This window comes from Alteromonas sp. RKMC-009, from assembly GCF_003584565.2.
GTDB lineage: Bacteria > Pseudomonadota > Gammaproteobacteria > Enterobacterales > Alteromonadaceae > Alteromonas.
The window spans coordinates 3,343,806-3,459,148 of sequence record NZ_CP031010.1; the positions used below are offsets into that span (position 1 = coordinate 3,343,806).

97 protein-coding genes and 1 other RNA gene (2 of these 98 cut by a window edge) are annotated in these 115,343 nt (G+C 48.4%); 51 read left to right on the top strand and 47 right to left on the bottom strand.

Annotated elements, in window-relative coordinates; translation table 11 throughout:
• Positions 1 to 1,424, top strand: partial view of a serine hydrolase gene (locus tag DS731_RS14890; protein WP_119502076.1) — the 3' portion only. Its footprint begins 154 nt before the window's first position; the window shows 1,424 of its 1,578 coding nt (coding positions 155–1,578); its start codon lies off the left edge, out of view; its stop codon occupies positions 1,422 to 1,424.
• Positions 1,425 to 1,535: 111 nt separating this feature from the next.
• Positions 1,536 to 1,673, top strand: a complete 138-nt coding sequence (locus DS731_RS21970; protein WP_161599163.1) for a hypothetical protein — start codon at positions 1,536 to 1,538, stop codon at positions 1,671 to 1,673.
• Positions 1,674 to 1,781: 108 nt separating this feature from the next.
• Here DS731_RS21970 and DS731_RS14895 read toward each other — a convergent pair whose 3' ends face one another.
• The 3 genes from DS731_RS14895 to glyA all read right to left on the bottom strand — a co-directional run bounded on the left by DS731_RS14895 (position 1,782) and on the right by glyA (position 7,212).
• On the bottom strand, positions 1,782 to 4,286 hold the full coding sequence (locus tag DS731_RS14895; protein WP_119502077.1) for a TonB-dependent receptor domain-containing protein: 2,505 nt from the start codon (positions 4,284 to 4,286) through the stop codon (positions 1,782 to 1,784).
• A gap of 474 nt (positions 4,287 to 4,760) precedes the next feature.
• A complete protein-coding gene (locus DS731_RS14900; protein WP_119503440.1) occupies positions 4,761 to 5,789 on the bottom strand; it encodes a LacI family DNA-binding transcriptional regulator in 1,029 nt (342 codons plus the stop codon).
• A 169-nt stretch (positions 5,790 to 5,958) separates the two neighbouring features.
• Positions 5,959 to 7,212 (bottom strand): serine hydroxymethyltransferase, encoded by a 1,254-nt coding sequence (gene glyA / locus DS731_RS14905; RefSeq protein ID WP_119502078.1) that lies wholly within the window; start codon positions 7,210 to 7,212, stop codon positions 5,959 to 5,961.
• A gap of 130 nt (positions 7,213 to 7,342) precedes the next feature.
• Here glyA and DS731_RS14910 point away from each other — a divergent pair, with 130 nt between their 5' ends.
• Positions 7,343 to 8,200 carry a LysR family transcriptional regulator gene (locus tag DS731_RS14910; RefSeq protein WP_119502079.1) on the top strand — a complete coding sequence of 286 codons (858 nt, stop codon included), beginning with the start codon at positions 7,343 to 7,345 and terminating at the stop codon, positions 8,198 to 8,200.
• A 6-nt stretch (positions 8,201 to 8,206) separates the two neighbouring features.
• Here the strand turns inward: DS731_RS14910 and DS731_RS14915 are convergent, their stop codons facing one another.
• On the bottom strand, positions 8,207 to 9,304 hold the full coding sequence (locus DS731_RS14915) for an RNA polymerase sigma factor (protein ID WP_119502080.1): 1,098 nt from the start codon (positions 9,302 to 9,304) through the stop codon (positions 8,207 to 8,209).
• Between the two features lie 239 nt (positions 9,305 to 9,543).
• Between DS731_RS14915 and DS731_RS14920 the strand changes: the two genes are divergently transcribed.
• Positions 9,544 to 9,738: a hypothetical protein gene (locus DS731_RS14920; protein WP_119502081.1), complete on the top strand. Its 195-nt coding sequence runs from the start codon at positions 9,544 to 9,546 to the stop codon at positions 9,736 to 9,738.
• A 48-nt stretch (positions 9,739 to 9,786) separates the two neighbouring features.
• Here the strand turns inward: DS731_RS14920 and DS731_RS14925 are convergent, their stop codons facing one another.
• From DS731_RS14925 to DS731_RS14945, 5 genes are all read right to left on the bottom strand, one after another.
• Entirely contained in the window at positions 9,787 to 11,385 is a 1,599-nt protein-coding gene (locus DS731_RS14925; protein ID WP_119502082.1) for a peptidase dimerization domain-containing protein, read from the bottom strand.
• 56 nt (positions 11,386 to 11,441) lie between these two features.
• Positions 11,442 to 13,040 carry a M20/M25/M40 family metallo-hydrolase gene (locus DS731_RS14930; protein ID WP_119502083.1) on the bottom strand — a complete coding sequence of 533 codons (1,599 nt, stop codon included), beginning with the start codon at positions 13,038 to 13,040 and terminating at the stop codon, positions 11,442 to 11,444.
• A 30-nt stretch (positions 13,041 to 13,070) separates the two neighbouring features.
• Positions 13,071 to 15,890: a TonB-dependent receptor plug domain-containing protein gene (locus tag DS731_RS14935; protein ID WP_119502084.1), complete on the bottom strand. Its 2,820-nt coding sequence runs from the start codon at positions 15,888 to 15,890 to the stop codon at positions 13,071 to 13,073.
• A 737-nt stretch (positions 15,891 to 16,627) separates the two neighbouring features.
• On the bottom strand, positions 16,628 to 17,257 hold the full coding sequence (gene upp, locus DS731_RS14940; protein ID WP_119502085.1) for a uracil phosphoribosyltransferase: 630 nt from the start codon (positions 17,255 to 17,257) through the stop codon (positions 16,628 to 16,630).
• Between the two features lie 87 nt (positions 17,258 to 17,344).
• Positions 17,345 to 18,073 carry a class I SAM-dependent methyltransferase gene (locus DS731_RS14945; RefSeq protein ID WP_119502086.1) on the bottom strand — a complete coding sequence of 243 codons (729 nt, stop codon included), beginning with the start codon at positions 18,071 to 18,073 and terminating at the stop codon, positions 17,345 to 17,347.
• 289 nt (positions 18,074 to 18,362) lie between these two features.
• Between DS731_RS14945 and DS731_RS14950 the strand changes: the two genes are divergently transcribed.
• The 4 genes from DS731_RS14950 to DS731_RS14965 all read left to right on the top strand — a co-directional run bounded on the left by DS731_RS14950 (position 18,363) and on the right by DS731_RS14965 (position 23,040).
• Positions 18,363 to 19,316: a nucleoside hydrolase gene (locus DS731_RS14950; RefSeq protein ID WP_119503441.1), complete on the top strand. Its 954-nt coding sequence runs from the start codon at positions 18,363 to 18,365 to the stop codon at positions 19,314 to 19,316.
• A 141-nt stretch (positions 19,317 to 19,457) separates the two neighbouring features.
• Positions 19,458 to 20,762: a M20/M25/M40 family metallo-hydrolase gene (locus tag DS731_RS14955; RefSeq protein WP_119502087.1), complete on the top strand. Its 1,305-nt coding sequence runs from the start codon at positions 19,458 to 19,460 to the stop codon at positions 20,760 to 20,762.
• Positions 20,763 to 20,835: 73 nt separating this feature from the next.
• Positions 20,836 to 22,383, top strand: a complete 1,548-nt coding sequence (locus tag DS731_RS14960; RefSeq protein WP_119502088.1) for a S10 family peptidase — start codon at positions 20,836 to 20,838, stop codon at positions 22,381 to 22,383.
• 54 nt (positions 22,384 to 22,437) lie between these two features.
• On the top strand, positions 22,438 to 23,040 hold the full coding sequence (locus DS731_RS14965; RefSeq protein ID WP_119502089.1) for an acyl carrier protein phosphodiesterase: 603 nt from the start codon (positions 22,438 to 22,440) through the stop codon (positions 23,038 to 23,040).
• Positions 23,041 to 23,043: 3 nt separating this feature from the next.
• On the opposite strand, the gene minE is transcribed toward DS731_RS14965, so the two are convergent.
• The 6 genes from minE to DS731_RS14995 all read right to left on the bottom strand — a co-directional run bounded on the left by minE (position 23,044) and on the right by DS731_RS14995 (position 29,253).
• A complete protein-coding gene (minE, locus tag DS731_RS14970; RefSeq protein WP_119502090.1) occupies positions 23,044 to 23,298 on the bottom strand; it encodes a cell division topological specificity factor MinE in 255 nt (84 codons plus the stop codon).
• Entirely contained in the window at positions 23,298 to 24,107 is an 810-nt protein-coding gene (minD, locus tag DS731_RS14975; protein WP_119502091.1) for a septum site-determining protein MinD, read from the bottom strand. Before minD ends, minE begins: the two co-directional genes overlap by 1 nt.
• Positions 24,108 to 24,137: 30 nt before the next feature.
• Positions 24,138 to 24,878 carry a septum site-determining protein MinC gene (gene minC / locus DS731_RS14980; protein WP_119502092.1) on the bottom strand — a complete coding sequence of 247 codons (741 nt, stop codon included), beginning with the start codon at positions 24,876 to 24,878 and terminating at the stop codon, positions 24,138 to 24,140.
• Between the two features lie 197 nt (positions 24,879 to 25,075).
• Positions 25,076 to 26,482 (bottom strand): zincin-like metallopeptidase domain-containing protein, encoded by a 1,407-nt coding sequence (locus DS731_RS14985; RefSeq protein ID WP_119502093.1) that lies wholly within the window; start codon positions 26,480 to 26,482, stop codon positions 25,076 to 25,078.
• A gap of 266 nt (positions 26,483 to 26,748) precedes the next feature.
• A complete protein-coding gene (locus tag DS731_RS14990) occupies positions 26,749 to 28,623 on the bottom strand; it encodes a DUF885 domain-containing protein (RefSeq protein ID WP_119502094.1) in 1,875 nt (624 codons plus the stop codon).
• 411 nt (positions 28,624 to 29,034) lie between these two features.
• Positions 29,035 to 29,253 (bottom strand): hypothetical protein, encoded by a 219-nt coding sequence (locus DS731_RS14995; RefSeq protein ID WP_119502095.1) that lies wholly within the window; start codon positions 29,251 to 29,253, stop codon positions 29,035 to 29,037.
• A 579-nt stretch (positions 29,254 to 29,832) separates the two neighbouring features.
• Here DS731_RS14995 and pqqA point away from each other — a divergent pair.
• The 6 genes from pqqA to DS731_RS15025 all read left to right on the top strand — a co-directional run bounded on the left by pqqA (position 29,833) and on the right by DS731_RS15025 (position 34,374).
• Positions 29,833 to 29,904: a pyrroloquinoline quinone precursor peptide PqqA gene (pqqA, locus tag DS731_RS15000; protein ID WP_083273040.1), complete on the top strand. Its 72-nt coding sequence runs from the start codon at positions 29,833 to 29,835 to the stop codon at positions 29,902 to 29,904.
• 153 nt (positions 29,905 to 30,057) lie between these two features.
• Positions 30,058 to 30,981 (top strand): pyrroloquinoline quinone biosynthesis protein PqqB, encoded by a 924-nt coding sequence (gene pqqB / locus DS731_RS15005; RefSeq protein ID WP_119502096.1) that lies wholly within the window; start codon positions 30,058 to 30,060, stop codon positions 30,979 to 30,981.
• A 15-nt stretch (positions 30,982 to 30,996) separates the two neighbouring features.
• Positions 30,997 to 31,752, top strand: a complete 756-nt coding sequence (gene pqqC / locus DS731_RS15010; protein WP_119502097.1) for a pyrroloquinoline-quinone synthase PqqC — start codon at positions 30,997 to 30,999, stop codon at positions 31,750 to 31,752.
• The gene (gene pqqD / locus DS731_RS15015; protein ID WP_119502098.1) at positions 31,749 to 32,015 is read left to right on the top strand and encodes a pyrroloquinoline quinone biosynthesis peptide chaperone PqqD; all 267 of its coding nucleotides are present in this window, start codon (positions 31,749 to 31,751) and stop codon (positions 32,013 to 32,015) included. Before pqqC ends, pqqD begins: the two co-directional genes overlap by 4 nt.
• Entirely contained in the window at positions 32,008 to 33,135 is a 1,128-nt protein-coding gene (gene pqqE / locus DS731_RS15020) for a pyrroloquinoline quinone biosynthesis protein PqqE (RefSeq protein ID WP_119502099.1), read from the top strand. The genes pqqD and pqqE overlap by 8 nt, the downstream gene beginning before the upstream one ends.
• A 12-nt stretch (positions 33,136 to 33,147) precedes the next feature.
• Positions 33,148 to 34,374, top strand: coding sequence for an insulinase family protein (locus DS731_RS15025; protein WP_119502100.1), 1,227 nt, complete (start codon positions 33,148 to 33,150; stop codon positions 34,372 to 34,374).
• Between the two features lie 104 nt (positions 34,375 to 34,478).
• Here the strand turns inward: DS731_RS15025 and DS731_RS15030 are convergent, their stop codons facing one another.
• Positions 34,479 to 35,750 carry a sugar MFS transporter gene (locus DS731_RS15030; RefSeq protein ID WP_119502101.1) on the bottom strand — a complete coding sequence of 424 codons (1,272 nt, stop codon included), beginning with the start codon at positions 35,748 to 35,750 and terminating at the stop codon, positions 34,479 to 34,481.
• 445 nt (positions 35,751 to 36,195) lie between these two features.
• On the opposite strand from DS731_RS15030, the gene DS731_RS15035 reads away from it, so the two are divergent.
• The 6 genes from DS731_RS15035 to DS731_RS15060 all read left to right on the top strand — a co-directional run bounded on the left by DS731_RS15035 (position 36,196) and on the right by DS731_RS15060 (position 44,920).
• On the top strand, positions 36,196 to 38,097 hold the full coding sequence (locus DS731_RS15035; protein ID WP_119503442.1) for a monovalent cation:proton antiporter-2 (CPA2) family protein: 1,902 nt from the start codon (positions 36,196 to 36,198) through the stop codon (positions 38,095 to 38,097).
• Between the two features lie 96 nt (positions 38,098 to 38,193).
• Positions 38,194 to 40,221 carry a TonB-dependent receptor gene (locus DS731_RS15040; RefSeq protein ID WP_119502102.1) on the top strand — a complete coding sequence of 676 codons (2,028 nt, stop codon included), beginning with the start codon at positions 38,194 to 38,196 and terminating at the stop codon, positions 40,219 to 40,221.
• Positions 40,222 to 40,331: 110 nt separating this feature from the next.
• Positions 40,332 to 42,446, top strand: a complete 2,115-nt coding sequence (locus DS731_RS15045) for a TonB-dependent siderophore receptor (protein ID WP_119502103.1) — start codon at positions 40,332 to 40,334, stop codon at positions 42,444 to 42,446.
• 104 nt (positions 42,447 to 42,550) lie between these two features.
• Positions 42,551 to 43,132 carry a manganese efflux pump MntP gene (locus DS731_RS15050; protein WP_119502104.1) on the top strand — a complete coding sequence of 194 codons (582 nt, stop codon included), beginning with the start codon at positions 42,551 to 42,553 and terminating at the stop codon, positions 43,130 to 43,132.
• A 14-nt stretch (positions 43,133 to 43,146) separates the two neighbouring features.
• Positions 43,147 to 43,602, top strand: a complete 456-nt coding sequence (locus DS731_RS15055) for a GNAT family N-acetyltransferase (protein ID WP_119502105.1) — start codon at positions 43,147 to 43,149, stop codon at positions 43,600 to 43,602.
• A 127-nt stretch (positions 43,603 to 43,729) separates the two neighbouring features.
• Positions 43,730 to 44,920, top strand: a complete 1,191-nt coding sequence (locus tag DS731_RS15060) for a cytochrome b/b6 domain-containing protein (protein WP_119502106.1) — start codon at positions 43,730 to 43,732, stop codon at positions 44,918 to 44,920.
• A gap of 67 nt (positions 44,921 to 44,987) precedes the next feature.
• On the opposite strand, the gene DS731_RS15065 is transcribed toward DS731_RS15060, so the two are convergent.
• The 4 genes from DS731_RS15065 to DS731_RS15075 all read right to left on the bottom strand — a co-directional run bounded on the left by DS731_RS15065 (position 44,988) and on the right by DS731_RS15075 (position 49,630).
• On the bottom strand, positions 44,988 to 46,004 hold the full coding sequence (locus DS731_RS15065) for a M48 family metallopeptidase (RefSeq protein ID WP_119502107.1): 1,017 nt from the start codon (positions 46,002 to 46,004) through the stop codon (positions 44,988 to 44,990).
• A gap of 3 nt (positions 46,005 to 46,007) precedes the next feature.
• Positions 46,008 to 47,255 (bottom strand): YjgN family protein, encoded by a 1,248-nt coding sequence (locus DS731_RS15070; protein ID WP_119502108.1) that lies wholly within the window; start codon positions 47,253 to 47,255, stop codon positions 46,008 to 46,010.
• Positions 47,256 to 47,350: 95 nt separating this feature from the next.
• The gene (locus DS731_RS21975) at positions 47,351 to 47,524 is read right to left on the bottom strand and encodes a hypothetical protein (RefSeq protein ID WP_161599164.1); all 174 of its coding nucleotides are present in this window, start codon (positions 47,522 to 47,524) and stop codon (positions 47,351 to 47,353) included.
• Positions 47,525 to 47,713: 189 nt separating this feature from the next.
• Positions 47,714 to 49,630, bottom strand: coding sequence for a CHRD domain-containing protein (locus DS731_RS15075; protein ID WP_119502109.1), 1,917 nt, complete (start codon positions 49,628 to 49,630; stop codon positions 47,714 to 47,716).
• A 314-nt stretch (positions 49,631 to 49,944) separates the two neighbouring features.
• On the opposite strand from DS731_RS15075, the gene DS731_RS15080 reads away from it, so the two are divergent.
• From DS731_RS15080 to DS731_RS15090, 3 genes are all read left to right on the top strand, one after another.
• Positions 49,945 to 50,424 carry a DUF411 domain-containing protein gene (locus tag DS731_RS15080; RefSeq protein ID WP_119502110.1) on the top strand — a complete coding sequence of 160 codons (480 nt, stop codon included), beginning with the start codon at positions 49,945 to 49,947 and terminating at the stop codon, positions 50,422 to 50,424.
• Between the two features lie 118 nt (positions 50,425 to 50,542).
• A complete protein-coding gene (locus DS731_RS15085) occupies positions 50,543 to 52,813 on the top strand; it encodes a DUF1566 domain-containing protein (protein WP_119502111.1) in 2,271 nt (756 codons plus the stop codon).
• 152 nt (positions 52,814 to 52,965) lie between these two features.
• Complete coding sequence (locus DS731_RS15090) at positions 52,966 to 53,871, top strand: alpha/beta fold hydrolase (RefSeq protein WP_119502112.1); 906 nt, start codon at positions 52,966 to 52,968, stop codon at positions 53,869 to 53,871.
• A gap of 70 nt (positions 53,872 to 53,941) precedes the next feature.
• Here the strand turns inward: DS731_RS15090 and acuI are convergent, their stop codons facing one another.
• Together acuI and acuR are read right to left on the bottom strand one after the other, a co-directional pair.
• Positions 53,942 to 54,922, bottom strand: a complete 981-nt coding sequence (gene acuI / locus DS731_RS15095) for an acrylyl-CoA reductase (NADPH) (protein WP_119502113.1) — start codon at positions 54,920 to 54,922, stop codon at positions 53,942 to 53,944.
• A gap of 63 nt (positions 54,923 to 54,985) precedes the next feature.
• Positions 54,986 to 55,615, bottom strand: a complete 630-nt coding sequence (acuR, locus tag DS731_RS15100; protein ID WP_119503443.1) for an acrylate utilization transcriptional regulator AcuR — start codon at positions 55,613 to 55,615, stop codon at positions 54,986 to 54,988.
• 111 nt (positions 55,616 to 55,726) lie between these two features.
• Here acuR and DS731_RS15105 point away from each other — a divergent pair, with 111 nt between their 5' ends.
• On the top strand, positions 55,727 to 56,623 hold the full coding sequence (locus DS731_RS15105) for a DMT family transporter (RefSeq protein WP_119502114.1): 897 nt from the start codon (positions 55,727 to 55,729) through the stop codon (positions 56,621 to 56,623).
• Between the two features lies 1 nt (position 56,624).
• Entirely contained in the window at positions 56,625 to 56,978 is a 354-nt protein-coding gene (locus DS731_RS15110; protein ID WP_119502115.1) for a Fis family transcriptional regulator, read from the top strand.
• Positions 56,979 to 57,003: 25 nt separating this feature from the next.
• On the opposite strand, the gene DS731_RS15115 is transcribed toward DS731_RS15110, so the two are convergent.
• The 4 genes from DS731_RS15115 to DS731_RS15130 all read right to left on the bottom strand — a co-directional run bounded on the left by DS731_RS15115 (position 57,004) and on the right by DS731_RS15130 (position 61,075).
• Positions 57,004 to 57,171, bottom strand: coding sequence for an entericidin A/B family lipoprotein (locus DS731_RS15115; RefSeq protein WP_119502116.1), 168 nt, complete (start codon positions 57,169 to 57,171; stop codon positions 57,004 to 57,006).
• 13 nt (positions 57,172 to 57,184) lie between these two features.
• Entirely contained in the window at positions 57,185 to 58,177 is a 993-nt protein-coding gene (locus DS731_RS15120) for a mechanosensitive ion channel family protein (protein ID WP_119502117.1), read from the bottom strand.
• Positions 58,178 to 58,540: 363 nt separating this feature from the next.
• Positions 58,541 to 59,356, bottom strand: coding sequence for a mechanosensitive ion channel family protein (locus DS731_RS15125; protein ID WP_119502118.1), 816 nt, complete (start codon positions 59,354 to 59,356; stop codon positions 58,541 to 58,543).
• Between the two features lie 96 nt (positions 59,357 to 59,452).
• Positions 59,453 to 61,075: a PAS domain-containing sensor histidine kinase gene (locus DS731_RS15130; protein ID WP_232373566.1), complete on the bottom strand. Its 1,623-nt coding sequence runs from the start codon at positions 61,073 to 61,075 to the stop codon at positions 59,453 to 59,455.
• Positions 61,076 to 61,342: 267 nt separating this feature from the next.
• On the opposite strand from DS731_RS15130, the gene DS731_RS15135 reads away from it, so the two are divergent.
• Entirely contained in the window at positions 61,343 to 62,491 is a 1,149-nt protein-coding gene (locus DS731_RS15135) for an AI-2E family transporter (protein WP_119502120.1), read from the top strand.
• Positions 62,492 to 62,500: 9 nt separating this feature from the next.
• Here the strand turns inward: DS731_RS15135 and DS731_RS15140 are convergent, their stop codons facing one another.
• The 3 genes from DS731_RS15140 to DS731_RS15150 form a co-directional block, all read right to left on the bottom strand.
• Positions 62,501 to 63,754 carry a DEAD/DEAH box helicase gene (locus DS731_RS15140; RefSeq protein ID WP_119502121.1) on the bottom strand — a complete coding sequence of 418 codons (1,254 nt, stop codon included), beginning with the start codon at positions 63,752 to 63,754 and terminating at the stop codon, positions 62,501 to 62,503.
• A 121-nt stretch (positions 63,755 to 63,875) separates the two neighbouring features.
• The gene (locus DS731_RS15145; protein ID WP_119502122.1) at positions 63,876 to 64,493 is read right to left on the bottom strand and encodes a PEP-CTERM sorting domain-containing protein; all 618 of its coding nucleotides are present in this window, start codon (positions 64,491 to 64,493) and stop codon (positions 63,876 to 63,878) included.
• Between the two features lie 141 nt (positions 64,494 to 64,634).
• Entirely contained in the window at positions 64,635 to 66,737 is a 2,103-nt protein-coding gene (locus tag DS731_RS15150) for a UvrD-helicase domain-containing protein (protein WP_119502123.1), read from the bottom strand.
• 119 nt (positions 66,738 to 66,856) lie between these two features.
• Between DS731_RS15150 and DS731_RS15155 the strand changes: the two genes are divergently transcribed.
• The 9 genes from DS731_RS15155 to DS731_RS15195 all read left to right on the top strand — a co-directional run bounded on the left by DS731_RS15155 (position 66,857) and on the right by DS731_RS15195 (position 77,828).
• Positions 66,857 to 67,501 (top strand): MBL fold metallo-hydrolase, encoded by a 645-nt coding sequence (locus tag DS731_RS15155; protein WP_119502124.1) that lies wholly within the window; start codon positions 66,857 to 66,859, stop codon positions 67,499 to 67,501.
• 80 nt (positions 67,502 to 67,581) lie between these two features.
• On the top strand, positions 67,582 to 68,160 hold the full coding sequence (locus DS731_RS15160; RefSeq protein WP_119502125.1) for a DUF1439 domain-containing protein: 579 nt from the start codon (positions 67,582 to 67,584) through the stop codon (positions 68,158 to 68,160).
• Between the two features lie 5 nt (positions 68,161 to 68,165).
• Entirely contained in the window at positions 68,166 to 69,032 is an 867-nt protein-coding gene (locus tag DS731_RS15165; RefSeq protein WP_119502126.1) for a CPBP family intramembrane glutamic endopeptidase, read from the top strand.
• A gap of 295 nt (positions 69,033 to 69,327) precedes the next feature.
• On the top strand, positions 69,328 to 69,540 hold the full coding sequence (locus tag DS731_RS15170; RefSeq protein ID WP_119502127.1) for a hypothetical protein: 213 nt from the start codon (positions 69,328 to 69,330) through the stop codon (positions 69,538 to 69,540).
• Positions 69,528 to 69,815, top strand: a complete 288-nt coding sequence (locus tag DS731_RS15175) for a hypothetical protein (RefSeq protein ID WP_119502128.1) — start codon at positions 69,528 to 69,530, stop codon at positions 69,813 to 69,815. The genes DS731_RS15170 and DS731_RS15175 overlap by 13 nt, the downstream gene beginning before the upstream one ends.
• A 9-nt stretch (positions 69,816 to 69,824) precedes the next feature.
• A complete protein-coding gene (locus DS731_RS15180) occupies positions 69,825 to 74,876 on the top strand; it encodes a hypothetical protein (RefSeq protein ID WP_181013632.1) in 5,052 nt (1,683 codons plus the stop codon).
• A 66-nt stretch (positions 74,877 to 74,942) separates the two neighbouring features.
• Positions 74,943 to 75,893, top strand: a complete 951-nt coding sequence (locus DS731_RS15185) for an IS30 family transposase (RefSeq protein WP_119501804.1) — start codon at positions 74,943 to 74,945, stop codon at positions 75,891 to 75,893.
• A gap of 8 nt (positions 75,894 to 75,901) precedes the next feature.
• Positions 75,902 to 77,203, top strand: coding sequence for a hypothetical protein (locus DS731_RS15190; RefSeq protein WP_119502129.1), 1,302 nt, complete (start codon positions 75,902 to 75,904; stop codon positions 77,201 to 77,203).
• Between the two features lie 22 nt (positions 77,204 to 77,225).
• Positions 77,226 to 77,828, top strand: a complete 603-nt coding sequence (locus DS731_RS15195; RefSeq protein ID WP_232373381.1) for a hypothetical protein — start codon at positions 77,226 to 77,228, stop codon at positions 77,826 to 77,828.
• A 114-nt stretch (positions 77,829 to 77,942) separates the two neighbouring features.
• On the opposite strand, the gene gcvP is transcribed toward DS731_RS15195, so the two are convergent.
• From gcvP to gcvT, 3 genes are all read right to left on the bottom strand, one after another.
• The gene (gcvP, locus tag DS731_RS15200; protein ID WP_119503444.1) at positions 77,943 to 80,840 is read right to left on the bottom strand and encodes an aminomethyl-transferring glycine dehydrogenase; all 2,898 of its coding nucleotides are present in this window, start codon (positions 80,838 to 80,840) and stop codon (positions 77,943 to 77,945) included.
• Between the two features lie 89 nt (positions 80,841 to 80,929).
• Positions 80,930 to 81,319, bottom strand: a complete 390-nt coding sequence (gene gcvH, locus DS731_RS15205; RefSeq protein WP_119502131.1) for a glycine cleavage system protein GcvH — start codon at positions 81,317 to 81,319, stop codon at positions 80,930 to 80,932.
• 32 nt (positions 81,320 to 81,351) lie between these two features.
• Complete coding sequence (gcvT, locus tag DS731_RS15210; RefSeq protein WP_119502132.1) at positions 81,352 to 82,431, bottom strand: glycine cleavage system aminomethyltransferase GcvT; 1,080 nt, start codon at positions 82,429 to 82,431, stop codon at positions 81,352 to 81,354.
• A 139-nt stretch (positions 82,432 to 82,570) separates the two neighbouring features.
• On the opposite strand from gcvT, the gene DS731_RS15215 reads away from it, so the two are divergent.
• From DS731_RS15215 to DS731_RS15225, 4 genes are all read left to right on the top strand, one after another.
• Positions 82,571 to 83,419: a LysR family transcriptional regulator gene (locus tag DS731_RS15215; protein ID WP_119502133.1), complete on the top strand. Its 849-nt coding sequence runs from the start codon at positions 82,571 to 82,573 to the stop codon at positions 83,417 to 83,419.
• Between the two features lie 108 nt (positions 83,420 to 83,527).
• Positions 83,528 to 83,656: a hypothetical protein gene (locus DS731_RS22375; RefSeq protein WP_269748645.1), complete on the top strand. Its 129-nt coding sequence runs from the start codon at positions 83,528 to 83,530 to the stop codon at positions 83,654 to 83,656.
• An 86-nt stretch (positions 83,657 to 83,742) separates the two neighbouring features.
• A complete protein-coding gene (locus DS731_RS15220) occupies positions 83,743 to 84,936 on the top strand; it encodes a porin (protein ID WP_232373382.1) in 1,194 nt (397 codons plus the stop codon).
• 207 nt (positions 84,937 to 85,143) lie between these two features.
• Positions 85,144 to 85,440: a hypothetical protein gene (locus DS731_RS15225; protein ID WP_119502134.1), complete on the top strand. Its 297-nt coding sequence runs from the start codon at positions 85,144 to 85,146 to the stop codon at positions 85,438 to 85,440.
• On the opposite strand, the gene DS731_RS15230 is transcribed toward DS731_RS15225, so the two are convergent.
• Genes DS731_RS15230 through DS731_RS15245 form a run of 4 tightly spaced genes read right to left on the bottom strand, consistent with a single transcriptional unit; the run spans position 85,403 to position 89,669 of the window.
• Positions 85,403 to 86,575 carry an FAD-dependent monooxygenase gene (locus tag DS731_RS15230; protein WP_119502135.1) on the bottom strand — a complete coding sequence of 391 codons (1,173 nt, stop codon included), beginning with the start codon at positions 86,573 to 86,575 and terminating at the stop codon, positions 85,403 to 85,405. The two genes, DS731_RS15225 and DS731_RS15230, sit on opposite strands and share 38 nt — an antisense overlap.
• Before the next feature lie 17 nt (positions 86,576 to 86,592).
• Positions 86,593 to 87,789, bottom strand: coding sequence for a 2-octaprenyl-6-methoxyphenyl hydroxylase (gene ubiH, locus DS731_RS15235; RefSeq protein ID WP_119502136.1), 1,197 nt, complete (start codon positions 87,787 to 87,789; stop codon positions 86,593 to 86,595).
• A 3-nt stretch (positions 87,790 to 87,792) separates the two neighbouring features.
• Positions 87,793 to 89,100 (bottom strand): Xaa-Pro aminopeptidase, encoded by a 1,308-nt coding sequence (gene pepP, locus DS731_RS15240; RefSeq protein WP_119502137.1) that lies wholly within the window; start codon positions 89,098 to 89,100, stop codon positions 87,793 to 87,795.
• 2 nt (positions 89,101 to 89,102) lie between these two features.
• Complete coding sequence (locus tag DS731_RS15245) at positions 89,103 to 89,669, bottom strand: UPF0149 family protein (RefSeq protein WP_119502138.1); 567 nt, start codon at positions 89,667 to 89,669, stop codon at positions 89,103 to 89,105.
• A gap of 329 nt (positions 89,670 to 89,998) precedes the next feature.
• Here DS731_RS15245 and ssrS point away from each other — a divergent pair.
• The 11 genes from ssrS (at position 89,999) to DS731_RS15300 (ending at position 98,606) form a co-directional block, all read left to right on the top strand.
• A non-coding RNA gene (gene ssrS / locus DS731_RS15250) (6S RNA) lies at positions 89,999 to 90,181 on the top strand.
• 22 nt (positions 90,182 to 90,203) lie between these two features.
• Entirely contained in the window at positions 90,204 to 91,100 is an 897-nt protein-coding gene (locus DS731_RS15255) for a ribokinase (protein ID WP_119502139.1), read from the top strand.
• A gap of 18 nt (positions 91,101 to 91,118) precedes the next feature.
• The gene (locus DS731_RS15260) at positions 91,119 to 92,060 is read left to right on the top strand and encodes a nucleoside hydrolase (RefSeq protein WP_119502140.1); all 942 of its coding nucleotides are present in this window, start codon (positions 91,119 to 91,121) and stop codon (positions 92,058 to 92,060) included.
• Between the two features lie 76 nt (positions 92,061 to 92,136).
• Positions 92,137 to 92,352: a hypothetical protein gene (locus DS731_RS15265; RefSeq protein WP_119502141.1), complete on the top strand. Its 216-nt coding sequence runs from the start codon at positions 92,137 to 92,139 to the stop codon at positions 92,350 to 92,352.
• The gene (locus tag DS731_RS15270) at positions 92,336 to 92,956 is read left to right on the top strand and encodes a 5-formyltetrahydrofolate cyclo-ligase (RefSeq protein WP_119502142.1); all 621 of its coding nucleotides are present in this window, start codon (positions 92,336 to 92,338) and stop codon (positions 92,954 to 92,956) included. The genes DS731_RS15265 and DS731_RS15270 overlap by 17 nt, the downstream gene beginning before the upstream one ends.
• 59 nt (positions 92,957 to 93,015) lie before the next feature.
• Positions 93,016 to 93,675, top strand: coding sequence for a ribose-5-phosphate isomerase RpiA (rpiA, locus tag DS731_RS15275; RefSeq protein ID WP_119502143.1), 660 nt, complete (start codon positions 93,016 to 93,018; stop codon positions 93,673 to 93,675).
• A 138-nt stretch (positions 93,676 to 93,813) separates the two neighbouring features.
• Positions 93,814 to 95,043, top strand: coding sequence for a phosphoglycerate dehydrogenase (gene serA / locus DS731_RS15280; protein WP_119502144.1), 1,230 nt, complete (start codon positions 93,814 to 93,816; stop codon positions 95,041 to 95,043).
• 209 nt (positions 95,044 to 95,252) lie between these two features.
• Positions 95,253 to 96,368: a hypothetical protein gene (locus DS731_RS15285; RefSeq protein WP_119502145.1), complete on the top strand. Its 1,116-nt coding sequence runs from the start codon at positions 95,253 to 95,255 to the stop codon at positions 96,366 to 96,368.
• Between the two features lies 1 nt (position 96,369).
• On the top strand, positions 96,370 to 97,173 hold the full coding sequence (locus DS731_RS15290) for a substrate-binding periplasmic protein (protein ID WP_119502146.1): 804 nt from the start codon (positions 96,370 to 96,372) through the stop codon (positions 97,171 to 97,173).
• Between the two features lie 90 nt (positions 97,174 to 97,263).
• Positions 97,264 to 97,764, top strand: a complete 501-nt coding sequence (locus DS731_RS15295; RefSeq protein WP_119500931.1) for a helix-turn-helix domain-containing protein — start codon at positions 97,264 to 97,266, stop codon at positions 97,762 to 97,764.
• On the top strand, positions 97,761 to 98,606 hold the full coding sequence (locus tag DS731_RS15300) for an IS3 family transposase (RefSeq protein ID WP_232373549.1): 846 nt from the start codon (positions 97,761 to 97,763) through the stop codon (positions 98,604 to 98,606). Before DS731_RS15295 ends, DS731_RS15300 begins: the two co-directional genes overlap by 4 nt.
• 69 nt (positions 98,607 to 98,675) lie before the next feature.
• On the opposite strand, the gene DS731_RS15305 is transcribed toward DS731_RS15300, so the two are convergent.
• The 7 genes from DS731_RS15305 to DS731_RS15335 all read right to left on the bottom strand — a co-directional run bounded on the left by DS731_RS15305 (position 98,676) and on the right by DS731_RS15335 (position 107,071).
• Complete coding sequence (locus DS731_RS15305; RefSeq protein WP_119503446.1) at positions 98,676 to 99,425, bottom strand: DUF481 domain-containing protein; 750 nt, start codon at positions 99,423 to 99,425, stop codon at positions 98,676 to 98,678.
• 172 nt (positions 99,426 to 99,597) lie between these two features.
• Complete coding sequence (locus DS731_RS15310; RefSeq protein ID WP_119502147.1) at positions 99,598 to 100,419, bottom strand: DUF481 domain-containing protein; 822 nt, start codon at positions 100,417 to 100,419, stop codon at positions 99,598 to 99,600.
• Positions 100,420 to 100,478: 59 nt separating this feature from the next.
• Positions 100,479 to 101,303, bottom strand: a complete 825-nt coding sequence (locus DS731_RS15315; RefSeq protein WP_119502148.1) for an HDOD domain-containing protein — start codon at positions 101,301 to 101,303, stop codon at positions 100,479 to 100,481.
• 98 nt (positions 101,304 to 101,401) lie between these two features.
• The gene (locus DS731_RS15320; protein WP_119503447.1) at positions 101,402 to 101,692 is read right to left on the bottom strand and encodes a DUF1289 domain-containing protein; all 291 of its coding nucleotides are present in this window, start codon (positions 101,690 to 101,692) and stop codon (positions 101,402 to 101,404) included.
• Positions 101,693 to 101,798: 106 nt separating this feature from the next.
• Positions 101,799 to 102,509, bottom strand: a complete 711-nt coding sequence (locus DS731_RS15325) for an SIMPL domain-containing protein (RefSeq protein WP_119502149.1) — start codon at positions 102,507 to 102,509, stop codon at positions 101,799 to 101,801.
• Between the two features lie 150 nt (positions 102,510 to 102,659).
• Positions 102,660 to 105,827, bottom strand: coding sequence for an efflux RND transporter permease subunit (locus DS731_RS15330; RefSeq protein WP_119502150.1), 3,168 nt, complete (start codon positions 105,825 to 105,827; stop codon positions 102,660 to 102,662).
• Entirely contained in the window at positions 105,827 to 107,071 is a 1,245-nt protein-coding gene (locus DS731_RS15335) for an efflux RND transporter periplasmic adaptor subunit (RefSeq protein WP_119502151.1), read from the bottom strand. The genes DS731_RS15330 and DS731_RS15335 overlap by 1 nt, the downstream gene beginning before the upstream one ends.
• A gap of 130 nt (positions 107,072 to 107,201) precedes the next feature.
• On the opposite strand from DS731_RS15335, the gene DS731_RS15340 reads away from it, so the two are divergent.
• A complete protein-coding gene (locus DS731_RS15340; protein ID WP_119502152.1) occupies positions 107,202 to 108,269 on the top strand; it encodes a LysR family transcriptional regulator in 1,068 nt (355 codons plus the stop codon).
• 76 nt (positions 108,270 to 108,345) lie between these two features.
• On the opposite strand, the gene lpdA is transcribed toward DS731_RS15340, so the two are convergent.
• The 4 genes from lpdA to DS731_RS15360 form a co-directional block, all read right to left on the bottom strand.
• A complete protein-coding gene (gene lpdA, locus DS731_RS15345) occupies positions 108,346 to 109,764 on the bottom strand; it encodes a dihydrolipoyl dehydrogenase (protein WP_119502153.1) in 1,419 nt (472 codons plus the stop codon).
• A 143-nt stretch (positions 109,765 to 109,907) separates the two neighbouring features.
• Complete coding sequence (gene aceF / locus DS731_RS15350; RefSeq protein WP_119502154.1) at positions 109,908 to 111,896, bottom strand: pyruvate dehydrogenase complex dihydrolipoyllysine-residue acetyltransferase; 1,989 nt, start codon at positions 111,894 to 111,896, stop codon at positions 109,908 to 109,910.
• 20 nt (positions 111,897 to 111,916) lie between these two features.
• The gene (gene aceE, locus DS731_RS15355; RefSeq protein ID WP_119502155.1) at positions 111,917 to 114,583 is read right to left on the bottom strand and encodes a pyruvate dehydrogenase (acetyl-transferring), homodimeric type; all 2,667 of its coding nucleotides are present in this window, start codon (positions 114,581 to 114,583) and stop codon (positions 111,917 to 111,919) included.
• Between the two features lie 160 nt (positions 114,584 to 114,743).
• Positions 114,744 to 115,343: the 3' portion of a GntR family transcriptional regulator gene (locus tag DS731_RS15360; RefSeq protein WP_119502156.1), read on the bottom strand. It continues 159 nt past the right edge of the window; the window shows 600 of its 759 coding nt (coding positions 160–759); its start codon lies beyond the right edge, outside the window — the gene reads right to left on this strand; the stop codon is at positions 114,744 to 114,746.

Consider the following 115,343-nt stretch of genomic DNA (forward strand, 5'->3'; position numbering starts at 1 on the left):
GCGTGGGCATTGTGAAAAATGGCAAGATTGTGTACCTCGCCGGACATGGTCTCAGAGATAAAGAGCAAGGGCTGCCAGTGACACCGGACACCTGGTTCAGACTGGCTTCTGTCAGCAAAGCATTTACAGCCACCACCGTGGCACAACTGGTAGACGAAGAAAAACTGAACTGGCACACAAAGGTAGAAGACGTGCTGCCCGGTTTCAGGATGGCCGACCCGTTTGCCAGCCGCGAAATGGATATCACCGATCTGTTAACCCACCGCAGCGGTTTGGGTTCAGGTGCCGGAGACAGTATGTTGTGGCCTGAGCCATCCGGCTTCAGCCGTCAGGATATCGTGCATAACCTGCGCTTTCTGACGCCTCAGTACAGTTTTCGCAGTGAATACGCCTATTCCAATGTAATGTATATCACAGCCGGGGAAATAGTGGCGCACCTGACGGAAGACAGCTGGGAATCCCGGCTACAAAACCGTGTATTTGCTCCCCTTGGTATGGACTGCTTTGGTGGGGATGTGCCGGGCTATGTGCTCGAAAACCACGCCATCAGTTACGGCCACAACGATGAGAGAGGCATTTATCCCATTCCACGTAACCAGCTGGCAGAAAAAGGCATTGTCTCTGCTGCAGCCGGCGGCGTCAGCTGTAATGCGACGGGTATGCTGAAGTGGGTTCAGATGTGGCTGGATGAAGGTAAAAGTGCCGGCGGTGAAACCATTCTCTCAGAAGATGCATACAACACCATGCTGACACCGCAAACCCTGTTGTCTGTTGATGACACTGACGAAGAATGGGACCATATGCATTTTAAGGCGTATGGCCTCGGCTGGCGGCTTATGGATATTTTCGGCCATAAGGTAATCTCTCATACCGGCACCTTATCCGGTTATCAGACGTATGTGGCTTTCGTACCGGATCAACAACTGGGTGTGGTGGTACTGAATAACGGCTCCAACTACGGTGCCCGCGGCGCTGTCATGCAAACCATCCTCAAAGCTTACCTGCCTGAAAGTGATAAAAGAAACTGGATAGATGAATACCGGGCTTATCAGGATAAGCAGGAAGAGAAATATCTGGCCAGACACACGACTCCCTCTGGCAGTGGTGAAGTGCTGTTACCGCAAAACACCTATGCCGGACGATTCAGCGACGAATGGTTTGGCCTGATGACCGTTTACCCTGAAGGCGACACCCTGCGGATAAAATCTGACAAAATGCCCACACTCACCGGCAGACTGGAGCCCTTTGACGATCATACATTTGTGATCCGCTGGGACAACCAGAACGCAGCCAGTGACGCCTTTATCCGTTATCAGGTAAATGTAAAGCGGGAAGTCACCGGCTTCACCCTCTACCCGTTTACAGAACGTGAAATAACCAACCATGAATGGCGGGATATGGTTTTTACTGTTGATAAGGAATAGCCCGGCCGGCATGCAGAATCATCAGGAAAGCGATTAGAGCGATTAGTATTTAAGATTTTAATCGCTTTATAAAATCACATAATCTGTACCCAATTTAACAAGGAGCAGATTATGGCTAAAATGATTCAAAAACTGGTAAGCAAAAACAAAACACAGTCCACCCCGGCAATGACCTGTAATTATCAGAATAATTACTATGGCGACCAGATATGTGTGGCTTGCACACCGGTCAAAGGTAAACAGGCGTAAAGGTAACTTTCAGGTCACTCCCCTGTCCGCAGATACCGGCAATACCGGAAATAAAAAAGCCCGCACCGGAAACCGGTGCGGGCAATGCTATTTCACAGGGAGAGTGAATCAGTCGAACAGGTACTTCAGAGATACCACAGTAGTGCGGCCGTTCAGCGGGCGGGCGCGGATGTAGCTGCCTACTGCTGCGGAGCCTTCTTCAGATTCTGTGATAACAAACTCATCAGTAGCGTTGTTTACATTCAGAGAAACTGAGAACTGGTCATTAACCCAGTAAGTGGCGAACACATTCACCAGGTTATAAGCATCCTGTTTCAGGTCATTGTTGTCCTGAACATAGTACTCGGTAGAGCCTTGCAGAGATGCACCCACTGACCAGAAATCAGTGACGTATTCCGGTGTAATTGTCCAGATCCAGTCAGCCTGGCGACGTGGTGTGTTACCCACCAGCGCTGCATCATTGGCGTCCTTGCTGATTTCAGCATCTGTCCATGTGAGGTTACCGGACAGCACGAAGTTATCAGTTGCATTCCAGCGTCCTTCAAATTCCAGACCTGTTGCTTCATATTCGCGCATGAACGTCAGACCGCTGGTCACTTCAGCCTGAGTATCTTCCGTCACGGTGTCGAACAGCGTGGCGTTCAGCATCAGATCACGGGTGCCGTACTTATAACCAATTTCAAGTTGCTTGGTTGTATCGAAGCCGGAGGTTGTGTTGGTCAGACTGCCATCAGTATTCAGTGTGCCGCCAATTTGCAGCAGACGGTCTGCCAGCGCACGGCCACCTTTCGAGTAGCGGGCGAACAGGGTTTGCGTTTCGCTCAGTAAATAAGAACCACCCAGTGAATAGGAAGTGTTATTGGCACTGTAGTCAACAATTTGCGATGACGCACCGGCGCGGTTCAGGTTAATCACACCGCCGCTGATGAAGCCGCTGTTCTGCGCAGACGCATCTTCAATCTGTTCAATAACACCGTTTCCGTTAATGTCGTAATCGGCATTGCCGCCACAGCATGAGCTGATCAGTTCACCCGATGCATCAACACTGTCGTAACGCACTGAAGCATCAATAAGAATGTTGTCTGACAGTTCAAAACCTACGTTCATGTAGGGTGCAGTTGTCACATAGTTCAGATCCCACTCATACGACAGGAAGCTGGCTGACAACAGGCCGTTGGATACCAGTTCAGTACCATCAGCATCTGTAATATTCAGCAACTGCGAGTTGTCACCGTCCAGCGTCTGGATAAAGGTTTGCCAGCTTGCCCAGCTCGTCGCAATATCCTGATTTGAATAGTAATAACCTACTGTCAGTGATACGCCGTTATCAAACTCTTTACGCAGGCTCAGATCGTTAATCATGTTACCCAGGTCATTGAGACGGGCATCAAACTGTAAGTTAGTAAATGCTTCGCCGGTATACACTTCACCTGCACCCGGACCATTCGCCAGAGTAACCGTGGTGCTGTCGCAGTTCAGCGCATTACCTTCGCCATCAAGCGCGCCGGAACAAAGCGCAGCAGCGAAATTTGATACATCGCCCGGGCCGGCAGGGAAACCGTCAGTGAAAGGTGCAATGAATCCGCCGGAAACATCCGAAATACGGAATTTGTTTAACAGGAACAGATTGTCCGCAACTTCCAGGTCTACTTCCACGCCGAATGAATTAACTTCTGATGAAATGCCGTCGCGTACGTCACGGTTTTCCGGATTGCCGTAGCTGTCAAAAGTAGAAATATTCGTGTTATACACTGAGTTCAGGGCCTGTGAACTGGCATCAAAACCGGGAACAGGACCGTACTCACCGTCACCTTTAACCAGTACCGGAGATGGCAGATAAGTGGAAACTTTGTCATCCAGGTTTTTGTAGAAGAAACGGATATGACCGTTATCCAGCAGCTTGGTGATATTAAACTTCACCTGGCCGCCTTTATCACCGTGATAACCGGTGTCACGGGTACCTTCACCACCGCGGGCAAAGCCGGCAATGTGATAATACAGGTCGTCGCTGATTTCACCGCCGTAACGGAAATCCAGGCGCATTTCATCGTAATCCACACCAAAAGATGTACCGATAGCACCACCGCCGATTTCACCGGTGTTGCTGATCATATTGATAACCCCACCCGGCGAGTTACTGGCGAAAGTCGACGCAGAGCCACCGCGAACCGCTTCTACATTAGCCACTGACCAGTCATAACGGATGAAGTTATCAGCATTACCAAAGTTGATATCACCGTATTCCAGTACCGGTAAGCCATCTTCATGAATTTGCAGAAATTTGGAACCGCCCGTAGCCAAAGGGATACCACGGATAGTGATGTTCGCATTACCGCCACCACCTGAAGACTCAGCACGGATCCCCGGAATAGCACGGAACACTTCAGCAGTAGAGCGTGGCGCAAGTTTTACGATATCGTCTTCGTTAAAGGAACTGACCGACACGCTGGCTTCCTGCATGGTGGCACCACCAGGGGTTGCAGTCACAACGATTTGTTCGTATTTGGCTTTATCCTGGGTTTCAGCGTCAGTATTGTCCTGAGCAAAAACGGGACTGGCTATGACTGCGCTGACAGCCAACGCTAATCTACTGAATGCATAACGCTTGTTCATGTTTTCTCCGGGAGAGTGTTTGAGTGTTTACAGGCTAACAATCCGGTCACTTTTCTAACGGGCAGCTTATTCCCACCTTCTTTACAACCGAACTTAATCGTTTAAGAATTTAATCTAAAAACTTTCCAGTGTAAATACAATGTGAAGAATTTATATAACAAAGATAATAAAAAATACGATATAACCAATATAAATCAGATATTTATTATTGATAAAATTTTATTAACGTGTTTTGAAATATACCCAAAGGAATAACAATTTAATCTTATTTGATTAAGATAAGTACAGAGAGACAGGCAATTCTGAAGGCAGGTACCGCTTTAATTGTCCGGCCAGACTGACGCCGGCCGGTGCAGCGGATGAAAAGGTGCAACAACAAAAGCAGTTTTAAAAAAAGAAAGAGACGGCAGTCTGAAGCGATGCCGGAAGCGGTACTAAGACACAGAAAGCGATACTAAGATGCCGCGAGCGATATTAAATAGTACCGCCGTTAAGAAGTTCGAAATCGAGTATTACAGAGTCAGCCTGCTCACCTTCCAGTAGCAGCTTTGCGGCAGTTTCCCCCTTTTCGATGCTCGACTGGCAAACCGTGGTGAGAACAGGACGGGTACGGCGGGCTTCGTCAATACCGTCAAAGCCGGTAATTTTCAGTTCCTGCGGCACTTTAATGCCCTTGCTGAGCGCACATTGCAACAACTCCAGTGCAATCATGTCACTCATGCACAGTACGGTTTGCGGGCGGGGCGAAATACTCAGCACTTCATTGGCGGCCTGACGGGCAAAATTTCCCCCGCTCTCCGGAATATGCCAAATCCATTCATTATTAATGTCGCAATTTTTACGTTTCATCGCCCTGAAATAACCATCAAGCCGGCGATGAGAAATTGCACTGTCTGAGTCCAGCAGCGGACTGTCGTACACCCTGCAGGTCACGGGTGAGTCGATAAGTTTCAGTCCCAGAATAGCGGCTCGCCCACCTTCTTCCAATGCTTCCATCGCAATCTGATAAGCGGCATTCTCGTTATCGATGTTCACTGAGGGGCAGCCTTCAAGGTTGAAGTCTACCGTGACCACCGGCTTACTTAATTGCCGTAGTTCTTCTCCTAATTTCGGGTTTTGGGGCGCACCATAGCAGATAAAGCCGTCAACGAAATCGGCCACATCGGTAATAGTTTGTGCATTACCGGCATACAAGAGTAAATGCTTTTGAGCGTCCTGCAGCACAGAGGAAACGCCACGGATGAAGGTAGATGCAACAGGGTCACTGACCATGTATTCAATGTTATCGGCAAGTACCAGCGCCACAATATTAGACTGACCTTTACGGAGGATCTGCGCTGCTTTATTCGGCCCGCTGTAACCTATTTCTTTACAGGCAGCCAGAATGGCATCACGCCTGGCAGCAGAAAGCTGATCCGGGCGGTTGAAGGCATTAGAGATGGTTGCGGTAGAAACGCCCAGCTTTTCAGCCACATCTTTTAAAGTCAGTTTTACTTTCTTCATTGTTACGGCAAAGGTCACTGTACTGAATGCCGGCAGGCATTATTAAACGGGTGCAATCTTAATCGATTAACATTTTTTTAAAATTTTAGCACAGTGACGGTAACCGGTACGACTTTATTTTCAATTTTTACAGCCGTCGTACCGGTGAAGTAGTAATTTAACAGGAAAACTAGCTGTAAACGGGCCTTGCTGCGGTAAGTTCAGCCACTTTCTGTTTAATGCCTGCAGCCGTGTCTGCGCAGTCAGGCGCACCAAGCAAATCACACATCCATCCGGCCAGTTGCTGACAATCTGCTTTAGTGAATCCCCGAGAAGTGACTGCCGGAGTGCCGATGCGAATACCACTGGTGACAAATGGAGACTGGGGATCATCAGGCACCGTGTTCTTATTAACGGTTATATTCACACTGTTCAGCAACGCATCGGCTGCTTTACCGGTCATGCCCTTGCTGATCAGGCTCAACAGAAACATGTGGTTATCTGTGCCGCCGGATACCACATCAAAGCCACGCTCAATGAAGACTTCTGCCATCGCTCTGGCGTTGTCTACCACCTGTTGCTGATACACCTTATAGTCGTCAGACATGGCTTCTTTCAACGCCACCGCTTTGGCTGCAATAACATGCATAAGCGGACCGCCCTGAATGCCCGGAAAAATCAATGAATTGAATTTCTTTTCCAGTTCAGGGGCAGACTGACAGAGGATTAACCCTCCCCGCGGCCCCCGCAATGTTTTGTGGGTAGTGGTGGTAACCACATGTGCCGCTTTCACAGGGTTGGGGTACACACCGGCGGCCACCAGGCCGGCAACATGAGCCATATCCACCATTAACCACGCACCTACACTGTCGGCGATATCTCTGAAACGCTGCCAGTCAACGATGCGGGAATACGCCGAGAAGCCGGCAACAATCATTTTTGGTTTATGGGTTTTTGCCAGCTCTGCAACCTGTTCATAGTCAATTTCACCGGATTCCGGGTTAATACCGTATTGCACAGCGTTGTACAATTTACCGGAGAAATTCGGCTTTGCACCGTGTGTCAGGTGACCACCGTGATCGAGGCTGAGACCTAAAATGGTATCGCCCGGAGAGAGCAACGCCATGTAAACCGCCGCATTTGCCTGCGAGCCTGAGTGCGGCTGAACATTGGCGTAATCTGCACCGAATAAGGCTTTAGCGCGGTCGATAGCAAGTTGTTCGGCAACATCCACTTCTTCACAGCCGCCATAATAACGTTTCGCCGGATACCCCTCAGCGTACTTGTTGGTTAACTGACTTCCCTGTGCCGCCATTACCGCCCGGCTGGTGTAATTTTCAGATGCGATCAGTTCGATATGATCTTCCTGACGCCGGGTCTCTTTTGCGATTACCGCAGCGATTTCAGGATCCACATTATTCAGCGATTCATTCAGCAGCTTCATGATAACTCCATTGTGTTTTGATTTTCTTTATGCTAATTCTGGTATCGCAATAAATAAAATTAATAAAAACAATAGAGTCATAAGTTTCCAAAATAGGGTTGCCTGCCTATTTTTATTTTGGAGTGTAGCCATGAAAAATTTGTCCGTGGACTTCTTACGTTCATTTGTGACGATTGCGCAGACGGGTAGCTACACTTTATGTGCGGAACGTTTAAAACGCACACAACCAGCTATCAGCCTGCAAATCAAAAAACTTGAAGAAATGGTGGGAGAAAAACTCTTTTCCCGCGAAGGCAACCGTCTTACCCTGACGCTGGCAGGCAGCAAGCTGCTGGAATTTGGTATGAAAATACTCATGCTGAATGACCAGGCGATGGCTGAATTTGGTCGTCCTCAGGTCAGCGGGAACATCAAACTGGGGATCCCCAGTGAATTTTCCACGACCCTGATGCCTAAGATCATTCGCCGCTTTACCCAGTCTTATCCGGAAGTCTCTCTGGAAGTGCACTGTGCGCTGAGTAAAGATTTGCTGTGTGAGCCACTGAAAAACCAGTTTGATTTAATCCTGTCGCTGCAGGAGATCCCCGACCCCGACCAGGATGGTTACATTGTGACAGACCAGCTGGTGTGGGTTGGCAGTCAGCGCTTTGTTAACAGCATTCCTGAAAAGCTGCCCATTATCGCCGCCCCGGCGCCCTGTATTTACCGTAAACGTGCAACCAACCTGTTAGGAAAGCACCGTAAGCAGTGGCAAATTGTGTACACCATCGGCGATCTCAACGGTATTCAGACCGCCATCAATGAAGGACTGGGCATTACTGTACTGGCGAGAAGTACTGTACCAAACGGCTTGCATATTTTGTCCCCTTCTCCGGCGCTGCCGGAGCTGGGTCATATTGGTGTGTGTCTGGTGAATCCGCAGAAAGTGCGCTCTGAAGCCATCGAACTGCTGGCCAAAACCATGGTGACAGAACTGTCTGCCTGCTGAGGAGACTCAAAAGAGTCTCCCGCTCTGATATAGCCCGTAGAACATAGCAGCATTGCCCATCAGTAATCCTGCATAGAGTCCGAACCGTCCGCAGAATAACCCGACGGATCTATGCCTTGTCTGCCCGGCGGATTGTTGATCGGCCAGAATCATATTTTGCATCTTGATGGTTTGTACAATGATGATGCCCATCATCACCTGGTACATCAGAACCGGCCCCGCCCAACCCGTTGTAAACTCATAGGCAGCGGTCCACAGCGCACCGGCAATCAGCGTCGCCACAACGGTTCTGTTCCGCTCTTTTTTCAGTGCGGCTTTGCGCTCTTCATGCTGCATATAACGCAGGGGAATACTGGCGCTCATGTATACGGTTAGTGCGCCGGCGGCCGCGGCCATCATGGCACCACTGAACAGCCATTTCACAGCCCCCCAGAACCCGCCTTTAGCGACAGAACCGGTTGCTGCATGAGCCGGTGTGCTGAACCCGGCACCAAATAAAACAGCACTGCTGATTGTCAGAGCCGGCGCAGTTGAAAGGATCAGCGATCCGTACTTTTCCATCAGCTTTTCACGCAGAGATAAACGGGCACGGTGAAGCTGCTGCCGTACGGCATCATCAGAAATATTCAGCAAGCGGGCTACCTGAGCACCGGATTGCTCTTCCCGGTAATACAACAAAACTACCTCCCGGGCCTCTTCAGGCAACTCATCTACCACTTTGCTTAATACCAAAGCCTGTTGATCACGGCTAAACGCCTGAACCGGTTCATCGCTGTCGTTACAGAACTGTTCAAAAAGCTTGTCGGCTTCCTCGCTGTCAGCACGTGAGGATACCTTGTTATCCCGCAAATAGTTGAAAGCGGTATAGCGGGTAACCTGACGCACCCAGGGCAGAAAACTGGCAGGATTTTTTAATGTGCCCAATTTTTGCCAGCATTGAATATACACCTGCTGGGTGACTTCTTCACTGGCGTCAAGATCTTTCACCACTGCCAGTGCAATACTGCTGATGGTATTTCGCGTCGCCTCAATTAAACGGGTAAATGCGGATGTATCACCAGTCATAGCTAAACGGACATCCTTCTCAATAATCTGTGCACTCATAATGATCCCTCCGCAACGCGTGAAACGAAACTGATTAACCTTACCGGCTTGCGGGGCGTCGTGAAAGTGTCTGCAGCCATTTTATCATCTTGCATAATTGTTCCCTGTTAACTGTCATGGTCAGGTCATATCTGACATGTTCAGTACAAAGAAACCGCCGGCGGGCATTTTGTGACAAAAAAAGTAAAAAAAAAGGGCAACCAGATGGTTGCCCGAAACGCTCAACAGAGCACGTACACATGAAATGCCCCCGCTGCGGGGGCCGTCTTACCGCTTTAACTAAAGTGGTGGACCCGGTTATCTTTCCGCTGCATCGTTTTGTTTATCCTGCCAAAATTGCCGGCGGCAGCGGAAAAGTTAAAAAAATCATCAGCAGGATCAATCCGACAAGAAACCTGACTACCCTTGCCTCTTTTTCAAGGGCAAAGCAATGAGGGCATCCGGTCCGGTTCTTGTCAGACATCACTGCATTTCCTTCTTATTTACTCGTCCCGCACCATGGGATACGACACGCCCAGCTGTTCCAGATAGGTGTCGTACTTTTCAGGATCGTAGTAGAACTTACGCATTTCATCGCGATACTGCTTCATGATGTTTTCGTTGAGATTAATTTGCGGCTCATCGCCGTCACGGAGTAAAGACTGATACTTCACGTCTTTGGTCTGCACGTTATCGAAATAGTCCTGCATCTGCGGCAACAGTGCCGGATCAGTGAATAAATCGACCATCGTCATAGCATGTGCTTTCGCGCCGGCAATAATACCTTTATGGGCAATAGGCGTTGCCATCGATACCGCGTTGGCCCAGTTGTGACCCGGCAGATTAGGAATGTTCGACGGATACAACATAAAGATTGTCGGCACAGTCCAGGCGATATCGCCCACATCATCAGAACCACCGCCAGTGAGTTTTTCCAGCGGAGGCGGCTCAAAAATAGGCATCACTTTATCCGGCAGGCCGGTAACTTCTGAGCCAATTTCTTTTTGCAGCGCTTTCGCTAACGTCTGATCATCTTCCGACCATTCAGGCATGCCTATTTTCTTGATATTCTCATAGGCAGCCAGCGCCAGCGGCTTGTTGAAATGGCCCGGCCATGCGGTGCCCATTACCACAGAGTCCCAACTGGTGTTGGTCATCAGTGCCGCACCTTCCGCCATTTTATCGCCGACTTCCCACAGCGCTTTAATATGGGGGTAGTCCATTTCACGGAAGTAATACCAGGCAGTTGCTTTGGGTGGTACAACATTCGGCTGGTCGCCACCATCCACAATGACCGAGTGCGTACGCTGGGCAATCCGCAAGTGCTCGCGGCGGTAGTTCATGCCAACGCTCATCAGCTCAACCGCATCCAGCGCACTGCGTCCGCGCCAGGGAGAGCCCGCACTGTGAGCAGATTCACCGTAAAAATTATATTTAACTGACACCAGGCCGGAAAAAAACGGATTACCGTAGAAAGTACCGAAGCCGCTGCCCACATGGGAATACAACACAGCATCCACATCATCAAAATAGCCATCGCGGACATAGTACGCTTTGGTAGCCAGTTGCTCTTCAGCAACGCCCGGCCAGAGTACGATGGTGCCTTCAATGTTGTTTTTGATCATGTAATCTTTCATCGCCAGCGCAGCGATAATATTCACAACCTGACCGGAGTTATGACCTTCACCGTGACCGGGCGCACCTTCTACAATGGGATCGTGATAAGCCACACCGGGCTTCTGTGAAGCTTTGGGTATACCGTCAAGATCGGTGCCCAGCGCTATCACCGGTTTACCTGAACCCCATTTGGCATACCAGGCAGTAGGAATACCGGAAATGCCCTGCTCTACGTCAAAACCCTGCTCTGTCAGGAATTTAGTCAGATACGCCGAAGTTTCCGTTTCCTGAAAACCCAGCTCGCCAAAGCTGAAAATCATATCGTTCATGACCTGCGCCAGCTTGGCCTGTTTATCAACAGCACTCACCAGTTCTGTTTTCGCAGCATCCCGCTGCGCTTCTGTCAGCGTGGTGGCAGAGGCGGTCATCATCATGCCTGCAGATAATAGTGCCGCTGTCAGTGCATTACGGTAAAAACGTTTCATAATTACTCCTGAAAAAATCTGGCAGGCGGCAATACCGCCTGCATTCGTTATGACAGTTACTCGCGCACAGTGGGATAAGAAATACCCAGCTGTTCAAGGTACGTGTCGTACTTTTCAGGGTCGTAATAAAACTCAGACATATCGCCTTTAAACTCCGCCATAATGCCTTTATTCAGGTGCACTGCCGGTTGATCCTGTTCGCGCAACAACGGCGTGTAAGAAGCATCTTTGGTCTGCACGTTTTCGTAGTAATCACGGGCAGCATCCATCAGCGATTCATCGGTAAGCAGGTCAAATAAGGTCAGTGCCTGAGCTTTCGCACCTGCAACTACCCCTTTATGAGCAATTGGCGTTGCCATCGCTACAGCGTTAGACCAGTTGTGACCGGGCAAGTTAGGAATGTTTGCCGGGTAGCGCAGTGTAATGGTGGGCACCTGCCAGGAGATATCACCGATATCATCTGAGCCGCCTCCCATGTTTTTCTTGGGATCAGGTGGATCAGTGAGCTCATTAATTTCGGTATTCAGTCCTTCCGGCTCCACACCAATCTCTTTTTGCAACGCTTTGGCCAGCGCAATATCATCAGCCGACCACTCTGGCATACCTACCAGTTTGATATTCTCATAAGCGTCTTCAGCAATGGCTTTATTCATGTGCTGCGGCCAGGCAGAACCCAGAACAACAGAGTCCCAGGTAGTGTTTGACATCAATGACGCCCCTTCTGCCATTTTGTCACCGATTTCCCACAGGGATTTAATATGCGGATAGTCGGTTTCACGGAAGAAATACCAGCGACTCGCTTTTGGTGGTACAACGTTTGGCTGGTCGCCGCCGTCAACCACGATAGAGTGCGTACGCTGTGACAGACGTAAGTGCTCACGGCGATAGCTCATACCCACTTCCATTAACTCCACAGCATCCAGCGCACTGCGGCCACGCCAGGGTGAACCGGCACTGTGAGCGGATTCACCGTAGAAGTTGTACTGAACAGAAATCAGGCCATTACCACGGCCGCCGCCCCAGCTTGTGCCAAAACCGTTAGATACATGTGAGAACAACACGGCGTCGACATCTTTAAAGTAGCCGTCACGAACATAATAGGCTTTAGTACCCAACTGCTCTTCCGCTACGCCCGGCCATACTTTAATGGTGCCTTTCAGGCCATGTTCTTCCATGAACTCTTTCACAGCCAGAATGGCAATGATATTTACCACCTGACCTGAGTTATGCCCTTCACCGTGGCCAGGTGCACCTTCGATAATGGGATCATGGTAAGCCACACCGGGTTTTTGCGACGCTTTAGGAATACCGTCAATGTCAGATCCCAATGCAATGACCGGTTCACCTTCACCCCAGGTTGCCATCCATGCGGTTGGGATGCCGGAAATCCCCTGCTCGACAGTAAACCCATTTTCCTTCAGCAGGTCGGTTAAATACTTCGACGTCTGGAATTCCTGAAAGCCAAGCTCACCAAAGCTGAAAATCATATCGTTCATGATTTGCGCCTGTTTAGCTTTACCGTCAATGGCTTTAATTAACGCTTTTTTCGCATCCATGCGCTCATTCTGCGACATGCCGGTGGCAGCATCTGCTGCCAGCGACAATCCCGCCAGAGAAAGTCCGATTAGCGCACTTGTCATGCTTCTTTTAAACATTCTGTTTTCCTTTTTCATTGCGGGCATTGATTACATGTTCACACGGAAGCCAATTTTGAATTCGCGGCCAAGTACATCATATAAAGAACGGTTTGTTGCCAGATAGCCCGGACGGTTCTCAGACCCCTGATAAGCCGGATAAGTAACAACCGCAGGATCGGTATTGAACAGATTCTTAATTTGCAGATACAGCTCAAAGTCACCGGTGTTGTCAAAGCTGAAAGTTTTTGATGCATAGGCATCGAAGAACACTTTGCTGGCTACAGTATTGTCATTAATGGTGTAGTAAGGCGCGCTGCTTACCGGACAATCTGTCGAACACTCGATGTATGCATTGCTCAACGTGCCTTCACTGATGCCACGGGCAGTTAAATCAAAACGCATGTCGTCCAGGTCGTAAGTGACAGAAGCACGGAACTTCCAGTCCGGCGTTGAGCCTGCGTTTGAGCCGGCTTCATCAATGGCGGTAGTACCGTCATCGGTGATGGCTTCAAGGTAATTGGTGGCCAGGAAGCGCAGTTTTACGTCCCCTGGAATACCACTGTACAGATCGCCCATAGCGAAGCGGTAAGTCACATCGTAGTCCACACCTTTCGCGGACATGGAGTTCAGGTTGTCGTACAGCAGGTTAATGGTTTGCAGCGTACCGGACTCGTTGTAAATCATGTTGTCGCAGTACTTCTGAACGCCATACTCAACACAGTATTCAGCGGTAGTATCTGCTGTGACATAGCCGATAACGCCGTCAACTTCCACTTCGTAGTAATCGATGGTTGCTGAGAATCCTTCCAGGAAACTGGGGCGTAACACCACACCTAAACCAAAGGAATCCGCCTCTTCCGGAGATACATTAGGGTTCCCCTGAAGGTTCTGCACCATAGGCACAGAAGCGCCGTTGATGGTGACCGAGTTAGAGCGTGCCGTACCTGCTGCATAAAGCTCAGACAAGTTTGGTGCACGAATATCTTTAGACTTGGTGATACGGAAAGTCGCATCGTCAATTGGCGACCAGGTGAAGCCGGTTTTCCAGGTGGTCACACCGCCGGAGGTACTGTAATCGGTATAACGTACAGCGCCGTTGAAATCTAAATCTTCAATCACCGGCACCAGGGCTTCCAGGTAAGCTTCTTTTACATTGTAAGAACCTTCGGTCACTTTATAGTTACCGTACTTCCAGCCTGATGAATATTCCTCATCGACCGAGCCATCCATTTCTTCTTTACGGTACTCAGCACCGAAAGCCAGAGAAATGGGGCCCGCCCAACCGTCGATATCGGATGTACTGAAGTTAATTGCCGCAACGTCCTGGATAAACTCCTGTTTACGACGCGGCTGGCCCAGTACATAAGCCAGTGCTTCTTCGCTTGCAACGCCAACACCCATCCGGTTCAGCGGTACACAGCCATTTGTAGGATCAGTCAGCGTAGAACGACACACAATATTACCGGTATCCGGGTCAACCACAGCATCTGTTGCCAGAGATAAACGGGAGGTGTTGTAGGTCGGTGTCATGTGTTCGTCGGTATTGGTTTTACCGTGCTGGTAATACACATCCCACAGGAAGTACTTGTCAGACAGTGCAAATTCACCTTTTGCCCCGCCAACAATACGGGTGGTATCACGTTTGTTATTCGAACCTGATGCCGGCATATCCACGTTACTGGTATTCAAAGAGAAACTGTCCAGTCCCAGGGTTGCCATTTGAGTAGCCACAGACTCAGGCAGATACGCATTGTCCGCGTAAATGGTCACACCTTTCGTGGTCGGATTAATGTAGTAACTTAAGCCTTCATACTCGGCGTAAGAACCTTGCAGGAACACCTCGGTTTCACCGAACATCCAGCTTAACCGTCCAAACAGGTTTTTACGGTCTAGATCTGCTGCCAGAGAGTTTGTGCCGAGCATGCCCGACGTGGTGTATTCCCAGTCCCCGCCCTGCATCCATTGTCCGGACGTTGCGCCCGTTGCCAGTTGACCTGTCGCACCGTCAACACCGAAGTATGTGCCGGCCAGCGGGCCTGACGCAATTAAACCGCCCGGGGTGTAGTTAGAAATACCGATACCGCTGCCGGTGTAGAAATACGGCGCGCCTTCAGACGTGTCCGGATTGATCATCGCTACGTTGCCCTGCTCGGCATAGTCGCGGGTGGTATAGTGAATGCCGTTAGCACGGAAAACCTCACCACTGAGTAGCAGGTGGCCATCGCCGTTGCCCAGTTCCGAACCGTAAGTCAGTACAATTTTGCTGTTTTCACGGTCGCCGTAAGTCGTTTCGCCGTATTCCACCTGCGATTTAAAACCAGTGTACTCTTTATCAAGAATGAAGTTCACCACCCCGGAGATGGCATCAGAACCGTAAACAGAAGAGGCACCGCCGGTAACGATTTCAACGCGCTTGATCAGCGATTGAGGGAATGTGTTTGTGTCGACCTGACCGGTCGACGCTGATACCACAGAACGCTGGCCATCAAATAATACCAGTGTACGGCCGGTTCCCAGTGCCCGCAGGTTTAATGCAGCAATACCGGAAGCACCGTTACTCAGTGAACCTGAACTGGTTGAGGCTGTGGAACTGCCTGATACCGACGGCATGGTGTTGACGAAGTCAGCCACACTGTTTGGTGCGAAGGTATTAATATCTTCTTCAGACATTGACGCAACCGGTGTAGGCGTATCGTAACCGTCACGGGAAACCCGTGAACCGGTCACCTGAATGGACTCAACTTTTTGTTCTTCTGCTGCCGGTGCAGACGTTTCGCTTTCCTGTGCGAAGGCCTGGGATGACAAACTGCTCGCAATCGCTACCGCCAGATAGAGTTTTCGGGTGGGGAATGGGGTGTTCACCTTCATATGTGTATCTCCTGTTTAAGCTGTGCTTGCTTTCAACTGCTGATTATTTGAGGTGCGTCCGACTACAGAACTGGCGCGGTTTATTTTTCAGCTTTACTCAGTAAATGTGCTTGTTGCAGGAGAGGTATTGCACATGCCGTACCTAAAACATTGATTTAAGTAATTTTTATCAGAGAATAATTATTCGCATGGAATTTTTAACAAGGGAATAAAGATTTATATTCGTAAATTCAGCGCGTTACGAACATAAGAAAGACTTATTTACAAACGATCAACATATAAGTTTTATAAATATTGTCACTTATGCAGAAATTAAAAATGTTTATGCACATAAAAATGCATAAAAAATTCTTATGTGCAAATTAGCTTACTTTATACTAAAGAATAATTCGCACTGATTTGATGCACCGGCGATGAAATTGCGCAGGAGGCAAGGATGTACTGGTACAGTGTAACACCAGGCTAATTTTAGGATGCACATCTCTATAAACACCAAATATAGGGATGAAATTAACAACCCCGGCGTTAATGCTGCGTTGAAATACAGAATTAAAAGGAGGAAATACTGACACCTTTGATCGTATAACCCGTCAAATTGTGTCAGTAACGTGGTACTGGAAGGTAAATAAAGCATCCGCACTGTGCATAGTTATTCAAATTAATGATTCTTTTGCACCATTTTGGGATTCGTAGATAAGAGGGAAATCAGCTCAGGTAAGTCCTTTTAAGCTATTCGGTTACCGCGTGCCGAAAATTTTATCGCCGGCATCCCCCAGTCCGGGCAGGATGTAACCCTTCTCGTTCAGCCGCTCATCTATGGATGCCGTATAAATATCAACATCCGGGTGCACTTTCTGAACAGCTTCAATCCCTTCGGGAGCAGCAACCAGAAATAACCCCATGATGTGCTCACACCCTTTCTGTTTCAGCAAATCGATAGTCGCGATGAGCGTGCCCCCGGTGGCCAGCATGGGGTCGACAATCAACGCGGTCCGGGCATCAATATCTTTTACGACTTTGTCGAAATAAGGTACCGGCTCAAGGGTTTCCTCGTCCCGGTATAACCCCACCACGCTGATACGGGCATTCGGGATTAACTGTAATACCCCGTCCAGCATACCCAGACCAGCGCGCAGAATAGGGACGATAGTGATTTTCTTTCCTTTGATCTGTTCAACATTGAGTTTCTCACCGGTCCACCCTTCGATTTGTGCTGTTTCTGTGGGCAAGTCACGTGTGGCCTCGTAAGTCAGCAGATTGCCTACTTCACTGGCTAATTCACGAAAATCTTTACTCGGGACAGACGCTTCTCTCATCAGACCGATTTTATGCTGAATTAACGGGTGCTTGATTTCATGAACAGCCATGACGTGCTCCTGAGTAAGATTATGATGGATAAAAGGCATCATGCGTGTCCCTTGAGAACACGCATAACAGTTAGCCGGATAATGGCACTAACTGGCTGGTTTTTGAATGATAAAAATAATGTCGTTGTAATGCCAGGCCAGTTTATTGCCTGACAGTTTACTGATCATTTGTGCCACTACACGAACAATCTTATCTTTTTTGGCCCGCTTTCGCAGGTAATTATTCTTCCCCATTTCTTTGCATAGCATGAGCTGGTGCTTTGCGCAGAAAGCCTTGATACCGGAGCGGGACAACTGAGGGTCGTAAACAATAGGATAAGGGATGTGACCGGGCTTACCGGCATGCTTTTTACCTTTTATATATCTGTAATAGGCAACATGGAGCCAGTGCGGAGTATGGCGGGCAAGAAAACCGTACACCGTGTCACGGTCCGGCACCTTAATCACGACAACGCCTCCCGGTTTCAGCCACAAGGCGAAGTTCTCCAGTACTTTATCGATATTCTCGATATGTTCGAGCACGTAAGAAGTATAAATAACGTCGAAATGTGCCGCCGGTAAAGATAGGGCGCGCAAATCGCCGGTGATGATATTCTGCAAATCGCCGTGAATTTGCTGCCTCAGAGCCAGTGCAGCCTCATCAATGTCAACGCCGGTGATATGACGGGGGATCCCTTCCAACTTAAGAGGCCATTTTTGCCCGCAGCCGGCTTCCAGTATTTTAAGTTCACCGGTATTGCCTGCGACTTCACGAATATGCGCCTCAATAACAGCGGTTTCTTCCCTGGTGTTTTTAACGAGCTTAATGCTATCCATTGCGATCCTGAGGGGGTAGATGATTTCATCCAAAACTGAGTGAACCGGGCCGGGTAAACGGTCACCTGAATGTTTACCTGTTTACACTGCTACGGAGTTCCAGATTACACAGTTCAATAAAAATTTAAATACGCGCTACCCTGCTATCTGCGACTTTCAGCGAAATATCACCAAAAACGCAAATATAGCGACAGCCTATACCTTGTCAAAAAATACCAATTTTACTTTGGCCTGTCTTCCGCCTCAAAATCGCAACAACCTGTTAACAACGAATTCTGCTCAATTGCCTATGTCTGCTTATATTTTGCCACTATGCTTTCTTATCCTCTCACTGCCTGCCGTGGCGGCACAAAAACTTATACCGCAAAACCCGGCTTACCGTGTGATCGTCGATAATGACTTTGCCGGCGATCCGGATGGTCTGGCAGCCCTCGCCCATCAACTACTGGCGCCGAAAACAACCGTACCACTGATCACCGTAACCGGCACGGATCCAAACCTGGCCCGCCTGACACACGGTAACAAGGATACTGCTGTCATTGGCAAAAGCCGTGCAGAACATTTACTCACGCTACTGAAAACAGAAGGCCCTGCCGTGGCAGCCGGCCACGATTATATTCAGCGGGAGAAACACAACAAACCGTCTGATGCAGCCAAAGCCATCGTGGCTGAGGCCATGAAAGATAGTCCCCTGCCTTTGCTGTTTACCTGTGGAGGACCGCTGACAAATCTGGCTGAAGCACTGAAACTGGCGCCGGCAATTGCAGAGAAGATGACGGTTATCTGGATAGGCGGCGCTGACTACCCTTCCGGTGGTCCCGAATATAACCTGAGTACAGATCTGGCAGCAGCAAAATATGTACTGGAGCAGTCCGGCGTACCGGTATGGCAGATACCGGTTTCAACGTACCGTCAGATGCAATACTCCGTAGCAGAAATGCAGGCAGATTTTCTGCCCGTCTCACCGGTCAGCAGATGGCTATACAGTTTGTACACAGACTTGCCGGCGTTCGTACAGTTAGGAGGCACACTGACCATGGGCGATCATCCACTTGTGCTACTCTCGGCACTGAGCACAGAAAGCAGCCACTTTGAAACGCTTCCGGCCAGAACCATTTCTGCAGACGGTCATTACGGCGATGAGATTGCAGGAAGACAAATCCGGGTATTCAGCGGGGTCGACGCCAGACTCACGTTCGCCGATTTTATTGCCAGGTTAAAGATAGCAGCAACGGACAATTAGCTTCACCGGAGACTTTCGCAAGTTAGTCGTTAAAGCTTTGCATTCCTGTTCCTCTGTTGGGTAGCTTAGGCAGATTACGCTGTGGCGCACAACCACGTCGCCACAGCGCATCTGCACACACAACAAGAAAAGAAGGGAACTATGAAAAAGGGCTTTAAGAAACACGCTATTTTGCTCGGTCTGTCTTTATTTGCGACCCAGTCCATGGCAGCACTTTCAGATAAAGAGCAGCAACTCGCTGACTACATCGATAAAACTAATCCCGCAGCCCTCAAGTTGCTTGAAGATATCGTCAATATTAACAGCGGCACGATGAATTTTGCCGGTGTGAAAAAAGTAGCCGATGTTCTTATTCCTGAATTCAAAGCACTGGGTTTTGACGCGCGGTTTGAAGACGGTTCGGCATTTGGCCGGGCGGGACATCTGGTCGCAGAACTGAATGGCGGGACGGGCCCAAAAATGCTGCTTATCGGACATCTGGATACGGTGTTCGAGCCGGACAGCCCGTTTCAGACTTTCGAAAAAATCAGCGACACACAGGCACGGGGCCCCGGCATTGCTGATATGAAAGGCGGTGATGTGGTTATTTTGCAAGCCTTGCGGGCCTTACATGATGCCGGTGAGCTGAAAAACATGAATATTCTGGTGGTCATGACCGGTGATGAAGAACTGAGTGGCCGCCCGCTGGAATTGTCGAAAAAGGCCCTGACCGACGGTGCAAAATGGGCTGATATTGCAATCGGGTTTGAAAATGGTGACGGTAACCCCGCCACAGCAAACATTTCACGCCGTGGCTCTATCGACTGGACACTCACTGTTACCGGCGTTCCCTCTCATTCCTCTCAAATCTTTAAAGATAACGTGGGTGCCGGTTCTATTTATGAAGCTTCGCGTATTTTGAACACCTTCTATACGGATCTGCGCAGCGAAGAACTGCTGACGTATAATCCCGGCCGTATCATGGGCGGAACAGCCGTCACCCACGACCGCAAAGCAAACAGCGGCACCACCTTTGGCAAGAACAACGTAGTGGCTGAAACCACCATTGTCACCGGGGATATCCGCGCTATTTCGGAAGACCAGGTTAACCGCGTGAAAGATAAAATGCGGGAAATTGTCGCGGCATCCCTGCCAAAAACCCAAAGTACCATTGAATTCGGTGAGGGATATCCCGCTCTGGCACCAACAGACGGTAACAAAGCCCTGCTGGAAATTTACAGCAATGTCAGTGAAGATTTAGGTCAGGGAAAAGTGGCACCGGTCAACCCGCTGAATGCAGGCGCTGCCGATGTATCTTTCACCTCAGCATACGTTGAAATGGCCATTGACGGACTGGGCATGAGTGGTTCTGCGGGTCATACTGTGAATGAAACCGGCAACCTTGAAGCACTGCCTTCTCAGTCCAAGCGGGCAGCCATTTTACTGTACCGCCTTAAACAGCAATAAAAACAGAAGTCACAATAATACAAAGGGCGCGGTTACAGCGCCCGTTTAACAACAAAAAGACAGAGGAAATACTATGAAACTTCGTCGTTCCGTCTCCGCACTGGCACTGGTGCTCGGCGTATCTGCAACACTGGCCATTCCCCCTGCGCTGGCCGCAGAACAAGTAGTTGAAACCAAACGCAGTATTCCGGTTGAATCCGCCACCGTAACCAAACATAAAACCACCATCCGCGGCAAGAAAGTCAGCTATACGGCCACTGCCGGTATGCAACCGGTGTGGGATGAAGAGGGAAACCCCACCGCCACTTTGCAATATACTTATTATCAAAGGGATGACGTAAAAGATACAGCCACACGCCCGCTGGTGATCAGTTTTAACGGTGGTCCGGGTTCCGCTTCCGTGTGGATGCACATCGCCTATACCGGCCCGAAAGTGCTGAATATCGACGAAGAGGGCTATCCCTTACAACCTTACGGTGTGAAAACCAATCCCTACTCCATTCTGGATGTGGCGGACATCGTTTATGTAAATCCGGTGAATACGGGATACAGCCGCGTATTGCCAGATGCTGAGGGCAAAATGCCTTCAAAAGAACAGCAGAAATCTCAGTTCTTTGGCGTCAATGCCGATGTGAAATATCTGGCAGAGTGGATCAACACATTTGTTTCCCGTCAGAGCCGCTGGCGCTCACCAAAATACCTGATTGGCGAAAGCTATGGCACAACCCGGGTGTCCGGACTGGCGCTGGCGCTGCAGGAACAGCAGTGGATGTACCTGAACGGCGTGATTCTTGTCTCTCCTACAGAATTAGGCATTAACCGCGACGGACCGGTAGAAGCCGCTAACCGCCTGCCCTATTTTGCTGCCGCAGCGTGGTTTCACAAAAAACTGGCGGCTGAATACCAGAACAAAGATCTTGAAGCGTTTCTTCCGGAAGTCGAAACCTGGACGCTGAATACCCTTTTACCGGCACTGGCAAAAGGCGCATGGATCGACGAATCCGAAAAGCAGCAGGTTATTAAGCAATTTGCCGCGTATTCCGGTTTAAGCGCACAGGAAGTTGCACAAAGTAATCTGGACGTCAGCACATGGTATTTCTGGAAAGCACTGCTCCGTGATGAAGGTAAAACCATTGGCCGGCTGGACAGCCGTTACCTGGGTATTGATGAAAAAGAGCTGGGTGACGGGCCGGACTACAATGCTGAACTGACATCCTGGCTGCATTCTTTCACACCGGCGATTAACGACTATCTGCGCAACGATCTGAAGTTTGTGACTGACACCAAATACAATATGTTTGGTCCTGTGCATCCCTGGGATCGTGAGAACAATCACACCGGTAAAGATTTACGTCAGGCCATGGCAACAAATCCGTACCTGAACGTGATGATTCAGTCGGGTTATTACGACGGCGCCACCAATTACTTTGATGCCAAATACACTATGACCCAGTTAGACCCGAGTGGCAAAATGAAAGACCGTCTGCGCTTTAAAGGTTATCGCAGTGGCCATATGATGTATTTACGTTATGAAGATTTGAAAACCGCTAACGATGACATCCGGACATTTATCAGCGACAGCCTGCCGGCTAAAGACCAGGCAGCAAAATACGACCGCTGAGACAACTGTGCAGCCATTCCTTAACAGGAATGGCTATCATTCACTACGCTTCAAATGAACTATCTCGCTCACCTTTTTCTTGCCCGTCCCACACCCGACTCCTGTTTTGGCAACCTGCTGGGAGATTTTCAGAAGGGACTGGATACCACCTCACTGCCAGTTCCGGTTTATATTGCCCTGCGAAATCACATGGCCGTAGATAAATTTACTGACAGTCACCCCTGGGTACGGGACATTAAGAAAACATTCAGCCCTGAAAGGCGGCGGTTTGCCGGTATAACCCTGGACGTGTTATTCGATCACTTTCTGATTTGCCACTGGAAGCAATTTTCACGGCAGCCGTTTGACGACTTCTGCGCTGACAGATACCGCCTGCTGGGTCAGCGGAACGGACAAATGCCACCACGCATGCAGCAGGTTACGGGCAGTATGATTAACAATCGCTGGCTGGATGTGTATGCCTCACTGGACGGAGTGAGCATGGCACTGAACCGCACTGCATCCCGCATACGGTTTAAACACCGGTTTGAAAACAGTCTTGAGGAAATATTGCCGGTTTACGACACATTGCTTGCAGATTTTCCGGCATTTTTTGAAGCACTCAGAAAACACATAAAAGAAAAGGGCCCGGAGGCCCTTCACTTCGATAACGTCTGAGGTTTAATTCTCAGGCAGAGTGATATTCAGTTCCAGTACACTGCAGTCGTCACTGTTTTCCAGTTGCACCGATACATCATCATCAGCAATTTGCACATATTTGCGGATAACTTGCAGAATTTCCTGCTGCATCATTGGCAGGTAATCCGGTTGAGAACGTTTACGGCGCTCATGGGCGACGATGATCTGCAAGCGTTCCTTGGCTACTGCGGCAGTGTTAGGCTTACCTTTTTTCAGCAGATAATCGAAAATACCCATTATTTACCTCCCAGCAGTCGCTTAAAGAAACCTTTCTTTTGAACGTCCAGGAAGCGGTGTTCTACCGTTTCGCCCAGCAGTCTGCGAACCGCGTCGGAGTAAGCTTGACCGGCATTCGATTCATCATCAAGGATAACCGGTGTACCCTGGTTAGACGCTTTCAGAACCGCCTCAGACTCCGGAATAACACCGAGCAGCGGAACGGCCAGAATTTCTTCCACGTCAGCAACACTCAGCATTTCTGCGGTGGCAACACGTTGCGGATTATAACGGGTCAGCAACAAGTGCTCTTTCACTGATTTACCCTGTTCTGCACGCATAGATTTGCTCTGCAAAATACCCAGGATACGGTCAGAATCCCGCACTGAAGAGACTTCCGGGTTGGTAACCACGATAGCTTCATCAGCAAAGTAAAGTGCCATTTGCGCGCCCTGCTCAATACCTGCCGGCGAATCACAAATGATAAAGTCATAATCTTCGGATAAATCGTTAAGTACCTTCTGGACACCTTCCATTGTCAGTGCATCTTTGTCTCTGGTCTGAGATGCAGGCAGGATGTACAGGTTGTCGGTACGTTTGTCTTTAATCAGTGCCTGATTCAGCGTGGCTTCTTTATTAATGACATTAACAAAGTCATACACCACACGTCGCTCGCAGCCCATGATCAGATCAAGATTCCGTAAACCCACATCGAAATCTATCACCACGGTTTTATGTCCGGCGAGTGCCAGACCTGTAGCAATGGCGGCGCTGGACGTTGTTTTGCCAACCCCACCCTTTCCTGAAGTTACTACAATAATTTTAGCCATTTACTATTCCCCAATAGCGTCTGCACTGCGTTAGGTTAATGCTTCTATAAGAAGTGCATCTGCATCTAAATATGCCTGCGCTGGTTGCTTCCAGCACTTATTTTGTATGTTTTCCTGCATCACGAATCTGCCGGCGATAGATACCAGCTCAGCTTCCATGTTCTGGCAAAAAATTCGTGCTTCAGTATTACCTTTTACACCCGCCAGCGCGCGACCTCGCAGGGTACCGTAGACGTGAATATTTCCGTCCGCCAGGATTTCAGCCCCTTCACTTACGGCGCCCAGAATCACCAGATCACTGCCATCCGCGTACACCTGCTGCCCGGAGCGTACAGGGCGGGCAACAATTTTTGCCGGCTTAAGTACTTCTGTGGTTTTGGTGATTGTTACGGTTTCAGTGACCGGCTCAGGCGTCTGCTCCGGTTCCGGTTCGGCGGGTTTTGCTTCTGTCAGTGAACGCTCACTTAACTTACTCTGACTGATATCAGCCAGACCAAGATCGTTTATCGTCGCTTTTAACCCGTCGGTTTCCCCCTTTATCGCCATCGGCTGTAGCTGATGACGGCGGCATAAAGCAACCAGCAACTCGAACTCTGTTGCCGACATTGTAGCGTTGAGATGGAGAATAAGCGAAGAACGGGTGAAAAAATGTGGCGCACTGGCAATTTTCGCCGCCAGTTGCGTGTCAAATTCATCCGGTTCGAAATGAAGGACTTCCAGTACAATACTGGTAAGCGTGGTGCCTTTCATACGAAAGCACTGTTGTGACATGAAGCGCATCCTGAATTATCGTTATTATCCCGCTGCAAGCCAGAAATGACAAGGCGGTGACAGATTGCACAACTCTATCAAATTCCCGTTCTACGGCAATACAAACACCGGGAAAAATACGATAAACGGACAAAAAAACGCCAAAAATAGCAAATAAGTCCGTGCAACCACCATGAAGAGTGGCTGCACAGGCTATTTTAGTCTTCCTGACGGTTGTCCGGGAAGAGATAGTGACAAAGCCGGTTTGCACACTCAGATGCACTGGCTACAACTGCAAAACGCTCTTTGGAAGGCAATTCGTCCAGCCAGTTACCAATTCGCTGAACGCTGGTCTGGCAAGGCTTTCTGTCGAGACCAAAGCGTGCTGACAAATTCGACGTGGCGACTTCTGTTACCAGTGTGGAATAGGCGTCGTACTGCACCGGGTTCAGCAGATGTCGTCCCACATCCAGCCGTTTCTGATGACCGGCCCAGCGGATCAGTAACGGTAAGATGGCCTGATACCAGGCTTCGGTGACATGCTTGGCATACAGACCGGTTTCAGGCGGCATTTCGATATAATCTTCCTGCGGGTGGAAACGGGGCTCATCACCTTCCCTGACATCCACATTCAATCTGTCTATCCGGTTCTTCAATGTGGATAAGGGTTCAACGAATCCTTCTTCGTAGGGCATGCCTTTGTAATCCACCAGCTCACTGGCATTGTATACCAGTGAAATACGGCGACCTTTCTGCGCAGCCCCTTCATCGCCCTCTCCCCACGACAATTCTGCCGACGGCATGGAATAGTAATGAAATACCGGTGACGGCCTCGCATCTTTGCGTAATTTAAAGCCCTGTTTTTTCCACTGAATTTTAGTGCCCCACAAATTACTGGTATAGCCGTAGGTCCGTGACGTCAGCGACAACATGACCCAGGTCAGCATGGAGTTATAAGGCACTTTTGAGCGGATATTAAAATGAGCTACCGGTTCAGGTTGTTCTATCCAGCGCAAAATACAGTCGTCATCTCTGGCGATTAAATCAGCCAGAATATCCTGATAGCGGGTTTCATCCAGATCCCAGCTGTCATTGTTTAACAGCACAACATCAGCCAGTGTCTGACAACTTCCTACCGGATGGCGCCGCAAGAAGTAATGTAAGCTCTTTGCGGAACTCACGTCTTTACGGACAATGTCCAGATCGTTGATATACACCACCCAGAAATGCAGCTCTTTCAGTAGTGTCTGCATTTCACTGCGGGTTACGCCTTCCCACTTTCCCGGTGCCTGTAAATCAAAAATTTTACTCACCGGTGTATCACTGTATGCACCCGAAATCTTTTTCAGAATGTCCTGATAAGATAAACCCAGCCATTCTTCAATGTCTGCTATCTGCTTACTTATCTCACTTAAGTTCGCCACGCTGGCGTCCAGGCTCCGGTCATTGCCTAAAAAATGGATTGGCCGGTTACTGGTCGCCGTTTGTTCGACGAAGCGTCTGAAAGGATCACGGCCATTGTATTTCGCAGACAGCCGCAATAATGTTTTCGGACTGCTTCCCGTTGCAAGGGAACATTCCAGTTGCAACGGGTAACTGTTTCGAAACTGCGATAATGTCAACATGGGCTACATCCTTCTTTATCTTCTCTTCAGGCATTGATGCACGATGTTCCACCGGGAACGGTCGTTTTCCTGATATGGCCGGAGTGTAGCCAGACCCTTATGGGTGTTCGATATACAAAATGATAATCAGATGTAGATACTAATAAGTACGCATACCCGTTTTTTTGCGGGGAAACCGGTGGTTTCCGGTGGCTTTCTGAAGCGCAGAAATGAGAAAGGCCGGAACAAGTCCGGCCTCAATTAAATGCAAAGCAATGTTTTAATTGCTATTTTTTCGATTCCACCCACTTTTCAACATCGCTTTTCACCATTGCCATGGGTCGCGCACCGGGCAGTAGCACAACATCATGAAACTCTCTAATGTCATATTTGTCACCCAATGCATTCCTTGCTTCTTTTTCCAGTTTGACAAAGGTGAGCATGCCCAACTTATACCCAAGTGCCTGACCCGGCCACGCCATGTAACGCTCGATTTCAGGCACAACATCAGATAAAGATGTACCGGTAGTTTTATGGAAATAATCAATCGCCTGCTCTCTGGTCCAGTGCTTGTGATGCAGGCCGGTATCAACTACAAGGCGCACCGCACGGTACAATTCAGCCTGCAGACGTCCTAAATCCCCCAGAGGATCATCCTCATACATGCCCATATACTCTGCAGCAACGTATTCAGAGTAGAGTGCCCACCCTTCAACATACGCATTGTAAGGCGCATTCTGACGCATCAGACCTATGTCTTCCTGCGCCATGTTCAGCGCGATCTGGAAATGGTGCCCCGGCACGGCTTCATGATAAGTCAGCGTCTTCAGACCGAATTTCGGCACCGCTGCCATATCACGTAAGTTTATCCAGTAGATCCCGGGGCGTGCGCCATCCAGGGAAGGCGGCGAGTAAAAACCGCCCGCTTCACCCGCTTCTGAAACCGGTGGAATGCGGCGTACTTCGACAGCCTGCTCCGGAATAGTGCCGTAGAATGAAGGCGCTTTTGCCATCACTGCATCAATTTCATCATTCAGATAATCCAGCAGCGCACCACGCCCTTCATCAGTGGCATCAAATACCTGACCTGGCAAGCCGGCAAGGGCAATCATCCGCTCACCTACCGTTCCTTCACTGTAGCCATTTTCTTTCAGAATGGTGTCCATCTGCGCTGAAATCCGGTCAACTTCATCAAGACCGGTCTGATGAATTTCATCTGCCGTCCACACAGAATCGCCAAGGAAGCGGATTTCATGAGCATAAAACTCATCGCCCCCCGGTTGCGCCCAGATACCGTCACTTTTACTTGCATGTTCTTCGCTCTCAAGCACCGCATCGCGGGCCCGGTTCCACGCCGGATAAACAACCGTTGTCACCAGTTCAGTTGCCTTTGCCACCAGCGCTTCACGTTGCTTATCATCAATGCCTTCTGCTTGTGTGAGCTTTTCTGCGAAGGTTTTCACCAGTTCATGATCTGCAGGTTCACTGGCGAGAAAATTATTAAAAAAGGCGATGGTCTTCGGATGCAGCTTTTTAGGTAAAACAATGCCCTTCGCTTCGTCGGCTTTAAACTTAGCCACAACGCCGTCAGCGAATTCACCCATTTTTTCCAGGCGGCTGATGTAAGCGACTGCTTCCTGCTCATTGCTTACAGATTGCTGTACCTGCATAAGCTTTGGCATATCGATTAACGGGCCGGAAATCTGGTTGATGATATAAGGCAGATGACCGCCCCAGGTATCAATGTAGCCGGCAGGGAAACGGGTATCGCCGGTGTAGTAGTCAAAGATATTAATTAGAATATTGCGGTGTGTCTGCGCCTCTGGCGTCAGTCCTGCCGGATCAATGTCTTTAAGGGCCGCTGAGCCTTCTGCCATGCTTTTTTGCAGCGCTGCCATCCCTTTTGCTGTGTAGTCAGGAAACTTATCGTTGTACGGACCACCAGCCTGCTCCGGCGTCAATGCCAGCATCGTTGACAACGCCGGTTGTTGCGTCAGAAACGCAGTCGTGTAAGTGTTCGCCGTTTCAGTCAGTGCCATTTCTGCCGCTTGTTTTTGAGCAGCGGTGACGCCGGTAGTTCCGGTTGCCGGAGTCTGAGATTCATTGCAACCGGCAAGCAGGCCCGCTGCCAGTAATGCTGTGTACACAGGTGTGAGTTTCATGGTTTCTCCCGTTTATAGTTATTCTGTCTATTGTGACTGATCATCCTGCCACTTACCGTGCAGTTGATCTCAAAGGATTATTAAGTCAGCGTAATCACGCCTTATTGCGTTTCAGGTCAGATAAAGAGACTGAGCCTCCGGACAAAACCGGTAAATAAAGCAGAAATTGAAACTCGCCCTGTAAACTTTCAAAATATTTCCAAGGTAATTTCAGAAATAATAAACAGTAATGAAGGCATTAGTCCGGATGAAATCCGCGCGTGCTTTTCAGGTAGCATGTATTACAGAAGACTGGCAGAGGGAATTATTTTGGCTACACCATTGGACAATGAGGTACGGTATACAGAATGTTTACCACTACAACAACCTCAAAGTCAGGCCGGTCAGAATAACCGGTTGGAGGATAGAAAATCAGGCGATACGTAAAGCTGCCTTACTTTTTACAGGTTGAGGAAAGGGATGGCTTGAATCAAGGATCAAACGGCTGCCATCATTAAAATCATAGGCGGTAAGCGTATCAGACAGAGATTCACACCTGGCACATGTGCGGAAACAATGTAGCCAGATGTGTGATTGTTCAACACGTAACGCCTGATCGGCAAGGGTCGGACGGATAACAGGAATACTCATTTTTACTCTCCGGGTAGAATCCTATTCTTTCGTCTCACTGCCTGCGAAAGATCACATCATAGAAAAGATTTATTTACCTAATTTATTGCCACTGGACAATCCCTGTTCCGGAACTTGGGCTCCTTATAAATTAACAAAAACCGACAGGTCAATTTTTGATCTATCTCAAGAAAGATTTCAAGAGTAATGATAGTTTTTTTCAGTGATAGTTCGAGATTAAATTCTTCCCTGGATCTAACCGGAAGTTATATTAAATGCAGGATTTCACAAAATGCCGTAGAGCCGGTGCGGGCTGGTACTGGAAACGAAAAAAATATCTTTCTCTGAAGACTGATGTGGAAAGCCGGTTCCGTGCTGCTATATTTGATACATATAGTCAGATTGCCCCGTGAAAAGGACTGCTTAGCCATTACAGACAACGGCATGGTTAAAGCTTGAGAGCAAGGTGTCAACGCCTTCCTCCCAAAGTAGCAGTCAGCATCAGGGAACTAGTGCCAAAGTAGGATTTTTTTCCCAAAAGTCGTTTTCTATAATGATTGCGAATGTTAAATCATCGTTAATAAAAACAGGAGCCGCCCCATGTGGACTAAGCCTCAATATACTGAAATGCGTTTAGGTTTTGAAGTTACTCTGTACATCAAAAACCGTTAACAGCCCTGCAAAGGCTGGCTGTTGATATCAGTAGCAGGTCTTTGGTGTGGTGCCGGTGACATTCAGCGTTGCTGACTGACGCCCTGATGAAAGGTTGCCACTGGCAGCCTTTTTTATTCCTCTTATATAACGCTAAGACGGTAAAGGTGAAGTATGCAAATTCTCGTTTTAGGTTCCGGTGCAGGTGGTGGGTTTCCCCAGTGGAATTGTCACTGCAAAAACTGCAAAGGGTTACGGCAGAATTCAATTAATGCATCTGCCCGCACGCAGTCAAGCATAGCAATTTCTTCCAACGGCACAGACTGGGTGCTGATCAACGCGTCTCCCGACCTGCGCCAGCAAATCAATCAAACACCTCAACTGTGGCCGGCGGACCCTGAGCAGCAGCGCGGCACATCTATCCGTTCCATTGTGCTTACCGACAGTCAGATTGATCACACAACAGGATTACTGACGCTACGGGAAGGTTTGCCGCTTCCGGTATATTGTACTGACGTGGTCTATGAAGATTTAACCGGTGCATTTCCGCTGTTCACTATGCTTAAACACTGGCATGGCGGGCTTCAGCGCCACGGAATTGATACAGAGTACGACAGTGCTTTTACACCTGAGGGTGCTGATGGTCTTCGTTTTCATCCTGTCGTGCTGGCTTCAAATGCGCCGCCGTATTCCTCATACCGGGATAACATTGTGCCCGGCAACAATATAGGTCTGCATATAGAAGATACCCGTTCCGGCAAATCGGTTTTCTATGCTCCCGGCTGTGTTCAGGCAAATCCGCTGGTAGAGAGTATGCTGGATAAAGCGGATTGTGTGTTGTTTGACGGCACCTTATGGCTTGACGATGAAATGATTCAAAACGGATTCAGTAACCGTCTGGGAACGCAGATGGGCCATATGCCGGTAAATGGTGAAGACGGTGCAGTTGCCCTGCTGAACCGGTTCAACATAGAGCGCAAAGTACTTATCCATATAAATAATACAAATCCGGTGCTGGATGAAGACTCATCTGCTCACCAATACCTCGAAGACAATCATATTGAGCTTGCTTACGATGGCATGCACATTACGCTTTAACGCTGAGGACTGACAATGACAGCACAGCCGTGGTCAAAACAAGAATTCGAACAAAAACTTCGCGCTAAAGGCGAGTACTATCATATTTATCACCCCTTCCACATTGCTATGAATAAGGGGGAATGTACCAAAGAGCAGATTCAGGGCTGGGTAGCGAACCGTTTTTATTATCAGGTGTGCATTCCGGTTAAAGATGCAGCCATTCTGGCTAATTGTCCGGACATGGCCACACGCAGAAAGTGGATCCAGCGTATTCTTGACCACGACGGTGAAGACGGTGACCCGCGCTTAGGTGGCATCGAAGCCTGGCTGAGGCTGGGTGAAGCTGTGGGCCTGGACCGTGACGATATGTTGTCTGAAAAACACCTGTTGCCAGGGGTTAAATTTGCCGTGGGTGCTTACGTGAATTTTGCCCGCCGTGCGACCTGGGAAGAAGCAGCCTGCTCGTCGCTCACTGAGATGTTCGCTCCGGAAATACACCAGAGTCGTCTGGACAGCTGGCCGGGTCACTATCCTTGGATTGATAAGGAAGGCTTTACCTATTTTCAGATGAGGTTAAGTCAGGCCAGACGTGACGTCGAACACGGCTTACAAATCACGCTGGACCATTTTGTCACCCGCGAACAACAGGAAAAAGCACTGAATATCCTGCAGTTCAAACTGGACGTTCTGTGGTCGATGGCAGATGCTATCAGCCTGGCTTACGAGTACGGCCGTAAACCCTACACAGGAATCGGCGACCAGTCACTTTGTCACAAGGGGTTACTATGACACGCATCCCGAAGCGCAACCGGTTGTATAAACTGCAATTTGAAAAAGCGCAGAATTGCTACGTCCTGCTGTTCCCTGAAGGCATGGTGAAACTGAACCCCAGTGCTTCAGAGATCCTGTTGCAGGTTGACGGTGAACAGTCTGTTGACGATATCATCACTGCCTTAAAAGCAAAGTTTCCGGAAGCCCCGGAAGATATCGGTGACGATATCACCGCGTTTTTAAGCGATGCCGAAAGCAAAGACTGGATCCATTATGTCTGATGAAACGAATACGCCGGCCGCCGGTCCGCCGCTGTGGTTACTGGCAGAGATCACCTATGCCTGTCCCCTGCACTGTGCTTACTGTTCAAACCCCTTAAACCTGACAGCAAAAGAAGAGGAAATTGATCTTTCCCACTGGCTGCGGGTGCTGACAGAAGCCCGTGAAATGGGGGCCGTGCAACTGGGTTTTTCAGGCGGTGAACCGTTACTACGTAAAGATTTGGAGCAAATGGTCAGCCATGCGTCTGAACTGGGTTTTTATACAAATTTAATTACCTCCGGTATCGGCATGACAGAAAAGCGTATTGCCGCTTTAAAAGAGGCCGGACTCGATCATATTCAACTGAGTTTTCAGGCTGCAAATGCAGAAGATAATGACCTTATCGGTAACCGCAGGCATTCGTTTGCGCAGAAACTGGAAGTAGCCAGGCTCATCAAGCAATACGACTATCCTATGGTCCTCAATTTCTGTTTGACGGCGCAGAATATCCATCAGATTGATGACGTGCTGACCCTGGCCTGTGAGCTGAATGCGGATTTTGTTGAGCTGGCAACCGTACAGTATTACGGCTGGGCTTACGTAAACCGCGATCAGTTATTGCCTTCAAAAGCGACGCTGGAAGAAGCGGAAGCAAAGGTTAACGCTTTCCGTGAAAAGCAGAACGGTAAAGGGCCAAAGTTTATTTTTGTGTCACCGGACTATTACGAGGACCGCCCGAAAGCCTGCATGAACGGCTGGGGTTCAACCTTCCTCACAGTCACCCCGGATGGCTCAGCACTGCCCTGTCACAGCGCGAAAATTCTGCCAATGACGTTCCCGAATGTGAAGGAGAAATCCCTCAGCGAAATCTGGTATTCGGACTTTTCCTTCAACAAGTTCCGCGGCACAGACTGGCTGCCCTCCCCTTGCCGCGACTGTGATGAGAAAGAGAAGGATTTCGGAGGCTGTCGCTGTCAGGCTTACATGCTCACCGGCGATATGCATCAGGCCGACCCGGTCTGCAGTAAGTCGCCCCATCATCACACCATCGAAGCCGCGATTGAGAAAGCGGCACGTAACGAAGACAAAGCGGTGATTTTACGGGATCCGAAAACCAAAATTGATATTGTGACTGTATGAGCAGGTGACAGTATGTCTCCCTCACCTGCCACCGTCATCCGAAAATGTTCCGGCCCCGCGGCCCCGTTTACCGGCGTATTTGCACTGCCAACGCCGGTGAATGATGCTTCCGGCGTGGCTCACGTGTGTGAGCATCTGGTTTTCAGGCGCTCTCTGCACTTCCCCGAAGCCCATAACTTATTCGCCGCGCTGGCGTTACTCCCCCTTCGTATCAATGCCTCTACGCAGGAAGAAATGACATTTTACTTTGTCGAAACGGACCATGAGGCATTGTTTTATCACGCCCTGTCGTTTCTGTACTCAGGCTTACTCAACCAGCAATATTCAGATGACGATATACGGCGGGAAAAAAACGGCGTTATCTTTCAGGAGCTGGATTTCTACGAGCAAAAAGCTCCCTACCGGCAACATGTGGCATCGCTGCTGGAGGAAGGGAAATACGGTGAGGCTTTTACCGGCGGCTTCACCGGCACAGTGCCGAAGTTAATGACTGAGGTTATCAGGCAGTTCAAAAGCAGGTATTACCGGCCGGACAATATCGCACTGCTTATCAATAATGGCGACACCGGCAAAGTCGCTGACAAACTTAACGCTGTGGCTGAGGATTATGGCTACGGCATCCCTTGTCAGATCAAGCCGGAATCTTCAGGGGTACCGTCAGAATTTTCGCCTGATAACAGTGATTCAGACAAGCACTCAGAAGAAGTTAAACGGCTTACGGGCTATTACAAAGCCACGCTGAAGGCGCAAAATAATGTCTCTGATAATCCTGCAAAGTCATCAGCCATAACGTTCACTGACCTGATAAAAAAACCAGATTTGGAGACACTGTTCCGTGGCGGAAAGCCCGCCCTTTTACCACCGCTGATTTCAGATGAGACAGCTTCCCTGGTCACCACAGCAACATCATTTCATCAGGCATTTCTTCAGAGCACGGCGAACGACTACCCGCCCCTGCCTCGTTACGTGCTGGCGCAGTGGCCATCGTTAGTGAGTTTTGAGCAAATAAAAGCAGCGAACAATGACTGGTACATCGCTTTTACGTTCAGCGACAGCCGTAAAGCAGCACTGGATAAACTTTTGATGCAGTCACGGTTCTGGTCTCCCAGGATAAGCGGGCATTGCTACGCCATGGGAACCGGCCGGGCCGGAGACATGCTGGTTTGCTATTTTATCAACGACAGACTGGCAGATAGCAGAATGGAATATTGCCACTGGCTGATTACAGCCCTGAAGTAAACAGGGCCGGAAGCTTTTTCTGACAACGGGCAGAGACAAAAAAGGCAGGAAATTAACCTGCCTTATTTCGTTATGTGCCCATGCGCTGTTATGCGTCAATGCGCTCAGGAAGCAGCAAGCTCTGCGTCCGGTGCATGCTTTTGTTGTTTCGAGCCAACCGACGCGAACCAGGCAATATACAGGTAACAGAACACAGGTACGATGAACGCCAGTTGCACACCCATACCATCTGCCATCACTCCCTGTAAAAGGGGAACCAGTGCGCCGCCTACAATAGCCAGACACAGCAGGCCGGATGCCTGAGAGGTATGTTGTCCCATGCCTTTCAGTGACAAACTGAAAATAGTCGGGAACATGATAGAGTTAAACAGGCCCACCAGCAGAATTGCCCATACCGCAACCTGACCGGATGTCATCATCGCCGTAATGATAAGTACCATTGCGATAACCGCATTACCCGTCAGTACTTTGTGTGCACTGACCCGCAGCATTACATAACTGCCGACAAACCGGCCAACCATGGCACCGCCCCAGTAATAAGCGACATACGCAGAGGCAGTTTCTTCGCTCATGCCACCAATATGGCTCTCACCGAGGAAATTCACCAGGAAGCTGCCGATTGCCACTTCACCGCCGACATACAGGAAAATACCCAGTACACCGAACAGTAAGTGAGGATATTGTTTCAGTTGCGCAAAAGAGAGCGGCTTCACCGGCTTTTCCTGTGATGCAATCACCGGCAACGAGGTTTTCGACACGATCACCGCCAGCAAAATCAGAAATGCCGCAATGCCGATATAAGGAATTTGTACCGCTTCAGCGTGGGCTTCTGCAGTAGCGTTCGCTGCCAGACCGAAAATAAGCAAGCCGCCAAACAAAGGTGCCACTGTGGTGCCCAGAGAATTAAATGCCTGTGTCAGGTTTAACCGGGTTTCAGCTGTCGACGACGGACCCAGCGCCACCACATAAGGGTTTGCTGCAACCTGCAACAATGTGATGCCGGAAGCCAGCACAAACAGTGCCGCGAGGAAGAAGACGTACTGGGCAGTGGCTGCAGCAGGATAGAAAAGACCAGCGCCGACAGCGGTGATCAACAAGCCGGTTACCATGCCCTTCTTGTAGCCAATGCGTCCCACAATGCGTCCCGCCGGAATTGAGCAAATAAAATAAGCGCCGAAAAAGCAAAACTGAATCAACATGGCCTGGGTGTAGCTCAGATCGAACTGCATCCGCAAATGCGGGATCAGTATGTCATTCAGACACGTAATGAATCCCCAGATAAAGAAGATGCTTGTCATTACTGATAAAGCAAACTTCGGTGTTGATGTGCTATTCGACTGAACGTTGTCTGATTGAGGTAAAGGCGAACCAGCCATAATGTACTCTCTTTTTGATATTGTTCGTTGTTATTGCGTGAAGCGATAAGCGGTCAGCGCACGGCACTGCACGTTATCAGTCAGGTACTTTTCCCTGCCCGAACAATATGCGTCTGCCTGGTTGAGCAAATCTTTTGTAGGGTGTTGTTCTGGTTCATAGCGGGGCGCAAAGTGCCTAAATACTCAGTGAAATGACATCGAATGTCAAACAATGAATTCACAATTTGTTAACTGCCCTAACAAAAAACATAATTGCATATCACTGAATATCAGATATAGCCAAAATTTATAGGATTTCCTCTGCCGGTACATTGCCCGCTGTGCCCGATAGCGACATAATCAGCCTGTGGTTGCTCCCTGCCGTTTTCATCAGATTGCCGGCACAGCCAGCCGGTCTCAGCACGCTATTTTCCCCCACTTTCTGTTTAAGGACGACACTTACGCCATGACAGGGTATTTTCTGCAAGCTTTCATCTATCTCGTTGCTGCGGTCATCGCAGTGCCGCTTGCCAAACGTTCAGGGCTGGGTTCTGTGCTCGGGTATCTGGTGGCCGGGGTTGCCATCGGGCCGGTGCTCGGACTGGTAGGAGATGAAACCACAACGATTCAGCATTTTGCCGAGTTCGGCGTGGTCATGATGCTGTTTCTTGTGGGGCTGGAACTGGAACCCAAATCATTATGGGCAATGAAAACCCGTTTGATTGGACTGGGCGGGTTACAACTGCTGCTCACAACTGTTCTCATCACACTGCTGGCGCAGGCTCTGGGACAAACCCTGTCGGTGTCGCTCACCATCGGCCTGATATTTTCACTGTCTTCCACTGCCATTGTGCTGCAAACCTTTCAGGAAAAAGGATTACAACAAACTGAAGGCGGAAAAAGTGCTTTTTCGGTTTTGCTGTTTCAGGATATCGCTGTTATTCCTATGCTGGCGCTGATACCGCTCCTCGCGCTCCCCGAATTAGCTTCTCAGCATACTGACAGTGGCAGCCACGGGAATAATTTCAGTCTGGTGGAGGGCTTACCGGCCTGGCTGTACGCCATTGTAATTATTGCATCGGTGGCTGTTGTAACCGTTGGTGGTCACTATCTCAGCAGGCCATTATTCAAATTCGTGGCCTCGTCAGGCTTACGGGAAATCTTCACCGCAACCGCACTCATGCTGATGGTAGGTATTGCTGCGCTGATGAGCCTGGTGGGATTATCTCCTGCATTAGGCGCCTTCCTTGCCGGTGTTGTACTGGCCAACAGTGAGTTCCGCCATGAGCTGGAAGCGAATGTAGAACCCTTTAAAGGGCTGCTGCTCGGGTTATTTTTTATCACTGTCGGCGCCGGTATCAACGTAGACATTCTCACTGAAAATGCACTGATCATACTAGGCCTTACCCTCACCGTCATGCTGGTGAAATCGCTGGTACTGTTTGTCGTTACCCTGTTTTTTAAACTTAAAGCTGCGAATCGCTGGTTGTTTGCTCTCAGTCTCGCTCAGGCCGGTGAATTTGGCTTTGTGCTGCTGAGCTTCTCTGGTCAGAACGCTGTATTACCGGCGGGACTGATTGAAATATTGTCACTGGTCGTTGCTTTCTCCATGTTCCTGACCCCGGGGCTGTTCATTCTTTTCGATAAAGTCATTATGCCTCTGTACACCAGGCGCAGTAACCGCAGAAAACCAGACGAGATAAAAGAAAAAGGCACGGTGATCATTGCCGGGATCGGTCGTTTCGGACAAATCGTTAACCGCCTGTTGTTAGCCAATAACATTAAAACCGTCGTACTGGATATCCGCTCTGAACAGATTGATAACATGCGCCGTATCGGCACTCAGGCCTATTTCGGAGACGCATCCAAACCCGATATGCTGCACACAGCGGGTATCGAACACGCTTCTATGCTGGTTATTGCCATCAATGATAAAGAAAGCAGCATCGACATGGTGAAATACATCAAGCATGCCTATCCCCGCGTTAAAGTATTATCCCGCGCCTTTGACCGCGGACACGGCTACAGACTCCGGCAGGCAGGTGTCGATTTTGTGGTCTCAGAAACCTACCATTCAGCGCTTGAAATGGGTGCTGAAGCGCTCCGGTCATTAGGCATTCACCCCATTCAGGCAAAGAAACAGGTTGCGGCTTACAAGGCTATTGAAGCGAAGCAAAGTGATACGCTCTATGCGGCCTGGTTAGACGATGCCAGTGGCGAGCGTATCGACAACAATTTTATTAAGCTGTTTATCCAGCTCGAAACGTTAATTCAGGAAGCCCTGAAAGAAGCAGAAAAAGAGGCCACACCTCACATTCATCATCAGGAAACGGTGGTAAACAGTGACGATGAATCTGTGAAGAAATAGAGAATCATCAATTCTAAATGGTAATCAATCTCATCAACGTGGGATTTTCTGATTTTCCTGATATGATGTCGCGCTTTTCAATCCGGAACGAATGTCATGCGCTATACCGCCCTTCCTTTTCCCCTGTTGCTGCTGAGTCAGGCAGTGAATTCTCATGGTCTGAGTATCGAACATATTGAGGTAAATGGCAGGGAAACCCGTCTCATAGGGGAAGCAATTTCAGCTTCAAATGGTATAGCAGGTCAGGATGAAATCAGTACCCGCCCTATGCTCCGCACCGGTGAAGTACTGGAACTCGTCCCCGGCATGGTTGTCACCCAGCACAGTGGTTCCGGTAAGGCTAACCAGTATTTTTTGCGTGGTTTCAACCTCGACCACGGTACAGATTTCAGCACTACTGTTAACGGCATGCCGGTGAATATGCGAAGTCACGGCCACGGGCAGGGCTATACCGATCTGAACTTCATTACACCGGAATTTGTTCATTACATCGAATACAACAAAGGCGCATACAACGCATTACAAGGTGACTTTTCAACTGCCGGATCTGCCAATTTCTACCTGACACCGGGCCTGCAACAAGACATAGTGAGTGTGGAAGCCGGAGAGAACAATTATCTGCGCACCGTAGCAGGATCAACCCTTTCTTTCGATGACGCCTCCCTGTTTCTTGGCGGCGAATTTAACCGCTACGATGGTCCCTGGCAGGATATCAGTGAAGATATCAACAAAGTAAACGGTCTGGTAAATTACAGTCAGAATACAGGCAACGGCTCTGTGGCTGTTACTTTCATGGCCTATGATAATAGCTGGAACTCAGCCGATCAGATCCCTGCCCGCGCTGTCGCATCAGGGTTGATTTCCCCGCTGGACTCGCTGGACACCACAGGAGGCGGGGAGTCCAGCCGCTACAGCTTGTCGGTTAATGTCACTGAAGGTGATTTTTATGCCAGTGCCTATCTCATCAACAGCGATTTAGATCTGTTCTCAAACTTTACTTATTTTCTGGATAACCCGCTTCAGGGTGATCAATTTGAACAGGTAGACAGGCGGCAAATTACCGGAGGCGAAGCCGGTTATCACTTTTCTGCCAGCCCGGGCAAAATGGACTGGATGCATCAGATTGGCATACAGGTGAGACGGGATGACATCGATGAAGTCGGACTGTTCAATACACAAGCCCGTCAACGGACTGGCACAGTACGTAGCGACAATGTGGACGAACTGTCTGTATCAGTCTTTTATCAGGGCGATTACCTGTTGAATGGCAAAACAACGGCCCGCCTTGGCGCCCGCTATGATTACCTGACCGCAGATGTAAACAGTGATTTAGCTGCCAATTCGGGCAGTGCTGATGACGGTTTGCTCAGCCTGTCTGCCGGCCTGAGTTACATTTTCACTCCCCATCTGGAAGGCTATGTAAATGCCGGACAATCATTTCATTCAAATGATGCACGTGGCGCTACCTTATCTGTGGATCCCCAAAGCGGCGATATTGCTGACCCGGTAGATTTGCTGGTACGGGGCAATACGGCAGAAACGGGGATCCGCTATTTCGACAGTGAAGTACTGAATCTGTCGGCTTCATTATGGTGGCTGGAACTTGATTCCGAACTGCTGTTTGTCGGTGATGCAGGCAACAGCGAGGCCAGCCGCGCGTCTGAGCGCTTCGGGGCCGAAATCGCAGCCTACTACTGGTTCACAGAACAATTGTCTGTTGATGTAGAAGTTGCCCTCACCCACTCCCGCTTTAAAGGCAGTGAGGAAGGTGAAGGAAACCGGATTGATGGTGCATTAGGTGAAGTAGTCAGTGCGGGCTTACGCTGGCAATTCGCTGAAGGCTGGGACAGCACATTACGTCTGAGGCACTTTGGCCCGCGAACTTTAGACAGCTACGGCGATGTTGAGTCCTCTGCCCTGACAGTGGTTAACGCTCAGCTCTCCAAACGCTTGCAGAACTGGACGTTCACCTTGCAGGCACTTAATTTACTGGACAGTGACGATCACGATATTGATTACCTGTACGAATCACAACTTCAGGACGAGACGGCGGCGGTAGAAGATATCCACTTTCACCCTATTGAACCCCGTACTATGCGCATTAAAGCGGCATACCGGTTTTAATATTGTGAAGTGCCGTTAAATCAACTTTTCAGAGAAAAGCTTGCAATTAGATTGAGAATGAGAATAATTATCAGTTCTTAACTTATCTTAACTTTCAGGCTTTTCTTTTCATGCAATATCAACCCCTCTCCCTGGCTGTCGCAGCTGCGCTGACGACAATGTCTGTCTGTGCTCAGGACCAGCAAGATGTAGAACAAATCGAAGTAAAAGGTCGTGCTCAGCAATTCTATCTGGACAGCCATACCCGCCTTGGAACAAAGACCGACGCAGATATTATGGAAATCCCGTTGTCGGTACAGGTGTTAACCCGCCAGCTCATTCAGGATCAGGCCGCACGCGACATCACGGATATGTACCGCTCTATTGCCGGTGTCAGTGAATTCAGTTACTCCGGCGTGACATTCCGTGGCTTCAGGGACGACGGTAATGTGTTTTATGATGGCGTCCGCGGCGATCCTTTCTCCGGCTTCAGTGTGCCTCAGCTTTTCAACGTTGAACGTGTGGAAGTGCTGAAAGGGCCGGCGGCTTCCCTGTATGGCGGCGGCGAGCCGGGCGGTATGATTAACTACGTCAGCCGGAAACCGTCTTTTGAAGAAAAGAAAAATATCACCCTGACAGGCGGTAATTTCTCACTGGCAGGTGCATCAGCTGACTTTACCGGTGCGGTTTCTGACACCGCGGCATACCGTTTAGGCGGATTCTATGAAAGCCAGGACAGCTTCAGAAATAACGCTGATTCAGAAAATATTGAGCTGGCCGGCGGCATGACTTTCCTGTCAGGACAGGATACAACCCTGACCACAACCTTCGATTACATCGTGCAGAACCTGGGTGGTAACCGCCTTCGTGGTGTACCCGTGGATGACGACGGGAATTTCATTGTAGATCGCAGCTACAACGCAAACGAGAAAGGCGATTATCAGGATCTCGAAGCGCTGGTTTTACAGGCAAACCTGACCCACAACTTCACAGACAACCTGTCGTTTAACGGTACACTGCGTTATCTGGATAACGAGCGTGAGCAGGCCTATCATGAATCCAGAAGCTGGGTGGATGCCAACGGCGACGGTGAAGCCAATATTGATGATCAAATTATCCGCCGCGAATACCGCAAACAGTACAGAGCAAATGATGAAATCAGTCTGACACTGGACTTCGTGTATGATTTCGACACCGGTGAAACTGCACACCAGTTCTTATTTGGTGGTGACTTCCACAATATGGAAACGGAATACGACTACTTCCGTGCCCGCTATGAAGCGGACGGCGTAGCCAACCTGAATATCTTTACCCTGAATTACGGCATTACCGACCCTTCAACATATGATCTCACAGACATGAACCGTGACGGCAATAAGCGTCAGCGAATGAGTGCCTACATTCAGGACAAGATCCAGTTCTCGCCTTCATTGGCCCTGCTCGTAGGTGCCAGACTTGATCACTTCGATGAAGAAAATAAAGAAACGCTGGCGGAATATTCTGACAGTGATATATCGCCCCGCGCCGGCCTTATCTACACGCCTTCTGACAACACTACCGTTTACCTGAACTACTCGCAGAGTTTCAATCCTGTGGATCCCAACGACTTCGCGGAAGCCGGCCCTGTTCAACTTTCTCCGGAAACCGGCGAACAAGTAGAACTGGGCCTCAAGCAAAGCTGGCTGGATAACCGCATTATGACAACCGTTGCTGTTTATCAAATCGACAAAGAAAACCTTGTGATTGCCAATCCGGACTACATCGAAGGTGAAAATGATGCCACAGAGCCGGCGCTGATTAATTTCGGACTGGTGGAAAGCGAAGGCGCAGAGTTCACTCTGGTGGGTGATCTTACTAATGCCATCAGCGTGACTGCCAACTATGCCTACAACGATACGCGGATTGCATCGGGCGAAACAGCCAACACTTATGACGGCACCCGCCTGGCCAATACACCCCGCCATCAGGCAGGACTCTGGACACGCTATGCTATCGACAGTATTGATTCTTCCGTGGCATTCGGGGTTGATTACGTCAGTGAACAACGAAGCCTGGACGGTCAAAAAGTGAAACCCTACACCGTGTTTGATGCCAGCTGGACGACGTCGTGGGATGACCTGCTGCTAAGCATAAACGTACGGAACCTGTTTGATAAAGTCTACGCAGTCAGCGGATTCAGCGAACGTAATGGCCACTTCCCCGGCGAGCCAAGGGAGATAGTTGTACAGCTCAGCTACGACTTCTGATGACAAACTAATCCTGTAAAGCCTGTTGCCGGTCGCTTTACAGGATTATTTCACCGCTCCCGTACGATAATATGCCCGCCAATTCAAACCACCGCAGTTAAACCGTGCCGTTTTTTAATCTTTTACTCATCGCTTTTGCAATGTCTACCGATGCTTTTGCTGCCTCTCTCAGTAAAGGCAGTCAGTTGCAATCACCGCGCTTCATCAATGCGTTAAAGCTGGGCCTGCTTTTTGGCGTTATCGAAGGGATCACACCTGTCATCGGCTGGTTAATTGGTTCCGCCGGCGCAGAATACATTGAGCAGTACGATCACTGGATAGCATTCGGCTTACTGGTGCTGTTAGGCGCACACATGATTTACGCGTCGTTTAATGGTGATGAAGAAGAAGATAGTCCCGGCGAAGCAGTACCGGCTCAGAAGCAATCCTTTATGGCTTTTACGCTTACCGCATTCGGCACCAGTATCGATGCCATGACTGTCGGTGTAAGTTTCGCCTTTCTGGATGTCAATATTGCACTCGCTGCGTTGATGATAGGCCTGGCCACCTGCCTGATGGTAACCATCGGGGCACTGCTGGGACATAAACTGAGCCATATCGTGGGCGAAAAAGCTGAAGCCGTGGGCGGGATTGTGCTGATTGGCATCGGCAGCTGGATTTTGTATTCTCATTTATCTGTAATGTAAAAACGGACATCAGCATGCACATTCAGTACGACGATCTGCAAGGAACCGACATTATTGCACTGCTGGAAGAGCACCTGGCAGATATGTTCGCAACATCACCGGCAGAAAGCGTGCATGCTCTGGATTTGAACGCTCTGAAAGCACCGGATATCCATTTTTTCTCTGCCAGAAAAGACGGCAAATTGCTGGGCTGTGTGGCAGTAAAGCAGCACAGCGATGCTGTAGCAGAACTCAAATCCATGCGCACTACCAGAGCGGCACGGAGAACCGGCGCCGGATATGCCTTGCTCCTTCACGCCATCTCCTTTTGTCGCGAAAAGGGATTTACCACCCTCAGCCTGGAAACGGGCACCCAGCCTTTCTTCGATCCCGCAAGAAAACTCTACTATCGTAATGGTTTTAAAGACTGCGGACCTTTTGCATCTTATCAGCCCGATCCGAACAGTCATTTTATGACGCTGAGGCTTTAGAACTGCGAAGCTACCACTGAATTCGATAAATCAGGTTAAATTGTTCTCAAAATAGAGATGCCCTGCAGTCGCAGGTTTGCCGGAACGTCTGTAATCTAATTGCGATTTCAAACCGGATTTATCAACCATGAATACCATTTCAAAACCTTATAATCTGGTTGCCCGCATGCTGCACTGGGCAATTGCAATATTAATATTCTGGGCAATCGCTCTTGGCCTGGTTGCTGAGGGAATGCCAAACTCTCCGGATAAAATTGAACTGTTTGTGCTGCATAAGTCCGCAGGTTTTACAGTACTTGTACTGGCAGTTGTGCGCTTGTTCTGGCGCTTGGCGCATCCTCCCGCCCCTATCGGGCTTCCTCCCCTGAAGGAAAAGCTGGCGTCAGCCGGTCACTGGGGGTTGTACCTGCTCATGCTGGCGGTTCCGTTAAGTGGCTGGCTGTTAAATTCCACTGCGGGCTATCCGTTTGCCTGGTTTAATTTAATTTCCGTTCCTCATATTCCGGGACTGGATAACGGAAGCCGTGACTTCTTTTCATCTCTGCATGAGTACTTGTTTTACATTATCGCACTGATGGTAGCAGGTCATATTGCCATGCTGGTTCTTCATAAGTTCATGGATGGCATCAGCCTGTTACCGCGAATGTTGCCAGGTAAGTCGCTTGTCAGTGCAAGTGCGCTGTCTTTCGTACTTGTTTTATTAATAAGCTTTACCTTCTATAAGGCGGAAGAAATATCCCCGGACTCATCAGATATACCGGTCACAACGCAGCTTCCAACAGCCGCTGCAGCACAACAGGAAGTAAATCAGACTGACAGCCCGCGATGGGAAATGGTCGCAACGCCTGATAATTTTAAATTTACCAACAGCTACGCAGGCCAACCTTTTACTGGCGCAATCCGTCAGTTTACGCCGGCAATCTATTTCGACCCTACAGATCCTGAAAGCGGGATCATTGATGTCACAATCAATACCCAAAGCATTACGACTAACAACAAAGACTGGGATGGCACCATTAAAGGAAGTCAATGGTTCGCAACTGAAGCCCACCCTGAGGCGCACTATCTGAGTCGCGATATCAGAAAAGAAAATGGTAAATTTATTGCTGACGGCGAACTCACATTAAAGGGAATGACAAAACCAATTTCTGTGACGTTCAGCTGGCAGGAAAGCAACGGTGAGGCCAGGTTCATAGGCTCTGCGACCATCGACAGACGGGATTTTGAAATCGGCAGCGGCAGTTGGGCTACAAATGCCAGCGTTGCTTATGAGGTTGAGCTGGCCATCGATTTGAAATTGATGAAACAGACGAACTGAGACACTTCAAATAGCGGAGGTCAGAATGAGTACTCTCTCATTCTGCTCCGGCTAAAAGTCTGCGCGGTTATTGATTAAACGCCCTCGCCTTTTCAATCCGCTCCTGCATAACCGGATGTGTAGACAACCAGTTCTCTACGGTTTCACTGGCCTCAGGCAATGATTCACTCAGTTTTTCCATCGCTCTGGCGAAATCTTCCGGATTGCGGCCGGTGACGGAAAGCTGATGTAACGCAAAATCATCGGCTGCACGTTCGTGAGCCTGCGAGAACTTATTATGCAACACAGTGGAACCGACACCGAAGAAAGCTTCAATGGCACCGGTGAGATCACCGAAAAAGTAAGATACCGCCAATGTAGTAAATAAAGATTCGGCAATCATCTGCATTGAGTGATTCTGCTCAACGTGACCCACCTCGTGGAGCAAAATGGCATCGAGTATTGCTAAATCCTCCCCGGCAAGGGTAATCATGTCATCAGTATAAACAATGGTGCCATCGGGTAAGGCAAATGCGTTTGGCCCGGTAAAAGAGGATTTACGGAACTGAATATCAAAGTAGTCATGATTAACACGGATATCGTTGATCACTTTATGAAAATGAGCCTGCAACGATGATTGTTGCGTAACCGGCAAGCCGCTTGGCTCCAGGATGGTGGCATCCATGGCACTCAAGGTGTGTTGCGAGGCAACAAACTTTGCTTCCTGCGGGATCACATCAGCAAATCGCACCGCTATCCAGGGCATGATGAAAGCAAAGACCAGATACAATAAAACCGGTACCATCACGACACTGGCAATTACCCAGTGTCGTTTTGATTCCAGTTTATTGATGGCATCTCCGCCCTTTCCATCCAGCCAGGCATCCAGAGACTCTGAACTGTCGCACACCAGTAATACGTTACCGGGCAAGGTGATTTCACGGGGAAGGCGACCCAATTTAGGTTTGCAGGTCACCTCACTACGCAGATACGTTTGCTCACTATTGCCTTCAAAGCTGCCGATAATCAGTGCTTCACTGTTCACATCACAGTCAACCTGGTATGCCGCAGCGCCGGCACGGGGATACAACTGTCCTTTTGCCACAACTTACCCCAGAGCAATATCCACATCGAATAATCCGGCAGCTTCTTCACCTGCCGCACCAACATCACTGGTGTAGCCTTCCATGACCTTATCGACGTCAGACAGTATCGCTACCTGCGTACGCTCTGCATAGAAATTAGCGGTGCGGACTTTGGTCCACGGGAAGGCAAAGCCCAGTGTGAAAATGATGGCCAGAATGTTCGTGCCGCGCAGGCTGATAAGCTCACCCACCCCCACGTCAGATGAGAATCTCGCAATGCCGTCCAGCTCTGTAACCGCAAAAAGGTGATTCCGGATACGTGCGGAATAAAAGCCTGACGCAATCACATAGGCCAGAAAATACATTGCAAATGTGCCGAAAGTGAATACCAGAGAACCCGATGAAGAAAACTCATCACCTGATGAAGAGGAGAATATTCCCACTGCCATAAAGATCCCGCCAATAAAGAAAATACCAAAAGCGATGGCGCCGGCGGCGATCCCTGTACCGAAATATTCGCCGGTATTTAAACGGGTTTTAAATGACTTATCGCCGTAACCGGATGATTCCAGCAAGAACTGATCTATCTTTTTCAGAGCCAGTGGCAATATGAGATAAAGGGTAAATAAACTGGCTACCGGCCAAAGTACAAACACGACAAACGCCCGGCCGAAACGACCTTTAAAGTTAAAGCGGACATTGCGGTAAGACGTCATACGCATTTTGAAACGGTAACTGAGAATCACCAGTACAGGTGTAAGCAAGCCCAGACAAATGGCCACGATGACGCCGGCAAGCGGGTTGAAGTAACTGGCAAGGAAATAGCCGCCAAAAAGTACCACGGCGATGGCGCGTCCCTTGAGGATTTGCAGGGGTTCAGCCAGGTAAGCAAAACGGTGACCGTCTATGTCGGTATTGCCGTAAAAATAACGGTTAGTTCTTACCTTTGCCCAGGCAGAATAAATACCCAGTGTTGCGATGGTAAGGGCCAGATTTACGATCCAGATTGAGAAAAACTCGCCTGTTGTACCATGAAATTTTACAGGCACAGTGCGTAGCGGTTGAACAGCCTGCCCGGCATCATCCTGAGCCCCCCCTGGCTGTTGTGCACCGGCAGCCGGCTCCGGAGAAGACATGCTGGCAGATTCTTTGGCAGCAATCAGTTTATCGAGCATCCGGGCTCTGTCAGGCCAGGCTTGCTCATCAACGGTTGAACGTGCTTCTTTAAGCTCAAACAAGGTATAGCCTGAGTAATCGATTTCATTTTCCATATGCACTCATTTTTATATTTTTTGTCCATTCTGTGACGACATATCACGTGTAAGAACATACTGAAAACACAGTCATTCAGCAAGTATGAAACCTCTTACTTTGCCTTTGCGATGAGCTTGCTGAGACTCGCCAGAATCAAAAATAGCAACCCCGTCTGAAAATGTTCTATAAACAAGTCGCGACTGTCATAAACAAACCTTTCCCAAACCGCCTGAGCGAAGAAAAGGCCTGCGCCGGTGTAGTACGTCACATCTAAAAGTCTGTTCATTGCTGAAATTCCGGAAAAAGAAAGGCTACCGGAGTAGCCTTCAAATGGAGTCATTACAATAGATACAACAGGGATCCTGGCAAATTTCAGTCAGTGCAGAAACTGTACTTAGTACCTGAAGTTTCCCATAAAAAAAGAAAGGCCAGCTTTAAAGGCTGGCCTGTTTTAACGTTTTATATTCCGGAACGGTTATTCAATTTGTCCGCGTAATTCACCGTCGGGGTTGGCCGGTGTGTGGATATTTACGTAATGACCGCCTGAAATCAGGACATCATAGATATCCATATCAATCATCGTATCTGCAGGGGTCATCCACATGCCCATGTCATCCGCAGACTGCTCCAGACCTACCAGAACATCACCGTTTTCACCGGCTGCGCCTGTATGAATATGTGCTGCGGTGGCGTCATCAACACCTTCCGTGTTAACGACTACCTCCAGTGCATAAGTCATTGAATTTACCAGCGCATAACCACTACCCGTTGCCGTTGTGGTAACAGCGGGCACCTGCTGATCGCCGCTCAGAGGGAAGGTAACCACCATGTAATCAGACGTTATGATCTGACCACGGATTTCACCGCCCATGTTTGCAGGCGTATGCACATTGACGTAGTGACCACCCGAGACCAGTACTTCAAGGATGTCAGCATCGATCATGGTATTTTCCGGTGTCATCCACATACCCATATCGTCAGCCGATTGCTCAAGGGCCACCAGTACATCTCCGTTCATGCCGATTCGGCCGGTATGAATATGAGCACCTGTCGCATCATCAACCCCTTCAGTGTCGATAACCAGCTCAAGAGCATAAGTAGACGTGTTTACCAGCGCATAACCGTGACCCATTGCCATGGTATCAACAGCAGGCACCTCCTGCTCACCGTCCAGCATAAAGGTCGCAATCGCATACTCGTTTGTGAGGATCTGACCACGCAGTTCACCTCCGCCGTTAGCAGGTGTATGCACATTTACATAGTGACCACCCGATGCCAGTACGCCAAAGATATCAGCATCAATCATCGTCCCTTCCGGCGCCATCCAGGTTCCTGCGTCATCGGCTGATTGCTCAAGTGCAACAAGCACGTCGCCATTCATGCCGACTCTTCCGGTGTGGATATGTGCCATGGTTGCGTCATCAACGCCTTCTGTGACTACCGTCAGTTCCAGTGCATAGTCATCAGTGTTCACCAGCGCATAGCCACTACCATAAGCTTCGGTAGTTACCGCTGGTACTTCCTGTGCGCCGGAGAGCATAAATGTAGCGAGGGCGAAATTATCTGTCAGGATTTGTCCGCGAATTTCACCGCCGGGAAAATCCGGAGAATGAACATTGACATAGTGGCCGCCGGAGACAAGCACCGCCAGGGTGTCTTCGTCAATCATTGTACCGTCGGGCGTCATCCACATCGTCATGTCGTCCATGGACTGTTCCAGTGCAACCAGAACATCACCATTCATGCCTGCACGGCCTGTATGAATATGTGCAGCACTGGCATTGTCCAAATCTTCTGTGTAAATCACTAAATCAAGGTCGTAGGTCGCTGTCGATACCAGCGCGTAGCCGTAACCGTCAGCCATGGTCGATACCGCAGGCACCTCCTGAGTACCGTCCAGCATAAACGTCACGATAGCCATGTCATCGGAAATAATCTGACCGCGAACCTCGCCATCCCCGAAACTTTCAGTGTGCACATTGATGTACCAGTCACCGTCTTCCAAATCAGCAATCAAGTCACTTGTGATACTGGTTTCGGCCAGCGTGTATGTACCGTCTGATGTCATCTCCAGCCCGAATGCCACATCACCGTTACGACCTATATCGCCGTCATGAATGTGAACAGCTGACACACCTTCAACACCGCTTACGTCCACCGTCGCCCGCAGAAGCATAAGCTCTTCATCAACTTCGACGGTGGCCATCGCCATTTGCGTCGACATATTCATAGGGACTTGCTGCATACCATTGAGTTCAACATCGTAGGTGGCAGATGCTGAGAAGGTGGGCTCTTCCGGTTCGACAACAATAACCTCATCATCATCGTCATCACTGGAGCATGCACTTAATGCAACTGCCGCTCCGATTACTGCTAACTTATAAAATTTCATGTTTCTCTCCGCCGGTGAAAAAATAATTAACACTGTTTTAACGGAGTGTGCACAACTTGGTTCATTTATGCTGCTAAATAAAGTCAATTATCGGATTAATATTTATTAATAGTTTCATAACTCACTGAAATTGCTCCGGTAGTCAGCCGCGGGGCAAATTATTCGTGAAATCCGGGGGGGATCACCTCATAGCAAAACTCGATATTTAAGCTATGGGAAAAGCTTGCGTGTGATCAGTTGAACCCTGCGTGTGTATTGACGTACAGGGAATAAATAGGTTTAGATAGCCAAAACTGAACAACCGGAAGCCTCCTATGAACATAAAAATAGCACTCGCAGCACTCTTGCTGATTTTGCCGGCAACTTTACCCGCGACGGCAGAAACTGTTGATCCGGAAGCGGCAAAAATGGATGTGTATAAAAGCCCGACTTGCGGCTGTTGTAAAAAGTGGATTTCTCACATAGAAAAAGCGGGTTTTGCTGTCAATCCTGTGGACCATTCAGATTTATATACACTGAAAATGAATGCAGGCATCCAGCCTGAATACCAGTCGTGTCACACCGGCATTATTGACGGATACGTGTTTGAAGGTCATGTACCTGCCAAATTTATCGAACAGTTTCTGGAACAGCCGGTAGAGAATGCCATCGGGCTCTCGGTTCCTGCCATGCCCGTTGGTACGCCGGGTATGGAAATGGGCGACCGCTTTATGCCTTACGATGTTTTAGTGTTGATGAAAGACGGCTCAGACCGGGTGTATGCCAGCATCAAAGGTTACAACGAACAGTTCTGATCAAAATCTAAAATTTTGTCGTCTGGATTAAAAAATATGTTGTAACTGTGTCTGAACTTAAAAAACGTCGCCGGCGTAATCACATCAACCAAACCGGCCCGTTTTTTAAGGATGATGCATGACAAGGTCACTCTCTTTAGTTGCGTTAAGTTTATCTCTGGCTGCCTGTGGCGGCGGAGGCTCAGACAGTTCAGATAATCCCCCTTCCACACCCGCTCCCGCTTCTTATACTGTTGAGGTTACAACCTCTGCAGGTGGCAGTGCGTCGGTAACCAGCCGCGCGGTGACTGAAGGAAATACTCTGGCGATTACATTCACAGCTGACAGTGGTTACACGTTAACCGGCGTTGAAGGTTGCGATGGAACACTGGAAGGTAATACATATACGACAGGCGCGATTACTGCCGGCTGCACCGTAAATGGTGAGTTTGCCGCTGTTGATACCACCGTCAGTATTACCAGTGCAACCATGACCGGCGGCATGATATATCCTGCCAGCTTAACTGCAGAGCAAGGCGATACAGTACAATTTACACTCGTTCCGGATGTCACCAATATGGTTGAAACGGTGTCAGGGTGTGACGGTGAACTGAAAGGTAATATTTACGCTTTCACCGCCTCAGAAAGTTGTGAGATTTCAGCCAGTTTTACTGCGCAGTCAGATACGACGACCCGCAATAACACCGGCGCTCAGAAAACACTGGTACTGCCGGTAGCCTTTGCCGGCAGAGATGCGATAGATAATCTCTCTGTTGACGACCTGACCACGATGTTTATAAGTAGTGATGCTTCCGTAAACCAGTATGTGGTGGACGCTTCTGAAGGTAGTACCTGGCTTGAGCCTCATATCCTGCCCTACTACACATTAACCAGTACCAACACGGCATCAAACGGCAGTACCTCGGGCTTCACTTACACAGACGCTGAGGTATTAATTGGTGACGCACAACGTCAGGAGATTTACAGTTACATTGCTGCCAATGTGGAAGACTACACCAGCTATGACCGTCTTATCACAGTTATCAATGACAATCCGAACCAGCCTTACGTATGCTATGCGTCTTTAAATCACAGTGCAGAAATTGAAAGCTGGGATCACTATGTGGCTCACACGGCCAGTGCATGTGCTTCAAAGGCAACCTTTGTTCATCAACTCGGTCACACCTTCGGCATGCGCCATACAACAGCCAGCCAGTGCGAAAATCTGCCGGTTGAGACTTTTGCTTACCGCAGTACTGAAGATTGTGAAACTGACGGCGAAGCCAGTCCCTTCCCAATGGGAGAATTGTCTGATCATGATGCAACATATACTGCGACCATGCGTAACCTGGCAGGATGGATTGATGACAGCCGTCAGGCTATTGTCACAACGCCGGCCAATGTGACATTGTCTCAGTCATCTTCCCCTGATGGTGGTGTTCAGTTAGTCCGCATCCCCTATGCACTTGATGCCAATGGTGATGCGGTGTACGTGAATTTCGAGCTGAAAACTAACACCGGACTGGATGCCAGCCTTTTCACTGCTAAAGGTGTTGAAGATAACTGGCAATTATTAGTATCTATCCCGCAAACCCGCACAACCTCCGCGGTGAGTAGTCCGTTAGATGCCTTATATTTGATGCCTGACGATGACGATGAAATTGGTATCAACGGGGATTATTTAGATACATTCCGTGGCATGTCTGTGCGCATAGCCGGAACACAGGGCAGTGGTAAAACGTTAACTGTCGATCTGGACATTACCCCCCCAGTGATGTTGCCCCGGCCGGCACTGTCTGTCCTTGCAGGCGATAGCACAGCAGAAACAACCACAGTGACGCTTACAAATACTTCGGCATCTGCAATTTCCGGCATTACTGAAAGTCTGGCAGGGTTAAACCCGTCTCACTTTACGGTGCAGTCTTCTACCTGCGCAGGCTCATCACTGGCTACGAATGCAAGCTGTCAGGTAGTCGTGGCGCGCACGTCTACCAACCCTGCATTTGCCACGTTGAGGTTTGCCGGTAACGCTGATCAGGTACAGCAAGCTGAAATTGAAGCCATTGCCATTAATGAGCCTTATGACAGCGCCGCAGCACTTGAGTGGATGACACTGAGCGACTATCCCCGTATGTCATTATTTGAAGCGGTGGCATTTTGCGAAGCACGTGAAGACAACGGCAACACCGACTGGCGCGTACCTTCCGCGGAAGAGTTGAATGCAGCCTTCACCGGTTCTGCAACACCGCCACTTGATTTGACTTCTGCAACTTACGATCGTTATTTCTGGTCAAAATCAGTAGAAGCCGACTTATCTATGTCGACGCTGGCGGTCATCAACGACAGTTACAGTATGGCGAATTCTCCCCGCAGCGCCGTCAGACACGTGGTGTGCACCCGCACACAGTAATGCAACTTTCATCTTTTGCTGAGGCCGGCGAATATGCCGGCCTTTTTTGTGCTCTCAAAGATTGAAAGATGACAGCCTCAACTGGTTTGTCCAGTTGACCTTGTCCAAAAGTAGTGGCATGCTTCAGTAACAAATCATTAACGTTACGAGCTATGACAGCAAGCCAACCCCCTCTTTCTCAGGCATCCCTTTTTATTCCCGACGGTCATCATCAATTGCATCTGCGTCACATCCATGCCACGCAGGACGGCGAGCCGGTACTGATGATCCACGGAGCCATTGAAAATGGGAAAATCTTCTATACCGAATCGGGAAAAGGACTGGGTTGTTTTCTGGCTGAACAGGGGTTTGATGTGTACGTTGCTGACATGCGTGGCCGCGGCAAAAGTACGCCTCCCATTGCTGAAGATCCAAACCATGATCAAAACGACCTGATAACCCGCGACATCCCTATGATGATTAACTTCATCGCACAACGTACCGGTAAAAAAGTACATGTGATTTGTCATTCCTGGGGCGGTGTGCTTACTGCATCTGTTCTGGCCCGCTATCCTGAAATTACAGAAAAGGTACGCAGCCAGGTGTGCTTTGGCACAAAGCGTACAGTGAGCGCTAAGAACTTTGAGCGGTTGTTTAAGGTTGAGCTGGTATGGAAGCGGTTTTCTCCCTTTATCGCAAAGCGCAAAGGCTATTTGCCCGGCAGGCAGTATAAAATAGGCTCGGATGACGAAACTTTCGGCTCATTGACGCAAAGCGTTCACTGGGTAAAACACACGCCCTGGACTGACTTAAAAGACGGTTTTGATTACGCGGCTGCCGCCACAAAAACGAACTGGCCTCCTACCTGGCACATTGCTGCCATCAATGATTATGCACTCGGCCATCCGGTTGATATTCAGCGTTTCATTGCCGAAACCGGTGACACCAATGTGCTCTTCACCGTTCTGGCGAAACAAAACGGTAACGCCATGGATTACGACCATATCAACATGCTGACCCATCCCGCTGCCAGAGAAGATCATTTTCCTGATGTGGTGGCGTGGCTGAAAAATCACTGAGCCGGTGCAGGCATTTCATAGAGGCGGGCATGCTACCCGCCAGTCTTAGCAATATAAATCCGATGGCAAGTTAGCGGTTTACATCCACAACGACTCTGCCCCGCACGTTGCCTTTCAATAATTCTCCGGCAGTGCTGACCACGTCAGAAAGTCCAATTTCTACTGAAATTTCTGACAGCATATCATGGTTGATTAAAGCAGCCAGCCGGTCCCAGGCTTCAATCCTGTCTTCAAGGGGACGCATCACACTGTCGATGCCGGCAAGGGTAACACCACGCAGAATGAATGGTGCAACTGTCGCGGGAAAATCCATGCCCTGAGCCAGACCACAGGCTGCTGCCACACCGCCATACTTTATTCCCGCACACACATTGGCAAGTGTATGGCTGCCCACTGAATCAACCGCTCCGGCCCAGCGCTCTTTTCCTAACGGTTTGCCAGGTTCAGACAACGACTGACGGTCGATAATGTCATTGGCACCGAGTTTTTTAAGATAATCAGCCTCATTGACGCGGCCCGTAGAAGCCACAACGGTGTAGCCCAGCTTTGCCAGTAATGCGATGGCAAAACTGCCTACTCCGCCATTGGCGCCGGTCACCAGTATTTCTCCTTTATCCGGTGTGACACCGTGTTTTTCCAGCGCCAGTACACATAGCATCGCCGTGTATCCGGCGGTGCCAATTGCCATCGCCTGTGCGGGGGAAAAGGCTTCCGGCAAAGGAATTAACCAGTCACTTTTCAAAACAGCTTTTTGTGCCAGACCTCCACAGTGGGTCTCTCCCACGCCGAAACCATTGAGCAATACCTTGTCACCCGGTTTAAACCTTCCGGAACTGCTGCTTTCCACCACGCCAGCCAGATCAATACCGGGGATCATGGGGAAATGCCTGACTACCGGTGCTTTGCCGGTAATCGCCAGCGCATCTTTATAGTTCAGTGTGCTGTGTGAAACCGCCACCGACACATCACCTTCCGGTAATGTACTCTCGTCGATGGTTTGTAATGACGCTTTGTACTGGTCGTCTTTTTCGATCAGAATACCTTTAAACATAGCTCCTCCGGTTGACTCGAATTAATATAGACCGATCGTCTATTAACACGTAAAAATTTTTTCTTACCGCAAACCATCCACAAAACACGTCAGATAGTTATCTAACGGGCGTGCAGAACGCTCCAGTTTCGCCCGGCTAACCGCCCCTTCCCAACCAGTCCAGAAATATTCGGCGGTGGCGGCACAGTTAGTTGTCGCCGGAATGTCACCTGATGCTTTAGCTTCTTCAAGACAAACCGCCAGTTGCTCCTGCCAGCTGTGAAAGATCTCAATCAGCCGGCTGCGGAAGCTTTCCGGTAGTCCGTCGACTTCCTGCCCAAGATTGCCCACCAGACAACCCCGTCTGAAATCATGTTTTGCCATCCCCTCTTTGGCAGAATCAACAAAGGCAGCGATGCGCGCCAGAGCAGGCAAATTTGCATTAGTGAGGGCATTTTTCAGCTTACCGGCAAAATACTCCGCGTAGCTGTTTAGTACAGCATGACCGAAGGCCTCTTTACTAGCGAAGTAGAAGTAAAACGAGCCTTTGGGCACGCCTGCCTTTTTTAAGATCGTATCGATGCCGGAAGCAGCAAAGCCGTTTTCCGTTAAATGCGCGAGCCCGCTGCGGATAAGTTCCGCTCTGGTATCTCTTGAACTGCCTGCCGCTTTCGGTGGTCGTCCGCGACGGGGTTTGATAGTTGTATTTGTCATCACAAACATAATAGACCGATCGTCTATTAAATTACAACCTTTGCTTCCCCGGTTGTTCAGTTACACTACCCTCCGTTTTTATTTATCGTATTTCAGTCAGGAATTTGTATCGTGTTTTACCTTAGTGCAGTAACTGTCCTTTGGGCGTTATCATTCAGTCTTATCGGGGTGTATCTTTCCGGTCATGTAGACAGCTACTTTGCCGTACTCACCCGCATCGTGCTGGCGGGGGTACTGTTTTTGCCATTTTTGCGCTTAACCGGTTTACCACGTAAATTCATCGCCGGTCTTATCGTTACAGGCGCATTCCAGTTTGGTATTACCTACGTATGCCTTTACCGTTCCTTCGAATACCTGACCGTACCTGAAGTGCTGCTATTCACAATCTTCACGCCACTGTATGTATCTTTATTTAACGATATTATCGAACGGAGATTTTCCTTGCCCGGCCTAATATGTACAGGTATTGCGGTAGCCGGAGCGGCGGTCATCCGTTATGACGAAATCAGCAATGACTACATTACCGGCTTTTTAATTCTGCAACTGGCGAACCTGACCTTTGCCACAGGTCAGGTGGGATACGCTCAGTTAATCCGTCATTTTAAGCCTGCTTCCCCGCCCTGGCGCAGCTTTGCTTTGTTCTTCGCCGGTGCCCTGGTGGTGGTATTGCCTGCGTATTTACTGTTCGGGGATGCAGGCAAACTCCCTTCAACACCGGTTCAGTGGGGTGTCCTTGGCTGGCTGGGACTGGTTGCATCAGGACTTGGCTTTTATTTCTGGAACCTGGGAGCTGTAAAAGTAGACGGCGGTACGTTAGGCATCATGAACAATGCTCTGATCCCGGCAGGTTTAATCATTAATGTGCTTATCTGGAACCGGGATGCCGATCTTATCCGCCTGACTGCCGGAGGGGGAATCATTGTCGCTTCTCTGTATATTAATTATCGCTGGAATGCATTCTGGCAAAGAACTTACAACAACAAGCAATTTGAAAATTCGGAGAAATAACATGAAAAAAACCATCAGGAAGCTCGACAACAATGTGGTGAAAGCGCTGACAATGGCGTGTGAAACTATAAAAGAATGGGATACCGGATTTGAATGGCTGACTCACACCGCAAAATATGACAATTTTCCGGGCAGCCTGATGGTGACCTGCGTGTTCAGTTTAGACGCAGAAATAGAGCTTGTTACAGAACAGGACTATGACAAGAAGCTCAGACAGCTTATTCAGTCCCAACTTTTAAAAGCCGGTATTAAAGTGAAGGATATTCGCAGGCACGTTCGCCTCGACAGTGAAGAAAGCTGCCTGCGGGAAGACGGCGGCGACTGGCCAGCCCGCCTTGCCCGCTGGAGCTGTTAGAACTAATTACCTTCAAGCAGGTGAATTAGTTTTGTGCATCTTCAGAGGCTTCTTCCAGTTCTTCTCCCGCTGACTGAATATCCTGCCCCAATCCTTCTACGGTGGCACAGCCTGTCAGTAAGCTTCCCAGAAAGCCCGTCAGAATGGCAAAATATCTGGCCCGAATTGCTTTCGATAAATGTAGTGATTTCATGTTTCTCTCCGGTTTAATCTTCTGCGGCCGCGTCGCTGGTATCAGCCCTGGCAGCACTCTCATTGGTTGGCTGGCTTTCGCCACTCTCCTGCCCCTGACCTTTCTCAGAAAAGCCTGAGGAGCGCATCATCGTATCGAGCTTCTCACCACCTTTGGCACCGAAGTCCAGTGTACGAATAGGGAACGGGATCAGAATGTCAGCCTCATTCAGGGCACGCTGCACGGTGACAATCGCATCGTGTCTGACCTCCATATAATTAGGTTCACCCGGATAGCGGATCCAGAACCACACCAGTAAGTTCACGCTGCTGTCACCGAATGACTCTGCATAAACGTTGGTTTCATCTTTATTGATAACGTAGTCTTTTTCGTTGATCGCATCCACAATCACTTCGCGGGCCTTTTGCGGATCGTCTGCATAGGAGATGCCTACCGGCACTTCAATCCGGCGGTGTCCCATTACGGAGTAATTGGTGAGAATATTTCTGAAAAGAATTTTGTTCGGGATGATTACCCGCTGCCCGTAGAACGTGGTGACCAGCGTATTTCTGAGATTAATTTCTTCCACATTACCGAACACGCCGTCTGCCTGAATGACATCTCCAATCTGAAAGGGCTTGCGGATCCCCATGGCGATACCGGCGATAAAATTCTCAGTAATATCCTGAAAAGCAAAGCCAATAGCCAGTCCAACAATACCAGCACCGGCGAGCAAGGAAGTAACAGTGCCCTGCAGACCGACAAAGTCCAGTGCGATAAATATTCCGGCACAGGCAATAAATGCCTTGGCGATGGATGTGAGCAAATCGGCAATCTGGCGGGACTCAAACGCCCTTCGCAATACATTATTAAGCACCTTACCGGCAACCTTAGCCAGCAAACCGAATGCAAAGGCTATAAAAAAAGCGACTACGATATTGGGGAGCAGCTTGATCCCCCCTTCCAACCACACCTGCAGCTTTTCATTGATTAACTCGTAGGCTTTATCGATTTGCGGAAATTCCATGTTTCTCCCGGATATTGTTAATGCCGTTTCACTTCAGTGCTTTTACGGGCATAAAACTTACAAATATCGTTCCGGATAGAGGCGCCAAGGAAAAATAACAAAAAACACTAGGCTAATCAGAAAGATAGAAACCTTCCCGTCAGGATTTGTAAAAGATAATTCGATGACGAACAAAGAACGGGAAAGAAATAGATACCCGGGGTGTGAAAATGTCACACAATAATTTCAGGCAGATAAAGCAGTACAGGTGTTATTCACTGCAAATTGATAAATGGTTTGGGCATTGACGCCGGAGAATAAAAAATTGGTATGAAAAAAAACGAACCTCGCGGTTCGTTTTGATAAAGAAAAAACAGGCGCTTTTTATAGCATTCTGACTTCCCGTTGCGGGAACGGGATCTCAACTTCAGCATGTTTCAGCGCATCATAGATGGCTTTATTCAGTGCATATTTGATTTCAAAGTGACGGGTAGTAAGTGCCCAGACACGGACACCAAAATTTATGCTGCTGTCACCGAAGTTGTCTACGCCGATTGCCGGCGCTTTCTCATCGCTGATCCCTTCCACAGTTTTCACTGCCTGCTGCAGCACATCAATAACAGCATCCACATCACTGGAATAAGCAACGCCGACTTCCAGTTCAATAAGCATCTGTTCGGCTGAGTTATGCAGAATTTCACCTACAATCAGTTTGTTAGGGATCTGAATATGTACGTTATCTTCGTCAATCAGAATGGTGTAAGGCAGCATGACTTTATCGACCACACCGGACACGCCTCTGACCTGAATAGTATCGCCGAGAACAAAAGGCCGGGTGATGATGATGGTAAAGCCCGCAGCATAGTTTGCCAGCATGCCCTGGATCGCCAGGCCTGCACCAAGGCCAATGGCACCGACAGCAGCAATTAAAGGCGTTACGCTGATACCGATATTGCCCAGGGCAATGATAATCACCAGCGCCAGCACGAGAATCTTACAGGCCCCGCCGGTGAACCGGCTGAGCGTAATATCGATATTGCGGCCGGTCATCAGGTTCTCGACCATATCGCCTATCTTCGCCGCCATCCACCAGCCGATGAACAAAATAACCAGTGCGCCGAGGATCTGAAAACTGTATGTTACCGCGAACTCAATGAGGGTATCGTATATGGCCTGCGCCTGCTGTAATTCTTCTTCCATAACCGCTTATTATCTAAGTTTTTTATTGTCTTAAAGAATAAACAACAACGAAAAGTTTCACAACTTACAGCCTGTGCTTTTTAAAGCGGTTGTGTACTAATTGAGGCGGGCCTTCACTTTGAATCTGATGATAAATTCAACGCCTTCATTCTCTGTGCTGTTACACGCAATTGAACCGCCCAGGGCATTAGTCACAATATTGTAAGTAATATTCAGCCCCAGACCTGTGCCGCCGTGCCCCCGGTTAGTGGTGAAAAACGGGTCGAAAATCCGGCTCAGATTTTCCTTACTGATCCCCTTGCCGTTATCCCGGTATTGCAGCAGGTACATATCATCTTCCTGTTCACTGATTGCAATGGAGATATTACCTGACTCACGATCCTTAAAGCCGTGATTGACAGAGTTTACAATCAGATTGGTGATGACCTGTGAAAGCAGGCCGGGGTTAGTAATCACGTTCATGTCGTCGCGGCATTCGGTCGCCACAACCACATTCGCCTTACGTAACACAGACCCCAGGCTGAACAGGATCTCATCCAGGTACAGACTGAGATTGACTTCGCGATCTTCTTCACTGGTTTGATCAACAGCCACCTGCTTAAAGCTGCGCACCAGCTGGGCCGTTCTGTCGATATTCTTTTTTATCATGCCGGCCAGTTCACTGGCGCTGTTGAGATAATCTTCAAAGTCGTTTTCTGTCAGGTTTCCCTGTTCGTAACGGGCATGGATATCGCGGCACTCTTCCATCAGTTGGGTAATGCCGGTAAGACCTATACCCACCGGCGTATTAATCTCATGAGCCACACCGGCAACCAGCGACCCGAGGCTGGCCATTTTTTCTGACTCCACCAGCTTGCTTTGAGCCTGTTTCAGGCTTTCAATGGTTTCCGACAAACTGCGGTTTGTTGCATTCAGCGCTTCATTTCTGCTGATGATTTTTTCCTGAAGGGCTTTCTTTTCAGAAATATCGCGGGTGATGGCATAAATAGCCGGCCCGCCATTCAATTTAATTTCAATGACGATGATTTCAGTCCAGAAAAGTGAACCGTCCTCCCGCTGATGCTGCCATTCCAGTGTTTTATTACCATAGCCGGCGACCTGCCTGGCATTGTCAGCCACCACATCCACAGAACGGCGGCCGTCGCCTTGATACTCCGGTGAGAGATCCATTGGCGTAAGGCCAAGTATTTCTTCTTTTGAGGTATAACCGAACATATCCAGCAGAGCTTTATTGCAATCAATAAACTTGTTATCAACAAGCAGACTCAGGCCATCTTTGGAATCATTAAACAACGTTTCAAAAGTATTTTTCTGCTCTGCCAGTTCCAGCTCCAGGGCTTTCTTTTCAGAAATATCCCGCCAGTTGGCATAAATCACATCCTCGCCGTTCATGACCATTTTGGTCAGGATGATTTCCACCCACAGGGTATCGCCGCCGGCACGCTTTACAATCCATTCAAAGCGCACACTCCCCTCTTGCTGGCATTTGGCCACCAGTGCCAGCCCCTTCTTTACCGAAGACATGCCGTCGTATTGCGTTTCAGGGGAAAAATCGAAAGGGGTTTTACCGATAAAATCTTCTCTTTGCTCAACACCTACCAGTGCCAGCATGGAATCATTGCAATCTACAAAGACTTCATTCTTAAAAATTGCCAGACCATCTTTTGAATTTCTGAAAACTGTTTCGAATCCGTTCTCACGATCGTTTACGTCATTCATCACGGCAATACCTGCAAAATAAAGCTCCGGCGCAGCAAAAATAAGGCTCTGGGCTGCCACAGAATTGATATTACATATCGGTTAAAAATATTTTTTAAAATTAGCAAAGAAACGGCAGTTTGCCACTGCCAGCCCCGGGTAATTCGTCTAATGCCGCAGGTTTTACCATGTCGAATCATTTCATTGTCAGGTGAACCGAACGATTCAGTTAGCGTAATCATTGCATGACAATTTTGTAACAAAGCGGGCACAGGCAGGGACCGGGTAATGGAAAGCAAGACAATAAAGAAAAGGACAATCAGCGACAGTCGCTCTGTTCCCTATTTACGTGAAGCAAGACAAACACGGCTGCTAAAAACCCTGCTGATGCTGGCGGTGATCTACACCCTGTATCTTGCCAAATCGCTGCTCATCCCTTTGTTCTTTTCCGCATTTATTGCGCTGCTGCTTAGCCCGCTGGTCCGCGTTGGCAGAAAATTCTATGTTCCGCCGTCCCTGTCTGCGTCGGTACTCATGGTATTGCTGGTAGCGCCTTTCACCTTTTTGGGGTTAGAACTGGCAGAACCTGCCGGACGGTGGATGCACTCGCTGCCTAAGATTGCCGGTGAAGTGGTTACAGAAATGGAAGAATTAAGTGACAGCCTCACCATGCAGGAGCCCGCTCCGCCTGCCGAAAAAGAAGATAAATCCTTTTTTGACTGGTTCGGTGATGATGAAGAAGTTAAGCCGGAACAACCGCAGGAAAACATCGTTACCGGCAAACTGAAGCAAAGCGGGATGGAAGTCGCTATCACCATAATGAGTACAGCTCCCCTGCTGCTGGCACAAATTTTCGGCTGTATGATTCTTATCTTTTTCCTGCTGGTGTATGGCCCTGCGCTATTTAATGTATTCATCCGCGACTTTCCGGTCGTCACAAACAAGCGCCGTGCACTGGTTCTGGTTAATCATATACAGCGCGAGCTGTCTGCTTACATAATAACGGTGAGTATGATCAACGGTCTGCTCGGCGTCGCCACAGCTATAGCCCTCACCTACATCGGCGTTGAAGATGCGATTTTATGGGGTTCACTGGTGGCGCTGCTGAATTTCGTCCCCTATCTTGGCGGTCTGGTAAGTTGCAGCGTATTGCTGGTTGCCGGTGTGGTGCAGTTCGGACTGGTTGCGACGGCACTGTTACCGGCGTTTGCTTTTATGTGCATTAATGTTGTGGAGTCTCAGCTTGTCACGCCTACCGTGCTGGGACGAAGTATGCGGTTGAATCCGCTTATCATCATTCTGTGGCTGTCGGTAGCAGGCTGGCTGTGGGGCGTTGTGGGTGTACTGCTTGCTGTGCCCATTCTGATGAGTTTTAAAATTATCCTCGAAAATATTGGCAGCCTGCCCCACTGGGTCAAGCTGATTGAGTCGAAATAGCCCGCCGGTTCATCGCCGGCGGCGGGGCTTGCCTGACTTACGCTTGCCTTTATTATCCTGACCCAATGCTTTCGCTCTGAGGGCCTTTTTCGATAACGGCCGCTGGCTGCCGGTGGCGTCTTCCTGTCCCGACGGATCAGGCTCAAAACCCGGCTCCCACTGTAATACCGCGCTGTCGCCGGTGAGCTTTTCAATTTCTTCAAGCAGATACTTTTCTTTGCCACAAAGCAGCGATACCGCGATACCAGCCTGACCGGCACGTCCCGTGCGGCCAATACGGTGAATATAGTCTTCAGCGTTATAAGGTAACTCATAGTTAATGACGTACTGCAAAGACTGAATATCCAGCCCCCGTGCCGCAACATCAGTGGCCACCAGCGCCCGCACCTGTCCGGCTTTAAATGCATCAAGCCCCCGCTCTCTCGCGCCCTGAGACTTATCACCATGTACACCGGCGGCACTGATCCCATCTTTTTCCAGCTCAGTGACCAGTTCGTCCACCGCCTGCTTTGTACGGGTAAATATAAGCACCTGCTGCCAGTTTTTAGCACCTATCATGTAGGCTATCAGGCCGGCTTTACGCTTTTTATCCACTTCGAAAAAGCGTTGCTCCACTTTATCTGCCGTGGCGTTGCGCGGCGCAACTTCAATCAGTTCCGGCGCGGTAAGCAGCGAGTCTTTCAGTGCATACACTTCATCATTGAATGTGGCAGAAAAGAACAGAGTCTGACGCTGTTCAGGCAAGCGCTTTAATATCCGCTTAATATCGGTAATAAACCCCATATCCAGCATGCGGTCGGCCTCATCAAGCACAAAAGTCTGCAGCGTGCTCAAGTCAATCAGCTCTTTAATAGCCAGTTCCAGCAAGCGTCCCGGCGTTGCCACCAGCACATCGCACCCGGCACTCAACGCTTCAATCTGCGGATTAATACTGACACCGCCATAAGCGACCACGGTATTGATCCCCAGGCCATCACTGTATTTCACAAAGCTCTGATAAACCTGGTGGGCCAGTTCACGGGTAGGCGTGAGCACCAGCACACGAAGTGCTTTTTCACCGGCATCCTGCTCCAGTAAACGCTGGATAAGCGGCAGCGCAAAAGCAGCCGTTTTTCCCGTACCGGTTTGTGCACCGGCCATCACGTCCCGTCCCGCCAGCACATGAGGGATAGCCGCCTGTTGCACAGGTGTGGAAGTGTGGTAGCCCAATTTATCGAGCACAGCCAGCAACTGACTGTTTAAACCTAAATCTGAAAATCCCATAACCCGCACCTTGCAATCACTAAACGGGCGCATTGTACCTGATCAATGAATTTATCGGGTAATAAAACAAAAAAGTCTGCCGGAAGCAGACTTTTCGTTTTAAAAAAATGTGAACGTTAGATTAACGCTGGCGTCTTCTCAGGCCTACCAAACCGCTTAAGCCCAACGCAAGTACACCTAGTGTTGCAGGCTCAGTCACTGACGTTGACGGGGTTGACGCGGCAACAGTACCGAAGTAGAAGTTATCCAGACCTTCAGCCTGTGCAGAAAGAGAATTAACAGTTACCTGAGTAATATAATTTCCGCCATCAAGAATGGTGGCGAAATAGCCATCCGCAGAATCAACTGTCACAACTTCTGTGGTTGTATCAGACAACAGTAATTCAAACGATAAGGTGCTGCCGCTAAAAAGGGAAAAGATGTCTGAACCGAAAGCATTAATACCAGCACCGGCAAAAGTAATAATCAGATTATTGACAAAATAGTTTGAAAAAATCTGAGATGAACCTGTACTTGCGTAGTCGCCAATTACGATAGCGTCAGCTTCTGTACCGTTAGTAGCAAACGTTACACCTGACTCGGTATAAGACGTCGTTGAACCCGTTGCGCTGTCAAAATCGATTAAAGTAAGACCTGTACCGGCGTCTGCCAAAAAAAAGGCTTCGTCGGTATAGTTGATTAAACCTGCATTTGCAGACGCGGCTAAGATACTACAAACAAAAACTAACAAACTTCTCATGTTTACTCTTCCTTCGGGTTAGATTACTACACTACAGGATTGATTTAGCACAATAAATGCCAATTTTTAACCAATTGAAAAATAAAGACTAAATCTAAAAATCCAGCATCAAGAACAAACCCTTGTAAAAAAAACAGACAATTAAAGTTCTGCTGATTTCATAAACGAAATTGCCGCAGATACCACGCTGACGTTGTATTTCGGACTAAGCAGTTCGGTAACAAATTCTGACGGCGAAACGGGATCAGCAATGATGTAACACTTGTGCTTTGCGCGGGTGAGTCCCACATACATCAGCCGTCTTTCTTCGGCGTGGGGATAAGAATCAGATGATGGCAGCAGTGCTTGGATAAGCGTCTCTTCCCTGCCCCCGCCCGGAAATCCGTTCTTGCCACCGGAAAATCCAATCAGAATACAATGATCTGCTTCCAGCCCCTTAGATTTATGAAAACTCCAGAAATGCACATTGTTGCTCAGGTTTTGTTTGCTCAGTGCGTGTTTTGCTTCATCCAGCAGAAAGTTATAGCGGGCAATCACTGCCACTGTACTTGCAGGTTCATTGCTGCGGATTTTGCTGACGACTTCCGCTACGCGCTCGACTACCCCGTTTTCTTTGCCCGGTTTATCATCCAGCAGAAAGATCTGCGGCGTATCCGTTTTGGTATGCGTGTCGATGGACTTCCTGAACTGCTCCGGATTTTCCATGATAAATTGACCGGCGGTGTCAGCGATGCTGTTATTGTAGCGAAACGTTTTTTGCAGTTTGGTTTCGGTATAGCTGCCGGCAACTTCCCCGAAGCGGGTGGTCAGCGAAAGCTTGCCGCCGGAGAACCGGTAAACAGACTGCCAGTCATCTCCCACCACTGTAAGCGATGTTGCCACACCGTTTGCCTTTGCTCTATCCACCAACGCTGTGATGAGCGCCATCCTTGACGCAGAAATATCCTGAAATTCATCGACCAGAATGAATTTCCAGCGCGGGATAAACTTCCCTTTTTCAACTAACTCTGTGGCCCGGGTGATCAAATCATCAAAATCGATGCAATCCTGCCGCTTAAGTTCGTTAACGTAGTCTTTATGAAGCGCACTGAGTAAACCTGCAATTTTCCCTGCCGGTTTAATACCCGCCTCCGTCAGCCGTTTGGCGACACCTGTTCTGTTTAATCCCTCCCCCCGCATTGCCTGCAAAGCTTTGGTTAGCAACTCTGTCGACGCAGTTATCAGCACCTGCCCGCTAAGTTGCGTCTCCCGACCTTCCTGTACAGAAAGCGTGGTAATTAAAAGCTGTTCGCGGGCAGCGTCTTCTGCGGTGTATTCTTGTATCCATTGCGCTATCCACGCCTTTAATTTCGCGCTGTTTTCAGCAAATACACTGATTTGTGTGGAACGCCCGGCCTCCTGCAAAATCTGCCGGCCTAGCGCATGAAATGTCCCAATCTGCGGTTCAGTATCCAGTTTAATAGTGTGTGTCTGCGCTTTATCCAGCAAACGCGCTTTCAGCTCCAGGGACGCAGTACGGTTATAGGCGAGCACCAGAATGTCCTGCGGCTTTGCCAGATCACGGTCAATCAAGTCCAGCGTTTTTGCCACCATGACCGAGGTCTTCCCTGTACCGGCAGCCGCCAGTACCATGTTTCTGTCGTTGGAACGCAGCACCGCCAGACGCTGTTCTGTTGTTAAAGGGTTCGACTCAACCGTATCAAAAAATCCACAGCGGGCTTTCAATTGCATTTGCTCATGATACGACCGCAACTTTGCCATATCGAAGGGGTACAGACTCAGAATATCTTTCACCGCTGCAATAGCATCTGCCGAAAGCATGGTTTGCCAGTCAGCCTGATAATTACTGTAATCTCTGTACAGGGAGTCAATAAGTGAACGCAGTGATTCTTCCTGCGAATCTTTAGGGTATTGCAGCTTTACGTTGTCATTAAATTCGGTAAAAACGGTTTGCAGATACGCCTTTAAATGCCTGCGGATGATTTTATTCGCTGCCGCCTGTAACGCCTCCACGTTTTCAGACTTAAGAAACCGGTAGCGGACTGTTGTCTTTGCACCTTCCAGTCGCAGTTCATCACCCAAAAACCGCTTCTTCACCTTAAATAAGGTGCGGACTGAGGCCAACGGAAGATATTTGTCTTTTCTGCCGCGATGAGTAAAAACCAGGTTTTCGTTAGTGAGGGTGAGTGTAAGTTTACCAAATAATTTGCCGGCAAAATTAGGCCGGACAGCTATGTCTGACAACAACAACGTCCTTTCTTTTGTGCATCACTGTGCAGGAATGAAAACCGGTATTCTACACTATCTTCAGTTCTTGCTGTGCTGTTGCTAGAATGCGGGAAACACTTTTGCCGGGCCATCCTGTGAACATACGCGTTATTCCTGTTACTCCCTTTGCACAAAATTGCTCCCTCATCTGGGATCCTGACACCATGAAAGGGGCACTTGTCGATCCCGGTGGCGACAGCAGCAAACTGTACGATGCGGTAACGCAAAATGGTGTAACCATAGAAAAAGTTATCCTCACCCACGGACACCTTGACCACGTAGGCGCGACCACTGAAGTGGCATCCCATTACAATGTGCCCGTTATCGGCCCGCATACCGGCGATAAGTTCTGGCTCGACGGCCTGCCAATACAGAGTCAGATGTTTGGCTTTCCGCCTGCAACACCGTTTGCGCCGGACCAGTGGCTGAACGACAACGACACAATAACCGTGGGCAACCTTACACTTGAGGTGCTGCACTGTCCCGGCCATACACCCGGTCATGTGGCGCTGGTTGAAAGAACCACCAATACGGTCATTGTGGGCGATATCCTGTTTGCCGGTTCCATTGGCCGTACGGATTTTCCGCAGGGAAATCATCAGCAACTCATCGACAGTATCCGCAGCAAGCTGTTTACCCTGCCTGATGAAATGAAAGTGTATCCCGGCCACGGCCCGACCAGCACCATCGGGCATGAGCGTAAAACCAATCCCTTTGTGGCAGACAGTAAGTTTGGTTGATGTGACCGTCCCGCCGGCAAAACACACTTAGCGCAAACTGCGCTGGTAAGCCGGCTTTCTGTATCTAATCCGGAGTTTTTATGAATAAAATATCAGCCAGCCGGCTGTTAGTGGTTTTAGTTTGTACCATCATCGCCGGTTGCAGTACGCTGGCTTCTCTTGCGTCTTACAGCGTAACCAGCGCAGACCTGCAACGGGAACTGGATAAACAGGTTACCAGCCTGCAGGAACAGGCTTCTATCGTCGGGATTCCCATTCTGCTGGAAGTCAACGACATGCAGGTAAATGTGGGGCCAGACAACCGTCAGACCATTCAGCTAATTGCTGATGCAACTGCCACGTTGTCGGTTCTGGGACTCACCTACCCCGCCAAAGTGAAGCTGGATGTTGAAGGTATGCCCTACTACGACTCAACCAAAAAAGCGGTATTCATCCGCTCACTGGTACTCAATGACACCACCGTGGATGCCATGGGCTATCGCGGCAACCTCGCGCCAGTGAGCAGTAAAGTAATGGGGCTGCTGAATCAGTTTTTAATGGATCAGCCGGTGTATGAAGTGAAGAACGTACCCTCGGGTTATGCGTGGCTGACAAACATGCCACTGTCTATGACTGTTGAGTCCGGGAAGATTGTCTTCCGTCCGCAAAGAGCGGATTAACACAGGTGGCAGAATACTATCTGGTTGTATCCGCTTTACTCATTGCCAGCGCATTTAGTGCTTCTCAATGGGTAAAGTTTGGCCTGCCTTTTCTGCTGCTGTCAGCGCTCTGCTTCGTTACCCTGTCTCCCGTATTTCTGATTTTTGTTGCTTTGTATATTTATGTTACGTGGAGCCTGAGTGCGCATCAGAGTAAACCGGTTAACCCGTGGATAACCAGACTCTTTCAATTGATGTGGTTCGTGCTGAGTGCAGGACTCATCATCCATAAACTGCCCGGTTACCAGGGGCTTTTAATAGCAGAAGACATTGCCCTGAAAGCCGGCAGTTTACCCGCTAGCTTTTATTTGAATGTGGACAAAGCCTTATTCAGCTGGTCAGCACTATGCTTTGTTCCCCTTATTAAACGTAGCTTCCCCTCAAACACCCGGGTTAGATGGTGGATGCCAGTTCTGTTGGTGCCATGTGGTATCGGTGCCGTTGTACTAATTGCAGTAAGTACAGGCATCGTCACCAGGCAAGTGGCTGTACCGGCATGGTTTCCGCTGCTCGCACTTTCCAACCTCATCAACACCTGTGTAGCAGAAGAGTTGTTATTCCGCGGCCTGTTGTTTAAGTTTGTAACCAATAAACTGCCCGCCAAGCTTTCATCAACCGCCCGCACTTTGTTGATACTGACTATAACCAGCGCAGGCTTTGGTCTTGCCCATTTTGCAGGCGGCACCAGTTACATGATTGTCGCTACAGTAGCGGGGTTACTTTACGGTGCCGTATATATGCTAACCGGTCGCATTGTTTTTGCCGTACTGACACACTGGCTACTGAATATCACCCATATGCTGGTGCTGACTTATCCTATGACGGATGTATGAATTGAAGAACAGAAAGATGAGAACAGCTGTCCGCCTTATCATGTGCCTTGTCATCGCTATTTCACTAAGCGGATGCAGAGACTGGTATGTACGACTATTCGACGTTCAAGATGAAAAGTATAAAACATTTAAGTTACTGAGAATAAACCACTATATTGGTTAATCGAGAATTAAGCTGTCTAAGCCCATCAATGACTTAGATTGGCTTGAAACTGTAACGCTCACTCTCGGTGCTCATCCTAAGCATCCTAACCCTAAAGGCCTTAATAAAGACCTTGGATTACTAGACAAACCTGTGTTTAACTTAAAAGTTTCAAAGGCCCTTGAAAGTTTTGAATTGGCAGAATTAGCTGTAGATTCTTTGCCAGAAGGCACATTAAACCCGGAGTATTTTCAATATCGTTTATTGAATTTACATGAGCATACAGAAGTTAAGTCAATGAAAATTGCGCCAGGATTCACAAACTCTGAAAACGAAAAAAAAGGAAATAAATTATGGAACAATTAGTGAATTTTTTAGCTCAGAACCACACTTTAACAATAATAACTGCCGTTGTTGCACTGCTCGTTTTAATATTTAGTTTCAAACGCACATCAACAAAAATATTTGCTTCAAATCGAGGTGTTAGTGCGGGCAGAGATATTAATGCTCCAATAATGACTGGTGATATAAAGACAAATGAAACCTGTGTGTTAGCTCTATTGGCCAATATTGCCACGATTATTGGTGTTTTGGTTAGTATTGCTACTTTATATGTTTCTTACTTAGCTTTAGTTAAATAGGGCCAAGTAATGTTTAAGCAAATTCAAAGCTTAACTAGTAAAGTAGTCGCTAATGATCGTGCTGTCGCAGCGGGGAGAGACATTAACGCACCCATACTTACTGGCGATATAAAAGACTCAGAAATTAACATTGATCAAAAGTCATTCGCACAAGCAACATTTTTAGCGCAAGCTAGTGCCTTTGATAGCTATAACAATAAAATCCCATTACTTTGGGCAACACACGAATGCTTAAAGTTACTATCGCCTTCTAAACGACCTCAAGAAAGTTTAAAAATAAAGTTTATTCAAAATAAGAGTGGCGTTAACGTAATTGTATTAAATGATGCAGCTAAAAATATAAGCTTACTTCACTTTAAAACAACTAGTGGCGATATTGATAAAAACGACCTAAAAGGCATTGTTTCTATATTGGAAAAAGAGTCGAAACCAGATTTATCTTTCCAAATTATAACTAATAGGGTGCTCTCAAAGCCGGTTAATGACTTTTACTCAAAGGCTGTTTCTGGCGAATTCAAAACAAAGTTATTTAGTAAAGAAAAAGACTCATTTACTAATTTTAAAGTGGCTACTCTCAGCAATATTTTTCTTAGCTCGACTGTAGAAACGTTAATCAACCAAAGCTATGCAACACAGTACATTACTCCCGATAATATAGAATATGTAAGTGAGCTAACTAAGGCTTTAGCCGTATACCTAATATCACATGGGTCATTAAGTGAATACGCAACGATAAAGATCCATGATTTAGAAGTGAGATTTGGTGCAGAGCACTATAATGATATATTCCCATCACCTCCAAAATTTGAAGCCTCCATACCACGTAAGCTGAGAAACCACCAAGAGTCAATTTTACAATCAATACTAACCGAAAACAAAAACTCGGTAATTCATGCGCGTGGCGGAGTTGGTAAAACAGTAATGGCTAGGCTAGCCAATACAATAATCCCCTCTCATTCTCACTCAATTGTTTACGATTGCTTCGGTGATGGCCTTTACCGTTCAATTAACAGCCCAAGACACTCTTTTGATAAAGTATTAGTTCAAATCGCTAATGAATTAGCAATTAATGGTTTATGCGAACCTCTAATTGCAAACGAAAAAAAAGAGCGATTAATGCAAGAGTTTATTTCTTGCATAGAATCCGCAGTGAAATGCTTAAAAAGAGCAAATACACAGGCACATCTATATATTTTTATAGATGCCGCAGATAATGCGGTCATGGCTGCTAAGGAAAAAGCTGAAAATTCAATTGTTACTCAGTTACTGAATGATTTAATGATCGATGGCTGTACTGTGATTGCATTGTGCAGAACCGAGCGAATTGAATTGCTAGAGCCCAGAAATGAAATTGTTCAATTTGAATTGAGAGAGTTTTCTGAAAGTGAATCACTCGCTCATTTAAAACATTATTATTCGGATGCAACAGAAGAGCATGCCAAAGAATTTCACCGTTTATCAGGAGGTAATCCTCGTGTTCAAGCATACGCTATTGAAGACTTTCCTGCATCTTTGAATGATATGCTGCAAAACTTAGGACCAACCCTAACTACTGTAGACGCTCAAATAGAGGTTCAGCTAAATAATGCAATTGAAAGACTAAAAAATAGAAATACCGCCACAGAAGGCTTAAAAATCGATCTGATTTGTACAGCTTTAGCTAGTTTACCTCCATTTATTCCAATAGACGTTATATCAAAACTCTCTAATCGTTCTGAAGACGAAATTGCAAGCTTCATAAGTGATTTTGGTCGTGGTTTAATTTTAATCGATAAGTGTATTCAGTTTAGAGACGAACCAACTGAAACATGGTTTAGGAAACAGTTTGCTTCTACAGCTGAACAAGCTAAAAAGTTTGTAGAAAATATTCAAGAACTAGCAAATTCGAACAGCTACGTATCTGAATGTTTACCCTTCCTAATGTTGGCAGGGGGAAATCACGAGGACTTAATAGAGCTAGCACTTTCAGAAGAATTCTTGCCCAAAGGCAATCCAGTGGACGCTAGAAGCATCAGTACATCACGACTAAATGCTGCATTGAAATCAGCCATACAACTGGAAGATTATTTTTCATTTATTAAGTTAGCATTGAGAACTGGAGAAGAGTTCGCTGGTGACCAAAGGCAAATAGAATTATTAAATCAAAATGTAACCTTAATTGGTATGGTTCAATCGCCTACCGAAATTCAAAAATTAGCGTTTCAAGGGCGATTATCTGGCGGATGGAAGGGATCTGAAAATCTTTACAAATCTGCACTGCTATCGTTGCATGGGGAGTTTAAAGGCGAAGCACTAAGTTATCTAAGAGCAGCAGAAAACTGGTTAAATACCTACTTAAAATCAACAGCAAAAGATAAACGAAAAAGGCATGAGGAAAATCTTTCTGCTGAAGATGTTGCCTTGCTTTTTACTGTCTACTTAAACCTCCTTGGTCCTGAGAAAGCAATTAATCGAATATTAAGTTTTGCTCCTACACAAGGGGTTCAAAACGCCATAAGTATCTTTGCAGAGAGCTTACTTGACACATCTAGATTTGAAGATTTAAAACAACTCGCCCTCTACTCTAAACAACATAGCTATGTATGCGTTAACTTTATAAATTCACTATTCTTAGTACAACATTCTGTAGATGAGGAAATTTCAAAGGTTTGTTTAAAAAACATTGAGTTCCCTTTCAATGAACGAAATGAAGACGCTAATAACTCCATTTCAAATCAAAATTTACTTATATTTATAGAACACTGTTCTTCTTATGGAGCCGAAGGTGAAAGGTTGAAATGTTTACTATATAAACTTTGTAAATTTGAGCCCAGGGCCTGGTTCGCAAACCCTTCATCTTATCACAACGATGATCTGATAGAATTCATTGAATCTGTAGCTTTACTGGAAGAATTAACTGGTGAGACACTACCAGAAATTGAAACCTTTCCTAAAGAGTTCTTATCTGAAAACTTAAACTACACACAACAACAGGACAAGGATAAATATGAAAAAACTTTATCAGCGATGGTGCCGGCACAGCGTTTTCTAATTCGCACCAGAACTAATAAAATTAATGATTTCGAGTCGGAGTTCAGAAGCACGTTTAATGAAGTGCAAAAGCACCTTCCCGCTTCTTATGAACGCCAAAATTTCATTCCTGAGTATGTTAGAAAACTAAAACAAAAAAGCATATTCTGCTCTAAAAGTTTAAATCAGGAACAACAAAAATTATTACTTTCAAACATAGTCAATAACGCACCTTATCAATTGCTACTCCAAGGCCTATATTTTAGTTGCCGTGTACCAAGCTTATTTCATCTATCAGATACATATGAAAACGCGTTAGCTGCGACTATGTTGAGTCACAATAAAGAAGGTCCTGAAAGCAAAGCTAGTTCATATGTTGATATTGCTACAGCCTTATGTTCATTAACACCAGCGTTATCAGCAAAATATTTCAACAAAGCAATTGAAGCTGCCTCAAAATTTGGTAATGAAGTCCTACATAGACATTTTGCTATTTTAAGTTTGGCTGAGAAAAGCGCTGAAAGTGGTTGCTCTGCTGAATTGACATATCGCTTTTCTCGTAGCACCGAAATCTTTTATGAGTATATGTCTGACCATTTCCCGTTGGAGCGAACAATTAGAGCCATCCATGATATGAACGCACCATCGTCATTTGCAATAATGGCCAGGTGGATAGACAGAGAAGTTACATACTGGGGCCCTTTCGAAGATACGGTGATAGCGTACTCAATCCCCTGTAATACATTGAAACCTCAAGAAGCATGGGCTAGCCAAGGATTGATTGACAAGAATAGATATGCAGAATTTAGCAGCCAATGCTTAAAATATGCAGAAACCCAAGAGCTTCGCGCTGCTATTTTTAGGGATGCTGCTCAACAAGCGTTGATTAAAGGGTTACCTAAATCAGCCTTGTTACTAATTAAAAATGCTGGTGACGAGTTTGAATTATCATCTCAACCTCTTAATGACGCAATTCTATATTTTGACAAACAACACACTCCAGCACGGCCGACTCAAAGGCAGTACCAATCAGAAGAGGAATTTGACCCAGTAGATTGGAACACAGTATTTAAGTCAAACAACTTTATAAGCTCAAAGGAGATTGAAGCCTCACTTCAAAACTTTAAAGCTTTGATGAATAAAAGTTATGACGAATGTTTCTGGAGTCAACTATATGCAAGAGCACCAATCCTAGCAGCAGTCGATGTTTTAGAAGCAATTTTGCAATGTAACTTTTCTTCGAATTACGAATTATTAAATGCTTTGGAAAATACACCGAAAGAGTGGTTTGAACGAGAGGAAGTAAAAGAAGTATGGATAAAAGGCTTTAATCTTTATGTACAATTAAACGCAAGTACCGTCTCAAACCCCTGGTGGCCTGAGCACTGGACTTCACGATTTAAACTAGAAACAGATTTTTCAAAACTAAGGCTCCCAGGTGTAATAAAAGCATTAGAAAATAAAAGCGACTTTGATGATGCTGAATTTATTTTCTCTGTTATTACAGTACTATCACAACAACTGACTCCTTACGAAGCAAAAGAAGCTCTAACTTACGCTTTAGACAGGGTAGAACTCCACGTTGATGAAAATGATGCTGATGGAGATTGGTCGGAAGATCTGATTCCCACTGAAAATAATACCGAAGCTTATGCATCTTTTATTTGGTCAATATTAGCTAACCCCACATCAAAAATTAGATGGGAGGCAGTCCACATCATCTACCGCCTTGTAGAACTTAACTGCGATGAGATCATTGATTCAATGTTCGCTTTATTCGATAAAGATGAGATAGGAGCCTTTGGCTCAACACGTTACCCATTTTATAAGTTTCATGCTCAATTATATTTTATGATTGCTATCTACAGAGGTGCCCAATCAAATGTTCAGCCTTTGTTTAAACATAGTGCATTCCTTCTAAACCAAGCGCTAAGTGCAGACCATATTTTATTAGAGCATTATGCAGCGAAGATATCTCAATGCTTATTAAAACAAAGGAAAGATATTTATCTCGCCCCGAATTCAGATAATAAGTGCACCACTCATGGTTAACGGGTGATAGATGATCAACTGCCTGTTGGTGGTATTCTAAAGTCGCCAAACAATTAGAGTATTACCATGAGTTACAAGCAGTTGATCGAGGGACAACGATACCAGATTGAGGCCTACTTACGCGAGGGTTTCAGTTACAGGGAGATCGGAAAACGTCTGAGCGTGAGTCACAGCACAATCAGTCGGGAAGTAAATCGCAATAGAATTCGGGATAACCACTATTTGCCGGAAGTGGCTCAGGCGAAGGCATTGAAGCGACGTAGCCAAGCCGCAAAGTTCAGGATGTCTGAACTGACGATTACCTTTGTTGAGTTCGGGCTGAACGAAAAATGGAGCCCTGAGCAAATTGCTGGTGTAGGTAAAATCATCGGTCATCATGTCAGTCACGAATGGATTTATCGCTACGTCCAGCGTGATAAATTGAGTGGCGGTAGGTTGTACAAACAGCTGCGCCAGAGTCACAGAAGGTATCGTAAAGGTGACCGTGCGAAGCGGATAATTATTCCGAATCGCGTTGGCATTGAGCATCGTCCCGCTATTGTGAACAAGAAAAAACGGTTCGGTGACTGGGAAGCTGACACGGTTCTGGGCAAGCAAGGAACGGGCGCGATTGTTAGTCTAGTCGAGCGCAAAAGTAAGCTATACCTGATACGCAAAGTGCCAGCGAAAAGCGCAGCAGACGTGGCCCGAGCCATAGTTGGCATGCTGTGGAAATATCGAGGTCATGTCCGAACAATCACAGCGGACAACGGCAGCGAATTCTGTGACCACGAGCTGGTCGCTGAGAAGCTCAAAACCAATATCTACTTCGCGAATCCGTACTCATCCTGGGAACGCGGACTGAATGAGAACTTCAACGGTTTACTGCGCCAGTACATCAGGAAAGGCACCGATTTACGGACGGTATCGGATAGGCAAATTAGTGAAATAGAGCGGGCATTAAATGCCAGACCGAGAAAGAGCCTCGGCTTCAGGCAACCTGTTGCGGTATTCAATGAATTACGCAAGGCTGCCTAATTTAGCGAGTGGTGCACTTCGGAGTTGAATTCGCGGCTAATGAAAAAGACAAATTAGATACGGTAGGTGTTAGTACATTTAATAAGAATATACATAAAGAAACCAATAAATTTGAAAAAGCTAACATTTCTAATATTGATAAAGAGTTACCCGACCTATCATTTTTTCTAGACTTCCAAGAATACTGGATAAAGCCACTAGCAAATGTGTTTAATATATCTGTTAAAGAATTAAAACAGACAGCGATAAACATAGTAGTTAATGAATGGGGAGTTACTTTAAGCGAAAGGTTTATTAAAGATCCACGACCTCATGGTCATAAAGAAACACATGCAAGTCACAGCTCTATACCGTCGACTCAGCCTTATGATTTTTACTTGGGGTATCACGTCATTTTCACAATGGCATCAAGGTTACTCAAAAGCCACCCTGTAGTTGAAGGTAAATATGACTGGGAAGATGATCTTTGGGCTGACTGGATTTCTGACCACCTTTTATCGATGGATAATGGCTATCTTTTGGCAGACCTCAGAGATCCAGCACCTTTAGTAAGAAGGGAGTGGCTTAGCAAAAAAATTACTGACTCATGGAGATGGGAAATTGAATATAGTGACTTTCTCGAAGGACTACTATTAAGTAAAGGTGGCAGAACATTTTTATGTGTGACAGGTTCTTGGTCTGACAATGATGGTAGAGGCAACAACGAAACTTACAGCGTCTCCAGCGCACTAGTATCCGTTAACAATTCAGCCTCCTTGTTAAAAGCTCTAGTTTCATGCAGAAATCCTCACGATTACAAATTACCTTCCTATAACGAGGAACGCTTCGAATTAGATGATTCCGCTTTCAAATTGAAAGGCTGGTTGCTTGAACCTGACGAGTATAAAAAACTGGATGAAATAGATCCTTACGCTGCTGAGCTAAAGTTTCCAATTCGAAGAATTAGTAAAGAACATGAAGAGTTACTCGATTTGCATTATTCCTTACTTTCTAGAACATACTTGGATGATAAGGGAAATTCTCAGGGGTTCTCTGAAACATGGACCGATACACGCAGTAATGACCGTTATAGTGACAACATAATTCGCGACGGTAGTAGGCTTTATCTGTCTTTAGATATATTAAAGCATTTATGCGTTAAAACTAAATTATCACTAATTTTGGAAGTATCAATTAGCCGCCAAAGCTCAACTCACGATAAGGATGTGCCAGACGATGTCAAATACCCGGGACCATATTGTAACTTGTATACTCTCTCAAAAGATGGAGTCATCAGAGATTACCAATCAAGAAGTTATCAACTTAGGTAAAGCTATCATCACTGAGCTAGGCATGATAATTGATTGTAATACTCCAGCCCGCTGGTTAGTACATTATATTGCTGAAAATATTTACAATTCAGAAAACTGTCAAGGTGAAGAAAAGGAGGAAGCTGAAAGGAAATGTGTAGATGCAATTTTTAAGCTTTGGCATCATCGCTCTGAGCTCCCTAGAGGTATTAACCCATTTAGCGAATTTGACTCTGTTTTCAGAGGCCTTTCAAGGTTAGATAACTCGTCTCAAAAACCATACTTCAATGAATTTTCACAATTTGATCATCAGATAGCTCCTGAAGAAACAGCTGAAAGCAAACAATGGGTTGATATAGCCATTTCTATCGATAAAGCAGCAAAAGAGTTAGTTTCAGAAAGCTTTAACTCGGCTGCTGCCTTAGCTATTACAGAGAAGTCCAGGAAGATATTAAAGCTAGCACCTGAAGGTTCAGGTGAAGATATCAGGATAATGCTCAGTTTTATTTCTGATGAAGAAGCTAATTCAAAAGAAAATGAAATAAAAGCGATTCAATCAAAAATAGAAAAAGTTAAAGCACTAAAATCTATTTGCGATGTGTTTATAGAAAAATACCAAAACCATATTGCCCAAATAGATAATTAAAAAAAGCGAACCATCGATGGTTCGCTTTTTTCTTCTTTATGAGTTCACAATCTTAATTGCATTCACATTTTCAATTGTAGCGTTCACAAACTTAATTGTTGATCGCCAGAAACCTCACTCCTCAATATAGCTCTCAATACTTGGGCAAGAGCATATCAAGTTGCGGTCGCCGTATACGTCGTCGATACGGTTTACGCTTGGCCAGAACTTGTTGCGGGCAACAGACTCAACAGGGTAAGCGGCGATCTGACGGTCGTAGCTGCGGGTCCAGTCGCTGTCGCAGATGTCGGCCAGCGTGTGGGGTGCGTTGTGCAGCGGGTTGTCTGTGGCATCCCACTCGCCGCTTTCCACTTTGGCGATTTCGTTGCGAATGCTGACCATTGCTTCAATGAAGCGGTCCAGCTCGTACTTGGCTTCAGATTCCGTTGGCTCGATCATCAGCGTGCCGGCAACCGGGAAGCTCATAGTCGGTGCGTGGAAACCGTAGTCGTTAAGACGCTTGGCGATGTCCATTTCAGTCACACCAGACGCTTCTTTAAGCTGACGCAAGTCGATAATACATTCGTGGGCAACACGACCGTTACGGCCTTTGTACAGTACCGGGTAATGGCCTTCCAGCGCCTTCGCCACGTAGTTAGCATTTAAGATGGCCACTTCCGTCGCTTTACGTAAACCTTCCGAGCCCATCATTTTGATGTACATGTAGCTGATTGGCAGAATAGATGCACTGCCCCATGGCGCGGCTGATACTGCTCCACAATCTTTACCTGTACCTTCAATGTTTACCACTGCGTGGTTTGGCAGGAAAGGCGCAAGGTGTGATTTCACACCAATTGGTCCCATACCCGGGCCGCCGCCACCGTGAGGAATACAGAAGGTTTTATGAAGGTTCAGGTGCGATACATCTGAGCCGATGAAGCCCGGTGACGTAACGCCTACCTGTGCGTTCATGTTGGCACCGTCCATGTAAACCTGACCGCCGTACTGGTGCACGATGTCGCAGATTTCACGGATAGTTTCTTCGTAAACACCGTGGGTAGACGGATAGGTGATCATGGCACAAGAAAGGTTATCACCCACTTCTTCTGCTTTCTTACGCAAGTCAGCTAAATCAACGTTACCGTTCTTATCACACGCCACAACAACCACGTTCAGGCTGACCATTTGTGCAGACGCCGGGTTTGTACCGTGCGCTGAACTTGGGATCAGGCACACATTACGGTGACCTTCGCCACGGCTTTCGTGGTAGCGCTGAATCGCCAGCAATCCGGCATATTCACCCTGTGCACCGGAGTTAGGCTGCATAGATAATGCGTCGTAACCGGTGATGTTGATCAGCCACTCGCTCAGCTCACCAATCATTTCCTGATAACCGGAAGCCTGGTCCACAGGCGCGAACGGGTGAAGCTGACCGAACTCAGGCCAGGTGACCGGAATCATTTCGGCTGTCGCGTTCAGTTTCATGGTGCATGAACCCAATGAAATCATTGAGTGGTTCAGTGCTAAATCTTTGTTTTCCAGTGACTTGATGTAACGCAGCATCTCAGTTTCTGAGTGATACGAGTTAAATACTTCATGAGTCAGGAAATCAGACGTACGTACCAGATCAGCAGGAATAGACTGGCTGCCCTGTGTGGTAACTTCAGCGTCCAGACCATCCACAGTTAAACCGTGATCGCCACCCAGCAGTACATCGAACAGGCCGGCAATATCCGCACGGGTGGTGGTTTCATCTAACGACACACCTACAGCGCCTTCAAGGTCGGCACGCAGGTTCAGTCCGCGGGCGTAAGCCGCTTCAAGCACTTCAGCTTTGTTATCCACCATTACTGTCAGCGTATCGAAGAAAGTGCTGTGCTTCAGCGCAACGCCTTTTTGCGTTAAGCCGGTTGCCAGAATATCGGCGAATCGGTGAATGCGGTTAGCGATGGTTTTCAGGCCTTCAGGACCATGATAAACGGCGTAGAAAGACGCCATGTTGGCCAGCAGCACCTGTGCAGTACAGATGTTAGAGTTTGCCTTTTCACGACGGATATGCTGTTCGCGGGTTTGCAGCGCCATGCGCAGTGCAGGACGGCCACGAGTGTCTTTACTTACACCAATGATACGGCCGGGTAATGAACGTTTGTAGGCATCACGGGTAGCGAAGAAGGCAGCGTGAGGACCACCGTACCCCATCGGTACACCGAAGCGCTGTGCACTGCCCAGTGCCACATCAGCACCCAGCTCGCCCGGCGATTTCAGCATTACCAGGCTCATCAGGTCGGCAGCTACCGCTACGATACCTTTTTTCGCCTGAACAGCAGCGATGATGTCGCTGATGTCTTTTACTTCACCGGTGGTCGTCGGGTATTGCAACAGCGCACCGAACACATCGTGCTCTGCGGCTTCTTCTGCAGGACCGGTAACGATACCGAAACCAAACATTTCAGCGCGGGTTTCTACCACGTCTTTGGTTTGCGGGTGCACATCATCAGCGATAAAGAACAGGTTCGCCTTTTTGTTTTTCGAAACACGCTTGGCCAGTGCCATAGCTTCTGCGGCCGCTGTGCCTTCGTCCAGCAATGAGGCTGAGGCCAGTTCCAGACCGGTCAAATCGATTGTGACCTGCTGGAAGTTCAGAATGGCTTCAAGACGACCCTGGGCGATTTCAGGTTGATACGGCGTGTATGCCGTGTACCAGCCCGGATTTTCCAGCACGTTACGCAGAATAACGTTCGGTACGTGGGTGTCGTAATAACCCATACCGATGAAAGAGCGGTTGATTTTGTTTTTAGAAGCCACGGCTTTCAGTGCAGCCAGTGCATCAACTTCTGTCTCGCCACCACCTACTTCAATGGGTTTATCCAGTTGAATAGCTGCCGGTACAGTTTGTGCCATCAGATCATCCAGTGAGTCAGCGCCCACAGATGCCAGCATGGCTTGAATTTCTTCTTCACCCGGGCCGACGTGGCGGCGGATAAAGGCATTTTTTTGCTCTAACTGAGCCAAAGTAAGGGATGAATTCGACATAGTTTTGTTAAGCACTTGCAATGGGTTATAAAAACAAAAGGGGCCTAAATTGCCCCTTTAAGCCTTTCGGATGTTGGCTCTGTAACGAATTAGTCTTCGTCGATGCTGTTTTCGTAGCCTTCTGCGTCCAGCAGACCTTCAGCTTCAGCAGGATCATCCGCTTTAATCTTGAATAACCAGCCGTCTCCGTACGGGTCGCTGTTTACCAGCTCAGGAGAGTCTTCCAGCGCATCGTTAATCGCAACGATTTCGCCGCTGATTGGCGCATATACATCAGATGCAGCTTTAACAGACTCAGCGACACATACGTCGTCGCCGGTACTTACCGCGTCGCCCACATCAGGCAAATCAACAAATACCATGTCACCCAGTAAGTCCTGAGCGTGCTCAGAAATACCTACAGTGAAAACACCATCGCCTTCAGGACGAACCCACTCGTGAGTTGATGCATAACGTAAATCGGTTGGGATATTGCTCATAATAAGTTCCTGATTATTCCTTGATGTTGGGATTACAATACACTTTTACCATTGCGTACAAAGCTGGGCTTAACCACATTTACTGTAACCCACTTTTTACGCATTTCCACCTCTACAGTTTCACCTGTATTGGCAGGTACCCGGGCCAGTGCAACGGAATGCCCTAATGTTGGTGAGAAGGTGCCTGAAGTGATCACACCCTCTCCTGATTCTGAACGCACTTTTAAACCGTGACGTAACACGCCTTTCTCGGTCATTACCAGGCCGACAAGTTTGTCAGTACCGGCTTCTTTTTGTGCCTCTAGTGCTTTGCGGCCGACGAAATCACGGTCTGCCGGTTCCCATGTAATGGTCCAGCCCATGTTGGCAGCCAGCGGAGAAACGGTTTCATCCATATCCTGACCGTACAGGTTCATACCGGCTTCTAAACGCAGCGTGTCACGTGCACCTAAGCCACACGGTTTAACACCTGCATCCAGTAAGTCCTGCCAGAACTGCCCTGCCTGCGCGGCGGGAACCATAATTTCGTAGCCTGCTTCACCGGTGTAGCCCGTGGTAGCTATGAATAAATCTTCCGCCTGTACGCCGAAGAACGTCTTCATGCCGGCAACTGCTTCTTTCTGAGCAGCGCTGAACAGCGTAGCGGCTTTTTCTTTCGCATTCGGGCCCTGAACGGCAATCATCGCGAAATCCGGCTTTTCAGTGATGGTGACATCAAAACCGCTGGCTTTGTCTTTCAGCCAGTTCATGTCTTTTTCGCGGGTGGCAGAGTTCACCACCAGGCGATAGTTAGTTTCGTCAAAGAAGTACACGATAAGATCATCAACCACACCGCCTTCTTCGTTCAGCATGCCGCTGTAAAGCGCCTTACCTTTAACCTGTAACTTGGCTACGTCGTTGGCTAGCAGGTAGCGCAGATAATCTTTCGCCTGCGCGCCTGTTACATCAACAATGGTCATGTGAGACACATCGAACATACCGGCGTCTTTACGCACCGCGTGATGCTCTTCGATTTGTGAACCGTAATTAATTGGCATATCCCAGCCGAAGAAATCGACCATTTTTGCGCCAGCTTCAAGGTGCTTAGCGTGTAATGCGGTGGTATTCGTCATGCGACTTTGTCCGTTTCGATGTGATAAAAACACCACAAAGTATAGGGTTACGACAAAAGACCAATCAAATTGGAATTTCTTATCCTTACATTTGCAAATATAATATAAGAAACTTATATCATCAGCATTTCAAATCATTATGAAGCAGTTGTCGTTAGATAACTTACGTACTTTCGTGAGTGTAATTGAGCAAGGTGGATATGCTAAAGCAGGCGAATGGCTGGGCCGTTCCCAGCCTGCCATCAGCTTACAAATCAAAAAACTGGAAGAACAGTTAGACCGGAAATTGTTTACCAAAGTGGGTCAGCGGCACATGCCCAGTAACGATGGCAACTGGCTTTACCCTAAAGCAAAAGAACTGCTTGAGATGAACGATGCCATTTTCCGCTCGTTAACCCCGGCCCCGTTAAGTGGCCGCCTGCGTCTTGGTATTCCGAATGAATTCGCATCAACACTGTTACCGGGTTTAATTGGTGAGTTTTCCAAGCGCTACCCGGATGTTTCACTGGAAGTGACCTCATCGCTAAGCCGCGATCTGCTCCATGCTTCAAGGCGCAGTCAGTTCGATTTAATTCTGGCCCTGGTGAATCCTGATACGGAAGCCGGTGGTGAACTGGTGCTGGAAGACGATATGGTGTGGGTAGGTGATGCCGCCAGACCGCTGGTAAGCGACCATATTTCCTTAGTGCTTGCTCCGGACGGTTGTATGTACCGCAGCCGGGTTATTGATGAATTAAAGCAGCAAACACGGGTATGGAAAATTACCTATACCAATGCTGATTTAGGCGGTCTGGTTGCGGCTATTCAGCAGGGTTTGGGGATCACCGCCCTCGCCCGTTCCAGTATGCCGGAGAATTTAACTATCTTAAAAGACAGCCGCCTGCCCCGCCTGGGTAAAGTCAATATTTGCCTGTTCAATCAGGATACCCAGCATCCGGTGGTCAGCCGCACGCTGGCGGAGTTTATAAAAAGCAGGCTACAGCGTTAATCTGTTTCAGATCCGTTCATGAGTTCAGTGGTTCCGGGCTGGCAGTATGCTTAGTATGAAGTGGTTAAAACTTAACATTATTAATCAACCATAGATAAGGATGCCACTGTGAACCACGAACATACGCCGCCAGTATCAACTACAAGGTTTCCGGCAGAAAATCTGCTTGCCGGTGTACTGCTTTTTACTCTGGGCATGGGAGCGGGTGCGGCTATTGGTATGTCATGGGTCGTTTAATATGTCAGTTTTGTGACAATCACCTTTGAATATACGACTAAAGACTATACACTCCGCTGCCATTCTTACCGGCTGCAAGGTGAAATGTGTCTTTTACTTGTTCTTCTCTACGCTTTCTTTTCATTACATTTAGTGTTCTTTCTGCATTTAACAGCAATGCCACGTCTTTATTCTCAGACTACGATGGTAACGGCCTGACTTATTCTACAGCAGACAATCAGTATTCCGTGCAAATCCGTGGCAGAGCACAGTTTCGCTTTGCCAGCCCGGGCGCCGGGCAACCCAACGACATTGGCGATTTCATTGCTGAAAGTGGCAATCAGTTCGATATTAACCGTGCCCGGCTAAAGGTTGGCGGCCACGCTGTTCGTGAGTGGGTAAAGTACTACTGGGAGTACGATGCAGCAGATTCCCGCACATTAAACGCCACCATCGCGCTGGAAAAATATGACGGACTGAAGGTGAAGTTTGGTCAGTGGAAAGTGGAATACTCACGCGAACGTAGCGTGAGCAGCGGCGGACAACAAATGATGGACCGCTCAATCATCAACCGTGTTTTTACTCTGGATCGCCAGCAGGGTGTGTCGGTTTATGGGCATATTGATGAAGGCGGCGCGGCAAACTTTAATTACTGGACGGCCCTGTTAACCGGTTCCGGTCGCGGTGAATATCACAATCACGATGGCAACCCCATGTATGCCGGACGCTTCCAGTGGAACTTTCTGGGTAAGGAAACCGGATTTAAAAACAGTGATATCAAACGCTCGTCGGAACCTGCAGCCGCTGTTGCTGTAGCCGGCGCAAAATACCGCAGTATCTATACCCGCTTTTCCTCGTCGGGCCCGGGCGCACTGGATAATATCGATATTGGTGAAACCCCTGACCAATACGACGTAAAACAATATCTCGTCGACGGCGCATTCTTCTATCAGGGTTTTAACGCTCAGGGCGAATATCACGAAAAAGAGGTCACCGACAGAATTAACGGGAGCCGGCAAACAACCCTGCGTGGCTATTACGTGCAGGCCGGATACTTCTTGAATGAACAGTTTGCCTGGTGGCCTGCGCCGCTTGAAGTGGCAGCCAGATATGCCACGTACGATCCGAAAACCGGTGACGACGGCGACAGGTTCTATGAGCGCACACTGGCATTTAACTGGTTTATCAACGGTCATAACAATAAACTAACCGCGGAAGTCAGTGATATCAGCATGGAACAACAGAGTGAAGAGGTGGGAGACCGGATCACCTGGCGCTTACAATGGGATGTCAGTTTTTAACCGCTGCCGGTTTTAGCATTATTGCTTACTCATCTTACCAACAAAAATTACTACTTTTGTCTAAATTACCTGACTACACTGAAGAGTATACTAACAAAAACTATGATTCTAAAACTAGTTGCCGGATGGTCGCCATCCGGTATGTGTAAAAGCTTTCATGTGGCAACTTTTCTTCCTGCCCCTTTACACAGTTAACCGGAAAATATTATGAAAAACGACATCGGGGTCGATTTACGGCAAGTAAACTCTCTTTTGCTGACAGCGTTGTCAAGTTATTGTCAACGCTGTCACTACAGAGTCAGAAGTATTGAAAATGCTAATGATTTGAAAATCGTTGCAGAGCTTTATAACGAAGATGTGCTGACGATGAAATTGCTGGCTGAAGGGGAAGTAGAAATAGAGACGCAGAACTTCCGGAATGGTGAATCCCGCTTTACACGGGAATCGTTGAATGCACTGCTGCGTGCTACCAACCCATCGCCTGAGCCAGCCACTGACGCTTGATAGCGGGAATGGCGTCAGTCATTACCAGCCCGGCCCCGCGCACAAATTTCTTCAGGGGATGGTTTCCGGCGAATAACGTTTTAAACCCGTCCATTGCAGCGACCACCGCCATTGCGTCAGCCTTTCTCGCCCTCTCGAACGCCCGTAAATTTTCAAGGGATGCAAAATCTTTATCATCCTGAACACAGATTTTAAGGGTTTCTGCCAGCGCAAAAGCGTCACGCATCCCTAAGTTCGCTCCCTGCCCCGCCAGCGGGTGAATGGTATGTGCCGCATCACCGATAATAACCATGCCATTCTTTGCCCACTGTCTGGCATAACGCATGGTAAGCGGGAAGCTGTGTCTTTCACTTTCTACCGTTAACACGCCCAGAACACCGTCACTGGTTGCACTGAGGGCATGATTAAAGGCTTCATCATTTAACCCGGTTAAAGACGATGCCACTTCATTGGTTTGAGACCAAACTATAGAAACCAGATCCGGCTCAGATAAAGGTAACAGCGCTAACGGTCCGTCCGGGGTAAACACCTGCCTGGCGCACTGTTCGTGAGGTACGGAGGTTCTCACTGTAGCGACGATTGCCGTATGACCGTAATCTTTGAAGGTAAGAGGAAATTGGGCTTGCCGGCGCACAAAGGAATTCGCACCGTCGGCACCGACCAGTAACCGGCAGGCCAGTACCTGGTCGTTCTCCTGCATCAGCATGGTTTCGCGCTGCCCACTGAGTACCTTCTGAATACGGGTTTCGATTAATTTTACGTGAGACTGCTGCGCTACCGTGTCAGCCAGCGCATTGGTCAGCAACTGGTTTTCGATAATATGCCCCAGCTGCGGCGCGGGTAAATCTTCCTTCGAAAAATGAATTTTTCCGAAGCTGTCTTTATCCCAAACAGACATCGTGTGATAGGCACTTACCCGCTCTTGCGGCATGCGCTGCCATACGCCAAGGTCTGACAACGTTGAATAATTAGCCCCGTTAATTGCACTGACCCGTAACGCAGGTTCTGGCGGCATCTCACGGGAAAATGGCTGGTCGCTGATCACGGCCACAGATAAGCCGCTGTCATGCAAGGCTGCTGCGAGGCTTAATCCCACCATGCCGCCACCCGCAATAGCAATATCCACTGTATCCATGCTCTTTCTCCTGAATATTATGCGCCCGGGGCAAATCCGGTGGTTTGTCTGACAAAAAACGATTTCAGCGACGGACAGTTATCCATCGCCATCAAACCGGCATTTCTGGCTGCCAGCAACCCCCGGTTATCATTGGAAAACAACCTGACCAGGCCATCGGTCAACGTGATAGTTGCCTTTTTGTCCTGCTCACGGTTCAGCGCATACCGGCGCAACACATGAAAAGCACCGGGATCATCAGCATCAGCCAGTTGAGCCACCAGCGCACAGGCATCACGTAAGCCAAGGTTAAAACCCTGCCCGGCAATGGGATGAAGTGTTTGCGAGGCATTGCCACACACGACTGCGCGATGCGTAGTGGTATTCACCGTACGCTGCAGTGTAAGAGGATACGCAGTGCGTTCACCGGCTTGCAGAATTGCACCCTGCCGCCAGCCGAAATCTTTTTGCAGCGCCTGAATAAAAGTTTTATCACCGGACTGCATCAGGGTTTCCGCCCGTTCAGGCGACACCGTCCAGACAACGGAAAAGCCGCAGGCATTACGGTGTCCGGTGGCAAAGCCCGGATCGTAAGGTAAAAAAGCCACCGGCCCTTCCGGGGTAAAACGCTCATAAGCACGATGTTCGTGAGGTTTTTGCGTGATGACATTCACCACAATGGCGGTTTGCCGGTAATCCTCTGCGGTACGCTCAAACCCAAGTTCTTCATGCAGTGGCGAACGGCCACCATCTGCCAGAATAACCAGCCGGGCACTAAGAGTTTCGCCATTGCTTAAGGTAAGTTCCGTGGCATCCTGAGTGCGGCTGACTGAACTCACATGCAACGGACAAAACAAACTGAATCCCGGGGTCTCCGGCGGAATTTGCAGGGCTTCACCCAGGTGCTTCAATGAAATTACCTGCCCGAAATGGCTGACGTGAAAGTCATCAGCATTGAGCTGGCAGAGCCCGGCTGCTCCTTTGTCTGAAACCTGAATATGCTTAATGGGTACAGCACCGGCAGAACCTGCGTCGATATCCAGCGCGGCCAGCTCATCCACGGTGCGTTTTGCCAGTGCAATCACTCTGGCATCAAACCCGGGATGAGAACCGTCTGAGGTATAAGCGTTAGCTTCGACCAGCGCGACAGAAAAGCCGGTGTGTTTCAGCAATCCGCGGGCAATAACGTTACCTGTAGCTCCGCCTCCGATAATCACGACATCAAATTCAGACACCGGTTATGACTTCCTCATTAACGCTTCAATTTCACTGATTTCTTTTGGTACATCTGCAGTTATTACGTCAGCACCGGTTGCCGTGATCACCAGGTTATCTTCAATACGCACGCCAATACCGCGATATGCTTCCGGCACATCTGCATCCGGCGCAATATAAAGTCCGGGTTCGATAGTGATCACCATACCCGGTTGCAGCGGGCGATCTTCACCGTCCTGACGGTAGTCACCCACATCATGTACATCTAACCCTAAATAATGCCCTATGCCGTGCATAAAGAACTGCCGGTAATGCAATCCTTCAAGGTTTTCTGCCACAGTACCTTTCAGCAGGCCCAGTTCAACCAGACCGGCGGTAAGCACTTCAGCAGCAATTAAACCGGCTTCGTTCAGCGTCATACCGGGCCCGATCCTGTCGAGTACGGCAAGCTGGGCGTCCAGCACCAATTGATAAATCCTGCGCTGTGGCGCACTGAATTTTCCATTTACCGGAAAGGTCCTGGTGATGTCACCAGCATAACCCGCATATTCTGCGCCGGCATCGATCAGGATCAAATCACCGTCACAAACCTGTGCGTTGTTTTCGGTGTAATGCAAAATACAGGCATTATCACCGCTGCCCACAATGGTGCCGTAGGCAGGATGTCTGGCACCGGACATAGCAAATTCGTGATGTAGCTCTGCTTCCAGTTGATATTCGTAACAGCCGGGATGAGCAAACTTCATGGCACGGATATGTCCCTGCGCAGAGATTTTTCCGGCAGCCTGCATCAGCGCAATTTCACAGGAAGATTTGAATAACCGCATTTCATGAATTAGCGGTGTAACATCACAGAGTGCCGCCGGAGAAATATTTTCCTTCGGTGCTGCCGCCAGCTTATTGTGCAAAGCAAACAGGGTTTCCCGCAACGGACTTTGAAACGGGAAATACACATGGTCGTGTCCGCCAAGCCATTCTGACAGCACATCCTCCAGTTCGCTCAGCTCAAACGCTTCATCCAGAGCAAACTCTGATAAACCGGCATCAGCGCCTAAACGCCTGCCCTGCCAGATTTCGGCTGTTTTGTCCTTCGGACGAAACGCCATAGCACGGTAAGGATCGGAAAACTGGCTGTGGTTCGACAGCAACAATACGGTATCCGGCTCGTCAAAACCGGTGAGATACCAGAAGTCACTGTTCTGGCGGAAAGGATATTCTGTATCGCGGCTGCGTGTTATCAGCGAAGCAGCAGGGATCACTACCACGCTTTCCGGTTCACACAAGGCCAGCAAGCGGTGCTGGCGCGCAATAAATTCCTGTTTGCTTATCATGATCAGTGTACGGAAGGTTTATCTTTTTGATCGTCGAGCAGCGACTCGCCCAGTTCGTTGAAGCAAAGCAGTGCAGAAATTTTGACGTACTCCACCACTTCAAACAGCGCCCGCTCAGATTCTTCATCTTCGGTCATAGGCTCTTCCATGCGGGAGATATCGGCGAAATCCTGCAACGCTTCTTTGACGTCTTCAGAACATTGCATCAGGTTTTGCTGATACAATCCAAAGCCGAGCATAAAGCCCTGCACCCAGTTAATCAGACCCAGACCACGGTCATTGATCGGTGCTTTGTCATCCGGCAACATCAGATTGAGGGAAAATTCCGCTTCAATCAGTTGCTGACATAATTCATTGAATACATCGGTAAGCACCACGGTCAGTTCCGGGGCAAACGCTGCGCCCTCATTCATGGTGTCTTTCAGTACATCCATCCACTTCCGTTCTGATACCGCCATACCGCCACACAACATACCGCACAATGTGCCCTGAATCTCAGCACCGTCTGCGATGACATCGTATTGTGACAACACATTAGTGACACGGTCGTAATCGAGTTGTTTATCCACGTATTCTTTCCATCAGTTAATTGCGGTCATGCTACCAAAAAGGCTGCTTAAAACCCAGTTTAAACCAATTTCATGGACAGTGTTTGAGCAGTCAGTCTTTCTCCCCTTTTCACGTTCCTCATAATGCTTTAGGATCAACACTTTTATCGATAAAACCTGCTCAATAAAGCAACAAGCTTAACCAAATGGTCAGGCATGCAATACGTTGCTACAGCAGGCTTAGAGCCAATAAAACAGCCTTTTTTGAAAAGTTCTCAAAACTTTAAGGGTGATCTGCTTCACGAACCGTGTCGTTTGATATACTCTGTTGCGCTGTTTTTTAATTACACTGTCTTCTGGAATGTTTGCCAGTTCATTCATGTCCCTGGCCGATGCTTTAAACCAAGGAAGATGACCGCGTAGCTATTGTGCAAGCCCGGCGCGTACCGGGAAGCCTACGGCTATGAAGATTCTTCCGCCCTGAACATTTCGGTTCACGGGCGAACGATGAACAGCGGCATTTCGGAAGGCGCCCTCTTTCGACGGAAAGTAGAAATGGCAGTCATTAATTTTGGTTCGATAAATATCGATCACGTCTACCACGTAGATCATTTCGTAAAGCCGGGTGAAACACTGGCATCAACAAAATACACTCAGTTGCTTGGTGGCAAAGGCGCAAACCAGTCTATTGCACTGGCACAGGCCGGTGCTGATGTTAAGCACGTGGGCGCAATTCATCAGTCTGATGCGGCATTCAAACAAACATTAATTCGCCATGGCGTTGATTGTCAGTATGTTGCCTGTACCGAAACGGCCTCAGGGCATGCCATTATTCAGGTAACCCCTGACGGTGAGAACGCCATAGTGCTGTTCGGCGGTGCTAATCAGACAATCAATGAAGCGACAGTCAGAAAAGCCCTCAGTGACACCAGTTCAGCTGACTGGGTACTTACCCAGAATGAGACTAGCAGCATTGCTGATATGCTGAAGCAGGCAAAAGAGAAGCAACTGAAAGTTGCCTTTAACCCTGCGCCGATGAGCGAATCAGTTAAGTCTTTACCGCTCGAATGTGTTGATCTGCTCATTGTAAATGAAACCGAAGCTGCGGCGATTACCGGGCAGGACAATGTTGAAGATATCGTCACCTGGTTTAAAGCTAACTGGCAACATGGCGAAGTGATTCTTACACTGGGTAAAGACGGCGTGATGATGCTGCGTAAAAGTGGCGATGTGATCAAAGTAGACGCATTTACGGTGGATGCTGTTGATACCACCGCCGCCGGTGACTGTTTTATCGGTTATTTTTTATCGGCCTACAGCAATCACACAGACGCCAGACAAGCACTTATCCGTGGCTGTGCCGCCTCTGCCATCGCCGTTACCCGTGAAGGTGCCGCACAATCTATACCGCAGCAGAAGGAAGTAGACCGCTTCCTCGCGAAACATGTCTGATAGTTCAAAAGGACAACTATGACACACAAAATTATTCTTGATACTGATCCGGGCATCGATGATGCAATGGCGATCTTCTTTGCTTTTCAACATCCTGAAATTGAAGTGCTGGGCCTGACTACCGTTTTCGGTAATGTACCGGTAACCATGTCTGCCAGAAACGCGCTGACCCTGTGTGAATACGCCGGTCAGGACATTCCTGTCACGCAAGGTGTGGGCATGCCATGGGTTGGCCCTGAGTCAGGTTATGCCCATTTCGTGCATGGTGATGACGGCTTCGGTAATACGTTTCCGGAAGCCTCTGAGCGGGAGCTCGATCCCCGCAGTTCAGCACAGTACATCGTAGATATGGCCCGCAAATATCCCGGTGAAATCACCCTGGTTGCGATTGGCCCGCTAGGAAACCTGGCGCTGGCATTACGTCTTGAGCCGGAATTACCGAAGTTGATTAAAGGTGTCGCAATTATGGGCGGCGCGGCATTTGTACCCGGTAACGTAACGCCGGTGGCTGAAGCCAATATCTGGAACGACGCCCACGCCGCAGCCATTGTATTCGCTGCCGACTGGCCTGTTACCATGTTTGGCCTTGATGTTACGCTGAAAGCGCCTTTCGCACCGTCTTTCCTGGATACTCTGGAAACGGGTAATGAAAAACTGGGTGGCTTCGTTAAGCGTGCATCACAATTTTATATCGACTTTTACTCGCAAAACCGTGAAGAGCGTGTGTGTTTCTTCCACGACGCGTATCCGCTGGCCTGGCTGGTCAACCCTGAACTGTTTACCATTACCCGTGGCCACGCCCGTGTAGGTACCGGTGAACTGGACAGAGGACAAACAGTCGTTGCTCCGGCAGGCTCAACACCAAGCCCGTTATGGACTGAAGCGCAAATGATTGATGTCGCAACCGATGTTAATCACGAAAAACTGGAACAATTGTTCATCGACACCTACGCTTTATAAAGTCCGGAGGAGTATTTCCCTGCTAAAAGCGCCTCCGGGCGCTTTTTTTATGACTTAAGGACAGCCCGGGGAAATCATGATTCAACCGCCATTACCGGAAAATGAAGAAATCACTCAGTTCAGACAACAGGACCCCTGTTTAGCTATAGTGGCTTTAACAGAAGACTTATTCACTGAAGACAAACAATTGCGGCAAACCGGCATTGATGCCGCCCTCACACTGCCTGTGAATAATGATACACTTTGCGACACCTTAAGTTTCTTCTTATTACCCGATGGAAAAAATCAGTAGCGCAGGATTAACACGTCAGGAATTACGCAAAGTACTGCGGTTACGCCGCAACAACCTGTCTGAAGAGACGCAGGCTCAGGCAGCGGTGCGCCTGAGCCGACAGCTGACGGCACTGCCGGAATGGCAACAAGCCACGCATGTAGCTGCATACCTGGCAAACGACGGAGAAGTCAGCCTTTCGGACACCATTACCACCGCGGCAGCCCAGAATAAAATCGTCAGCCTGCCGGTACTGCATCCGTTTAACCGTCAGCATCTGCTATTTTTGCACTATCATGACAACACCATACTGGTGAATAACCGCTTCAATATTGCTGAGCCTCAGTTACGCTGCCCTGATGTGATACCTTTTTCCCGTCATGATTTAATTCTGATGCCGCTCACCGGTTTCGACGAAAAAGGAAACCGGCTGGGCATGGGTGGCGGATTTTACGATCGTACGCTGGCGCCCTATCGCAACGCAGCTTCCCGCCCCCTGCTTGCCGGTATCGCACATGATTGCCAGCAGGTTGACGCGCTGCCGGTTGAACCCTGGGATTTCCCCCTGGATCTCATCATCACGCCTTCCGGCGTAATACGGCCGGATAAGACTAATTGCCCTTAATTTCGTCTCCCATTCCTGCAGTTTTCAGTTAAACTTCTGCAAAACTTTGGAGAACCCCTATGGATCAGAACGCGAAGAAGAAAGCTGTAGCTGAAGCAGCCATAAAATATGTAGAGCCGGACACCATTGTTGGTGTGGGCACAGGCTCAACGGTCAATTTTTTTATTGATGCGCTGGCAGACATTAAACACAAGATTATTGGCGCAGTATCCAGCTCAGACGCATCAACAGAAAAACTTAAAGCCCACGGCATTGAAGTGTTTTCGCTGAATGAAGTAGACAGCCTTTCTGTTTATGTTGACGGCGCTGATGAAGTGACAGAACACAAACACATGATCAAAGGCGGCGGCGCAGCCCTGACGCGTGAAAAAATCGTCGCAGCGGTAGCGAAAACTTTCGTGTGCATTGTAGACGACACCAAACAGGTACCGGTACTGGGCAAATTTCCGCTCCCTGTTGAAGTCATTCCCATGGCGCGCTCTTACGTAGCCAGAGAGCTGGTAAAACTGGGTGGCGATCCGGTTTACCGTGAAGGCGTGGTGACTGACAACGGCAACGTGATACTGGATGTTCACAACCTGAACATCATTAATCCCCGTGAAATGGAAGATGCTATTAACAGTCTGGCCGGCGTAGTCACTAACGGTATTTTTGCCAACCGTGGCGCAGATATTGTACTGGTAGCAACCGGTTCGGGCGTAATTACGGTCAGCGACTAAACTTAATCACCCTGTCAGCAAGCCGGATATAAGGCTTGCTGAATGAAATAGCGCTTTTAACCAACAACGATATCTGTTATTTTGCCCATATAGACGTCCAGATGTCTTTTTGCAACCAACTATTCGAGATGTGAGGCAATGAGTAAAGTATCCCTACCCAAGGACAAGATCCGTATATTGCTACTGGAAGGCGTTCACCAAAGTGCCGTTGAAACCTTAAACAGTAACGGTTACACCAATGTTGAGTATCTGAAGACCTCCCTGTCAGAAGAAGATCTCATCGAAAAAGTGAAGGATGTTCACTTTATCGGAATCCGTTCACGTACTCAGATCACTGAGGCCGTGGTTCAGGCCGCTGAAAAGCTGGTTGCTGTAGGTTGCTTCTGTATCGGTACCAATCAGGTAGATTTGAAAGCCACTCAGTTTAAAGGCATTCCTGTATTCAACGCGCCATTTTCTAACACCCGTTCTGTTGCAGAACTGGTGCTGGGCCAGTTAATTCTTCTTCTTCGCGGCGTACCGTCCAAGAATGCCAAAGCCCATCGTGGTGAGTGGGAAAAGAGTGCTGTAGGCTCATACGAAGCCCGTGGTAAAACGCTGGGTATCATTGGCTACGGCCACATTGGAACACAGCTGAGCATTCTTGCTGAGCACCTGGGCATGCGCGTTCAGTTCTACGATATTGAAGACAAGCTGGTACTGGGTAACTCTGTGCAGGTGAAATCGCTGGATACCCTTCTGGCGACATCTGACGTCGTTTCTCTGCATGTTCCTGAAACCCTGTCTACTAAAGACATGATTGGTAAAGCAGAACTGTCGAAAATGAAAAAAGGCGCCATTCTTATCAATGCGTCCCGTGGTACTGTTGTTGATATCGATGCACTGGTTGAAGCTATGGAAAGCGAACACCTTGCCGGTGCCGCTATCGATGTATTCCCGGTTGAGCCGAAATCGAATACTGAAGAATTCGAATCACCGCTGCGTCAGTTTGATAATGTGATCCTTACCCCCCACGTGGGCGGCAGCACACAGGAAGCGCAGGAAAATATCGGTATTGAAGTAGCCGGTAAACTGGCGAAATACTCAGACAACGGTTCAACGCTGTCTGCAGTGAACTTCCCTGAAGTATCCTTACCGGATCACCCCGGCCGTTCACGCTTACTGCACATCCACGAAAACCGTCCGGGTGTACTGAACCAGATTAACCAGACATTCGCAGAAAAAGGTATCAACATTGAAGCTCAGTATCTGCAAACCGTTGCAGATATCGGTTACGTAGTTGTTGATGTGGAAGCAAACAAAGCCGATGAAGGTCTGGCCCAGCTTCAAAACATCAAAGGCACAATTAAAACCCGCCTTCTGCACTGATCCCTTCGAAAGGATTATGTTCAAAATCAAATCCGGTGTCTCTGTACACCGGATTTTTTTATCTCTTCTGATCACGCCTTCCGCAGTTAAATCCTGCTCTGTTTGATCTCAGCTTTGTGCTGCCGTGTATCTTTTCTGTGACACATAAATTTAACACCTGCTACGTTGGGCCATGACGGCGCACGTATTTAACCTCAGGGCTTTTAAGCATGATGAGAAGAAACGCACTGTGCATGACGTTAGGGATAACCGCTTTGTGTGGTCCCGTCACTGCAGAAGAAGATAACTTTAACCTTGGCGGTCATGTGAGAGTCAATTACGGTCACCGTGACTGGCAGGCGCCGGCAATACGGGACGGACTGGAATTTGAGTCAATCAAGCTCACCGTCGATGGCAAATTCGATGACTTTTCCTACAAAGCTGACTACCGGTGGTATGAAAATACTGATTTCGATACGGTCCGCTATGCAGATCTGACCTGGCATTACGACGAATACCTGGATGTCACCGGCGGTATCACTAAAGTCCCCTTCGGATTGTTACCTTTCGCTTCAAACAGCTTCTGGTTCTCCGCCAATTACTATATTGGTTTTGAAGATGATTATGATGCAGGGGTTGTTGCCCGTTATGAACGGGGTCCGTTTACGGTTCACGCCGGCTATTTTCTGAATGATGAATACAATAATGCCGCCCGCTTTGGCCGCTACTCCTTTGACGTCGCTGATGACGGCGAATACCGTAATCAGGAAGATGGCCAGTACAACTTGCGGGTAAATTACGAAGCCAGACTACTTCCCCGCTCCACCACCGACATCGGCGTATCATTTCAGCAGGGTGACATATTTAATTTTGATACACAGGATAGCGGAGACATGACCGCTTATGCTGTACACCTGCGCCATAACCAGAAACCCTGGAAAGTAGAGCTGCAGTATCTGGATTACCGCTACGATCTGGCTGCCCCGGAAGGACAACTTCAGGACCGGCTGGCCCTGTCTTCCTTTGAAGCGCCATTCCTTATGGCCAGTGAAGGTCAGTCGTATATGGCTAACCTGGCTTACAGCTTCCCTTTCACTGTCGCTTCTTTAGAGGATATTACCTGCTACAGTGAATATTCCCGCGTGGAAGGAGACTCTGAAGCCGGCAGCGACAGTACCCAGTGGGTAAACGGATGCAGCTTCGGCTGGTCTAAATTATTCGTATATGTCGACAGTATTCAGGGCAAAAACATGTGGTTTTCCGGCGGGTCCGGCATGGGGTTAAACTTCAACGATGATCCGCAATCCACACACCGCCTGAACATCAGCCTGGGAGTATATTTCTGATATGTTATTACTACGACTCATTAAAACAGCGCTGCTGACCGCCGCGTTGTTACCCGCCGCAGCCATGGCTCACACCTGGATGACGGTGAAAATTGCCACCACAGAATACGCACCGTATACCTCTGAAGAGATGGAACACAACGGCTACATGAATCACATCATCAGCGAAGTGTTTCTGGAAACCGGTGTACGGGCTGAGTTTATTTACGTTCCCTGGGAAGACGCACTGGAAGGAGCAGAGAATGGCGAATATGACGCCATTTCATACGGCAACTATGTGCGGGATCGGGAAAAGACCTTCTGGCACAGCGAGCCGGTCACATCAGAAAACCTGGTTTTCTACGTCAACAATGAATCCGGTCCCGACATGTGGTCAGGTCTGAATGATTTGACTGACTACACCATGGGTGTCACGAAAGACTATCTTTATAACAATGAGCTGTCCCGATACATCAAAGAAGGTAAGAACATCAGTACGGCAGACACTGACGATGAGAATTTCGACCATCTTATCGACGGCGACACAGATATTTTCCCTATCGATGAATTAACCGGCTGGTATCTTCTGCAACGTGATTTCAGCGAGGCAGAACGGGATGAAATTCACCAGATAAGTCCGCTGGTTTCTACTGTCACCACTCACCTGCTGGTACCTAAAAACAAAGAAAAGCGACTGGTGCTGGAGCTGTTTAACAGAGGCCTGAATAACCTGAAAGAAAAAGGTGAACTGGACCGTTTTAAACGCCTGCTCAGAGAAGGGTATTATCAGACACCGGAGAAACCGGTGAACTTTGACAGAAGATAGCCTGAAGGAAGCAAGTGACTCCCATAAAAAAAGCCCTGTAAATGAAGTGACCCCCAATAGTTGGACATTCCAATTACTGGGGGTCTTTTTATGTCCAAACATCCTCGAGCCTTCAAGCTCAAAGTAGCTGAGTGTGCTTTATCTGAAAGTTCTTCGGCGATAGGTGGCAGATTTAATGTCACAGAAAGGCAGGTCCGATATTGGACTGCTGTTTATCGAATTCATGGCGCTGAAAGCTTCAGGTCTACTCACAGGCCATATTCTCAAGCATTTAAAACAGATGTGTTGAAAACAATGGCAGCTAACAACTGGTCACTTAGTTACACCAGCGCCTTCTTCGATTTATCGTCCCCTGGGATTCTTTTCCAATGGCAAAAGCTTTATGCTCACGATGGTATCTCCGGTCTAAAACCAAAGAAAAAAGGTAAACCTCGCGTGAAAAAAGAACCTTCTGCACCTAAACCATCAACTGAAATGACGGAGAAGGAACTCAGAGAAGAGTTGGACTATTTACGTGCGGAGAATGCTGTTCTAAAAAAGTTAGAAGCCTTGGCTCAAGCCAGAAAGAAAAAAGCAAAGACAAAACGATAGTTGTCGAAGAGCTCAAGGCTAGTTACAGCTTACAAAATCTATTAAAAATCACAGGACTCCCGAAAAGCGTTTATTACTATCATCGTAATACGCTAGAACGGTCGTGTCCCGATATTGGCTTAAGCGAAAAAATACGTACTATCTTTCATAAACATAGAGGGCGGTACGGCTATCGCAGAGTTACTTCTGCGCTGAGAACAGTAGGCTTGATAGTTAATCACAAGCGCGTACAACGCCTGATGAATGAGCTGGGGTTAAAATCCAAGGTAAGACCTAAACGTTACAAGTCCTATAAAGGTGAAGTCGGCAGAATCGCAGGCAATGAACTTAATCGAGAATTTACGGCAGTGAAGCCAAATCAAAAATGGGTGACCGATGTGACTGAGTTTAAAGTCAAAGACCAGAAAGTCTATCTGTCACCGATAATTGACCTGTTTAACCAAGAGGTTGTCAGCTATGAAGTACGCACATCGGTTGCACTGCCACTAGTCACAGACATGCTCAAAACCGCGACGAGTAAGCTACAGCGACATGAGAAGCCGCTTATTCACTCGGATCAGGGCTGGCAATACCAACATAAAGAGTACCAAAATCACATCAAAGCAAACGGGCTAGTTCAAAGCATGTCCAGGAAAGGAAATTGTTTAGACAATGCCGTCGCAGAGAACTTCTTCGGCATATTAAAAACGGAAATGTATCACAACGAGAAGTTCAACGATGCCGACGAACTGATTGAAAGCATCAAAGAATATATCGACTATTACAACAACGAGCGTATTAAGCTGAAACTAAAAGGCCTGAGTCCGATACAATATCGAAATCAGGCCTTGGCAGCCGCTTAGAAATGAGTCCAACTTTATGGGGTCACTTCAAAATCAGGGCTTTTTATGTTCATTCACAACTGATAAGGCTTAGAAGAAGCTGTATACCAGTGTTACCGCTGTGGCAGTATCAAGCTTTTCAACGCCTTCGTTTACACGGGAGTTGTGGTCCAGTTTAACTGAAAGTTTCATCGACAGGTTACCGCTGATAGTGGCAGTCAGTGCAGACTCTGCACGTGACTTGGTGTTTTCATCACCCACTTCCGTACTCACTGTCTGAGAAAATTTCGCTGTATCAGAAATCAGCCATTCGAATGCACCGGAAGCACGAACGATGAAACTGTTTTGCTCAACATCTTCCTGTGTTTCTGCCCAGGAATAACCAGGACCGATCGAATACTCTAAAGACGTTGTATCGTTCTGCCAAACCTTCTGGTTCCAACCGGCAGCGACAGTAGACTGGTAGTTATAGCTGCTGAAACGGTCATCTTCGTACGAGGCGAAGCCGAATAAGCGGTAATCAGGATTTTCCAGCTTGTAGTTACCCTGACCTGAAGCAAAGAATTTCTGTGCAGAAGTACGTTCTACGTCTTCGCCAGTGTCGTCGTCAGTTACCGTTTCTTTCTTGTACAGACCTTCAACTGTGTAGTCGTTACTCCACTTTTCCAGTTCCTGATGGCCTTCTAAAGACGCGTTAATAGACGTGGTTTCCGTGTTACCGGAGGTAAAGATGAAACCTAATCCACCTTCCAGAGTAAACGGTTTAGCATCATCTTGTGCCAGTGCAGAAGTTGTACCCATTGCGCTGAGCACAGCGACAGCTAAAAGTTGCTTTTTCATTTGCATTCCTAAAATATGTGTTTCCATGATACCGGTATTGAACAGACTCCGTTCAGGCCGGCAAAGCGTATATCATCCATGATAGTGATTGTTCCCCATCCAAAAGCCCGGTAGCCATCCTGATGGCCCGGCCAGATGCGCGCTGTCTTCAGCGTCGTCGCTTTATTATTCTTCAGAAAAAACGGTAAACCACAGAGACTGTGGTTTCCGTATTTACACTTTTCACATCTTCAAGAGGTTCGGTTTCATAAGCCAGGTTGAAAGCAAGTTTCATAGCCAGTGAGTCGAACAGATTTGCTGATAAGGCTGTGACCGACCGGGTTTTGATATTATCAGCCCCGATCTCAGCACTCATAAACTGACGAAGCTGCGCGCCGGTATTCCACTGGTACTGATATTCACCTGATGCTCTGGCAATCAGGCCGTTATTCACGTTAGATTCAGTACCCTCTTCCACGGCCACGAAGGCATAACCGGGACCGACGCTGTAGCGAAATGAACTTTCATCTTCATTCCATAACCGCTGAGACCAACCTGCAGCCAGCGAAGCACGGTATTCATAACCGTTAAACCGGTCGTTCTCGTAATCAGCGTACATGAAAGTACGTTGCCCGGGCGTCATAAGTTTATAATCAAATTGCGCATAACCAAAAAAACGCTGAGCGGTAACTTCACTGGTCGTTTCACCGTCATCGTTTTCTGTTTTACTTTGCTTGTACAGCATTTCTGCGAAGTAGTTATTATTCCATTTCGCAGTTTCATGTTCAGAATGTAAGGCCGCTTTCAGGGAATTAGCATTGGTATTCCCTGACGCAGACAACAGACCAACTTCTCCGTCCAGGGTAAAGCGGGGCTGCCCGCCATCACCCACTTCGTCGAAGTCGGAATGATATAAAGTTTGTATAAGATTCCGGTCGGCGGCCATGGCGCCGGTGATGCTGCCGGAAAATAAGACAACAACGACCAGTAATCTCGCAGTAAACGGATTTAACATGGGTTTTAATATTTTTATTTAGCGCACTGTTATGAACCGTCCGTGGCGACCTTGTTTTTCTACAGGATTAGCGCAGATACCTTTTCAGCCTCAGCATTTGTCCAGGCTATCGCGTTATCCATCGTTTCTCCTTCAACCAACAACGTATTGGCCATTTCCGGCGTGAAAAGTTCAATATCGCCGTACTCCGGTTTCATGATTTCCCGAATTGTAACCCGCATTGAACACGCCAACAAACCTATATCCGCCTCTTCAGCGTGTTTCCTGGTATTGTGAACATATTTTACCGGGAAAAACAGAGGAAGGGGCAAGCGCCATTGCTCCATAATTTCCCCGGAACAGGCTGCAAAAGTAAACCCGAAGTGCTTCTCCTGCTTTTCCCATGGTAAGTCACCGGACTTATCTTCAAGATACGCCAGATAAAGTTCAGGGTCTTCTTTGGCCACCACCAGTTCACTGAAATGGCAGAGAATACCCATCACGAAGAAGCGTTCACTGCCGCGGATATTTGACTGTTTGGCCAGCGTTTTGGCCAGTAGCCCGTTGTAGACTGACTTATACCAGTGCTTGTCCAGCCGGATATGAGCACTGTTGAAGTGCTTGAACGCTGTATTCGCTGTTTCTGCTACCACAAGGTTGTACAGCGCCTCGCCTCCGATAACACTGACCGCTTTGGCGATGGAATCAATCTGGGAAGGAAAGCGGAATAAAGCGCTGTTAGCCAGACGGAGAATTTTTACCGTCAGCGACGGATCAACGGCAATGAGCTTCGCCACATCATCCATGTCGCTGCGGTGATCATCCAGTACATCCCGGATTTTCAGACAAATATTCGGGAACGTAAAAGACTGTGTGGCGTAACTGACGTACTTTTCCATCGACATGAGTAAACCTTGTTTATTTCTTGATTTTGAGTATAGCAACTTATTGTAAATACGGGAGAAAACGCGATACTGACAACAGCCTGATTGCTGTGGCCATGTTACTGCTTCCCGTTGTCGGAAAATAAAGATTGTTGCTGAGGTTCTTCAACCGTTGCCTGCCCGCCATCGTCGGGCTGTTGTTGCCGCAATGCCATGGCTTTACGTTTCTGGCAGGCTTTAATCACGGTACGTCTGGCGGCATCGTTTATCTGCAGCCAGTGAAAACGCTCGTCACGGGTACGGTAACACCCCAGACAGTAGCCTTTCGGGCCGGCCTGACAAACACCAATACAGGGACTGGGTACAGCAAAAATTTCCATCTGATCAGGATGGTTTACTTTTACTGCCATGAAGCCCCCGTTTGCCAGCTGTGCAACCCCATACGGCCGCACCATTATTCCAGGCAGTTAGTGTAGACGCTATGCCGTGTGCACCGCAATCTGAACATCGTATCAGTTAGTCGGTTAAGGTATATTCTATGGTTGAAACAACCCTGACTTTTTTGATGTGCGGTTGATGCGCGTCCCGTGGCGTTATGGTGAACTGCCCCTGATTAGCCCGCTTAATTTTACCTATCCGGCTTTGAGAGTCCCGGGCGAACTTCTCAGCCACTTCCCTGGCATTCACTGTTGCCTCTTCAATCATGTCAGGCTTCACCTCATTCAACCGGCTGAATACAAATTGAGGCTGAGCATCCCACTGCTGATTAGAAAACACGATACCTTGTTTAACGAGATCAGAAATATCGGGCATGGCTTTTCTTACCACTTCTACATCGGTTGAGTACACGGTTACGGTCTGGCTGGCACTGTACCTGAATTCCACCCTGTTATCGCCGCCGTACTGTTGCGCAAGCTTATCGGTGATCACCGGCTGATTAAAGCTGATATCGTCAGCGCTAATGCCGCTGGCTGTAAGGAAAGCGGTAATTTTTTCTGAATGACTTTCCAGTGTGTCATAGAGTGCTGAGAGATCATTGCCGGCTTCAGTAAACTGTATCGGCCAGATCACCTGGTCTGCCGGATATTCCCGTTCTGACAGCCCCTTCACGGTAACCACTCTGTCCCAGGTTTTAAAATCCACCAGCGCCGATGCCAGCTGGCCTCCCAGCACGGCAAACGCGATAACCAGTCCTGTACCAATAATAGCGGCGGCTGCTTTACTCATAGTTTTCCTTTTTCTTGTCTGGCGTTGAAATATCAATACGCTGAGGATACGTAATGAAAAAGGCATTACTACGATCAAATTGTGATGAATTGTGTCTTTGACATAAAAAAGCCGCCCGGGGAGGGCGGCAAAAGGAGTCCCACGTCGGGTCTAAGCTGTGTGGGACTGCGCCTGAGACGTTAAGGCGGATGCCGGTTTGCGGTTCCGGCGTAGCAGGTAATAAAACACGGGGGTCAGCACCAATCCGAAGAAGGTAACACCAATCATGCCTGAGAATACCGCGACGCCCATAGCCTGACGCATTTCTGCACCGGCTCCGGTTGAAATTACCATTGGCAGCACACCCATAATAAAGGCAATGGATGTCATCAGAATGGGACGCAAACGCAGACGACATGCCTCTTTCACCGCCTCTAGCGCAGTGCGCCCTTCCTCTTCCAGTTCTTTAGCAAATTCAACAATCAGAATGGCATTCTTCGTGGCCAGACCAAACAACACAATGAGCCCGATTTGGGTGAAGATGTTGTTGTCTCCGCCGTAAATGCCCACACCGATTAACGCGCTGAGCAAAGTCATAGGCATGATAAGGATTATGGCCAGTGGTAATGACAAACTTTCATATTGTGCAGCCAGTACCAGAAACACCAGCAACACCACCAGCGGGAATACATACATAGATGCATCACCGGCCAGAATTTGCTGATAGGTTAATTCTGTCCACTCGTAGGTCATGCCAATTGGCAGGGTTTCATCGAGTATTTTCTCGATAGCAACCTTCGCCTCATCACTGCTGAAACCGGGCACAGGAGCACCGTTGATTTCAGCGGTAACGTAGCCGTTGTAGTGCATGACCCGGTCCGGTCCCGCGGTATGATTGATGTCTAAAAACGCGCCCAACGGAATCATTTCGCCCTGCGCATTGCGCACTTTGAACTGACGGATCTGTTCTGCATCCTGACGGAACTGAGAGTCAGCCTGCACATTTACCTGATAGGTGCGTCCGAACAGGTTGAAATCATTCACATACACCGATCCTAAATAGGCTTGTAAGGTGTCAAACAACGTATCAATGTTCACGCCCATACCTATGGCTTTGGTGCGGTCCACGTCCACATCCAGTTGCGGCACGCTCACGCGGTAACTGCTGAATGTGTCGGTGAGTACCGGGTTTGCCCAGGCTTTCTGCACCACCTGCTGCGTGACTTCATTTAAGGTTTCAAAACCCAGATTCCCGCGATCCTGCAATTGCAGACGGAAACCGCCGATTGTGCCTAATCCCAGCACAGGCGGAGGCGGAAACACGGCGACATACGCTTCTTTAATTGCTGCAAACTTCTGGTTTAACTGCCCGGCAATTGCACCGGCAGTGAGCCCCTTCCCTTCCCGGTCAGCGAAAGGCTTTAACGGGAAGAACACTACACCGGAACTGGGGCTGTTGGTAAACCCGTTAATATTCAACCCCGGGAATGCCACGACATCAGACACGCCATCCTGCTGCAACGCAATCGCGGACATCTGACGAACTACGTCTTCCGTTCTGTCCAGTGAAGAGGCATCAGGCAACTGGGCAAACGCAACCAGATACATTTTGTCCTGCGCCGGCACATAACCGGTAGGCGTACTGCTGAACTGCTGCCATGTGAGTGCCAGTAATCCTGCATACAGCAACATGATGATGCCGGATTTACGAATGAGGGAACCCACACCGGCGGTGTACGCTTTCGCGCCACGATCAAAGAACCGGTTAAACGGATTAAACAACCACCCGCCCAGCGCCTTATCCATGCCTCTGGTCAGCCAGTCTTTGGGTGCATCATGAGACTTTAACAACAAGGCTGATAATGCCGGACTCAGCGTCAGCGAGTTGATGGCTGAAATCACCGTTGAAATGGTAATTGTCAGGGCGAACTGACGGTAAAACTGGCCGGTGAGTCCGGACATAAATGCCGTAGGAATGAACACCGCCGCCAGTACCATGGTGGTGGCAATAATAGGCCCTGTCACTTCTTTCATGGCGATGGTTGTGGCTTCAACCGGCGAATGCCCGGCAGCGATATTACGCTCCACGTTTTCAACCACAACGATGGCATCATCCACCACGATACCGATAGCTAATACCAGTCCGAACAGGGACAACGCATTTAATGAAAAGCCCATGAGCTGCATGAATGCGAACGTGCCGACCAGAGACACAGGCACAGCAACCAGCGGGATAATGGATGCGCGCCAGGTTTGCAGGAACAGCACAACAACTAATACAACCAGTAATACCGCTTCGAACAGGGTATTCACTACGGCTTTAATGGAACCGCGCACAAAGACTGTGGGGTCATACACAATGTCGTAATCGAGACCTTCTGGAAAGGCTTTCGACAATTCAGCCATGGTAGCGCGCACATCATCACTGATTTGAATCGCATTGGAACCGGGCGCCTGGAAAATTGGCAATGCCGCGGCCGGACGATTGTTCAGTAACGAACGTAAGGTATAGTAATCCGCCCCCAGTTCAATACGGGCGACATCTTTTAACCGTGAAATCTCACCGGCGTCGCCGGTTTTAATGATGATGTCACCAAATTCACGTTCATCCAGTAAACGACCGCGAACGTTGATAAGTAACTGAAACTCGCTGCCACCGGCAGGCTGGGCACCAAGACTACCTGCTGCTGCCTGCTGATTTTGTGCCTGAATAGCGGAAATCACATCACCGGCATTCATGCCAAGGGCGGCCACTTTATTCGGATCCAGCCAGACTCTCATGGAGTATTCGCCGGCACCGAATAAGCGCACCTCGCCCACACCATTAATACGGTTCAGTTCATCTCTGACATTTTGCTCGGCATAGTTCGACAGATACAGCATGTCATAACGGCTGTCCGGCGATGTTAAATGCACAACCATGGTCAGGTTCGGCGAAGACTTCTCAGTCACCACACCCAGTCTCTGCACTTCCTGCGGCAGACGTGGCAAGGCACGGTTAACCCGGTTCTGCACCAGCGTTGTTGCAGCGTCGGGATCGGTACCGATTGCAAAAGTAATGGTCAGTGTCATTCTGCCATCAGAGTTAGCCTGAGAAGACATATACAACATATCCTCTACCCCGTTGATTTCCTGTTCTAACGGACTGGCTACGGTTTCGGCAATGATTTTAGGGTTGGCACCCGGATAATTAGCAGTGACCACCACGGTAGGCGGCACCACTTCGGGATATTCCGTTATGGGCAATTGCCACACGGCAATGGCACCGCCGATAAAGATCAGCAGTGACAACACCCCGGCAAATATAGGCCTGTGTATAAAAAACGTAGACAGATTCATTAACGACTTCCTTCAGGCGCATTCGCAGGTGATGCATTTGCGGCCAGGTCACTGTTCTGATTTATATTTTGCTGCCATACCTGCAACTGCTCGAAGGCTTCGCTGCTGTGCATAGATACTTCCGTAGGAGCAATAGTGGCACCCGGGCGGACGCGCTGCAGACCATTCACTACAATTTTGTCTGAAGGGAATAACCCGTCATCGATAAAACGAAGCGCACCCACTTTGTCGCCAAGCTTCACAGCGCGGTAAGCCAGAACATTGTTTTCATCGACAACCAGAACAAACTTGTTGTTGAGATCAGTACCGATAGCCGTTTCATCAATTAAAATACGATCGCGGGATTCACCGCTGGCAAGACGCAGGTGAGCAAATAATCCCGGCACCAGACGGCCGTCAGTATTATCAAACACCGCCCGCACTTTGATTGTGCCGGTATTCGGGTTGACCTGGTTATCAACAAAGTCCAGTTGACCCCAGTGCTCAAATTTCTCAGAGTTACTCAGTTGCATAGCCACAGTCAGTTGATCAAGTGGCTGAGACACTTCAGAAGGCGCAGAGGTATATGCAAGGTAAGTACTTTCATCAACATCAAAGTAGGCGTAAAGGCGGTCGACTGAAACAATGCTGGTCAGTACGCTTTGACCGGCGGTGACATAGTTACCGGCAGTAATATTTGCGCGGGAAACACGACCTGAAATAGGCGCTTCAACACGGGCAAAGCCCCGGTTTAACTGCGCTAAATCTAACGCAGCACGGGTTGAAGACACGCTGGCTTCAGCTTGTTCAACTGCCGCCTGACGGGCATCAGCAATTTCTTTCGAAATTGCATTGGTGCGGCGCAATGACGCAGCCCGCTCTGAATCCTGCTTAGCTAAACGTAAGCGGCTTTGCGCATCTTCAAGCTGGGCAGATAAGCGGTCGACTTCAGCTTTGAACGCGCGGTTATCAATAAGAAACAGGGTTTGACCCTGCTCAACCCATTCACCTTCTTCAAAGGCAACAAAGTCAATGTAGCCTGACACCCGCGGGCGCAGAGAAACTGTTTGCGGCGATTCAAGGCGACCGGTAAAAGTATCCCATTGAGCGATTTCCTGATGAATAACAGGCGCAATATCAACAGGAATGGCAGGCGCTGCTGTGCTGGCAGCAGCCTGATTAGCCGGGTTGGTATCTTCTCCGCCGCAGGCGGTTAACAGAATGGTGACCCATAATGCTAAAGAGAATTTTATTAATGCAGACATGGTTGGCGATCTCGTTGAGTGTGGATGCTGCGCATTATGCACACCGCCAATCAATAAAAATAATTATCTTTTTATATACAACACATCATTCCATGTAATATATTTATCGCAGGTTCACCGGAGTGCTGCTATGCGAACACAAGACTTAAATTTACTGATGATTTTCGATGCCATCATGACTGAAGGTGCTATCACCCGCGCCGCTGACAGACTGGCAATGACACAGCCCGCTGTCTCCAATGCCCTGTCCCGTATGCGTTCTGCCTGGGGTGATGAGTTATTTGTTAAAGACGGCAGAGGTATACAACCGACTTCTTTTGCCCGCAACTTATGGACACAGATACAGGGGCCGCTGAGCCAGCTTGAAACCGCCGTGAACCCTACCGTGTTTGATCCGGCCACATCGCAACGGACGTTTCGTATTGCTGCCACTGATACATTGGTAAAAATGATATGGGGCCCGCTTCGCCAAATCATCGAGCGGGAAGCGCCGGGTATTAATATCTTCGCGATTCCGAACCCGAACAGTGACAGTGAGAAAATATTAACTGACGCAGAAGCTGAGCTCTCCGTGTGTAAGTACACAGCGCCGAATTCAGTTATCCGTTCAGAGTTTCTGTTTGAGCCTAAGTATGTGGTTGTTATGCGCCCCGGTCACCCGCTGGCAAAAGAACGGTTAACGCTGGAAGAATTTGTGAATGCACAACACTTGTTAGTGTCTATTACCGGCGATACCACCGGTCCCACAGACCAGGTACTGAATAATTTAGGGTTGAGCCGCAGGATCGCCATGACGGTGAACGATTTTCACAATGTGCCGCCGTTACTGGAGCAGTCCGATCTTATCTGTGTGGCGCCGTCGTTAGTGGTAGAGCACGATATTTTTGCCGGCCGCCTGGCCGTATTTGAAACACCGGTGGAGATTATGCCAACGCCTGTGTCCTTGTTATGGCATAAACGTCAGGACGTGGACCAGGGTCTGCAATGGTTGCGTCGTCATGTTGTCCGTATTATCCACGAACGCTGTGCACAACATGAAGCCAGATTGTCCCAGTGTTGCCGGAAAGGTTATTGTCCGGAGACAGTAAAATCGATGAAAGCCCGTCAGTCAGACAAGCAGTGTGAAGGCGGATTAACAGTGACACCTAAACCGGTAAAATCCGTGGGCTCACCTTCCAAAGCCACCATGAGCAAATAGTTCGGGACTTAAAACGTCAGTCGTAAAAACAAAAAACGAGGCAGTTGCCTCGTTTTTTATTCAGCTGTTAAACAACTTACTTTTTCTTCGCCTTAGGGTTAGGCAGGTCAGTGATGCTACCTTCGAAGATTTCACACGCCAGACCGATTGACTCGTTCAGCGTCGGGTGAGCGTGGATAGTCAGACCTACGTCTTCTGCATCAGCACCCATTTCGATAGCCAGACCGATTTCGCCCAGCATTTCACCGGCGTTGGTACCAACCATTGCACCACCGATAACACGTGCAGTGTCTTTATCGAAGATCATCTTGGTCATACCGTTAGTTGCGTCAGACGCGATTGCACGACCAGAAGCTGCCCACGGGAAAGTTGCAGTTTCGTAGTTGATGCCCTGCTCTTTCGCTTCTTTCTCAGTCAGACCAACCCAGGCAACTTCTGGCTCAGTGTAAGCAACTGAAGGAATGCAGCGTGGGTCGAAGTAATGCTTCTTACCGGCAATAACTTCAGCAGCAACGTGACCTTCATGAACCGCTTTGTGCGCCAGCATAGGCTGACCAACCAGGTCACCGATTGCGTAGATATGGTCAACGTTAGTTTTCATTTGCTTGTCTACGTTGATGAAACCACGCTCATCAACAGTAACGCCAGCCGCATCAGCACCGATCAGTTTACCGTTAGGACGACGGCCAACCGCTACCAGTACTTTGTCGTAGCGAACTGCTTCTGAAGGTGCATTCTTACCTTCAAACGTTACATACAAGCCGTCATCTTTTGCTTCAACCGCGGTCACTTTGGTTTCCAGCATGATGTTGAACTTGTCTTTATAGTCTTTCATGAAGACTTTCATGATGTCTTTGTCAGCAGCAGGGATTAACTGGTCAAGGAATTCAACCACGTCAATTTTCGCACCCAGTGCTTCATAAACAGTACCCATTTCCAGACCGATGATACCACCGCCCAGTACCAGCATTTTTTCCGGAACATCTTTCATTTCCAGTGCGCCGGTTGAGTCGATTACGCGATCGTCTTCAGGGATGAAAGGCAGAGATACCGGCTCTGAACCGGCAGCGATAATCGCTTTCTCAAAAGAGATGGTTGTTTTGCCATCTTTACCTTCTACTTCCAGGGTATTTGCACCGGTAAATTTACCGTAACCCTGAACGTGTTTAACTTTACGCATTTTAGACATACCAGCCAGACCTTTTGTCAGCTGGCCAACAACACCGTCTTTGTACTCACGGATTTTGTCTAAATCGATTTTTGGCTCACCAAAGGTTACGCCGTGCGCAGACAAATGCTTGGCTTCTTTGATCACTTTAGCGACGTGCAGCAGGGCTTTTGAAGGGATACAGCCTACGTTCAAACATACCCCACCCAGTGTTTCACGGGCGTCTACGATGACGGTTTCGATACCTAAATCGGCTGCGCGGAAAGCGGCTGAGTAACCGCCGGGGCCTGCACCCAATACGACTAATTGCGTTTTAATTTCGCTCATTGTGACCTCAAATCTGTCCAAATATTTGATAAATATGCGTTACGGATTGTAACTAGGGCTTGCGAGCCCTGTAAAGCCAACTTGGCTTTATGATCATAAAAATCACAAAGGGGAGGTAATCAACCCTCCCCTTCACTCATTTTCTAAAGCAACATCTGGCGCATGTCTTCCAGAACTGCTTTTAAGTGTACAGCAAAGCGTGCTGCCACCGCGCCGTCAATAACACGATGGTCGTATGACAATGACAGCGGCACCATCAGACGAGGCTCAAACTCTTTACCATTCCACTTCGGTTTAATATCACTCTTCGATACGCCAAGGATGGCTACGTCAGGTGCATTAACGATTGGCGTGAATGCTGTACCACCAATGCCACCAAGGCTTGAAATGGTGAAGCAGCTACCCTGCATGTCAGCAGCTTTCAGCTTACCGTCACGGGCTTTCACACTGATTTCCATTAACTCTTTGGAAATCTCCATGATGCCTTTCTTGTCAACATCACGGACAACCGGCACGACCAGGCCTCCCGGCGTGTCTACTGCTATACCGATATGGTAGTATTTTTTCTGAATTAAAGACTCACCGTCCGCAGAAAGTGAAGTATTAAATACAGGATACGCTTTCAGTGCGTCGGCTACCGCTTTCATCATGAACACAAGCGGCGTAATTTTCACACCCAGCTTGCGCTTGTCAGCGATAACGTTCTGCTGCTTACGGAAATCTTCCAGATCAGTAATATCCGCTTCTTCGAACTGCGTAACGTGAGGGATGGTTACCCAGTTACGGTGCAGGTTCGGACCGGAGATTTTCTGAATACGGGTTAACGGCTTCTCTTCAATTTCACCGAACTTGGAGAAATCAACTTTAGGCTGCGCGATAACCTGTAAGCCACCACCTGTGTTGCCAGACGCTACGGCACCGGCTGTCGCTTTCGGACGGGCCAGTTCATGCTTCACGTAAGACTGGATGTCTTCTTTCAGAATACGGCCTTTACGACCTGTTGCGTCAACCTGAGTCAGATCAACACCAAATTCACGGGCCAGACGACGTACAGACGGAGACGCGTGCACTTTACCTGTCTTAGGCTTGTTGCCTGCAGACGGGTGGTGCGGAACCGGCGGCGCTTTCTGCTGAGGCGCTTGCGCGGCAGGAGCCGGCGCTGCTGCAGCAGGCTTGCTTTCCGCTTTAGGTGCAGCAGGTTTCGCCGCGCCCTTCACTTTCAGCATAATAACCGGTGTACCCTGAGACGCTTTGTCACCTTGCTTGATAAGCAGTTTGGTAACTGTACCGGCTTTAGGTGCAGGCACATCCATGGTCGCTTTGTCAGTTTCAAGGGTGATCAGGCCATCTTCCGCTTCCACGGTATCGCCTTCAGCAACCAGAATTTCGATAACGTCTACGTCAGTATCGCCACCGATATCAGGTACCTGAACTTCAATTTCTTCTTCCGCAGGCGCTTCTTCAGCGGCCGGCGCAGATTCTGCTGCTGGTGCCGGCGCTTCCGCCGGAGCTGATTCCTGTGCAGGCGCAGAAGCTTCGCCACCACCGACTTCCAGAGTCAGAACCAGAGAACCTTCAGACACCTTGTCACCTTCTTTTACTTTCAAGCTAACCACTTTACCCGCCTGCGGCGAAGGAACGTCCATGGTTGCTTTGTCAGTTTCTAAGGTGATCAGGCCGTCTTCCGCTTCCACGGTATCGCCTTCAGCTACCAGAATTTCGATTACGTCTACGTCAGCAGCGTCACCGATATCCGGTACCGTTACTTCAATCACAGACGTGCTGCCAGAAGCAGCCGGCGCTGCTTCCTGCTTAGGCGCTTCTTCTTTTAGCGCTTCCGCTTTCGGCGCTTCAGCAGCCTTTTCTTCAGCTGCAGGCGCACTGTCAGCAGCACCCGCTACTTCCAGTTTCGCCAGTAAATCGCCTTCAGAAATTTTATCGCCAACTTTTACAGTCAGCTCAGATACCTTGCCGGCAAACGGCACAGGGATATCCATGCTGGCTTTGTCGCTTTCTACCGTAACCAGTGCATCTTCCGCTTCTACGGAATCACCCACTGCTACGCAAATTTCGATTACTTCTACCGAATCTTCACCCAGATCCGGTACGAGAACGTCTTTAATATCTGCCATGTTCGTTAGTCTCCCTTAGCTTATGCGTAAAGTGGGTTAACTTTCTCGGCATCAATACCCAGATCCGTCATTGCTTTTGACAGTGTCTTGGCATCAACAGAACCCGCCTTGTAAAGTTCGTACAGCGCAGCGTAAGTCACGTATGCAGCGTCAACTTCGAAGTGACGACGCAGATTCGCGCGGCTGTCAGAACGACCGAAACCATCAGTACCCAGTACACGGTATGCGCCCGGTACGAAATCACGTACCTGCTCGCCGTAGTTCTTGATGTAGTCAGTTGCAGTGATAGTCGGACCGTCGTTACCTTCGCTGAGTACTTCAGTGATGTAAGGTACTTTCGCTGTCGCTTCAGGGTGCAGCATGTTGTGACGGTCACAATCCTGACCATCGCGTGCCAGTTCGTTGAACGACGTTACGCTGTAAACTTCTGCTTCTACGCCGTAGTCAGACGCCAGTTTCGCAGCCGCTTCACGTACCTGCTCAAGGATGGTACCAGAGCTCAGCAGTTTCACTTTCTTATCGCTGCTGCCTACTGTATCCAGCTTGTAGATACCTTTAACGATACCTTCTTCAACACCCTTAGGCATTTCAGGCTGCTTGTAGTTTTCGTTCATGACTGTCAGGTAGTAGAACACGTCTTCCTGATCTTCCAGCATGCGACGTAAACCGTCTTGTACGATAACAGCCACTTCATAACCGTAAGTCGGGTCGTAGCTCACACAGTTCGGGATTAATGCCGCCTGAGTATGAGAGTGACCGTCCTGGTGCTGCAAACCTTCGCCGTTCAGCGTTGTACGACCAGCAGTACCACCAACCAGGAAACCACGGGTACGTGAATCACCGGCTGCCCATGCCAGGTCGCCAACACGCTGGAAACCAAACATTGAGTAGTAGATGTAGAACGGCACCATTGGCAGGTCGTTGGTGCTGTAAGACGTACCTGCTGCTAACCACGATGCCATCGCACCCAGTTCGTTGATACCTTCCTGCAGTACCTGACCTTTCTTGTCTTCACGGTAGTAAGCAACCTGATCAGAATCCTGTGGCTCGTATTTCTGACCTTGTGAAGAGTAGATACCTACCTGACGGAACAAACCTTCCATACCGAAAGTACGGGCTTCATCAGGGATGATAGGTACGATGCGCTTACCGATTTGCTTGTCTTTAAGCAGTGCAGTCAGTACACGTACGAACGCCATAGTGGTAGAGATTTCACGGTCGCCGGAACCTTTAGTGATGGCCTCGAACGCTTTCAGAGCAGGCGCTGGCAAGTCTTCAGTTGCTTTAGCGCGACGAACCGGCATATAGCCATGCAGGGCTTCACGACGTGCGCGCAGATATTTCATCTCTTCGCTGTCTTCGTCGAACTTGTAGTAAGGCAAATCAGCTAATGCTTCGTCAGATACAGGGATGTTGAAACGATCGCGATACTGCTTAACCGCTTCTTTGTCCATTTTCTTAACCTGGTGGGCAATGTTCTTACCTTCACCGGATGCCCCCATGCCGTAACCTTTAACGGTTTTAGCAAGGATTACCTGTGGACGACCTTTAGTCTTGGTTGCGCGATCGTATGCCGCATAAACTTTAACCGGATCGTGACCACCACGGTTCAGACGCCAGATGTCTTCATCTGACATGTTAGAAACCATTTCTTTCAGTTCAGGGTACTTACCGAAGAACTTCTCACGGGTGTACGCGCCGCCTTTGGCTTTACAGTTCTGGTATTCACCGTCGATAGTTTCGTTCATCAGGTCAAGCAGCTTGCCTGAAGTATCGCGGGCTAACAGTGGATCCCAGTAGCGACCCCAGATAACTTTGATCACTTCCCAGCCTGCGCCGCGGAATGTACCTTCCAGTTCCTGAATGATTTTGCCGTTACCACGTACAGGGCCGTCAAGACGCTGCAGGTTACAGTTGATAACGAATGTCAGGTTGTCCAGGCCTTCGCGGGCAGCCAGACCGATAGCACCCAAGCTTTCCGGCTCATCACACTCACCGTCACCCATGTAGCACCATACGCGCTGTTCTGAGCAGTCTTTGATACCACGGTCAGTCAGGTACTTAAGGAAACGGGCAAGATAAATCGCCTGCATTGGACCTAAGCCCATAGATACAGTCGGGAACTGCCAGAAATCAGGCATTAATTTAGGGTGCGGGTAAGAAGACAGACCTTTGCCGTCTACTTCCTGACGGAAACCATCCAGTTGTTCTTCGGTCAGACGACCTTCAATGTATGCACGGCTGTAGATACCGGGTGCCACGTGGCCCTGATAGAATACGAAGTCGCCGCCATCTTTTTCATTTGGTGCACGGTAGAAGTGGTTGAAGCCCACATCGTACAGCATTGCAGAAGATGCAAAGCTTGAAATGTGACCGCCCAGCTCTAAGTCTTTCTTAGAACCACGCAGAACCATCATCAGGGCATTCCAACGCAGGGCGTTACGGATTTTGCCTTCAATAGTCTGGTCACCAGGCATGGTAGGTTCTTGCCCAGGTGGAATCGTGTTGATGTAAGCCGTGGTTGCGTCGTACGGCAAGTGGGCACCATTTCTGCGTGCTTTCTCAATCAGTGATTCTAATAAAAAGTGCGCTCTTTCAACGCCTTCTTCTTCTAATACTGACTCTAACGACTCCAGCCATTCTTGTGTTTCTTGTGGATCCACATCTTGGTGCATCATTTCAGTCATGGTGCCATCCTATTGTTGCTGATATTGAAAACCATCCTTGCCGGCAAAACCGGAGGATGGAAAGACTAAAACCAGGTTGTACGTTACGTAGGCCTTACCGGCTTACTGTTTTTCTTTTCTTACCTGTTACAAACCGGCAAGGAATTACTAAGGCAGAGCCTTAAATCTCCAGGCGTCTTAACGCGCGTTGCACTCGGCTGTCACGCTGGTTAATCGCCAGAAGCGTTTTCTCAATTAACGCAAGGTGGGCGTTACACGCCTGTCTTGCTGCTTCCGGGTCGCGGGATGCGATAGCAGCCAGAATTTCCTTACGCTGACGTCTGACTTCGGCGTTAATGTCTATTTCATCATTCTGATGTAAGGCAAACATTTCGAAGTTACGTTCAATATTCTCGACCAGCATGGTCTGCATGGTGCTCATTACATGTAACAACACCATGTTATGGGAGGCGCGCGCCATCACCATATAAAATTCACCGACCGCTTCTGCCAGAGCACGTTTACTTTCCCCGGGAGCGGGTACCGGCAAGTTATCCAGCGCGGCCTGCAGTGCCTGATAATCTTCAGGCTGGCCCCGCAGCGCTGCGTAATAGGCAGCCATACCTTCCAGCGCATGACGAAATTCAAGTAGATCGAACTGCGTTTCCGGACGACGACTGATAAGCGCCATTAACGGGTCGGTCATTGCCGCATTAAGGTTACGGCTGACAAAGGTGCCGCCTCCCTGCTTGCGCTCAACCAGACCACGGGCCTGCAGGTT

What these genes read in the sequence shown, in the direction of transcription:
- DS731_RS21970 (WP_161599163.1), top strand. Translation starts at nt 1,536, where the DNA reads ATGGCTAAAATGATTCAAAAACTGGTAAGCAAAAACAAAACACAGTCC.
- DS731_RS14895 (WP_119502077.1), bottom strand. Translation starts at nt 4,286, where the DNA reads ATGAACAAGCGTTATGCATTCAGTAGATTAGCGTTGGCTGTCAGCGCA.
- DS731_RS14900 (WP_119503440.1), bottom strand. Translation starts at nt 5,789, where the DNA reads ATGAAGAAAGTAAAACTGACTTTAAAAGATGTGGCTGAAAAGCTGGGC.
- glyA (WP_119502078.1), bottom strand. Translation starts at nt 7,212, where the DNA reads ATGAAGCTGCTGAATGAATCGCTGAATAATGTGGATCCTGAAATCGCT.
- DS731_RS14910 (WP_119502079.1), top strand. Translation starts at nt 7,343, where the DNA reads ATGAAAAATTTGTCCGTGGACTTCTTACGTTCATTTGTGACGATTGCG.
- DS731_RS14915 (WP_119502080.1), bottom strand. Translation starts at nt 9,304, where the DNA reads ATGAGTGCACAGATTATTGAGAAGGATGTCCGTTTAGCTATGACTGGT.
- DS731_RS14920 (WP_119502081.1), top strand. Translation starts at nt 9,544, where the DNA reads ATGAAATGCCCCCGCTGCGGGGGCCGTCTTACCGCTTTAACTAAAGTG.
- DS731_RS14925 (WP_119502082.1), bottom strand. Translation starts at nt 11,385, where the DNA reads ATGAAACGTTTTTACCGTAATGCACTGACAGCGGCACTATTATCTGCA.
- DS731_RS14930 (WP_119502083.1), bottom strand. Translation starts at nt 13,040, where the DNA reads ATGTTTAAAAGAAGCATGACAAGTGCGCTAATCGGACTTTCTCTGGCG.
- DS731_RS14935 (WP_119502084.1), bottom strand. Translation starts at nt 15,890, where the DNA reads ATGAAGGTGAACACCCCATTCCCCACCCGAAAACTCTATCTGGCGGTA.
- upp (WP_119502085.1), bottom strand. Translation starts at nt 17,257, where the DNA reads ATGGCTGTTCATGAAATCAAGCACCCGTTAATTCAGCATAAAATCGGT.
- DS731_RS14945 (WP_119502086.1), bottom strand. Translation starts at nt 18,073, where the DNA reads ATGGATAGCATTAAGCTCGTTAAAAACACCAGGGAAGAAACCGCTGTT.
- DS731_RS14950 (WP_119503441.1), top strand. Translation starts at nt 18,363, where the DNA reads ATGTCTGCTTATATTTTGCCACTATGCTTTCTTATCCTCTCACTGCCT.
- DS731_RS14955 (WP_119502087.1), top strand. Translation starts at nt 19,458, where the DNA reads ATGAAAAAGGGCTTTAAGAAACACGCTATTTTGCTCGGTCTGTCTTTA.
- DS731_RS14960 (WP_119502088.1), top strand. Translation starts at nt 20,836, where the DNA reads ATGAAACTTCGTCGTTCCGTCTCCGCACTGGCACTGGTGCTCGGCGTA.
- DS731_RS14965 (WP_119502089.1), top strand. Translation starts at nt 22,438, where the DNA reads ATGAACTATCTCGCTCACCTTTTTCTTGCCCGTCCCACACCCGACTCC.
- minE (WP_119502090.1), bottom strand. Translation starts at nt 23,298, where the DNA reads ATGGGTATTTTCGATTATCTGCTGAAAAAAGGTAAGCCTAACACTGCC.
- minD (WP_119502091.1), bottom strand. Translation starts at nt 24,107, where the DNA reads ATGGCTAAAATTATTGTAGTAACTTCAGGAAAGGGTGGGGTTGGCAAA.
- minC (WP_119502092.1), bottom strand. Translation starts at nt 24,878, where the DNA reads ATGTCACAACAGTGCTTTCGTATGAAAGGCACCACGCTTACCAGTATT.
- DS731_RS14985 (WP_119502093.1), bottom strand. Translation starts at nt 26,482, where the DNA reads ATGTTGACATTATCGCAGTTTCGAAACAGTTACCCGTTGCAACTGGAA.
- DS731_RS14990 (WP_119502094.1), bottom strand. Translation starts at nt 28,623, where the DNA reads ATGAAACTCACACCTGTGTACACAGCATTACTGGCAGCGGGCCTGCTT.
- DS731_RS14995 (WP_119502095.1), bottom strand. Translation starts at nt 29,253, where the DNA reads ATGAGTATTCCTGTTATCCGTCCGACCCTTGCCGATCAGGCGTTACGT.
- pqqB (WP_119502096.1), top strand. Translation starts at nt 30,058, where the DNA reads ATGCAAATTCTCGTTTTAGGTTCCGGTGCAGGTGGTGGGTTTCCCCAG.
- pqqC (WP_119502097.1), top strand. Translation starts at nt 30,997, where the DNA reads ATGACAGCACAGCCGTGGTCAAAACAAGAATTCGAACAAAAACTTCGC.
- pqqD (WP_119502098.1), top strand. Translation starts at nt 31,749, where the DNA reads ATGACACGCATCCCGAAGCGCAACCGGTTGTATAAACTGCAATTTGAA.
- pqqE (WP_119502099.1), top strand. Translation starts at nt 32,008, where the DNA reads ATGTCTGATGAAACGAATACGCCGGCCGCCGGTCCGCCGCTGTGGTTA.
- DS731_RS15025 (WP_119502100.1), top strand. Translation starts at nt 33,148, where the DNA reads ATGTCTCCCTCACCTGCCACCGTCATCCGAAAATGTTCCGGCCCCGCG.
- DS731_RS15030 (WP_119502101.1), bottom strand. Translation starts at nt 35,750, where the DNA reads ATGGCTGGTTCGCCTTTACCTCAATCAGACAACGTTCAGTCGAATAGC.
- DS731_RS15035 (WP_119503442.1), top strand. Translation starts at nt 36,196, where the DNA reads ATGACAGGGTATTTTCTGCAAGCTTTCATCTATCTCGTTGCTGCGGTC.
- DS731_RS15040 (WP_119502102.1), top strand. Translation starts at nt 38,194, where the DNA reads ATGCGCTATACCGCCCTTCCTTTTCCCCTGTTGCTGCTGAGTCAGGCA.
- DS731_RS15045 (WP_119502103.1), top strand. Translation starts at nt 40,332, where the DNA reads ATGCAATATCAACCCCTCTCCCTGGCTGTCGCAGCTGCGCTGACGACA.
- DS731_RS15055 (WP_119502105.1), top strand. Translation starts at nt 43,147, where the DNA reads ATGCACATTCAGTACGACGATCTGCAAGGAACCGACATTATTGCACTG.
- DS731_RS15060 (WP_119502106.1), top strand. Translation starts at nt 43,730, where the DNA reads ATGAATACCATTTCAAAACCTTATAATCTGGTTGCCCGCATGCTGCAC.
- DS731_RS15070 (WP_119502108.1), bottom strand. Translation starts at nt 47,255, where the DNA reads ATGGAAAATGAAATCGATTACTCAGGCTATACCTTGTTTGAGCTTAAA.
- DS731_RS21975 (WP_161599164.1), bottom strand. Translation starts at nt 47,524, where the DNA reads ATGAACAGACTTTTAGATGTGACGTACTACACCGGCGCAGGCCTTTTC.
- DS731_RS15075 (WP_119502109.1), bottom strand. Translation starts at nt 49,630, where the DNA reads ATGAAATTTTATAAGTTAGCAGTAATCGGAGCGGCAGTTGCATTAAGT.
- DS731_RS15080 (WP_119502110.1), top strand. Translation starts at nt 49,945, where the DNA reads ATGAACATAAAAATAGCACTCGCAGCACTCTTGCTGATTTTGCCGGCA.
- DS731_RS15085 (WP_119502111.1), top strand. Translation starts at nt 50,543, where the DNA reads ATGACAAGGTCACTCTCTTTAGTTGCGTTAAGTTTATCTCTGGCTGCC.
- DS731_RS15090 (WP_119502112.1), top strand. Translation starts at nt 52,966, where the DNA reads ATGACAGCAAGCCAACCCCCTCTTTCTCAGGCATCCCTTTTTATTCCC.
- acuI (WP_119502113.1), bottom strand. Translation starts at nt 54,922, where the DNA reads ATGTTTAAAGGTATTCTGATCGAAAAAGACGACCAGTACAAAGCGTCA.
- acuR (WP_119503443.1), bottom strand. Translation starts at nt 55,615, where the DNA reads ATGACAAATACAACTATCAAACCCCGTCGCGGACGACCACCGAAAGCG.
- DS731_RS15110 (WP_119502115.1), top strand. Translation starts at nt 56,625, where the DNA reads ATGAAAAAAACCATCAGGAAGCTCGACAACAATGTGGTGAAAGCGCTG.
- DS731_RS15115 (WP_119502116.1), bottom strand. Translation starts at nt 57,171, where the DNA reads ATGAAATCACTACATTTATCGAAAGCAATTCGGGCCAGATATTTTGCC.
- DS731_RS15120 (WP_119502117.1), bottom strand. Translation starts at nt 58,177, where the DNA reads ATGGAATTTCCGCAAATCGATAAAGCCTACGAGTTAATCAATGAAAAG.
- DS731_RS15125 (WP_119502118.1), bottom strand. Translation starts at nt 59,356, where the DNA reads ATGGAAGAAGAATTACAGCAGGCGCAGGCCATATACGATACCCTCATT.
- DS731_RS15130 (WP_232373566.1), bottom strand. Translation starts at nt 61,075, where the DNA reads ATGAATGACGTAAACGATCGTGAGAACGGATTCGAAACAGTTTTCAGA.
- DS731_RS15135 (WP_119502120.1), top strand. Translation starts at nt 61,343, where the DNA reads ATGGAAAGCAAGACAATAAAGAAAAGGACAATCAGCGACAGTCGCTCT.
- DS731_RS15140 (WP_119502121.1), bottom strand. Translation starts at nt 63,754, where the DNA reads ATGGGATTTTCAGATTTAGGTTTAAACAGTCAGTTGCTGGCTGTGCTC.
- DS731_RS15145 (WP_119502122.1), bottom strand. Translation starts at nt 64,493, where the DNA reads ATGAGAAGTTTGTTAGTTTTTGTTTGTAGTATCTTAGCCGCGTCTGCA.
- DS731_RS15160 (WP_119502125.1), top strand. Translation starts at nt 67,582, where the DNA reads ATGAATAAAATATCAGCCAGCCGGCTGTTAGTGGTTTTAGTTTGTACC.
- DS731_RS15175 (WP_119502128.1), top strand. Translation starts at nt 69,528, where the DNA reads ATGGAACAATTAGTGAATTTTTTAGCTCAGAACCACACTTTAACAATA.
- DS731_RS15180 (WP_181013632.1), top strand. Translation starts at nt 69,825, where the DNA reads ATGTTTAAGCAAATTCAAAGCTTAACTAGTAAAGTAGTCGCTAATGAT.
- DS731_RS15185 (WP_119501804.1), top strand. Translation starts at nt 74,943, where the DNA reads ATGAGTTACAAGCAGTTGATCGAGGGACAACGATACCAGATTGAGGCC.
- DS731_RS15195 (WP_232373381.1), top strand. Translation starts at nt 77,226, where the DNA reads ATGATAATTGATTGTAATACTCCAGCCCGCTGGTTAGTACATTATATT.
- gcvP (WP_119503444.1), bottom strand. Translation starts at nt 80,840, where the DNA reads ATGTCGAATTCATCCCTTACTTTGGCTCAGTTAGAGCAAAAAAATGCC.
- gcvH (WP_119502131.1), bottom strand. Translation starts at nt 81,319, where the DNA reads ATGAGCAATATCCCAACCGATTTACGTTATGCATCAACTCACGAGTGG.
- gcvT (WP_119502132.1), bottom strand. Translation starts at nt 82,431, where the DNA reads ATGACGAATACCACCGCATTACACGCTAAGCACCTTGAAGCTGGCGCA.
- DS731_RS15215 (WP_119502133.1), top strand. Translation starts at nt 82,571, where the DNA reads ATGAAGCAGTTGTCGTTAGATAACTTACGTACTTTCGTGAGTGTAATT.
- DS731_RS15225 (WP_119502134.1), top strand. Translation starts at nt 85,144, where the DNA reads ATGAAAAACGACATCGGGGTCGATTTACGGCAAGTAAACTCTCTTTTG.
- DS731_RS15230 (WP_119502135.1), bottom strand. Translation starts at nt 86,575, where the DNA reads ATGGATACAGTGGATATTGCTATTGCGGGTGGCGGCATGGTGGGATTA.
- pepP (WP_119502137.1), bottom strand. Translation starts at nt 89,100, where the DNA reads ATGATAAGCAAACAGGAATTTATTGCGCGCCAGCACCGCTTGCTGGCC.
- DS731_RS15255 (WP_119502139.1), top strand. Translation starts at nt 90,204, where the DNA reads ATGGCAGTCATTAATTTTGGTTCGATAAATATCGATCACGTCTACCAC.
- DS731_RS15260 (WP_119502140.1), top strand. Translation starts at nt 91,119, where the DNA reads ATGACACACAAAATTATTCTTGATACTGATCCGGGCATCGATGATGCA.
- DS731_RS15265 (WP_119502141.1), top strand. Translation starts at nt 92,137, where the DNA reads ATGATTCAACCGCCATTACCGGAAAATGAAGAAATCACTCAGTTCAGA.
- DS731_RS15270 (WP_119502142.1), top strand. Translation starts at nt 92,336, where the DNA reads ATGGAAAAAATCAGTAGCGCAGGATTAACACGTCAGGAATTACGCAAA.
- rpiA (WP_119502143.1), top strand. Translation starts at nt 93,016, where the DNA reads ATGGATCAGAACGCGAAGAAGAAAGCTGTAGCTGAAGCAGCCATAAAA.
- serA (WP_119502144.1), top strand. Translation starts at nt 93,814, where the DNA reads ATGAGTAAAGTATCCCTACCCAAGGACAAGATCCGTATATTGCTACTG.
- DS731_RS15285 (WP_119502145.1), top strand. Translation starts at nt 95,253, where the DNA reads ATGATGAGAAGAAACGCACTGTGCATGACGTTAGGGATAACCGCTTTG.
- DS731_RS15290 (WP_119502146.1), top strand. Translation starts at nt 96,370, where the DNA reads ATGTTATTACTACGACTCATTAAAACAGCGCTGCTGACCGCCGCGTTG.
- DS731_RS15295 (WP_119500931.1), top strand. Translation starts at nt 97,264, where the DNA reads ATGTCCAAACATCCTCGAGCCTTCAAGCTCAAAGTAGCTGAGTGTGCT.
- DS731_RS15305 (WP_119503446.1), bottom strand. Translation starts at nt 99,425, where the DNA reads ATGAAAAAGCAACTTTTAGCTGTCGCTGTGCTCAGCGCAATGGGTACA.
- DS731_RS15310 (WP_119502147.1), bottom strand. Translation starts at nt 100,419, where the DNA reads ATGTTAAATCCGTTTACTGCGAGATTACTGGTCGTTGTTGTCTTATTT.
- DS731_RS15315 (WP_119502148.1), bottom strand. Translation starts at nt 101,303, where the DNA reads ATGTCGATGGAAAAGTACGTCAGTTACGCCACACAGTCTTTTACGTTC.
- DS731_RS15320 (WP_119503447.1), bottom strand. Translation starts at nt 101,692, where the DNA reads ATGGCAGTAAAAGTAAACCATCCTGATCAGATGGAAATTTTTGCTGTA.
- DS731_RS15325 (WP_119502149.1), bottom strand. Translation starts at nt 102,509, where the DNA reads ATGAGTAAAGCAGCCGCCGCTATTATTGGTACAGGACTGGTTATCGCG.
- DS731_RS15330 (WP_119502150.1), bottom strand. Translation starts at nt 105,827, where the DNA reads ATGAATCTGTCTACGTTTTTTATACACAGGCCTATATTTGCCGGGGTG.
- DS731_RS15335 (WP_119502151.1), bottom strand. Translation starts at nt 107,071, where the DNA reads ATGTCTGCATTAATAAAATTCTCTTTAGCATTATGGGTCACCATTCTG.
- DS731_RS15340 (WP_119502152.1), top strand. Translation starts at nt 107,202, where the DNA reads ATGCGAACACAAGACTTAAATTTACTGATGATTTTCGATGCCATCATG.
- lpdA (WP_119502153.1), bottom strand. Translation starts at nt 109,764, where the DNA reads ATGAGCGAAATTAAAACGCAATTAGTCGTATTGGGTGCAGGCCCCGGC.
- aceF (WP_119502154.1), bottom strand. Translation starts at nt 111,896, where the DNA reads ATGGCAGATATTAAAGACGTTCTCGTACCGGATCTGGGTGAAGATTCG.
- aceE (WP_119502155.1), bottom strand. Translation starts at nt 114,583, where the DNA reads ATGACTGAAATGATGCACCAAGATGTGGATCCACAAGAAACACAAGAA.